This window comes from Lysobacter changpingensis (genome assembly GCF_017308985.1).
GTDB lineage: Bacteria > Pseudomonadota > Gammaproteobacteria > Xanthomonadales > Xanthomonadaceae > Lysobacter_J > Lysobacter_J changpingensis.
Genome location: NZ_JADWPE010000007.1, coordinates 220,576 through 334,362, shown reverse-complemented (window position 1 = coordinate 334,362; position 113,787 = coordinate 220,576). Strand labels below are relative to the sequence as shown.

94 protein-coding genes (2 of these 94 cut by a window edge) are annotated in these 113,787 nt (G+C 68.3%); 45 read left to right on the top strand and 49 right to left on the bottom strand.

The annotated features are described in order from the left end of the window. On the top strand, window positions 1-802 hold the 3' portion of the coding sequence (locus I4U41_RS17335; protein ID WP_206862409.1) for a cytochrome c oxidase subunit 3. It extends 74 nt beyond the left edge of the window; only the last 802 of its 876 coding nucleotides appear in the window; its start codon lies off the left edge, out of view; the stop codon is at window positions 800-802. Between the two features lie 152 nt (window positions 803-954). On the opposite strand, the gene I4U41_RS17330 is transcribed toward I4U41_RS17335, so the two are convergent. Further along, a complete protein-coding gene (locus I4U41_RS17330) occupies window positions 955-1,170 on the bottom strand; it encodes a twin transmembrane helix small protein (RefSeq protein WP_158983730.1) in 216 nt (71 codons plus the stop codon). 66 nt (window positions 1,171-1,236) lie between these two features. Between I4U41_RS17330 and I4U41_RS17325 the strand changes: the two genes are divergently transcribed. Genes I4U41_RS17325 through I4U41_RS17305 form a run of 5 tightly spaced genes read left to right on the top strand, consistent with a single transcriptional unit; the run spans window position 1,237 to window position 6,098 of the window. Then, complete coding sequence (locus I4U41_RS17325; RefSeq protein ID WP_206862408.1) at window positions 1,237-1,959, top strand: SURF1 family cytochrome oxidase biogenesis protein; 723 nt, start codon at window positions 1,237-1,239, stop codon at window positions 1,957-1,959. 9 nt (window positions 1,960-1,968) lie between these two features. Next, complete coding sequence (locus I4U41_RS17320; RefSeq protein ID WP_242525315.1) at window positions 1,969-2,589, top strand: hypothetical protein; 621 nt, start codon at window positions 1,969-1,971, stop codon at window positions 2,587-2,589. A 43-nt stretch (window positions 2,590-2,632) separates the two neighbouring features. Next, the gene (locus I4U41_RS17315) at window positions 2,633-3,799 is read left to right on the top strand and encodes a COX15/CtaA family protein (RefSeq protein ID WP_242525338.1); all 1,167 of its coding nucleotides are present in this window, start codon (window positions 2,633-2,635) and stop codon (window positions 3,797-3,799) included. A gap of 11 nt (window positions 3,800-3,810) precedes the next feature. After that, window positions 3,811-4,734 (top strand): heme o synthase, encoded by a 924-nt coding sequence (cyoE, locus tag I4U41_RS17310; RefSeq protein WP_425492632.1) that lies wholly within the window; start codon window positions 3,811-3,813, stop codon window positions 4,732-4,734. 26 nt (window positions 4,735-4,760) lie between these two features. Beyond that, window positions 4,761-6,098, top strand: coding sequence for a Xaa-Pro dipeptidase (locus I4U41_RS17305; RefSeq protein ID WP_206862406.1), 1,338 nt, complete (start codon window positions 4,761-4,763; stop codon window positions 6,096-6,098). Between the two features lie 207 nt (window positions 6,099-6,305). On the opposite strand, the gene I4U41_RS17300 is transcribed toward I4U41_RS17305, so the two are convergent. From I4U41_RS17300 to rpsU, 6 genes are all read right to left on the bottom strand, one after another. Then, complete coding sequence (locus I4U41_RS17300; RefSeq protein ID WP_206862405.1) at window positions 6,306-6,869, bottom strand: hypothetical protein; 564 nt, start codon at window positions 6,867-6,869, stop codon at window positions 6,306-6,308. Between the two features lie 179 nt (window positions 6,870-7,048). Beyond that, window positions 7,049-9,034, bottom strand: coding sequence for a S9 family peptidase (locus I4U41_RS17295; protein WP_206862404.1), 1,986 nt, complete (start codon window positions 9,032-9,034; stop codon window positions 7,049-7,051). 103 nt (window positions 9,035-9,137) lie between these two features. Beyond that, complete coding sequence (locus tag I4U41_RS17290; protein ID WP_206862403.1) at window positions 9,138-9,659, bottom strand: hypothetical protein; 522 nt, start codon at window positions 9,657-9,659, stop codon at window positions 9,138-9,140. 101 nt (window positions 9,660-9,760) lie between these two features. Then, entirely contained in the window at window positions 9,761-11,533 is a 1,773-nt protein-coding gene (gene dnaG / locus I4U41_RS17285) for a DNA primase (protein ID WP_206862402.1), read from the bottom strand. 359 nt (window positions 11,534-11,892) lie between these two features. Then, window positions 11,893-12,339 (bottom strand): GatB/YqeY domain-containing protein, encoded by a 447-nt coding sequence (locus tag I4U41_RS17280; RefSeq protein WP_206862401.1) that lies wholly within the window; start codon window positions 12,337-12,339, stop codon window positions 11,893-11,895. Window positions 12,340-12,540: 201 nt separating this feature from the next. After that, window positions 12,541-12,756, bottom strand: a complete 216-nt coding sequence (rpsU, locus tag I4U41_RS17275) for a 30S ribosomal protein S21 (protein ID WP_031371286.1) — start codon at window positions 12,754-12,756, stop codon at window positions 12,541-12,543. 171 nt (window positions 12,757-12,927) lie between these two features. Here rpsU and tsaD point away from each other — a divergent pair, with 171 nt between their 5' ends. From tsaD to I4U41_RS17255, 4 genes are all read left to right on the top strand, one after another. Continuing rightward, entirely contained in the window at window positions 12,928-13,965 is a 1,038-nt protein-coding gene (gene tsaD, locus I4U41_RS17270) for a tRNA (adenosine(37)-N6)-threonylcarbamoyltransferase complex transferase subunit TsaD (RefSeq protein WP_206862400.1), read from the top strand. A gap of 87 nt (window positions 13,966-14,052) precedes the next feature. Further along, the gene (gene folB, locus I4U41_RS17265) at window positions 14,053-14,406 is read left to right on the top strand and encodes a dihydroneopterin aldolase (protein ID WP_206862399.1); all 354 of its coding nucleotides are present in this window, start codon (window positions 14,053-14,055) and stop codon (window positions 14,404-14,406) included. A 19-nt stretch (window positions 14,407-14,425) separates the two neighbouring features. After that, on the top strand, window positions 14,426-14,908 hold the full coding sequence (gene folK / locus I4U41_RS17260; RefSeq protein WP_206862398.1) for a 2-amino-4-hydroxy-6-hydroxymethyldihydropteridine diphosphokinase: 483 nt from the start codon (window positions 14,426-14,428) through the stop codon (window positions 14,906-14,908). A gap of 153 nt (window positions 14,909-15,061) precedes the next feature. Next, the gene (locus I4U41_RS17255; protein WP_206862397.1) at window positions 15,062-15,886 is read left to right on the top strand and encodes a DUF6159 family protein; all 825 of its coding nucleotides are present in this window, start codon (window positions 15,062-15,064) and stop codon (window positions 15,884-15,886) included. A 194-nt stretch (window positions 15,887-16,080) separates the two neighbouring features. On the opposite strand, the gene I4U41_RS17250 is transcribed toward I4U41_RS17255, so the two are convergent. Continuing rightward, window positions 16,081-16,833, bottom strand: coding sequence for a pteridine reductase (locus I4U41_RS17250; RefSeq protein ID WP_206862396.1), 753 nt, complete (start codon window positions 16,831-16,833; stop codon window positions 16,081-16,083). 74 nt (window positions 16,834-16,907) lie between these two features. Between I4U41_RS17250 and I4U41_RS17245 the strand changes: the two genes are divergently transcribed. From I4U41_RS17245 to I4U41_RS17235, 3 genes are all read left to right on the top strand, one after another. Further along, entirely contained in the window at window positions 16,908-18,140 is a 1,233-nt protein-coding gene (locus tag I4U41_RS17245; protein WP_206862395.1) for a class I SAM-dependent methyltransferase, read from the top strand. A 5-nt stretch (window positions 18,141-18,145) separates the two neighbouring features. Next, entirely contained in the window at window positions 18,146-18,556 is a 411-nt protein-coding gene (locus I4U41_RS17240; RefSeq protein WP_206862394.1) for a VanZ family protein, read from the top strand. A gap of 250 nt (window positions 18,557-18,806) precedes the next feature. Further along, on the top strand, window positions 18,807-21,476 hold the full coding sequence (locus tag I4U41_RS17235) for a TonB-dependent receptor plug domain-containing protein (protein ID WP_206862393.1): 2,670 nt from the start codon (window positions 18,807-18,809) through the stop codon (window positions 21,474-21,476). 479 nt (window positions 21,477-21,955) lie between these two features. Here I4U41_RS17235 and I4U41_RS17230 read toward each other — a convergent pair whose 3' ends face one another. The 5 genes from I4U41_RS17230 to I4U41_RS17210 form a co-directional block, all read right to left on the bottom strand. Further along, window positions 21,956-23,182 (bottom strand): multifunctional CCA addition/repair protein, encoded by a 1,227-nt coding sequence (locus I4U41_RS17230; protein WP_206862392.1) that lies wholly within the window; start codon window positions 23,180-23,182, stop codon window positions 21,956-21,958. After that, entirely contained in the window at window positions 23,179-23,556 is a 378-nt protein-coding gene (locus I4U41_RS17225; RefSeq protein WP_206862391.1) for a PH domain-containing protein, read from the bottom strand. Before I4U41_RS17225 ends, I4U41_RS17230 begins: the two co-directional genes overlap by 4 nt. Window positions 23,557-23,643: 87 nt before the next feature. Continuing rightward, complete coding sequence (locus I4U41_RS17220) at window positions 23,644-23,964, bottom strand: hypothetical protein (protein ID WP_206862390.1); 321 nt, start codon at window positions 23,962-23,964, stop codon at window positions 23,644-23,646. An 82-nt stretch (window positions 23,965-24,046) separates the two neighbouring features. Next, entirely contained in the window at window positions 24,047-24,946 is a 900-nt protein-coding gene (locus I4U41_RS17215; protein ID WP_206862389.1) for a complex I NDUFA9 subunit family protein, read from the bottom strand. Between the two features lie 27 nt (window positions 24,947-24,973). Beyond that, entirely contained in the window at window positions 24,974-27,019 is a 2,046-nt protein-coding gene (locus I4U41_RS17210) for a lytic transglycosylase domain-containing protein (RefSeq protein ID WP_206862388.1), read from the bottom strand. Between the two features lie 146 nt (window positions 27,020-27,165). On the opposite strand from I4U41_RS17210, the gene I4U41_RS17205 reads away from it, so the two are divergent. Continuing rightward, entirely contained in the window at window positions 27,166-27,966 is an 801-nt protein-coding gene (locus I4U41_RS17205) for a sulfite exporter TauE/SafE family protein (RefSeq protein ID WP_242525313.1), read from the top strand. Window positions 27,967-27,974: 8 nt separating this feature from the next. Here I4U41_RS17205 and I4U41_RS17200 read toward each other — a convergent pair whose 3' ends face one another. Further along, complete coding sequence (locus I4U41_RS17200; RefSeq protein WP_206862387.1) at window positions 27,975-32,216, bottom strand: ATP-binding protein; 4,242 nt, start codon at window positions 32,214-32,216, stop codon at window positions 27,975-27,977. Window positions 32,217-32,725: 509 nt separating this feature from the next. Between I4U41_RS17200 and I4U41_RS17195 the strand changes: the two genes are divergently transcribed. From I4U41_RS17195 to I4U41_RS17185, 3 genes are all read left to right on the top strand, one after another. Further along, window positions 32,726-33,295 carry a fimbrial protein gene (locus I4U41_RS17195; protein WP_206862386.1) on the top strand — a complete coding sequence of 190 codons (570 nt, stop codon included), beginning with the start codon at window positions 32,726-32,728 and terminating at the stop codon, window positions 33,293-33,295. A 79-nt stretch (window positions 33,296-33,374) separates the two neighbouring features. Continuing rightward, on the top strand, window positions 33,375-34,100 hold the full coding sequence (locus tag I4U41_RS17190) for a fimbrial biogenesis chaperone (RefSeq protein ID WP_242525312.1): 726 nt from the start codon (window positions 33,375-33,377) through the stop codon (window positions 34,098-34,100). Between the two features lie 158 nt (window positions 34,101-34,258). Continuing rightward, a complete protein-coding gene (locus I4U41_RS17185; protein ID WP_206862385.1) occupies window positions 34,259-34,729 on the top strand; it encodes a FimD/PapC N-terminal domain-containing protein in 471 nt (156 codons plus the stop codon). A 336-nt stretch (window positions 34,730-35,065) separates the two neighbouring features. Here the strand turns inward: I4U41_RS17185 and I4U41_RS17180 are convergent, their stop codons facing one another. Further along, window positions 35,066-35,389 carry a hypothetical protein gene (locus I4U41_RS17180; protein ID WP_206862384.1) on the bottom strand — a complete coding sequence of 108 codons (324 nt, stop codon included), beginning with the start codon at window positions 35,387-35,389 and terminating at the stop codon, window positions 35,066-35,068. A gap of 117 nt (window positions 35,390-35,506) precedes the next feature. Next, entirely contained in the window at window positions 35,507-36,166 is a 660-nt protein-coding gene (locus tag I4U41_RS17175) for a hypothetical protein (protein WP_206862383.1), read from the bottom strand. 515 nt (window positions 36,167-36,681) lie between these two features. Between I4U41_RS17175 and I4U41_RS17170 the strand changes: the two genes are divergently transcribed. Continuing rightward, entirely contained in the window at window positions 36,682-38,205 is a 1,524-nt protein-coding gene (locus tag I4U41_RS17170) for a DUF1254 domain-containing protein (protein ID WP_206862382.1), read from the top strand. Window positions 38,206-38,347: 142 nt separating this feature from the next. Beyond that, the gene (locus tag I4U41_RS17165) at window positions 38,348-39,094 is read left to right on the top strand and encodes a hypothetical protein (protein ID WP_206862381.1); all 747 of its coding nucleotides are present in this window, start codon (window positions 38,348-38,350) and stop codon (window positions 39,092-39,094) included. A gap of 287 nt (window positions 39,095-39,381) precedes the next feature. On the opposite strand, the gene I4U41_RS17160 is transcribed toward I4U41_RS17165, so the two are convergent. Further along, the gene (locus I4U41_RS17160) at window positions 39,382-40,554 is read right to left on the bottom strand and encodes an MFS transporter (protein ID WP_242525311.1); all 1,173 of its coding nucleotides are present in this window, start codon (window positions 40,552-40,554) and stop codon (window positions 39,382-39,384) included. A 189-nt stretch (window positions 40,555-40,743) separates the two neighbouring features. Here I4U41_RS17160 and I4U41_RS17155 point away from each other — a divergent pair, with 189 nt between their 5' ends. Further along, a complete protein-coding gene (locus I4U41_RS17155; RefSeq protein WP_206862380.1) occupies window positions 40,744-41,190 on the top strand; it encodes a winged helix-turn-helix transcriptional regulator in 447 nt (148 codons plus the stop codon). Window positions 41,191-42,020: 830 nt separating this feature from the next. After that, entirely contained in the window at window positions 42,021-44,921 is a 2,901-nt protein-coding gene (locus I4U41_RS17150; RefSeq protein ID WP_206862379.1) for a TonB-dependent receptor plug domain-containing protein, read from the top strand. On the opposite strand, the gene I4U41_RS17145 is transcribed toward I4U41_RS17150, so the two are convergent. From I4U41_RS17145 to I4U41_RS17125, 5 genes are all read right to left on the bottom strand, one after another. Then, complete coding sequence (locus I4U41_RS17145) at window positions 44,899-45,255, bottom strand: hypothetical protein (protein ID WP_206862378.1); 357 nt, start codon at window positions 45,253-45,255, stop codon at window positions 44,899-44,901. The two genes, I4U41_RS17150 and I4U41_RS17145, sit on opposite strands and share 23 nt — an antisense overlap. Before the next feature lie 33 nt (window positions 45,256-45,288). Then, the gene (locus I4U41_RS17140; RefSeq protein ID WP_206862377.1) at window positions 45,289-46,044 is read right to left on the bottom strand and encodes an endonuclease/exonuclease/phosphatase family protein; all 756 of its coding nucleotides are present in this window, start codon (window positions 46,042-46,044) and stop codon (window positions 45,289-45,291) included. A gap of 15 nt (window positions 46,045-46,059) precedes the next feature. Further along, on the bottom strand, window positions 46,060-46,875 hold the full coding sequence (locus tag I4U41_RS17135; RefSeq protein ID WP_206862376.1) for a thiol:disulfide interchange protein DsbA/DsbL: 816 nt from the start codon (window positions 46,873-46,875) through the stop codon (window positions 46,060-46,062). A gap of 103 nt (window positions 46,876-46,978) precedes the next feature. Then, complete coding sequence (locus I4U41_RS17130; RefSeq protein WP_206862375.1) at window positions 46,979-47,629, bottom strand: thiol:disulfide interchange protein DsbA/DsbL; 651 nt, start codon at window positions 47,627-47,629, stop codon at window positions 46,979-46,981. Between the two features lie 119 nt (window positions 47,630-47,748). Then, a complete protein-coding gene (locus I4U41_RS17125; protein WP_206862374.1) occupies window positions 47,749-48,597 on the bottom strand; it encodes a c-type cytochrome in 849 nt (282 codons plus the stop codon). A gap of 206 nt (window positions 48,598-48,803) precedes the next feature. Between I4U41_RS17125 and yihA the strand changes: the two genes are divergently transcribed. After that, window positions 48,804-49,418 (top strand): ribosome biogenesis GTP-binding protein YihA/YsxC, encoded by a 615-nt coding sequence (yihA, locus tag I4U41_RS17120; RefSeq protein ID WP_206862373.1) that lies wholly within the window; start codon window positions 48,804-48,806, stop codon window positions 49,416-49,418. Window positions 49,419-49,849: 431 nt separating this feature from the next. Here yihA and I4U41_RS17115 read toward each other — a convergent pair whose 3' ends face one another. From I4U41_RS17115 to I4U41_RS17105, 3 genes are all read right to left on the bottom strand, one after another. Next, entirely contained in the window at window positions 49,850-52,621 is a 2,772-nt protein-coding gene (locus I4U41_RS17115) for a TonB-dependent receptor (RefSeq protein WP_206862372.1), read from the bottom strand. 280 nt (window positions 52,622-52,901) lie between these two features. Continuing rightward, entirely contained in the window at window positions 52,902-54,683 is a 1,782-nt protein-coding gene (locus I4U41_RS17110; RefSeq protein ID WP_206862371.1) for an alpha/beta hydrolase-fold protein, read from the bottom strand. A gap of 31 nt (window positions 54,684-54,714) precedes the next feature. Further along, window positions 54,715-56,352, bottom strand: a complete 1,638-nt coding sequence (locus tag I4U41_RS17105; protein WP_206862370.1) for an alpha-glucosidase family protein — start codon at window positions 56,350-56,352, stop codon at window positions 54,715-54,717. 226 nt (window positions 56,353-56,578) lie between these two features. Here I4U41_RS17105 and I4U41_RS17100 point away from each other — a divergent pair, with 226 nt between their 5' ends. The 3 genes from I4U41_RS17100 to I4U41_RS17090 all read left to right on the top strand — a co-directional run bounded on the left by I4U41_RS17100 (window position 56,579) and on the right by I4U41_RS17090 (window position 62,033). Then, window positions 56,579-58,849 (top strand): glucosidase family protein, encoded by a 2,271-nt coding sequence (locus I4U41_RS17100; RefSeq protein ID WP_242525310.1) that lies wholly within the window; start codon window positions 56,579-56,581, stop codon window positions 58,847-58,849. Beyond that, complete coding sequence (locus tag I4U41_RS17095; protein ID WP_206862369.1) at window positions 58,846-60,336, top strand: MFS transporter; 1,491 nt, start codon at window positions 58,846-58,848, stop codon at window positions 60,334-60,336. Before I4U41_RS17100 ends, I4U41_RS17095 begins: the two co-directional genes overlap by 4 nt. A gap of 65 nt (window positions 60,337-60,401) precedes the next feature. After that, a complete protein-coding gene (locus I4U41_RS17090; RefSeq protein WP_242525335.1) occupies window positions 60,402-62,033 on the top strand; it encodes an alpha-amylase family glycosyl hydrolase in 1,632 nt (543 codons plus the stop codon). 63 nt (window positions 62,034-62,096) lie between these two features. Here I4U41_RS17090 and I4U41_RS17085 read toward each other — a convergent pair whose 3' ends face one another. Beyond that, window positions 62,097-63,149, bottom strand: coding sequence for a LacI family DNA-binding transcriptional regulator (locus tag I4U41_RS17085; RefSeq protein ID WP_206862367.1), 1,053 nt, complete (start codon window positions 63,147-63,149; stop codon window positions 62,097-62,099). A gap of 223 nt (window positions 63,150-63,372) precedes the next feature. Here I4U41_RS17085 and I4U41_RS17080 point away from each other — a divergent pair, with 223 nt between their 5' ends. Beyond that, window positions 63,373-64,737: a glutamate--cysteine ligase gene (locus I4U41_RS17080; RefSeq protein WP_206862366.1), complete on the top strand. Its 1,365-nt coding sequence runs from the start codon at window positions 63,373-63,375 to the stop codon at window positions 64,735-64,737. A 143-nt stretch (window positions 64,738-64,880) separates the two neighbouring features. On the opposite strand, the gene I4U41_RS17075 is transcribed toward I4U41_RS17080, so the two are convergent. Beyond that, complete coding sequence (locus I4U41_RS17075; protein ID WP_206862365.1) at window positions 64,881-66,539, bottom strand: tetratricopeptide repeat protein; 1,659 nt, start codon at window positions 66,537-66,539, stop codon at window positions 64,881-64,883. A gap of 145 nt (window positions 66,540-66,684) precedes the next feature. Between I4U41_RS17075 and ppc the strand changes: the two genes are divergently transcribed. The 5 genes from ppc (at window position 66,685) to fghA (ending at window position 72,768) form a co-directional block, all read left to right on the top strand. Beyond that, window positions 66,685-69,426 carry a phosphoenolpyruvate carboxylase gene (ppc, locus tag I4U41_RS17070; RefSeq protein ID WP_206862364.1) on the top strand — a complete coding sequence of 914 codons (2,742 nt, stop codon included), beginning with the start codon at window positions 66,685-66,687 and terminating at the stop codon, window positions 69,424-69,426. Window positions 69,427-69,678: 252 nt separating this feature from the next. Then, entirely contained in the window at window positions 69,679-70,245 is a 567-nt protein-coding gene (locus I4U41_RS17065) for a DUF4136 domain-containing protein (RefSeq protein ID WP_206862363.1), read from the top strand. 120 nt (window positions 70,246-70,365) lie between these two features. Then, window positions 70,366-70,641, top strand: coding sequence for a metal-sensing transcriptional repressor (locus I4U41_RS17060; protein WP_206862362.1), 276 nt, complete (start codon window positions 70,366-70,368; stop codon window positions 70,639-70,641). Window positions 70,642-70,693: 52 nt separating this feature from the next. Beyond that, on the top strand, window positions 70,694-71,803 hold the full coding sequence (locus tag I4U41_RS17055; RefSeq protein ID WP_206862361.1) for an S-(hydroxymethyl)glutathione dehydrogenase/class III alcohol dehydrogenase: 1,110 nt from the start codon (window positions 70,694-70,696) through the stop codon (window positions 71,801-71,803). A gap of 134 nt (window positions 71,804-71,937) precedes the next feature. Then, entirely contained in the window at window positions 71,938-72,768 is an 831-nt protein-coding gene (gene fghA / locus I4U41_RS17050) for an S-formylglutathione hydrolase (RefSeq protein ID WP_206862360.1), read from the top strand. Between the two features lie 3 nt (window positions 72,769-72,771). On the opposite strand, the gene I4U41_RS17045 is transcribed toward fghA, so the two are convergent. The 7 genes from I4U41_RS17045 to I4U41_RS17015 all read right to left on the bottom strand — a co-directional run bounded on the left by I4U41_RS17045 (window position 72,772) and on the right by I4U41_RS17015 (window position 79,316). Further along, a complete protein-coding gene (locus I4U41_RS17045; RefSeq protein ID WP_206862359.1) occupies window positions 72,772-73,440 on the bottom strand; it encodes an adenine nucleotide alpha hydrolase in 669 nt (222 codons plus the stop codon). Beyond that, on the bottom strand, window positions 73,437-73,781 hold the full coding sequence (locus I4U41_RS17040; protein ID WP_206862358.1) for a hypothetical protein: 345 nt from the start codon (window positions 73,779-73,781) through the stop codon (window positions 73,437-73,439). The genes I4U41_RS17045 and I4U41_RS17040 overlap by 4 nt, the downstream gene beginning before the upstream one ends. Before the next feature lie 143 nt (window positions 73,782-73,924). Beyond that, window positions 73,925-74,872 carry a DegV family protein gene (locus I4U41_RS17035; RefSeq protein ID WP_206862357.1) on the bottom strand — a complete coding sequence of 316 codons (948 nt, stop codon included), beginning with the start codon at window positions 74,870-74,872 and terminating at the stop codon, window positions 73,925-73,927. Between the two features lie 99 nt (window positions 74,873-74,971). Next, a complete protein-coding gene (locus I4U41_RS17030) occupies window positions 74,972-75,616 on the bottom strand; it encodes a 2-hydroxychromene-2-carboxylate isomerase (protein WP_206862356.1) in 645 nt (214 codons plus the stop codon). A gap of 11 nt (window positions 75,617-75,627) precedes the next feature. Further along, window positions 75,628-76,035: a DUF1761 domain-containing protein gene (locus I4U41_RS17025; RefSeq protein WP_206862355.1), complete on the bottom strand. Its 408-nt coding sequence runs from the start codon at window positions 76,033-76,035 to the stop codon at window positions 75,628-75,630. A 408-nt stretch (window positions 76,036-76,443) separates the two neighbouring features. Further along, window positions 76,444-77,724, bottom strand: a complete 1,281-nt coding sequence (locus I4U41_RS17020) for an amidohydrolase family protein (RefSeq protein ID WP_206862443.1) — start codon at window positions 77,722-77,724, stop codon at window positions 76,444-76,446. Window positions 77,725-77,840: 116 nt separating this feature from the next. Next, complete coding sequence (locus I4U41_RS17015) at window positions 77,841-79,316, bottom strand: amidohydrolase (RefSeq protein WP_206862354.1); 1,476 nt, start codon at window positions 79,314-79,316, stop codon at window positions 77,841-77,843. Window positions 79,317-79,479: 163 nt separating this feature from the next. Between I4U41_RS17015 and I4U41_RS17010 the strand changes: the two genes are divergently transcribed. Then, window positions 79,480-80,256: an AMP nucleosidase gene (locus I4U41_RS17010; RefSeq protein ID WP_206862353.1), complete on the top strand. Its 777-nt coding sequence runs from the start codon at window positions 79,480-79,482 to the stop codon at window positions 80,254-80,256. A 65-nt stretch (window positions 80,257-80,321) separates the two neighbouring features. Here I4U41_RS17010 and I4U41_RS17005 read toward each other — a convergent pair whose 3' ends face one another. Further along, window positions 80,322-80,621, bottom strand: a complete 300-nt coding sequence (locus I4U41_RS17005; protein WP_206862352.1) for a hypothetical protein — start codon at window positions 80,619-80,621, stop codon at window positions 80,322-80,324. A 304-nt stretch (window positions 80,622-80,925) separates the two neighbouring features. Here I4U41_RS17005 and I4U41_RS17000 point away from each other — a divergent pair, with 304 nt between their 5' ends. Both I4U41_RS17000 and I4U41_RS16995 read left to right on the top strand, forming a co-directional pair. Then, on the top strand, window positions 80,926-81,492 hold the full coding sequence (locus I4U41_RS17000) for a lysozyme inhibitor LprI family protein (protein ID WP_206862351.1): 567 nt from the start codon (window positions 80,926-80,928) through the stop codon (window positions 81,490-81,492). A 300-nt stretch (window positions 81,493-81,792) separates the two neighbouring features. Further along, entirely contained in the window at window positions 81,793-82,341 is a 549-nt protein-coding gene (locus I4U41_RS16995; protein WP_206862350.1) for a DUF924 family protein, read from the top strand. 217 nt (window positions 82,342-82,558) lie between these two features. Here the strand turns inward: I4U41_RS16995 and grxD are convergent, their stop codons facing one another. Then, complete coding sequence (grxD, locus tag I4U41_RS16990) at window positions 82,559-83,485, bottom strand: Grx4 family monothiol glutaredoxin (protein ID WP_206862349.1); 927 nt, start codon at window positions 83,483-83,485, stop codon at window positions 82,559-82,561. A 150-nt stretch (window positions 83,486-83,635) separates the two neighbouring features. On the opposite strand from grxD, the gene I4U41_RS16985 reads away from it, so the two are divergent. Continuing rightward, on the top strand, window positions 83,636-84,457 hold the full coding sequence (locus tag I4U41_RS16985) for a polysaccharide deacetylase family protein (protein WP_206862348.1): 822 nt from the start codon (window positions 83,636-83,638) through the stop codon (window positions 84,455-84,457). A 60-nt stretch (window positions 84,458-84,517) separates the two neighbouring features. Here I4U41_RS16985 and I4U41_RS16980 read toward each other — a convergent pair whose 3' ends face one another. Genes I4U41_RS16980 through I4U41_RS16970 form a run of 3 tightly spaced genes read right to left on the bottom strand, consistent with a single transcriptional unit; the run spans window position 84,518 to window position 87,102 of the window. Continuing rightward, the gene (locus tag I4U41_RS16980) at window positions 84,518-85,216 is read right to left on the bottom strand and encodes a methyltransferase domain-containing protein (RefSeq protein ID WP_206862347.1); all 699 of its coding nucleotides are present in this window, start codon (window positions 85,214-85,216) and stop codon (window positions 84,518-84,520) included. A gap of 12 nt (window positions 85,217-85,228) precedes the next feature. Then, complete coding sequence (locus I4U41_RS16975; RefSeq protein WP_206862346.1) at window positions 85,229-85,858, bottom strand: SGNH/GDSL hydrolase family protein; 630 nt, start codon at window positions 85,856-85,858, stop codon at window positions 85,229-85,231. Further along, a complete protein-coding gene (locus tag I4U41_RS16970) occupies window positions 85,858-87,102 on the bottom strand; it encodes an aminotransferase class I/II-fold pyridoxal phosphate-dependent enzyme (RefSeq protein ID WP_206862345.1) in 1,245 nt (414 codons plus the stop codon). The genes I4U41_RS16975 and I4U41_RS16970 overlap by 1 nt, the downstream gene beginning before the upstream one ends. A 204-nt stretch (window positions 87,103-87,306) precedes the next feature. Between I4U41_RS16970 and rsgA the strand changes: the two genes are divergently transcribed. The 3 genes from rsgA (at window position 87,307) to I4U41_RS16955 (ending at window position 92,348) form a co-directional block, all read left to right on the top strand. After that, the gene (rsgA, locus tag I4U41_RS16965; protein ID WP_206862344.1) at window positions 87,307-88,446 is read left to right on the top strand and encodes a ribosome small subunit-dependent GTPase A; all 1,140 of its coding nucleotides are present in this window, start codon (window positions 87,307-87,309) and stop codon (window positions 88,444-88,446) included. Window positions 88,447-88,678: 232 nt separating this feature from the next. Continuing rightward, on the top strand, window positions 88,679-89,941 hold the full coding sequence (locus I4U41_RS16960; RefSeq protein ID WP_206862343.1) for a flavohemoglobin expression-modulating QEGLA motif protein: 1,263 nt from the start codon (window positions 88,679-88,681) through the stop codon (window positions 89,939-89,941). Window positions 89,942-90,044: 103 nt separating this feature from the next. Further along, window positions 90,045-92,348 (top strand): NADP-dependent malic enzyme, encoded by a 2,304-nt coding sequence (locus I4U41_RS16955; RefSeq protein ID WP_206862342.1) that lies wholly within the window; start codon window positions 90,045-90,047, stop codon window positions 92,346-92,348. A 167-nt stretch (window positions 92,349-92,515) separates the two neighbouring features. Here the strand turns inward: I4U41_RS16955 and I4U41_RS16950 are convergent, their stop codons facing one another. The 3 genes from I4U41_RS16950 to I4U41_RS16940 all read right to left on the bottom strand — a co-directional run bounded on the left by I4U41_RS16950 (window position 92,516) and on the right by I4U41_RS16940 (window position 96,983). Then, a complete protein-coding gene (locus I4U41_RS16950; protein WP_206862341.1) occupies window positions 92,516-92,803 on the bottom strand; it encodes a hypothetical protein in 288 nt (95 codons plus the stop codon). Between the two features lie 144 nt (window positions 92,804-92,947). After that, complete coding sequence (locus I4U41_RS16945) at window positions 92,948-94,774, bottom strand: SLC13 family permease (RefSeq protein ID WP_206862340.1); 1,827 nt, start codon at window positions 94,772-94,774, stop codon at window positions 92,948-92,950. Window positions 94,775-94,859: 85 nt separating this feature from the next. Next, entirely contained in the window at window positions 94,860-96,983 is a 2,124-nt protein-coding gene (locus tag I4U41_RS16940) for a TonB-dependent receptor domain-containing protein (RefSeq protein WP_206862339.1), read from the bottom strand. A gap of 49 nt (window positions 96,984-97,032) precedes the next feature. On the opposite strand from I4U41_RS16940, the gene I4U41_RS16935 reads away from it, so the two are divergent. Then, the gene (locus I4U41_RS16935; RefSeq protein ID WP_206862338.1) at window positions 97,033-97,377 is read left to right on the top strand and encodes an EF-hand domain-containing protein; all 345 of its coding nucleotides are present in this window, start codon (window positions 97,033-97,035) and stop codon (window positions 97,375-97,377) included. Window positions 97,378-97,905: 528 nt separating this feature from the next. After that, window positions 97,906-100,605, top strand: coding sequence for a pyruvate dehydrogenase (acetyl-transferring), homodimeric type (aceE, locus tag I4U41_RS16930; protein WP_206862337.1), 2,700 nt, complete (start codon window positions 97,906-97,908; stop codon window positions 100,603-100,605). Window positions 100,606-100,930: 325 nt separating this feature from the next. Here the strand turns inward: aceE and I4U41_RS16925 are convergent, their stop codons facing one another. Then, the gene (locus I4U41_RS16925) at window positions 100,931-102,706 is read right to left on the bottom strand and encodes an EF-hand domain-containing protein (protein WP_206862336.1); all 1,776 of its coding nucleotides are present in this window, start codon (window positions 102,704-102,706) and stop codon (window positions 100,931-100,933) included. 355 nt (window positions 102,707-103,061) lie between these two features. Between I4U41_RS16925 and I4U41_RS16920 the strand changes: the two genes are divergently transcribed. Further along, window positions 103,062-104,084, top strand: a complete 1,023-nt coding sequence (locus I4U41_RS16920) for a hypothetical protein (protein ID WP_206862335.1) — start codon at window positions 103,062-103,064, stop codon at window positions 104,082-104,084. A gap of 108 nt (window positions 104,085-104,192) precedes the next feature. On the opposite strand, the gene I4U41_RS16915 is transcribed toward I4U41_RS16920, so the two are convergent. From I4U41_RS16915 to I4U41_RS16905, 3 genes are read right to left on the bottom strand one after another with little or no spacing between them, the layout of a single operon-like run. Continuing rightward, window positions 104,193-105,086, bottom strand: coding sequence for a DUF1570 domain-containing protein (locus I4U41_RS16915; RefSeq protein ID WP_206862334.1), 894 nt, complete (start codon window positions 105,084-105,086; stop codon window positions 104,193-104,195). 10 nt (window positions 105,087-105,096) lie between these two features. Next, window positions 105,097-105,777: a hypothetical protein gene (locus tag I4U41_RS16910; RefSeq protein WP_206862333.1), complete on the bottom strand. Its 681-nt coding sequence runs from the start codon at window positions 105,775-105,777 to the stop codon at window positions 105,097-105,099. A 5-nt stretch (window positions 105,778-105,782) separates the two neighbouring features. After that, entirely contained in the window at window positions 105,783-106,646 is an 864-nt protein-coding gene (locus I4U41_RS16905) for a tetratricopeptide repeat protein (RefSeq protein ID WP_206862332.1), read from the bottom strand. 228 nt (window positions 106,647-106,874) lie between these two features. Between I4U41_RS16905 and I4U41_RS16900 the strand changes: the two genes are divergently transcribed. Further along, window positions 106,875-108,263, top strand: coding sequence for a vanadium-dependent haloperoxidase (locus I4U41_RS16900; protein ID WP_206862331.1), 1,389 nt, complete (start codon window positions 106,875-106,877; stop codon window positions 108,261-108,263). A 147-nt stretch (window positions 108,264-108,410) separates the two neighbouring features. On the opposite strand, the gene I4U41_RS16895 is transcribed toward I4U41_RS16900, so the two are convergent. Continuing rightward, on the bottom strand, window positions 108,411-108,806 hold the full coding sequence (locus I4U41_RS16895) for a DUF2784 domain-containing protein (RefSeq protein WP_206862330.1): 396 nt from the start codon (window positions 108,804-108,806) through the stop codon (window positions 108,411-108,413). Window positions 108,807-108,937: 131 nt separating this feature from the next. On the opposite strand from I4U41_RS16895, the gene I4U41_RS16890 reads away from it, so the two are divergent. Both I4U41_RS16890 and I4U41_RS16885 read left to right on the top strand, forming a co-directional pair. Continuing rightward, window positions 108,938-109,564: an HAD-IA family hydrolase gene (locus tag I4U41_RS16890; RefSeq protein ID WP_206862329.1), complete on the top strand. Its 627-nt coding sequence runs from the start codon at window positions 108,938-108,940 to the stop codon at window positions 109,562-109,564. Window positions 109,565-109,731: 167 nt separating this feature from the next. After that, window positions 109,732-110,946: an MFS transporter gene (locus I4U41_RS16885; RefSeq protein WP_206862328.1), complete on the top strand. Its 1,215-nt coding sequence runs from the start codon at window positions 109,732-109,734 to the stop codon at window positions 110,944-110,946. Window positions 110,947-111,049: 103 nt separating this feature from the next. Here I4U41_RS16885 and I4U41_RS16880 read toward each other — a convergent pair whose 3' ends face one another. Then, window positions 111,050-112,267, bottom strand: coding sequence for a serine hydrolase domain-containing protein (locus tag I4U41_RS16880; RefSeq protein ID WP_206862327.1), 1,218 nt, complete (start codon window positions 112,265-112,267; stop codon window positions 111,050-111,052). A gap of 155 nt (window positions 112,268-112,422) precedes the next feature. On the opposite strand from I4U41_RS16880, the gene I4U41_RS16875 reads away from it, so the two are divergent. Then, on the top strand, window positions 112,423-113,559 hold the full coding sequence (locus tag I4U41_RS16875; RefSeq protein ID WP_206862326.1) for a PAS domain-containing sensor histidine kinase: 1,137 nt from the start codon (window positions 112,423-112,425) through the stop codon (window positions 113,557-113,559). A 45-nt stretch (window positions 113,560-113,604) separates the two neighbouring features. On the opposite strand, the gene I4U41_RS16870 is transcribed toward I4U41_RS16875, so the two are convergent. Then, a protein-coding gene (locus tag I4U41_RS16870; protein ID WP_206862325.1) for a DUF6630 family protein crosses the window boundary here: on the bottom strand, window positions 113,605-113,787 show its 3' portion. It continues 348 nt past the right edge of the window; only the last 183 of its 531 coding nucleotides appear in the window; its start codon lies off the right edge, out of view — the gene reads right to left on this strand; the stop codon is at window positions 113,605-113,607.

Here is a 113,787-nt window from a genome sequence, read left to right as displayed (position 1 = left end):
CGCGCTGTTCACCACCATGGTCGGCATCGCCAGTTGGTTCAACGAAGTCAGCTGGGGCAAGCCGGTGTTCTTCTTCGGCATCGCGCTGATGGTCGGCGTGCTGTTCGGCTGGTTCGGCGACGTCGTGCGCGAGTCGGTGCGCGGCAACTACAACAAGCAGGTGGACACCTCGTTCCGCATGGGGATGATCTGGTTCATCTTCTCGGAAGTGATGTTCTTCGGCGCCTTCTTCGGCGCGCTGTTCTACGCCCGCCAGTACGCGATGCCGTGGCTGGGCGGCGAAGGCGACGGCGTGATGACCAACTCGCTGCTGTGGCCGGGCTTTTCGGCGGCGTGGCCGAGCAACGGCCCGGGCGGCATCGGCGGGGTCTACCAGACGATCCCGGCGTGGGGCCTGCCGCTGCTCAACACGCTGATCCTGCTCACCTCGGGCATGACGGTCACCATCGCGCACCACGCGCTGAAGGCCGGCCACCGCAAGCAGCTGCTGGTCTTCCTCGGCCTGACCGTGCTGCTCGGCGCGCTGTTCCTGTTCTTCCAGGCGGAGGAATACATCCACGCCTACACCGAGCTGAACCTCACGCTGGGTTCGGGCATCTACGGTTCGACGTTCTTCATGCTGACCGGCTTCCACGGCGCGCACGTCACGCTCGGCACGATCATGCTGGCGGTGATCTGGTTCCGCTGCCTGAAGGGCCACTTCACCAAGGACAACCATTTCGCGTTCGAAGCGGTCGCCTGGTACTGGCACTTCGTCGACGTGGTGTGGCTGGGCCTGTTCCTGTTCGTCTACGTGCTGTAACAGCACGTGATTCGTGATTGGTGATTCGTGATTCGCTGAAAGCGCAGCCGCATTCACCAATCCACAAGAAAGGCGACGGGATAACCGTCGCCCTTTTTGCTTTTACGAATCACAAATCACGAATCACGAATCACGATTCACCGACCGGCGCCTTACGGCCCGCCGTGGAACTTGATCCACCCCATGTAGTTGGCCAGCACCACGAGCAGGATCAGCGCGATGGACAGCGCGATGCGGCGGGTGAGCGCGTTGACGGTGCGCTTGCTCTCGCCCTTGTCCACGAGCATGTAGTAGAGGCCCGCGCCCAGGTTCCACAGGATGACGATCAGGAAGGCGATGATCAGCAGTGTCTTGAGCGAGTCGTTCATGGGGGCCTCCCGTCGGCCCCGGATCGGGGCGTGCCGGCCATTATGGCGCCGCATCGAGAGGAAGTCGTGAGCCGGAACCGCACGCTCGTGATCGGCTGGGTCGCCGCGCTGGTGGCGATCGCGCTGTTCGTGAACCTGGGGCTGTGGCAGTCGCGGCGCGCCGTGGAGAAGCAGGCGATGCTCGATGCCGCCGCGGCCGTGATGGCCGACCGCACGCCGCAGCCGCTGTCGCTGGCCGGCGATGCCGCACGTGCGCGCGAGTACGACTGGGTCGCCGGCAGCGGTACGTTCGATGCGCGCGATGCGCTGCTGCTCGACAACCAGCAGCGCAACCGCCGCGCCGGCGTGCGCGTGTATCGCATCTTCGTGCCTGCGCAGGGCGCCCCGATGCTGGTGGACCTGGGCTGGCTGCCGCTGTCGGGCGATCGCAAGCTGCCCGGGATCCCCAACCTGGATGCCCCGCAGGCGCTGCGCGGCCTGCTCGTGCCGCCGCCGTCGAGCGGCCTCGCGCTCGGTCCGGCAATGGCGAAGCAGGGCGACGTCTGGCTGATGACGCGCGTCGACCTGGCGGCCATCGCGAGCGAAACCGGCCTGTCGGTACCGCTCGCGCCGCGCGTGCTGCGCCTGGACCCGGACCTGCGCATCGGCTACGAGCGCGACCTGGAGCTGCTGCCCAACACGCTGCCCCCCGACCAGCATCGCGGTTACGCCGTGCAATGGTTCGCGCTCGCCGCGGCCGTGCTCGCGACCGCGTTGATCCTCACCTTCCGCAAGCGCCGTCGGCCATAAGGAGTTCGCATGAGCGACGACACGATCCCCAATCGCGACATGCCCAACAGGCGCCGCAACCGCATCCTGCTGCTGCTCCTGTTCGCGATGTTCTTCGGCAGCATGCTGGTCGCGGGTTTGCTGCGTTTCTCCGGCTGGCGTCCGTCGGGCACGAAGAACGTCGGCGAACTGCTCGATCCGCCGGGCGATGTGCGCACGCTGTCCCCACGCCTGCTCGCCGGTGGCGAGTACGTGTGGAAGGGCGCCGAGCGCACCTGGCGCATCGTGATCGCGCCGTCGGCCGATTGCGGAGCCGAATGCGAGACGCTCGCGCGCGAGGTCGACATCGTGTGGCAGCTGTTCGGCAAGGACGCGGACGACGTGCACGTGCTGTGGCTGTGCCCGACCGACGCCTGCGCCTGGCCCGCCGGCGCGCCGCAGCCGGGCACGCTGAAACTGCTGGCTCCCAACGCGCAGCTGCGCGCGGGCTTGGCGCGCGTCGACGACACCGTCGTCGCCGGCAAGCCCGGTGCCCGCGGCGTGCCCGCCTACGTGATCGATCCCTACGGCTTCGTCATTCTGCGTTACGCTCCCGGCTTCGATCCGTCCGGCCTGCGCACGGACGTCGCCCGCCTGGTCAAGTTGAAGTGACCGGCGAACGACGAAGGAACAACGACAGGTTCTGATGAGCAGCATGACCATGCCCACCGAATCCCGGACCGGCTCGCGCCCCGCGGTTTACCGACATTTCCATCGCCTCGCCTGGCTGGCCGTCGCACTCGCGTTCGGCGTCATCGTGTTCGGCGCGTTCGTGCGCCTGTCGAACGCCGGCCTCAGCTGCCCCGACTGGCCGACCTGCTACGGCCGCGCCGCGTGGCCGACCGTCGCGCATGAGGTCGTCGACCACGCCGCCACCGCGATCCGCCCCGTCGAAGTGCACAAGGCGTGGCGCGAGCAGTTCCACCGCATGATCGCCGGCACGCTCGGCGTGCTGGTGCTGGGCCTGGCGCTGCTCGCCGCGCGTCGTCGCAAGTACGGCGTGGCGCAGGTGATCGCGGCCTCGGTGCTGGTCGCCATCGGCATACCGCTCTACATGCACGGCGAACACGTCGCCGCGTCCGTGCTGGCCATCGCCGGCGAGGCGATCCTGCTGGTCGCCGCATTGCGCTGGAGCAACGTCGACCTCGCGCGCGTGGCGTCGATCACGCTCGCGGTGATCATCTTCCAGGCGCTGCTGGGCATGTGGACGGTGACGTGGCTGCTCAAGCCCATCGTCGTGATGGGCCATCTGCTCGGCGGCCTGCTGACGTTCTCGCTGATCCTGTGGATGGCGTGGCGCGCCACGCACATTCCGATCCGGCTTGCCGAAGCCACCCTCGTGCGCCGCCTGGTGATGGCCGGCCTCGTGCTGCTCGCCGTGCAGATCGCACTCGGCGGCTGGACCAGCGCGAACTACGCCGCGCTCGCGTGCGGCAACGATTTCCCGACCTGCGTCGGCCAGTGGTGGCCACGTCATGATTTCCGCGAAGCCTTCGTCCTGTGGCGTGGCATCGGCGTGGATTACGAAGGCGGCATCCTCGACGGCGAGGCGCGCATCGCGATCCAGCTCGCGCACCGCATGATGGCCGTGGTCGTGTTCGTCTATCTGCTGTGGCTCGCGCTGCGCCTGATCCGCACGCCGGGCATGCGCGGCTGGGCGACGCTGCTGGGCCTGCTGGCGTTCGCGCAAGTGGGCCTGGGCATCGCGAACGTGAAGCTCGGCCTGCCGCTGTCGGTCGCGGTGATGCACAACGCCGGCGCGGTGCTGCTGCTGTTCGTGCTGGTGTCGCTGCTGGCGCGCCTGCGCCCGCCGGAGCCGTGATGTCCGCCGCCATGCCCAAAGCCACCGCCAGGCAGTACTGGGACCTCACCAAGCCGCGCGTCGTCGCGCTGATCGTGTTCACCGCGCTGGTGGGCATGTTCCTGGCGGTGCCAGGGCTGCCGCCGCTGCGCGAATCGGTGCTGGGCTTCCTTGGCATCTGGCTCGCGGCGTCGAGCGCGGCGGCGATCAACCAGCTGCTGGACTCGCGCATCGACGCGAAGATGGCGCGCACGTCATGGCGTCCGATCGTCGCGGGCCAGATCACGCCGACGCAGGCGCTGGTGTTCGCGCTGATCCTCGCCGCGCTGTCCATGGTCATTCTGGTGGTGTGGGTGAACACCATCACCGCGATCCTCACCTTCGCCTCGCTCATCGGCTACGCGGTGATCTACACCGTGTTCCTCAAGCGCGCGACGCCGCAGAACATCGTGATCGGCGGCATCGCCGGCGCGGCGCCGCCGCTGCTGGGCTGGGCCGCCATCACCGGCATGCGCGGCGAATGGGACTGGCCGCATGCGCTGCTGCTGGTGCTGATCATCTTCGTGTGGACGCCGCCGCATTTCTGGGCGCTGGCGATCTTCCGCCGCGCCGACTACGCGCGCGCGATGGTGCCGATGCTGCCGGTCACGCACGGCGTGGAATACACGCGCTGGCAGATCCTGTTCTACACGGTGCTGCTGGTCGCGGTGACGATCCTGCCGTGGGCGGCCGGCATGAGCGGACTGTTCTACCTCGGCGGCGCGCTCGTGCTGGGCGCGGTGTTCCTCGGCTATGCCTGGAAGCTGATGGATCCGCCCGACGAGATGTACGCGATGAAGGTCTTCAACTATTCCATCGTGTACCTCATGGCGCTGTTCGCCTTCCTGTTGCTGGACCACTGGCTGATGCCGCTGCTGCAGCCGGCGCCGGTGATGGAGTTCCAGCCGCAACCCTGACCCGGACCGACCATCGAGACCGCCGAATGACGCGCAACCGCTCCCGCCTCGCACTGACTTCGTTGTTCGCCGGCCTCGTTGCCGCCACCTCCGGCGCTTCCGCGCAGGCGCCGACGCTGATCGAACCACGGTCGCCGTCGGGGGAGGTCGTCGTCACCGCCGATCGCCTGCTCGACGTGCGCACCGGCCGCATGGTCGAGCGTCCGCAGGTGCTCGTGCGCGACGGCCGCATCGTCGAGGTCGCGCGCGCCGGCGCCGCGCTGCCGCCGAACGCGCGCCGCATCGACCTGCCGGGCATGACGCTGATGCCCGGCCTGATCGACATGCACGTGCACCTGGACATCGACCCGACCTACGGCGGCTACACCGGCCTGCAGTTCAACGACCGCTTCTGGTCGATGATTTCCGTGGGCAACGCGCAGCGCACGCTGCTGGCCGGCTTCACCACCATCCGCAACGTCGGTGCGGATGCGTGGAACGACGTCGGCCTGCGCCAGGCGATCGACGAAGGCAAGATCACCGGTCCGCGCATCGTCACTGCGGCGTATTCGTTCGGCGCGACCGGCGGGCATTGCGACTCGACGTTCTTCCCGCCGTCGATGAACCAGAAAAGCCCGTACAACGCCGACACGCCCGACGAAGGGCGGCAGCGCGTGCGCGAGCTGCGCAAGTACGGCGCGCAGGTGATCAAGATCTGCGCGACCGGCGGCGTGTTCTCGCGCAACACCGAACCGGGCCAGCAGCAGATGAGCCTCGCGGAGATGAAGGCCGTCGCCGACGAAGCGCACCAGTGGGGCCTGAAGGTTGCCGCGCACGCGCATGGCGCGGCAGGCATCCGCGACGCGATCCGCGCCGGCGTGGACACGATCGAACACGCGAGCCTGATCGACGACGAAGGCATCCGCCTGGCGAAGCAGCATGGCGCGTGGCTATCGATGGACATCTACAACACCGACTACACGCAGGCCGAAGGCAGGAAGAACGGCGTGCTCGAGGACAACCTGCGCAAGGACCGCGAAGTCGCCGACATCCAGCGCGAGAACTTCCGTCGCGCGCACGCGGCCGGGGCGAGGATGGTCTTCGGCACCGATGCCGGCATCTATCCGCACGGCCACAACGCGAAGCAGTTCGCGGTGATGGTGCGGTATGGCATGACGCCGCTGCAGGCGATCCAGTCCGCGACGCTCGGCGCATCGCAGGCGCTGGCCCGCGAGGACGTCGGCGTGATCGAAGCGAACCGCTGGGCGGACCTGATCGCGGTGCAGGGCGACCCGACGCAGGACGTGACGCTGCTGGAGCGCGTGCCCTTCGTGATGAAGGCTGGGGTGGTGGTGAAGGGTGAGGGCGCCGCGCGCGACCTCTGAGCATTCAACGGCCCGCCATCCGGCGAACCACCCTCGGATCAACCGTCATCCAGTACTCCGTCATCCCGGCGAAGGCCGGGATCCACGCCCGTAACGCACGGGCACTCCCGTTCCCGCTCTTGTAGCCCGGGTAAGCGAAGCGCACCCGGGGACGCGCCTGGAAGCGGAATGCCTGACCCGCGCGCTGCGCATGGCCGGCCATGTTGCCTACTGCGCCGCGATCCTCGGCTCCATCTCCGCATCCAGCAGTGGCGTGGCCGAAGGCAGGCGCGCCGGATCCAGCAGCGCCGCCATCGTCGGATCGGCCGGATACGCCGTGCCGTCGAATTCCAGCGCGACGGTGCCGGTTTCCTCGCCTGAGCCGACGTTCACCAGCAGATCGTGCCAGCCGCGATGGGTGCGCGCGCCGACGGCGATCGGCGCACGCACCGACACCGACTGGCTGACGAGCTTGAACCCGTCCTTCCCGCCGCGGAACACCAGCAGCGTGCAGCCGTCCGACTGGCACCAGTTCTGGTCGTCGAGCAGCATCAGCAGATCCTTCGTGCCGTCGCCGTCGAGGTCGGGCATCGCATCGCGGTGCGCGGGCATCTCGCGGATGCTGCGCGAGGCGAGGAAGGTCTGCAGCGCATTGTCGGCGAGTGCCTTCTCGTTGACGGGCGGCGGCAATTCGGCGCTTGCCTGCGCATCGTTGCGCGCGTTGGTGCTGCATCCCGCGCACGAGAACACGGCCAGGGCGAGCGCCGCAGCCAACGTGAATGGGGTTCGCATATCCAGCTCTCCACCGAAGCTGGCTCAAGCTTGCGCCCGCTGGCGTGGTGGCGGAGTGATCGCTTTTCGGGGGCCGTGTGCGCCCTTGCAGCCCGGGTAAGCGAAGCGCACCCGGGGTGGGGCGCGACAGGTCCCGGGTGCGCTTCGCTCGCCCGGGCTACCAAAGCGTCGTTGCGGATCTACTGCGCCAGCAACGCTTCCTCCCAGAACCGCACCATCGCCGCGTTGAAGTAATCCACGTTCGTCTTCTTCCTGAAACCGTGGCCTTCATCGTCGAACAGCAGGTACCAGACCGGCTGGCCGTTCGCGCGCACCGCCTTCACGATCTGCTCCGCCTCCGTGTACGGCACGCGCGGATCGTTCTTGCCCTGCGCGACGAACAGCCGCGCGCGGATGCGGTCGGCATGGTTGAGCGGCGAGATCGCATCGAACACCTTCGCCATCTCCGGATCGCGTTCGTCGCCGTATTCCGCGCGGCGAAGATCGCGGCGGTAGCTTTCGGTGTTCTTCAGGAACGTGCCGAAGTGGGAAATGCCCACGACGTCCACGCCGGCCCGGATGCGGTCGCTGTAATGCATCAGCGAGGCGAGCACCATGTAGCCGCCGTAACTGCCGCCGTACACGCCCACGCGCGAGGCGTCGAGTTCGGGCTGCCGCGCGATCCAGTCCAGCAGCGCGCCGGTGTCCTTCACCGAATCCTCGCGCTTTTCCGCGTTGTCCAGGCTCAGGTACGTCTTGCCATAGCCTTCCGAACCGCGCACGTTCGGCAGCAGCATCGCCACGCCGAGTTCGTTCGCCATGAACTGCGCGGTCGGGTTGAACAGCGGCAGCGACTGGCCTTCCGGGCCGCCGTGGATGTTGATCACGACGGGAATCTTCTTTCCGGCCGGAACGTTCGCAGGGCGGTAGTAGAACGCGGGGATCTCGCGCGGCTTTCCATCGACCGTGTCGAATGTCGGGTAATGCACCAGCGTCGGCGCGACGAATTTCGACGCGTCCAGGCCGCCCACTTCGCTCTGCGTCCAGCGCGTGAGCTTCGCGGCGTCGAGATCGATGACGTACACATCGCTCGGCGACGTCGCCGAGTTGAGCGTCACCGCCAGCCGCCCGCTGTCGGGCGAGAAGCCGAGGTTCACCACCACGCCCACCGGCAGCTGCGGCAGCTTCAGTTCCCGGTGCGACGGCAGCGCGAGCACGTGAAGCTTGTAGATGCCGTCCTCGTTCGTGGTGTAGGCGAGGTGCTTGCCGTCGTCGGCGATCGTCAGGTCCGCGACGTCCCACGGCGTATCGGCCGTGAGCACCTCGAACTTGCCGGTCTTCGGATCGTGATGGCGCAGGGTGAGGAACTCCTGCGCCTTTCCGTCGATGGGTTCGTCGGAGATGTAGTACACGCCGCGTCCGTCGGGCGAATACCTGAAATCCTTGAGCGCCGCCTTGCCGCCATCCACGGGAAGCATCTCGAGCCTGCCGGTGGCCACATCGACCACGCCCGGATACGACTCGGCGGCCGAGACGTACTTCAGCACCAGCAGTTCGCGGCCGTCGGGCGAGAAGTCCATCGCGTTCCACTGCCCGCCTTCGGTGACGAGCATGCGCGGCTTGCGCGTGGCGAAATCCATCACCCACACGTCGGTGTCCTTTCCGTTGCGCGCGGTGCTGCTCCACGCGAACCGCGTGCCGTCGTGCGAGAACAGCGGGCCCTGGTTGCGCGCCTTGCCGTCGGTCAGCAGCGTGGTTTCGCGCGATTTCAGATCGAACCAGTGCAACTGCCAGAACTCGTTGCCGCCGACGTCCTTGCCGAACACGAAGCCGTCGAGCTTCGCGCGCGGCGGCGCCGCTTCGATCGCGGCGAGCGGCTCGGGATAGAACGTGAGCTGCTCGCGCATGCCCATCGGCGCGCACACGCGATGCGCCTGCGCGGTCTCGGCGAAGCGCGTGCTGACGAGCAGGCAGTCGTCGCTCCAGCCGCCGAAGACCGCGCCGCGCGTGTTCTGGTAGCGGCGCAGGCGCTCGGTCAGCTCGGGCGGAATCGGCGGGATGTTCTCGCTGATGCGATTGCCGGCCTGCTCGCGCACCACCGCGGACGAGGGCTTCGGTTCGGGCGCTTTCGCCTTCTGCGCGGCGGCCGGCGCGGCGCAGGCGAGGAGCAGGGCGGACAGGAGCATGGAACCGCGTGGCGACATGGGCGTTCCCCCGGAATGGAAAGCCCGAGCTTAGCCCGCGCCGCCTTTGCCGCGCCGGGTCGGTGTCGCGATGGCCGGCGGACGGTCAGCCCGCGCCGACGGCACCCGGGCGTATCCGGCGCCACAGGGCGCGCACGCCGAAGCGCACGGCCGCCGAGAGCGCGGCGAAGACCAGCGCGACCAGCAGCGGCAGCACGCCACCGAACGTGAAGGCCATGCCGGCGACGAAGCCCGCGATGCACTCGGCGCGATAGACCGGCGCGAGGACCGCCACGCCGAACAGGCCGAAGAACAGCGCCTGCATGAGGCCCTCCGCCCCGAACTCGAAGCCGGTGGCGAGCGCCATCCCGTACAGGAACGACAGGATCAGCCCCGCCCACATGGCGCGCGTGAACCCACCCAGCCGTCGCGCGCGCCAACCCAGCGCGAGGCCGATTGCGGGCAGCGTCAGCAGGCCGAACGCGTTCGAGATCGCGGGCATGTCGGCGCGGTTGAGCAGGTGGTGGCTCTGGATGCCGCCGCCGAGCGCTTCCAGCGTGAGCTGCACGATCGCGCAGGCCAGCCCGATCGCTGCGGGCACGAGGAGCAGGCGGGTCGAAGACGGCATCGGGAACGCGCTCGGCGGGAGGATGCCGTCACTGTCGCCCGGCGTCCGCTCCCGTCGCATATGCGGAAAGTTCGGGTGACGTTCCGCCCGACCGGCGGTACTCAGTGCCGCTGCAGCAACCGCAGCGACAACAGCTCGCGAAGCTCCTGCTTCTCCGCATCGACCAGCGTCGCCATCCGTGCCTGCAGCGCTTCGATGCGCGCCTGCAACGCCTGCGCGTCGAGGCGCGCGATGGCATCGAGGAACGCCTGCTGCCGGCGGTCGGCGTCGTCCAGCACGCGCGCGTCCAGCGGCGTGGCGGCGGTGGTCTCCACCGCACCCGCGGTGGCGAGCCTGGTCAGCGCCGGCGCTTCGTTGCGGTCGGCGAAATGCTCCAGCAGCAGGCCGGTGGAAATGTCCGGCCGCTGGTGCACCAGCTCGATGATCTCCACCAGCAGGCCGATGCCCGGCTGGTCGAGCGAGGCGAAATGCAGCGATGGCGGCAGCGCGAGCGCGACCTGCGGCTGCTGCATCAGCATCGTGATCGCGCTGCGCACCAGCGAGGGCTTCGAGCCGTGCTGCGACGGGCCCTGCGCACGCGCGCGCTGCGCGGGAACGTGCGTTTCCGGCGAGCTCGCACGTGCGCCGACGCCGGTGAGTTCGGTCAGGCGCTGCTTCATCAGGTCGCCGAACGCGCCGTCGGGAATCTGCGCGAGCAGCGGCTTCGCGCGTTCGGCGAGGCGACCCTTGCCTTCGAGCGTGTGCAGGTTGACGTCGCTGGAGAGCGAGTCGAAGAAGAACTGCGACAGCGGCGTCGCCTGTTGCAGCCGCGCTTCGAAACCGTCACGACCTTCGGCGCGCACCAGCGAATCGGGATCCTCGCCCTCGGGCAGGAACAGGAAGAACGCCTGGCGACCGTCCTTCATGCGCGGCAACACGGATTCCACGGCCTTCCATGCGGCGCCGCGACCGGCGCGGTCGCCGTCGAAACAGAAGTACACGTCGGGCGCGTTGCGGAACAGCAGCTCGGCGTGATCGGGCGTGGTCGCGGTGCCGAGCGTCGCCACCGCCGTGTCGAAGCCGTTCTGGAACAGCGCGATCACGTCCATGTAGCCTTCGACGACGATCAGCCGTTCGATCCTGTTGTGCGCCTGGCGCACCTGCCACAGGCCGTAGAGTTCGCGGCCCTTGTGGAACAGCTCGGTTTCCGGCGAATTGAGGTACTTCGGGCCGTTTTCCTTGTCGAGCACGCGACCGCCGAACGCGATCGTGCGACCGCGGCGGTCGTGGATCGGGAACATCACGCGATCGCGGAACTTGTCGTAGACGTGGCCGCGATCGTTCTTCGAGAACAGGCCGCCGCGTTCGAGCAGCTTCATGCGTCGCGGATCGGTGCCCAGCGCATCGCGCAGCGCGTTGAAACCATCGGGTGCGTAGCCAAGCGAGAAACGCGCGCGTGTTTCGGCATCGACACCGCGACTGTCGAAATAGCCCAGCGCGCGGCCGTTGTTCGTCAGCTGCTTCTGGAAGAACTTCGACGCCGCATCGAGCGCGCCGTACAGATCCTGGCTGTCGGGATTCGCGTTGCGCTGGTGCGTGTCGCGCGGCACTTCCATGCCAAGGCGCTTGGCGAGTTCTTCCACCGCGTCGAGGAACTCGAGGCGGTCGTAGTTCATCAGGAAGCTGATCGCGGTGCCGTGCGCGCCGCAGCCGAAGCAGTGATAGAAGCCCTTCACCGGCGAGACGGTGAAGCTCGGCGAGCGCTCGTCGTGGAACGGGCAGCGCGCCGAATATTCCTTGCCCTGGCGCTTGAGCTGCACGCGCGAACCGATCACCTCGACGAGGTCGGTGCGGGCGAGCAGGTCATCGATGAAAGCGTCGGGAATGCGGGCCATTGGACGATAAGGATGCCACGCGGCTGCAGAGGCGACGAAGCCGGGCATGCGCCCGGCTTCGGTGTTCGATCGATCCCTGACGTAATGGTGGCGCTGCGATCCTTCAAAGCGCCCGGCAGGGAGGCAGCAGTTCCTTGAACCTCCGGGTCGAGCCGCATCGGCATGGATCGTTGCGGCCGGGCTTCTCCACCCGCTCCTCGCTTCCATACACCATCCGGTCGCCGCGCTTCACGCGCGTCCGGGACGGGTATCCCTTGCGGCGCTTACTCGTGACCTCGAAAGCAGGCGACGGCGTGGTGGCTGTTCTTCATGGTGCATCTCGTTGCCAAGGCCCGCCGGGTGGCGGGCCGGAAACGTCCTTACGGGCTCAGGCGCTTCTTCACCAGCGCCGACACCTGCCCCATGTCGGCCTGCCCGGCGAGCTTCGCCTTCAGCGGGCCCATGAGCTTGCCCATGTCGGCCGGACCGGACGCGCCGGTTTCGGCAATGGCGGCGTCGATGGCGGCCAGGATTTCGGCCTCGCCCATCTTGGCCGGGATGTAGCGCTCGATCACGACGATTTCGTCGCGCTCGACCTGCGCAAGGTCCTCGCGGCTGGCCGCTTCGTACTGGCTGACCGAGTCGCGGCGCTGCTTGACCATCTTGTCGAGGACGGCGATCACGGCGGCATCGTCCAGCTCGACGCGTTCGTCCACTTCCTTCTGCTTGATCGCGGCGTTGATCAGCCGGATCACGGCCAGGCTGTGCTTGTCGCCGCCCTTCATGGCGGCCTTCATGTCGTCGGTGAGTCGCTGCTTGAGGGTCATGGCTGGGGTCCCGGGATCAGGATTGGAGGATTCGGGATTCGAAACGCCGGGACCCGGCTGGGGGGAGGCGGGCCTGATTCCCGAATCCCCGATCTCGAATCCCGAGAATCGGAAACACAAAAAGCCGGCAGCGCAGGGCGCGGCCGGCTTGTGCGATGCGTCCGGAAGCGGGTCGCGCGAGGCGCGGGCCCGCCAGGGCGATCAGTACAGGCGCTGACGCTTGGTCACGTCGCGCGAGGCGCGGCGCGCCTGGCGCTTCACCGCGGCTGCGGCCTTGCGCTTGCGTTCCTGGGTCGGCTTCTCGTAGAACTCGCGCTTGCGGGTCTCGGCCAGGACACCGGCCTTCTCGCAGGTGCGCTTGAAGCGACGCAGAGCAAACTCAAAAGGCTCGTTTTCGCGGACTTTGACGCTGGGCATACGTAATCTCGTTTCGGTAACCGGCCCGGGCAGGCCGGGGAAGAGCCGCGCATTATAGCGGCGGGCTTCTTGAAGGTGCAACATAGGCCCACACTTCGGACGCAGGTCCTTGAATCCACACGCGTCCGGCCCGCCGGAAGCGGCCCTGCGCCCCCTCGCGGAAGTCCTTCCTTGAAAGTCCTCGGCATCGAAACCAGCTGCGACGAGACCGGCGTGGCCGTCTACGACACGCAATCCGGCCTGCGCGCGCACGCCCTGTACAGCCAGATCGCGCTGCACGCCGAATACGGCGGCGTGGTGCCCGAGCTGGCCAGCCGCGACCACGTCCGCAAGCTGCTGCCGCTGGTCCGCGAAACCCTGCGCGAGGCCGGCCTGAGGACGTCGGACCTCGATGGCGTCGCGTATACGGCCGGTCCCGGCCTGGTCGGCGCGCTGCTGGTGGGCGCCGGCGTGGCGCGTTCGATGGCGTGGGCGCTGGACGTCCCGGCGATCGGCGTGCACCACATGGAAGGCCACCTGCTCGCGCCGCTGCTGGAGGACGATCCGGAGCGCGGCCGTCCCGAGCCGCCGTTCGTCGCGCTCCTCGTCTCCGGCGGCCATACCCAGCTGGTGCACGTGGAGGCCATCGGCCGCTATCGCCTGCTCGGCGAGACGCTGGACGACGCGGCCGGCGAGGCCTTCGACAAGACCGCCAAGCTGATGGGCCTTCCCTATCCCGGCGGCCCGCAGCTCGCCGCGCTGGCCGAGCAGGGCCGCCCCGGCGTGTTCAGGTTCGCCCGGCCGATGACCGACCGCCCCGGGCTCGATTTCAGCTTCTCCGGCCTGAAGACCCAGGTCCTGCTCGCATGGCAGGGCAGCGACCGCGGAGACGCGGTCCGCGCGGACATCGCGCGCGGCTTCGAGGATGCGGTGGTCGATACGCTGTCGATCAAGTGCGAACGCGCGCTGGACGCGGCCGGCTGCGACACCCTCGTCGTCGCCGGCGGCGTAGGCGCGAACAAGCGCCTGCGCGCGAAGCTCGACGAGATGACGCGCAAGCGCGGCGGCCGCGTGAGCTTCCCGCGCCCGCAGTTCTGCACCGACAACGGCGCGATGATCGCCTACGCCGGCGCGCTTCGGCTCGCCGCCGGGCAACACGGCGACCTCGCGGTGCGCGTCACGCCGCGATGGGATATGGCGACGCTTGAGGCCGTGGTTCATGGTTCGTGATCTGGTGATTCGCGAGCGCAACGGCGCGTCGGGTTAAGCTTTCGCTGTTCGAATCACGTATCCCCAATCACGAATCACGGCCTTCCCATGGACCACGTCTTCATCGAAGGCCTCGAAATCGAGGCGCTGATCGGCATCTACGACTGGGAGCGGCGCATCCGCCAGCCGCTGGTGTTCGACATCGAAATGGCCTTCGACAACCGCGCGCCGGCGGCGAGCGACGCGATCGAGGACACGCTGAACTACAAGGCCGTCAGCAGGCGCGTCGTCGAGTACGTCAGCCAGTCGGATTTCGGGCTGGTGGAAACGCTGGCCGAACGCGTCGCGCAGATCATCCTCGACGAGTTCGGCGTGCAGCGCGTGCGCCTGAAACTGAGCAAGCCCGGCGCGGTGCGCGGTGCGCGCGCGGTGGGCGTGACGATCGAACGTTCCGCATCCTGAAGCTGGCGCCACGTTCCGCATGAGCCGCGCCTACCTGAGCCTGGGCAGCAACGTCGATGCCGTGGCGCATCTGCGCGCCGCCGTGAACGCATTGCGCGAACGCTTCGGCGACGTCGTGCTGTCGCCGGTGTACCGCACGCGCGCCGTCGGTTTCGACGGTCCCGATTTCCACAACGCCGCCGCGATCATCGACACCGACCTGGACCCGCACGTGCTCAACGCGTGGCTGCACGCGCTGGAAGACGCGCACGGCCGCGACCGCAGCGGCCCGCGTTATGGCGATCGCACGCTCGACATCGACATCGTGCTGTTCGATGGGCTTTCGCTGGAGGGCGCGGGCAACCTGCGCATTCCGCGTCCCGAGCTGAAGCACGCATTCGTGCTGCGCCCGCTGGCGGAAATCGCGCCGGACGTCGTCGTGCCCGGCACCGGCCGCACGCTGGCGCAGTTGTGGGATGCGCATCCCGAGCGGGAGGCGACGCTGGAGACGGTGGGGCTGTAAGGCGCTTCGGTATTCGGGAAAGCGGGCCATGCGTCCCGCTTTTCCGCTCTTGCCGATCCCGGATCCCCAATCCCGAATCCCCGCCCCCTTGCCACCACGGCCACGCCGGCCCGACGATGCGCGCTGGTCCATGGGGGACCGGGGAAAATCGCGATGTTCGAGAAGTTCTCACGCAGTTGGGAGCTGGTGAAGGCGAGTGCGGCCGTCCTGCGCTCGGACAAGGAGCTGATGGTGTTTCCGATCGTCTCCGGCATCGCCACGCTGGTGGTGCTGGCGACCTTCCTGGTGCCGGTGATCGGCTGGCGCGTCTTCAGCCAGGGCGCCGCATCGGGCGTGGTGTGGGTGTTCCTGTTCTATTTCTGCCAGTACACGGTGATCGTGTTCTGCAACAGCGCGCTGGTGGCCGCGGCGATGATCCGGCTGGACGGCGGCGATCCGACGCTGGCCGACGGCTTCAATGCGGCCAAGGCGCGGTTGCCTTCGATCCTGGGGTATGCGGCGATCGCGGCGACGGTGGGCGTGATCCTCAAGCGCATGAAGGACGACGACAACCTGCTGATGCGCCTGGTCGGCGGCGGCCTGGGCGCGGCGTGGACGCTGGCGACGTTTCTGGTGGTGCCGGTGCTGGTGCACCAGGAAGTCGGTCCGTTCGAGGCACTCAGGCGCAGCGCCAACCTGCTGCGCCGCACCTGGGGCGAGAACGCGATCGGCAACGTGGGCATCGGCCTGGCGTTCGGGCTGATCTCGTTCGCGATCGTGGTGGTCGGCGCGCTGGTGGCGTTCGTGGCGGCGCAGCTGTCGGCGGCGCTGGCGGTGGTTGTCGTCGTGCTGTTCGTGATCGGCCTGCTGATGCTGGGCGTGTACCAGGCGGCGCTGAGCGGGATCTATTCGGCGGCGCTGTACCGCTACGCGATGGAAGGCGAGGCGCCGCCGGCGTTCCGCGCGCTGCAGTTGGAGTCGGCGTTCGCGGCGAAGTGATCGCAGTGCCGCGGCCCCGGCCTTCCTTGGATGACGGTGTTCTCGGGAGGCGATGTTGCCGGTCGCCGATGTTCTTTCGTAGCCCGGGTAAGCGAAGCGCACCCGGGTAGGCGGGGTGATGGCGTCCCCGGGTGCGCTTCGCCTACCCGGGCTGCAACACCCGCCCATGCAGGCGACCAGCGCGCCGATCGAACCTAGACCCCCAGCAACCGCCCCCCATCCAGATGCAGCACCTGCCCCGTGCTGTAGTGCGCATCCTGCAGCAGCCAGCGCACGGCGTCGGCGACTTCCTCCGGCGTGCCGGTGCGGCCCAGCGGGGTGCGGGCGAGCATCGCCTCCTGCGCCGACGTGTCGCCGCGATCTTCCGGCCACAGGATCGCGCCCGGCGAAACCGCGTTGACGCGCACGTCCGGCCCGAGCTCCAGCGCGAGCGAGCGCGTCATCATCAGCAGCGCCGCCTTCGCCATGCAGTAGAGCGTGTGCTCGCGCAGCGGGCGTTCGGCGTAGAGGTCGCACAGGTTGACGATCGCGCCGCGCGAGGCGCGCAGGTGCGGCGCCGCGGCCTGCGCGAGGAAGAACGGCGCGCGCGCATTGCTGGCGAACAGCGCGTCCCACTGCGCCGGCGTCGCCGTGCCGATCGGCGTGGGCGTGAATGTCGATGCGTTGTTGACCAGCGCATCCAGCCGGCCGAAGCGGCCGATGCACTGTGCGACGAGCTCGGGCGAACGATCGAATTCCGCCAGATCCGCCTGCAACAGCAGCGTGCTTCCGGGGCGCGCGCGTTCCAGTTCCGCCGCCAGTGCGTGCGCATCAGCGGCCGAGTCGCGGTAATGCAGCGCGATGTCGTATCCCGCCGCATGCAGGCCGCGCGCGATCGCGGCGCCGATGCGCCGGGCCGCGCCGGTGACCAGCGCGACCGGCGGCGTGGCGGGGCGGGGCGTGCTCAACGGGGCATGCTCATGACGGGGCGCTCCGACGCGTGGCGTATCCTGAGCGGCCAGTGTTCCCACGGCGATGCCGCATGTCCACCGATTCCCCCTCGCATCGCCCCGACGCGCGAGAGCGCCAGCGCGAAGCCAATGCCCTGCCGGCGCCCGACGCCGACGCGCTCGCGCACAGCGCGCGACTGGGCGAACTGATCCGCGCGCAGATCGCCGACAACGGCGGCGCGATTCCGTTCTCCCGCTTCATGGAACTGGCGCTGTACGCGCCGGGCTTCGGCTACTACAGCGCCGGCGCGAGCAAGTTCGGCGAGAGCGGCGATTTCGTCACCGCGCCGGAACTCGGACCGATCTTCGCCGCCTGCGTGGCCGACAGCGTCGCGCCGGTGTTCCGCCAGATCGGGCCGCAGGCGCGTTTCCTGGAACTGGGCGGCGGCACCGGCGCATTCGCCGAGGTCGCGCTCAAGCGGCTGATGGAACTGGATGCGCTGCCGGACCGCTACTGCATCCTCGAGCCCAGCGCGCAGCTGCGCCATCGCCAGCGCGAACGCCTGCAGAAACGCCTCGTGCCGCCGTTGTTCGAGCTGGTCGAATGGCTCGACGGTCCGTTCAACGACGAATGGGACGGCGTGCTGTTCGCCAACGAGGTGATCGACGCGCTGCCCACGCCGCGTTTCGCCATCGAAGCGGGCGAGGTGTACGAGGAGCACGTCGCGATCGAAGCCGGCGAACTCGTGCGCGTGCTGCGTCCGGCCGATGCGTTCCTGGGCAATGCGGTGCGGCACCTGGAGCGCCAGCTCGGGCGCGAGTTCGAACACGGCTACCGTTCCGAAGCGCTGCCGCAGCTGCCGTACTGGGTGCAGGCGGTGTCCGGCGGCATGCGCAGCGGCGCGATGCTGTTCGTCGATTACGGCTATCCACGCGGCGAGTACTACCAGCCCGATCGCAGCGACGGCACGCTGCGCGCGTTCTATCGCCATCGCATGCACGGCGAACCGCTGCGGTGGCCGGGCCTGCAGGACCTCACGGCGTCGGTGGATTTCACCGCGCTGGCCGAAGCCGGTGTCGCCGCGGGCTTCGATTTCGCCGGTTACTGCTCGCAGGCGAGTTTCCTGCTCGGCAATGGCCTGGCCGGGGTGCTGGAGCGGATCGAGCGCATCGCCGACCAGGGCGAGCGCATGAAGCGCACGCAGGAAGTGAAGCGCCTCACGCTGCCCAGCGAGATGGGCGAACGCTTCCAGGTGATGGGCTTCGAGAAGGGCGTCGAATTCGGCGCGGCCTTCCTCGTCGGCGACCTGAGTTTCCGCCTGTGAGCGCCATGGCGACGACCCGGCGGCGGTGGTTGCGCGAGTTCCGCTGGCCCGCGCTGTGGGTGGCGATCTGGATCGCGATGATCGCCGCCGTGGTGGCGTCCTCGCTGCTGCCGGCGCACGACCTGCCGGAGGTGCCGGACGGGTTCGACAAGGTCGAGCACTTCCTCGGCTACCTGCTGCTCGGCGCATGGGCGGTGATGCTGTTCGCGACGCGGCGGGCGCAGGCCGTCGCGGCGGCGGGGCTCATCGCGCTGGGCGTGGCGCTTGAAGTCGCCCAAGGCGCGTGGACGGTCTCGCGCATGGCCGATTCGGCCGATGCGCTGGCCAATTCGCTCGGCGTGCTGGCCGGGCTGATGCTGGGCCCCACGCCGGTGGCGCGGGCGCTGCTGCGGGTGGAGGCGGCGATCCGGCGCTGATGCGGGCGGTTTGCTGAAGTTGCCAGCGCACGGCAGCAGGTTGCGCGACGTTCGTGTGCGATGGCTGACCCCGCCAGCCTCCAAACCTCGGGAAGCGACCTCATCGCAGGCGCGGTAATCGGACAAAAGATCGCCATAAAACCAGATTAGGCAAAGTTTCGATAGGTATTGCGCAAAGGTTAAAGGCTGGTTAAAGCTCCGGGCTGGGCTCGACAGGGGGAGTCCGCCCACCCTGAGCAAGGAAACCGCCATGCCCGTTGCCACCCGACATCGCCTGACCACGGCCGTCGCCGCCGCGCTGTTCGCCACTGCTCTTCCCGCCGCCGCGCAGGACGTCGCGCAGGAGGCGGCACAACCGACCCAGGCCGCGACGCCGGCGGCGCAGCCCGCCCGCCAGGACGCCGTGGATCTCGACAAGCTCGTCGTCACCGGCACGCGCGTGCAGGGCCGTTCGCCGACCGAATCGCTCTCGCCGGTCGACGTCTTCCGTCCGGCCGACCTGGAGAAGCAGGCCTCGGCCGACTTCACCGACCAGCTGGCCAACATCGCCCCGTCGTTCAACACCCAGCGTTTCCCGATCGCCGACGGCACCGCGTTCGTGCGTCCGGCCAACCTGCGCAATCTGCCGCCCGACCAGACGCTGGTGCTGATCAACGGCAAGCGTCGGCACCGCTCGGCGCTGGTGAACCTGCAGGTCGAACCCTTCGGCACCGTCAACCAGGGTTCGCAGGCGGTGGACTACAGCCTGATTCCCTCCGCCGCGATCCAGCGCGTGGAAGTGCTGCGCGACGGTTCGTCCGCGCAGTACGGCTCCGACGCCATCGCCGGCGTGATCAACGTGCTGCTCAACGACTATGCCGACGGCGTGCGCATCGACGGCCAGTACGGTTCGACCTACGAGGGCGACGGCGACAAATGGCGCAGCTCGGTCAACTTCGGCGTGCCGCTGAGCGACAGCGGCTTCTTCAACATGACGTTCGAATACTTCGACAGCGACCACACCTCGCGCGGCATCCCGCGCGCGGACGCGGCGCAGGTGGGGGCGGCCGTCGGCAACGACCTGGTGCCGTTCGAAGGCCTCGGCCAGCGCTGGGGCGACCCCGACGGCGAAGGCCTGCGCACGTTCTTCAACGCCGAATACCCGATCAGCGAGAACGTCAGCCTGTACGGTTTCGGCAGCTACGCCGACACGAAGTACGAATCCAGCTTCTTCTACCGCACGCCGGTCGGCGTGCCGGGCGTTGCGCCGCGCAACACGCTGCTGGTGGACACCGAGGGCGCGTTCGACGCGGACGGCAACCCGATCGGCGACGGCCTGCCCGATCCGGTCGCGCAGTCGATGATCGACGACATCCTCGCGCGCGGCCTGGATCCCGCCGACTACCTCACCGCCGATGCGTCGAGCCCGTCGGGCTGGGTCGCGCTCAATCCGATCTACACGCTGTTCCCGGGCGGCTACACGCCGACCTTCGGCGCGGACCTGAAGGACTACGAGGGCGTGTTCGGCGCGAAGGGCGAAACCGCCGGCAGCCTGCGCTGGGACGTGAGCCTGCGCCAGGGCGAGAACCGGATGGTCTACAAGATGGCCGACTCGATCAATCCGAGCCTCGGCCGCCTCAGCCCCACGCGTTTCGAGCCGGGCGACCTGACCCAGCTCGAACGCGGCGCCAACGCTGACTTCGTGTGGCCGTGGCAGAACGACGTGTTCGCAACGCCCGTCAACGTCGCCTTCGGCGCGGAATGGCGCGAGGAAACCTACAAGATCCGCGCGGGCGATCCGGCGTCGTGGGAGAACGGCCCGACCGGCGCGCTGTTCGGCGTGGGTTCGGACGGCTTCCAGGGCGACTCGCCGGAAGCCGCGGGCGATTTCAGCCAGTACAGCCGCTCGGCTTACCTGGACCTGGAAACCGACGTGGTCGAACGCTGGACCGTGGGCGTTGCCGGTCGTTACGAGGACACGTCGAACTTCGACAGCACCTTCGACTGGAAGGTCTCCACGCGCTTCGCCTTCACCGACGCGTTCGCCGTGCGCGCCACCGTCAACACCGGCTTCCGCACGCCCACGCCGGGCCAGCTCAACACGCTGGACGTGACCACCACCGCCGATTCCTCGGGCAACCTGGTTCCGCTGGGCACGTTCCCGGTGAACAGCGATGCGGCGATCGCGCTCGGCGCGCAGCCGGTGACGGCGGAGGAATCGCGTGCCTACTCGGCCGGCTTCGTGTATGCGCCGAACGATGTCTTCAGCCTCACGCTCGATTACTACAACATCGACGTGGATGACCGCATCGCGTTGCAGACGATCAACGTCGCCGACGGCTCGCCGGAACAGCAGGCGCTGATCGACGCCGGCGTGCCCGGTGCGGAACTGCTGCGCCAGGTGTCGTACTTCGTCAACGGCTTCGACAGCACCGTGCAGGGCGTGGACCTGGTGGCGGTGTATCGCGCCGACTTCGGCGGCATGGGCACGGGCGTGTTCGACTTCCGCCACAGCTACAACAAGCAGGAAGTGGACAGCGTCGCGGTGATTCCGGGCACGACCACGCCGGTGATCGACGCCGAGCGCGTGGCGGACCTGGAGAACCAGCTGCCGAACAATCGCAGCGTGATCACCTTCGACTGGCGCTCGCCCTGGAACGTGAACATCACCGCGCGCGCGAACTACTACGACAGCTGGGAGGACTTCACCTTCGGCGAGCAGGGCGAGTTCGGTTCGGAGTGGCTGTTCGACCTCTCGGCGACCTTCAGCTTTTACGAGGACAAGCTGCACGTGACCGTCGGCGGGACCAACATCTTCGACAACTATCCCGACCGCGAGACCAACAGCACGCTGACCTTCCTCGGCGCGAAGTACCCGCTGTCCTCGCCGTTCGGCTTCAACGGCGGCGAGTGGTACATCAAGGCGAACTACCAGTTCTGAGCCTGGAGCGCGACGTGCCGGCCGGCGTACGCGCCGGCCGTGCTGAATGGAGCGGTTTTCGCGGCTGCGACGGTGTTCACGGTTGCGTGCTGGAAGCGCTTCCTGCGCGGTTCGCGCGAGCGGATCCTGTGACGGCTGCATCGGTCGCTAACGCATTCTTCACGTATCGTGCGCTTGCGATGCCCGCCTGAACAGCGGCTCCAAACGTGGTCGATCCCGGTGCCAGGGGGCGAGGGAATCCGACACGAAAGACCCAACGGGGGGAAGAAACGCCGGGCGACTGGGGAGTCGTCCGGCGTTTTTTGTTGCGAGGTCATGGCGCGCCTCTCTGAGCGATTGCCTTGAGCCCTGGCGCGGCGAGATCGAGCTTTTGTAGCCCGGGTAAGCGAAGCGCCCCCGGGTGGGCAGCAAGGGGCCCGGGGTGCGCTTCGCATACCCGTGCTACAAGCGCAAACGCGCACGGCCTCCGAAGCGACGAACTACAGCTTCTTCCCCGTTGCCTCCGCGATCGCGCGGATTCTCGCCTTGCGGATCGCCTCGCCGACGTCCGGTCCGCTCAACCCACGCGCGACATCCTCCGCGCGCACCGTCATCGCCGCGGCGAGTGCGGCCTTGAGGGCTTCGCCCTGTGGATACGGCACGTCCTGCAGTCCGGCGCGGCCGCGCTTGTCGGCCTCGCACACCAGCGCCATCTGCGCGATGCGCGCCGGCTTGCGGAAGCCGTCGCAGCGCGCGATCAGCTCGTACACCGTGCGCGCGCGCAACTCGTCGAAGCGATGCACGTTGAGGTGCTCGCGGCAGACGGCTTCGGCGAGCTGGCGATGTTCGGTCGGCACCTTCAACCGGTCGCACAGGCGACGCAGCGGCGCGACGCCGGCCTGTTCGTGGCCCAGGTGCTTGGGCAGCACGTGTTCGGGCGTCAGCGCCTTGCCGAGGTCGTGCGTCATGGCCGCGAAGCCGATCAGGTCGTCGCCCGGCGCGAGGCGCGCGGCCATGTCGCACACGAGTTCGACGTGCACGCCCGTATCGACTTCCGGGTGGTACTCCGCGCGCTGCGGCACCCCGTACAGCGCGTCGACTTCCGGCAGCACGACGGCGAGCGCACCCGCATCGTGCAACGTGCGCAGGAACGCCGACGGCATCGCGCAGGCCAGCGCACGCCGCGTTTCCTGCCAGACGCGCTCGGCGGTGAGTTCGGCCAGTTCGCCCGAGGCCACCATCTGGCGCATCAGCGCCATCGTTTCCGGCGCGACGGTGAAGCCCAGCGAGGCGAAGCGCGCCATGAAGCGCGCCGCACGCAGCACGCGCAACGGATCCTCCGCGAACGCCGGCCCGACGTGGCGCAGCACGCGGGCCTCGATGTCGCGCGCGCCGCCGTAGGGATCGACCAGCGTGCCGTGCTCGTCCTGCGCGATCGCGTTGATGGTGAAGTCGCGGCGCTGTAGGTCGTCTTCCAGCGTGACCGAAGGATCGGCGTCGACGACGAAGCCGCGATAGCCGCGACCGCTCTTGCGTTCGGTGCGCGCGAGCGCGTGCTCCTCGCCGGTGCGCGGATCGAGGAACACCGGGAAATCGCGACCCACGGCGCGGAAGCCGGCCGCTTCCATCGACGCCTGGGTTTCGCCGACCACCACCCAGTCGTTGTCGCCGGGCGGCAGGCCGAGCAGGCGGTCGCGGACCGCGCCACCGACCAGAAAACGCTTCATCGCGGCGCGTGCTGGGCGAGCAGCGCGAGGATCTCGCGCACGCCGCTGTCGCGGCCGAGCGTGCGTGCGATCGGCGCCGGCTGGCCCGACAGCCAGATGCGCAGTTCCGAATCCATATCGAAATGCCCGGCCGTTTCCACCGAGAACATCACGATGCTCCGGTACGGAATGCTCAGGTACTGCACCTTGCTGCCGGTGACGCCCTGCTTGTCGACCAGGATCATGCGGCGATCGGTGAAGACGATCAGGTCGCGAACCAGGCCGAACGCGCGTTGCAGGGTTTCGCCCGGGGCGAGCAGCGGCGCGAATTCCTCGGCGAGCTTGTCGACCGGCTTTTCGCCGGCGTGGCCGAGCAGGGTATCGATGAGGCCCATGGTCCTCTCCTTTCGAGTGAGGCCACGGATGTTAAACGCACACGCACGGAGCCAGCGTGCAGGCCGGCTCCGTGCGTGGGGCGGTGATTACTGGGCGCCGCCGAGGTCGATGTTGTTGAGCGAGCGGCCACCGCCGTTCAACGCATCGCGCGCATCGGAGGCTTCCTTGCGGCGCTGCGCCGCGGTGCGGCAATCGCGCGAGACCATGTTGCTGCCGACGGTGCGGACCTTGCGGCAGATGAGCTTGTCGTCGGCGTCGCGGGAACCGAGGACCTCGCTCGGCTTCTCGGCCGGCTGCGGGCTCGCCTGCTCGGTGGGGGCGGGGTGTGCCTGCGCAGCGGGGGCGGGCGCGCCTGCCTGTCCGATGGCCAGACCCACGACAGCTGCCGCGATGAGGGAAAGGGTCATGTCGATGCTTCCTTTGCGGTGGGGCGGCCGGGGCCGCAAACGCCGAGCCTATCAACTTTCCCGGCACGTTGCGCAAAGGGGATCAGCAGCCGGCGAGAGCCTCTCCGATGCGGGGTTCCACCGGCGTGGGGGTGATGCCGAGCCGGCGCAGGCCGTCCTCCAGGCTGACCGAATCCACCTGCAGGGACCGCCAGTTGTCGCGGCTGATCGGCTTCCCGGGCAGCCATTCGCCGATCTCGGCCTGGAACTTGCCGAGCGATGCCGGCAGCCCGAGCACCCCGCGATGGCGCCCGCGCCCGCGCGCGGCGAGCTTCACGATCTGCCGGAGCGTCATCACATCCGGGCCGATGAGGTCGTAGGCCTGGCCGGCGCTGCGCGGTTCGTCGAGCGCCCTGGCGTACGCCTCGACCACGTCGCCGACCCACACCGGCTGGAAGCGCGCGTCGGCGCGGCCGATCGGCAGGATCGGCGCGAACTTCAGCAGGCCGTCGAACCGGCAGAACAGCCCATCGCCGGGGCCGGCGATGACCGACGGACGGAACAGCGTCCAGTCCAGGCCGGATGCGCGCACGTGCTGCTCGGCGCGCCCGCGCGAGCGCAGGTAGTGGCTGTCGCCGCGGCCGGCGTTGAGGGCGCTCATCTGCAGCAGGCGACGCACGCCCATGCGCTTCATCGCGTCGATCAGCGCGTCGGTGATGCCGACGAACACGCGTTCGAAGCCGTCGCCGCGATCGCCCTTCTCGTTGAGGATGCCGACGAGGTTGACCACCGCGTCGGCGTCGTCGAGCACGGCGGCGAGGAAGTCGGCATCGGCGACGTCGCCTTCGATCAGGCTCGCGCCGTTGGGCTTGAGCGCACGCTTGCCGGCGTCGACGCCGCGACTGAGCACGGTCACGCGATCGCCGCCCTGCAACAGGCGCGCGACCAGATGCCGGCCGACGAAGCCGGTGCCGCCCAGAACCACCACGTGACGTTGTGCCATGGACGAAAGTCTAGGCGACGGCGGCGTTCAATGCTGTGATCTGGAACGGGATTGTGTCGCCGGTGGCACCGGCGCGGTGGCCGGGGTGGGGCATTCGAAACGCTTGCGCGGGCCGTCGGTGCGCCCGCGCAGCCTGTCGCTCAGACGCAGCGCGTCGCCGTTGAGGCGCCAGTCGTACAGCACGCTGAAGGCCAGCACGCGGGCGACGTATTCGCGCGTTTCCTTGTAGCTGATGGTCTCGATCCAGAAGTCCGGATCCATGCCCGGCCGCTGCGACTGCCAGCGTCCCAGCGGCGCCGGGCCGGCGTTGTAGCCGGCGATCACCTGGTAGGGCTGGCCGCCGTATTTGTCCATCAGCTGGCGCAGGTACGCGGTGCCCAGGACGATGTTGGTGTCCGGATCGAAGAGGCTGTCCGCGCCGCCCCACGGCATGCCGATGCGGCTCGCGACACCGGCACCGGTGCCGGGCAGGACCTGCATCAGCCCCATCGCGTTCGCCGACGAACGCGCACGCGGGTAGAAGATGCTTTCGGCGCGGATTTCCGCCGCCACCCACGCCGGATCGAGGTTGTTCTTCAACGCCTCGCGCCGGATCGTCGCCTCGTGGTGCAGCGGGAAGCGCAGGCCGTACAGGCGCTGTTCCTCGGGATTCTTTCCGAGCGAGAACACCGCGCGATCGAACCAGCCGTTGCCCTGCGCCACCTCCACCGCGATGCGGCGCTGCTCGTCGTTGAATCGCGAGAGCGCATCGTCCCATTCGCGCGTCGCCCAGCCGGTACGGTCGATCTGGAACAGCCCCATCGCGCGAACCATCGCCGGATCGCGCGCGACGGCCTGCTGCGCCGCGGTGCTGCTTTCCGGCAACCACGGGCACAGCGCATACGGCTGGTCGAGACGATCGGCCGCAAGGAAGCCGTGGAACTCGGGCTTCCTTGCGGCCTCGCGGAACAGGCGCTCGGCATCGGGCTTGCGTCCGGCCAGTTCGCTCAGGCGCGCTTCGAAGTAGGTCCAGCGCGAATCGTTCCGCTGCTTCGCACCCATCTTCTGGATCGCCGCCAGCGCGGCCGGCCAGTCGGATCGCGACATCGCCTCGCGCACGCGCCATTCGTGCAGGCGTTCGTCGTACGCGGAGGCGGGCACCGCGTTGAGGCGCCGCGCCGATTCGGGTTCGTAGGACGCCACCGTCCACAGCGCGATCTGGTACAGGACGCGGCCACGTTGCGCTTCGCTCAAGTCCAGCGCATCGGCATGGCGCGGAAGGATCGCCTCGGCGCCGGCCGGGGACGACTTGCCGTACTTCGCCAGGCCCTGCGATGCGATCTCGCGGCTGCGTTCGGTCTTCGGCCAGGCGAGCGCGCGTTCGTGCGGGCTTTCGAGGAACGCCGCGTAGTCGTTCGCCAGCGCGGCCTGGTCGGGCGGCAGCCCACTCGCGGCTGCGCGCATCACGCCCGGCTGCCATTTCGCGGCGGCCAGTTCGATGCGCTCCCACCGCAGTTCCGGTGTCAGCCCGCCCTGCGCGGAGAGCGCGGCGATCGGATCGTCGCAGGCATCGGGCAGCGAGTCGCCGGTGCGCCAGATCGCCTGCATGTCACGGGTCCATTGCGCATCCGCGCGGCCGACGGCCTGGCGCGCATTGAGCTCATGGCAACGCAGGGTCGTGCTCTTGATAGACGGACTCCACGCGGCCAGCACCGAGGACCAGTCCTGGCGCCGCGCCGAAGCGGCGATCCAGCTTTCGCGGAACGCCTCCGCCGCAGCCTGCCCGCGATTGCGCGAGAGGAAGCCCTGCGCGATGCCGGGCGACAGGTTGTCGATGTCGCGCCGAAGCGAGGCGTACTCGATCCACGGGTACAGCGGATGCTGCGCGAGGTCGGAGAACTGCGTCGCATCGAAGCGGCCGGTTTCCGCGGCCTCGAGCGCGTCGCGCGCGCGCGGCAGCCTGGAGTCGGCGAGCGGCCTGGGCAACGCGGGAATGGAGACGCGCGGCGCGGCGGCGGGCGTCTGCGCGCAGGCAGACGCCGCAACGGCAACGCTGCACGCAGCGAGTACGATGATGAATGGGCGGGGGACCATTGCCGGGACTATAGCCCAGCATCGTGAAGCGGCCGTCTCCATGATGCCGGTCGCGGTCAGGCACGGTTCCGGTTGCGATGGGCCGTGCGATGGATCGTCGTCGTCGCGCGTTTCGTCATTGCACTTGCTTTCGATCTGGAGCTTCCATGTTGCTTGCACTGTTCGTGTTCCTGGGTCTTGGTGCGATCGCCGGTGTTCTCGCGGGCCTGCTCGGCGTGGGCGGTGGCCTGGTGCTGGTGGCGGCGCTGGCGTGGTTGTTGCCCGGCATGGGCATTCCGAAAGAGGCCGCGATGCACGCCGCACTGGCCAGTTCGCTTGCGAGCATCGTGCTGACCGCCGCGGCATCGGCGCGCGCGCACGCCAGGCGCGGCAGCGTGTCGTGGCCGACGGTGGCGTGGATGGTGCCGGGGCTGCTGGTCGGCGGCTGGTTCGGCAGCGCTCTGGCCGTGCGCATCGACGACGGCGTGCTGCGCTGGATCGTCGCGGGTTACTGCTTCCTCGCCGCGGCGCAGCTGATCTTCGGCGGCACGCGCGCTGTCGGCGATGCGCAGGTGCCCGCGCCGCGCGGCGTGCCGATGACCGCGGCCGGCGTGGGTATCGGCGCGATGTCCGCGGTGGTGGGCATCGGCGGCGGCAGCATGACGGTGCCGCTGCTGGTGTGGCGCGGCGTGGTGCCGGTGCGCGCCGTTGGCACGTCATCCGCGTGCGGGGTGGCGATTGGCCTTGCGAGCGCCGTCGGCTATGCGTTGCATGCGCCGGCCGGCGCGCTGCCGCAGCACGCGGTCGGTTACGTCTACCTGCCCGCGGCGATCGGCGTTGCCGCCGCCTCGGTGTTCGCGGCGCCCTACGGAACGCGGCTGGCGCATTACCTGCGCGGCGACACGCTCAAGCGCGTGTTCGCGGGGTTCCTGGTGCTGGTGGGTACCAGCCTGCTGCTGGGCGCCTGACGGCCGCATCAACCGACCGCGTCGCCGATGCCCCGGGCCGATGGCGCCTTTCCCTGGCGCAACGCCGACTCGATGCTGTCCAGCGTCGCGATGATGGCGGCGCGACGAAGCGCCACGTCGCGGGGTTCGTCGTCCTGCGGCGCGGTGTGTGCGCCAACCAGCACCAGCGCGCCTTCGATGCGATGCAGAAGCTCGCGTTGCCGCGCGGGGTCGCCTTCGCCGATCGCCTCGTCCAGTTCCGCAAGTTCCGTGCGACTGATGGCGAGCAGGTCGCCGAGCACGCGCCGGTAGTCCGCGTCGTCGTCGTACATCGCCCGCAGGCGATCCAGCCCTTGCGGTTCGCTGGCGACGAACGTTGCGCGCGCCATCGCGGGCGACAGCAGGAACGACGACAGCTTCGCCGCCAGCGCATCCAGCTGGATGGGTTTGCCGAGAAAATCGTCCATGCCCGAATCCCGGCAACGCTGGATCTGCTCGGGCAGCACGCTGGCGGACAGACCGATGATCGGCAAATGCGCGCCGCCCGTTTCCGAAGCACGCACGGCGCGGGTGAGTGCGTAACCGTCGAGCACCGGCATGTGGCAGTCGGTCAGCAGCAGGTCGTAGTGCGCGCGCTGCAGTTCCGCTAGCGCTTCTTCGCCGTTGGCGGCCATCGCGAAGGCGTAGCCGAGGCTTTCGAGCTGGCGCCCGATGACGGCGCGATTGATCGGATGGTCTTCGGCGACGAGGATGCGCGCCTCGCGCGGCGCGCTGGCGCGGACCGAGGCCGGTGCGTTCGCATCGCCCACGACCAGGCCGAGCGCTTCGTGGCAGGCGCGCGCCAGCGCACGCGTGGTCTGCGGGTCGCCGGGAAGCCGGACCTCACCGTCCAGCGGAGGACGCGGCTCGCCCTCGCGCACCACGCGCACCAGCGGGCGGCCCGACAGCGTGCCGGGGACGACCACGTTCGCATCGACGAGCAGGAGGTCCATGTCGCCGGCGTCGAACTCCACCAGATCGGACGATTCGGCTTCGATCAGGCTGAAGCCGAACGAGCTCAGGCCATTGCAGATTTCCTGCGAACGCAACTCGTCGGCGACGCACACCACGGCCGAGCGCCCTTCGAACTCCGGTCGCCCCTGCAACGGCTGCACGACGCCCAGCGAAAGCTCGAGTACCGCACGCGTGCCGCGCCCGGGCTCGCTTTCCAGCTGCAGGCTGCCGCCCATCATCTCGGCGAGGCGACGGCTGATCGACAATCCCAGCCCCGTGCCGCCGTAGCGCCGGGTGGTGGATTCCTCCGCCTGCGTGAAGGGCTGGAACAGGCGCGCGAGGTGCTCCGGGGCGATGCCGATGCCGGTGTCGGCCACTTCGATGCGCAACTGCTGCCCACGCGCGGTTTCGCTGATCAGGCGCACGTGCAGTGCCACGTGGCCGTGCGAGGTGAACTTGAGCGCGTTGCTGAGCAGGTTGGCGATGATCTGCCGGATGCGCATCGCATCGCCATGGAATCGCGTGGCCAGGCGCCAGTCGACGATCGAGTACATCCGGACGTCGCCTTCGGTGGCGCGTACGCCGAACAGGCCGGCGACGCCGTCCACGAGTTCGCGCAGGTCGAAGTCGGCATCGCTGATGGCCAGCCGGCCCGATTCGATGCGCGAATAGTCGAGGATGTCGTCGAGGATCTGCAGCAACGCGCGCGCCGAATCGCGCGCCATCGTCGCCATGTTCGCCTGTTCGTGATCCAGGCGCGTGTGCGTGAGCAGTTCCATCAGGCCCAGCACGCCGGTCATGGGCGTGCGGATTTCATGGCTCATCGCGGCCAGGAAGATGCTCTTGGCGGCCACGGCGGACTCGGCCTGCGCCTTGGCTTCGCTCAGCGCCTGCGCCTGCTCGTGCATCGTGGTGGTGTCGACCCAGTAGCCGCTCCATTCGACCGAACCATCGGGCAGGCGGCGCGGCGGGCCGCCTTCCGTGCGCAGCCAGCGCCAGTCATCGCCGATGCGGAAACGCACGTCGAACGGCGCGATCGGCTTGAGCGTCCGCGCGGCCGTGTCGGCCGCTTCCAGCACCCTGGGCTGGTCGTCCGGATGCAGGCGGTGGAACGTGGATCGCTCGTCGTCGACGATTTCCTCGGCGGACAAACCCATGATGCCGGCCGCATCGCCGGCGACGTACGTGAAGCCGCGCGTGCCATCGGCCCCCACGCGGAACTGGAAGACCGTGCCGGGCATCGCCTGGGTGATGTCGTGCAGGCGCTGCTCCGATGCGCGCGCCCGCGCTTCGGCTTCGCGGATCTCGGTGACTTCGACGATCGTGCCGATCAGCCTGACCGCGCCGTCCTCGGGTGTGGCGAGCGGATGGCGCCATACGATGAGGTGATGCACGCCGTCGCCGTTCCGCGCGGGCACGGTGAGTTCGCGACGGGTGCCCGTGCCGGTGGCGAGCACCTGCATGTCCTCGCCGGTGAGGACGTCATCGGCGATCCCGCTCACGTGCGCGCTCTCCCGCGCCGTGCGCCCGACCAGCTGCTCGCGCCTGACGCCGAACATCGCCTCGTACGCGCGGTTCACGGTGATGTAGCGGCCTTCGCTGTCCTTCACGAATACGGCGTAGGGAATGTTCTCCAGCAGCGTCTGCTGGAACAGCAGCTGCGTGGCCAGCGCGTTCTCGGCGCGCGCCTGCAGTTGCGATGCCCGGCGCAGGCGCTCATACGCCAGGCCGATCGCGCCCAGCGCCAGCATCACCGCCGCAGTGCCCAGCAGCACCCAGCGCCATGGCACGCCGTAGACGTAATCGGTGGTGAGCCAGCGCGCGCGGATCGCCTGGCGTTCGGCTTCCGGCATGTTGTCGAGCACGCGGTCGACCAGCGGAATCAACGCCTCGTACTGGCGCGACACGCCGAACGCGAGTTCGGTATCGAAGCCGGCCGGGCCGACGACGTGCAGTTCGCCGGCGTAGCGGTTGCGGATCAGGGCGTCGATGGCCGGCAGCGTGCCGATGTAGGCATCGGCGCGGCCACTGGCGACGAGCGCGAGTCCCGCTTCGTTGCCGCCGACGGTTCGCAGCCTCGACAGCGGCAGCAACGCGCGCAGCGACGCGACCACGCCCGGCTCGTCGCGCACGGCGACGGTGAGGCCGCCCAGATCCGACGCGCTGGCGATCGCGGGCCCGTGCAGTCGCGCGACGATGACCTGCGGGAAGCTCTCGTACGAGCGGCTGAACACCATCGCGTCGCCGTCGATGTCGCCGCTGCTGCCTGCCGCGACCAGGTCGACCTCGTTCGCCAGCGCCATGCGTTGCAGGCTGTTCCAGTCCGGCGCGGGCACCAGCTGGACGCGCAGGCCGAGCTTGCGCTGGACAAGCTCCAGGTAGTTCGCCGCGATGCCGTCGAAACCGCCTTCGCGCGCAAGGAAGCTGTAGGGGAAGCGATCGACTTCGTAGCCCATGCGCAGCACGGGAAGCGAGGCGATCCATTCGCGCTCCGACCGGCTCAGGCCCACCGCATGCGACGTCGCCAGCGAAGGCACGTCGCCCGCGCCCCAGCGCACGCGCATCTGCTGGATCTCGCGATCGGGAATCCTCGCCTCGGCCTTGCGCAGGATGCTGGCCAGTTCGCTGCGGTCGCGTCGCACCGCGGGCGCGAGCTCGAACGTGGGCAAATCCAGCGGGCCGAGGATCGACACGTCGTCCGCGCGTCGCTGCCGCACCAGTGCCGTCGTGCGTGGCAGCGTGACGCCGAGATACGCATCGGCCTGTCCGCGCGCGAGCATGTCCAGCGCCTCGTGGCCGTCGTCGGCGTAGACGAGCGTCGCGCGCGGATGGCGTTCGGCGAACGCCTTTGCCGAGAGCAGGAATCGACGTTCGATGGTGACGCGCGCCGAATCGAGGTCGCGCGGGCTGCGGATCTGCAGGTCGCCCTTCCGCGCGACCAGCATGATCTGCTGCGACGACACGAACGGCCGCAGCATGTGGAAGCGTTCCATGCGCTGGCCGATCACCGGCTGTGCGAGCAGCACGTCGTAAGGCGGTGCCTGTTTCGACTGCCCGATGGCGATGCCTTCCCAGTCGGTGAACGGATGGAACTCCAGCCGCATGCCGGCGCGCGCCGCCAGCGCGCGCATGTAGTCGACGCCGAGGCCTTCCGGGCGGCCACCGCGCCACGCTTCGAAGGGGATGAAATCGCCGGCGAACACCCCGACCTCCACGACGGGATGCTCGCGTCGCCAGGCTTCTTCCGAAGGCGTCAGCGAAATGGCGGGTTCGGGCACACGCGACGCACGTTGCGAGGGCCGCGCGGCCTGCACGTTCGCAACGCCGCAAACAACGAGCATGAGGCAGAGCAGACACCGCAAGGTGAGTCCGTGGCGATGCATGTGGTGGCCCAGGCTCATGCGTGTCTCGTCGTGAAAGAACGTGCTTTCACCGCAGCCTAGGCGGCACCCCCATGTGCCGCCATCAGACGGGTCTGAATCTCCCCTTTACTCGCGCCGGCAATGTCAATGGCGTGTGAAGGCGCGTGCCTTGCGTCTTTCAGTGAACGTCGTGCCGCGCAAGGCCTGTGTCCGCGGTCTTGACAGGGAGCGGCGACACGTCGTCTCGACCCTTCCCGCACGCCTGCCCGGATTTGCCATCCCTTTTCGTCGAGTCTGGCGATTTATCTGATTGATTTCGGAACTGTCCGATGTTGCGCGCTGACGCCGGCGCGCACCATGCGCGCCGTCGACAGGGCCAAGCCTTGCGGCTCCAACCACTCCAAGTACACATCAGGAATTGCGTTATGAAGAAGACCCTGCTTTCCACCGCCCTGGTCGCCGTCGTTGCCGCCGTCGCCATGCCGTCCGCGTTCGCCGCCACCGGCAAGATCACCATCAACGGCCAGCTGAAGGCCGGTACCTGCGCGGTGACGCCGGGCACCAACGCCACGGGCTCCGCCACGGACTTGACCGTGACGCTGGATACGGTCCAGGCCTCGGCGCTGTCGGCTGCCGACAGCTTCGCCGCCACCAAGCCGTTCGACATCAGCGTCGGCGGCGGTGCCTCCGACACCTGCAATGGCGCGGTGACGAAGCTGATCTTCGAAAACGTCGGCGCCCCGGGCTCGCTGATCAACGCCGACGGCTTCCTGGACAACTCCAGCACGGCCACCGCCACCAACGTCGGCGTGCGCCTGCTCAACGGCAACACGCACGGCGTGATCAACCTGGTCAATGGCACGAACAACCCGACCGCTACCCCGGCCTCGGGTACGCCGGGCGTCCTGAAGTACCAGGCGCAGTACTACAGCAAGGCCGGCGGTGCCACGGCCGGTACGGTCAACACGTTCGTGACCTACACCGTTTCGTACTGATCCAAGCGCACCACCAGCGATGCCGGCGCGTGCCGGCATCGCTTCCACTCCGTACGGCCCTGCTCCGCGAGACCTCCCCATGACATTCCCCCATCGCACAACCCTGGCGCTGATGCTCACCGCCATCGGATGCTTCTCGTCGGCCCACGCGGGCATCTCGCTGGTCGGCACGCGCGTGATCTATCCCGCCGCCGAGCGCGAAGTCACCGTCACGATGAACAACAAGGGCGATTCGCCGCGCATCGTGCAGTCGTGGATCGACGACGGCGATGCCAACGCGACGGCCGAAACAGCCAAGGCGCCGTTTCTCCTCACGCCGCCGCTGTCGCGCGTGGAGCCGGGCAAGGGCCAGACGCTGCGCATCATGTTCACCGGCGGCGACCTCCCGCAGGATCGCGAATCCGTCTACTGGCTAAACGTGCTGGAAATTCCGCCGAAGCCGACGTCCGACACGCGCAGCTTCCTTCAGTTCGCCGTTCGCACGCGCGTCAAGATCTTCTACCGCCCCACCGGGCTGACGGGCGACGCCGCCAGCGCCATCGGCCAGGTCACCTGGCGCCTAGTGCACGGCAAGGACGGCATGGCGATGGAGTGCACCAACGGCACGCCGTACAACGTGTCCATCGCCGATGTGCGCCTGAAGGATGCGCCGGTCGATCCCACCATCGGCAAGGGCGGCCTGTGCCCGGCGATGGGACGCGAGAGGTTCCCGATCAAGGGCGGCAACGATTCCGGTCGTCTTGTGTACCGCGCCATCGACGACTACGGCGCCTATCTCGACGGTGAAGCGACGTACACGCGCTGATTCGGCGCGCTGACGCCTGAGCCACGCCGCAGGCAACGCGGCAACTCCGATTCGCGATCCCGGCGCCTCCACACGAGGCGGACGGGGACGTCATGCCTCACGAATGCGCGGCGCGAGCTGCGGCAACGCGGGGCCCACCACGGTCAACGGTACCTTCCATGTCCCGCAACACTCCGCTTACGCGAATCCCGCAGCCGCTCTATCGACGCACGCTGACCACCTCCGTCCTCGCCGCCCTCGGCACCGTGCCGGTGATGGCGTTCGCCGCCCCGGGTCCGGATCCTTCCCCCAATCCCTCGCCCGAGCCGCAGGTCGTCGAGTTCACCTCCGCCTTCCTCAGCGGCAGCGCCAGCGCCGACCTCTCGCGCTTCGAGCGCGGCAATCCGATCCTGCCAGGCCAGCAGTCGGTCGACCTCTACGTCAACGACGCGCTGATCTCGCGCGAGACGGTGACGTTCCGCGAGGCGAACAACGACATCCAGGCCTGCTTCGACCGCGCCATGCGGCCCGCACCAACGTGGGCGGGGATGAGATGTCCGCTTCTGGCCGATAGCGGACGTTCGGCCGGGACGTCCGGCGGCCGGGCTGCTAATGTCCGCTTTCGACCCAAAGCAGCCATGCGCATATAACTGGGTTTGACCTCGTTGATCGGGATCCCTATGTCGTTTGGCCAGCTGATCCGGGACTACCAACTGTTCGCTGGCACCGTCGGAATGCTCGTTCTGGTCAGCACGCTTCTCGCGCACAAGGAATGATCCACCTGCGGTCGAGGTCGCCGGAGATCTTGCGCAGTGCCGGAATTGTGGAGATTGACTGGTGGCTCCGATGCATCTTGGGCATGGTTCGTCTTGGCTTTGGGACCGCTGGCAATGCTCTGTCCTCCTACTCAAGGTGGGTCTTTCGGAGTATCAGCTTGGTCTATGGATTCTTGATGGTTCTTTGGATGCTGACGCTCTTCGGAGTGGTCAACCTTCGCAGATAGGGGCAGTCTTGCTAAGCAGCATCACCGGCATGTCGTTGCCCGGAGGCAAGAGGAGGCCGCGTTGCTCGCTCAGGATGACGCGGAGAATCTCGCGCTGGTCGTACGAGCTGGCAGGGTTGGGGCTGGGTTGCTCGGCGCGATCGCGGCCGTACGCATGGTATTCACGAACGACCACCGGCATGGGGATCCCGATGGCGACGAGGGTCGCGAGCGCCACGCTAAGAGTGGCAATGCGGTGTCTTCGAAGTTTCGGCATTGTCGCCCCTACTTGACCCGCGAATGTCCGCTTTGGGTCGAAAGCGGACATTAGCACCAGCTCTGCCGGCGCGGCAGCTCAAACGTCCGCTTCGGCCAAAAGCGGACGTTTGGCCAAGTTGAAGGCCGCCAGCCATCACGCTGCCGGCGTGCGGATACAACAGCTCCCTCAGTTGCTTTGAGGCGCCCTGAAGGTGACCTTGCCGTCGGCGTCGAGAACTTCAATGCGCGCCTGCCCCTTCCGATCGACCATGAGTCGAATGCGATCTCGTCCCTGCGGATCCGCCATCAGAATTTGAGCGTCCTCGTTCTGGTTCTGGATCGCGATCCGTGTGTGTGCCACCTTACCCGCCGCGATCGGGTCCAAGTTGGCCGGTGGGCGTGCGTTGATTGCCAAGGCGGCCAGTGCGTCGCTGCCGTCCGGGCTGACACGGGTCATCAGGCCGATCGCATCGTAGTTTGGGTAGTCAAACGCCAGCACATTCGATTTGCCGAACTTCGCATCGCTGGCCGCGATTCCGCCGACTTCGTTTCCTTTTGAATCGTAAAGCGCGATGCCCGCGGGCGCCATGGCACGCGGAAGCTCGCGTCCCTCCACCTTGGGTAGCGGGAAGCGCTCGGCATTCGAGATCACCACGCGCTTGACTCCCGTGGGATCGACAATGTTGATTCGCTCTACCGTGATCTCTGCAGACGCATCCGGGGACTTGGCCGCAGTAATGCCAAACACCGCCAAAGCGATAGTCGTGATAGCGGCATAGCACTTGAGAATCCGAACATCCCGGGCCAGCCGAGCGGTTATAGCGAAGTCTTCTTCAATGACGGTCATGTATCCATCCCTTGGTCACATCACTGGGAGGCGCGACGCATCAGCGCCGCGCCATGGGTGCGATTCTTATCGCGTGCGCCGGCGCCATTACTGGATCACTGCTCTGCGTTTCACCGAGGCAGGGCGCCAAGGTGCCAACGCAAGACCAGGCCATGCTCCCGACCCTCTCATGGGCGCAACCGGCCGGCGGGACGGCGGGCCCGCCGCTGACCGCCAGCTCCGCGGCCATATCCGCTAACGGCCAGAAGGGGACATCTCTGGCATTAGCCAGCGCCGATTCGGCTTCTCATTTCTCTTCCCCTGCAAGAACCTGCCTATAGAGTGTCTTTCCGTGGCTTCTGCCGGCGGCTGCAGTGTCATTTTCGCCAGGATGGGGGCCGGAAAAGTTCGAATGCAATTTCAGTTGATGCCAACGCCATCACCTTGCACTAACACTTGCTGGAGCTTCCTATGCCGACCGCCGCCCGGGCGGTCCTGTGTATTCCCCCGATTTCCTCTGCTGAAGGAGAAGGTCCGTGAATACGAGACTGGCCAGGCTGGCCGCAATGTCGTTGTGCATGTCGCTGACGTTCTTGACGCTTTCATGCTCCCGCGACGGTGGGCGGCAAACCGAACAAACCGAACAAACCGAAACGGTGCAGAAGCAGGACGCGCCTGTCCAAGGTGCGGGAGGACTGAGCGACAAGGAAGTGGTCGATATCGCGACCGACGCATACATCTACGGCTATTCGCTGATCACCACCGAAGTCACACGGGTGCAGATGTCGAATGTCGCCAAGGCCGACGCCCTGCACGCGCCGCCGAACCAGTTCGCGAATGTTCCGCGTTATCCACCCGGCGACTATCGGGGCGTATCGGCACCGAACGCGGACACGCTTTACTCCGTCGCGTGGGTCGACCTGCGCAAGGAGCCGATGGTCTTCAGTCATCCCGACATGGGCAAACGCTTCTTCCTGTTTCCGCACTACAGCCTGTGGATGCCCGTCGTCGCGTCACCAGGCAGCCGCACGATGGGTGGCAAGGCCGCCGACATCCTGATCAGCGGGCCCGGCTGGAACGGGCAGGTTCCTGCCGGCATGGAACACGTGAAGTCGCCCACGCAACACCTGGTCATCCTCGGGCGAACGTATGCCGACGGCACCGAAGCGGACTACAAGGCCGTCAACGCGTTGCAGGCCCAGTACAAGCTCGTGCCGCTATCGGCGTTCGGCAAGCCGTATACCTACACCGCACCGCCGGTTGATCCGAACCCCGGCTTTTCGATGACGGACAAGCCGCAGAAGATCATCGACGAGATGGACCTGTCCGCGTACTTCGGGATGATGGCGCGTCTGATGGGCACTACCGCACCACCGGCACCGGAGGACGCCGCGATCGTTGCCCGCATGGCGAAGATCGGGCTGGAGCCCGGCAAGCCGTTCGACATGGGCAAACTGTCGCCCTCGGCGCAGGCTGCGCTGAAGGATGTCACCAGGACGGCGCAGCAGAAGATCTTTGCACGGCGGGAGACGTCGGGAACCAAGCAAAACGGGTGGTTCATTCCTGCAGCGGCCGGGACGTACGGAACCGATTATCTCCAGCGTGCCCTGATTGCCGCGTTTGGATGGCCCGCCAACCTCCCGGAGGACGCGATCTATCCCTACGCGTTGACCGATGGCAATGGCGAAACGCTCAACGGCGCGAATTCGTACACGCTGACGTTCCCGAAAGACCAGACACCTCCGGTCAACGGCTTCTGGTCGATCACGATGTACATCGACGATGGAGGCTGGTGGTTCAATCCGAACCCGCTGGACCGGTTCACCATCAGCATGCGCAACAAGCCGAAGTTCAACGACGATGGCTCGCTGACCTTGTACTTCCAGAACAAGTCGCCGGGCAAGGACAAGGAAAACAACTGGCTGCCGGCGCCGCAGGGCAAGTTCATCCTGATGTTGCGCACGTACTGGCCGAAGGACACGCCACCATCGATCCTGCCGCCGGGCAAGGGCACATGGCAGCCACCGCCGGTGGTCAAGACATCGAATCCGACGTCGTAGCTTCCACTGCGGCGGCGTGTGGAACAACCGGACGGCCCGGTGCATGGGCCGTCCTGCACCACGCGAAATCGGAGCGACGGTTTGCTCCCATGTCCATGATCGACAACGTCGGACCATGGGTCCGCGAATGGGAGGCCCGACGATGAGCAACGATCTGCGATCGTTCGCGACTGCTGCCATGGCCCTGTGCATGATGGGCGCACCGCTTGCATCCCACGCCCAGGAAAGGGAAGCGTGGGAGTGGACGATCGCGCCCTACCTCTGGGCTCCGAGCATCGCGACGGATCTGCGCACTGGTCAGCCACCCGCAGAAACCGATTCGGCATTCTCCGACATCATCGACAAGATCGATGGTGCGTTCCTGATACATGCCGAGGGACGGGGCGATCACTCCGGTGTGTTCGCCGATTACATCTTTCTTGGCCTGGCGGACGACAGGGAGTTTCCGCGGATCAGGACCCAGTCTGATCTCGATTCGCAGCTGTTCGAGTTGGCCGCTTTCTGGAGTCCGGGCCAGGAGCGCTTCCGCGGACTGGATGTGTTCGGCGGCCTGCGTTACGTCGACGTGGACCTCAAGATCAGGTTCGACCCCGTCAATCCGGTCTTCTCCCCGTCGGAGCGCAGCATCGACAAGTCCTACAGCGACTTCATGCTCGGAGCGCGATACACGTGGACGTTGGCCGATCGCTGGCAGCTCACGTTGCGCGGCGACGGCTCGTTCGGCGAAACGGAGGGGACGCACAGCGCCAGTGCCGTGGTCCGCTACCACGTGAAGCAAGGCGCGTGGATCATCGGCTACCGATACCTAGCGATAGAAGTCGAGGCCGGCAGCAACAATACCGATATCACCTTGAGCGGTCCGCTCGCCGGGTTTGAGTTCGCTTTCTGAAGGACGCGGCGCCGAGGCATCAGATCGCGCAACGGTTGATATAAGCGCAACGTTGTATCGCTGCGCGCATCCCTCGCTCGCTTCAACTCCGCCTTGCGAGTAGACAACAATTCCTCGGCAACTGTGCCACCAAATGCCGCTCAAGTGCCGAGTAGTACGGTTGCCTGAGCGCATAAACCCCTTCGCCCGGACCGGACGTTAGTCAACGACGGCGCGAGCCGTTCAGGGATCGAGTGAGAGATGCGACCCGACTGCCTCCCAAGCCCGCTTTGGGTCGGAAGCGGACATTAGCAGTGCTGACCAAATTCCCGGCTCGCCGCGCCAGCCTCTGCCCTGCTGGTCATCCACCAGAAGAGCAGCGCCAACACGCTGACGCTTGCCCCGAGCAGGCACACCCCCGGCCAGCCGGCGCTGGCGTAACTTGCCGTTGCACTGATCGCCCCCAGTCCGCTACCAATCGCGTAGAACAGCATGTAGAGACCAAGCAGTCGGCTGTGCGCTTCAGGGCGGTCGCGGAGAATCATGCTTTGGCTGGTGACATGCAACGCTTGTGCCCCGAGGTCAAGGAGCACGATCCCGACGACCAGCGCGCCGAGTGACCATTGCATCAGCGACAACGGCCACCAGGCTAGCAGCAACGTCACGAGTGCCGCCGCGCTGGTGCGCTGGGCGTGGCCGCGATCGGCCCATTGTCCGGCCCGCGCGGCAGCCAGCGCGCCGACCACACCAACCAAGCCAAACGCTCCGATGGCGGTGTGTGAGAGGCCAAAGGGCTGTGCGCTCAATGGAAGCACAAGTGCGCTCCAGAAGATATTAAGCGCCGCGAACATCAGCAGGGCCAGTACGCCACGCACCTGCAACGCACGGTCCCGACGCAGCAGCGTCAACATGGAGGCGATCAGGCGCGGGTAGCTCATCGCGCTTGGCGTTGCGGCCAGCGCAGGCAAGCACGGCAGGAGCGCCAGCGCAATGGTCAGCATCAATGCGGCAGCGCACAGGTAAACGCCGCGCCATCCGCCAATGTCGCTGACACCGCCGGCGAATACCCGCGCGAGCAGCAGACCGATGAATACACCGCTTTGGGCCATGCCGACGACATGCCCTCGTTCGTGAGGCGCGGCCACGCTGGCTGCATAGGCGATCAGACCCTGCGTCATCGCCGTACCCAGCAGCCCCACGGCGAGCATGCCAGCCAGTAACGCAGGCGTTGACCGCACCAGACCGACCGTGGCCAGCGCGATGACCAGCGCGAACGCCTGCACCGTCATCAGACGGCGGCGACCCATCAGATCGCCCAGCGGAACGACGAACAACAACGAGACGGCGCAGCCGATCTGCGTGGCGGTAACGACTCCGCCAACCGCCGCCTGTGTGATCCCGAAGTCTCGCGCCAATGTGTCCAGCAAGGGTTGCGCGTAGTAGACGTTCGCCACACTTGAGCCGCTGGCGATGGCGAACAACCACGCAAGGCCACGGGGCACCTGCGAAGGTCGGGCCACCGCGTCGCATCGATCCAGGGACTGCGGGCTGTGCGAGACACCCATGATTCCCAGCCTCTCACCAAGTTGCAAATCGCAACCGTTTGAATACTGGCTCACATGGTTTTAAAATGCAACCGAATCGACGCGACCGCACTTCCCGGAGGCTCCATGACAATCCGCAAGGCCACGGATGAAGAGCCTTGTCCTGTTGCCCGCTCCGTCGATCTGATCGGTGACCGGTGGTCGCTCCTCATCGTGCGCGACGCCTTTGATGGCGTACGCCGTTTCGGCGATTTCCAGCGCAGCCTGGGCGTGGCGCGGAACATCCTCGCCGACCGGTTACGCAAACTGGTGGATGCCGGCATCCTCGAGATGCGTGATGCCTCTGATGGAACGGCGTATCAGGAGTATGTGCTGTCGACCAAGGGAGAAGGCCTCTTTCCCATCGTGGTCGCGCTGCGGCAATGGGGCGAGTTGCATCTGTTCGCACGGGGCGAGCGCCATTCGGTGCTGATCGACACGCGCACGCGCAAGCCGATTCCACGCATGACACCTCAGGCCAAGGACGGCTCTACGCTGATGCCTGCGTTTACCGAAGTGCGGAAGGTGACGTAGAGCGAAGCCGCATGCGTCCGCTTTCGGCCAGAAGCGGACATCATGCATCGCGAACCGACCGGTCGGGCTCCGTCCGTCGAGAGCACGGAGATCTCGTCGCCCGACTGCATGACGAAGACATAACAGTTGGAGTTGACCGACTAAACCTCCAGCACGCTGTTGGATGACCCTACGGGTGGTTGGCCGGAACCACGACGCTCTGGACGCCGTTGAAGCGGGATCGCGAACGGTCGGCCGTGCCCGGCGAAGGGAGCCCCTTGGAAATGAAACTCGCAAACCCGGATCGGCAGGGCAATCTCCAGACGTGTCGACACCGCGGCGTGAAGGGCACGCAATGCTTCGGGCAAGTCGTCTTCAGGCTTCCGATCTGCTTCCATGTGTTCCGGCGGGCGCGGGGCGAAAGCTGAAACTTAGCATCACCTTGATCGTACGACCGGTCCGCGGCCGGCTCGCTGTAGCCGCGCTGCGACGAGGCCGGCCACGCTGACGAGCAGAGTCGTTCCGACACAGCCGGCCAGGAGCGCGAACATGCGATCGATTCCTTCCACGCGCGGGCCGGCCGCACGCACCGCAAGGTACGCGCACCCCAGCGCCATCGCCGCGGTTAGTGACCTGGCCAAAGCCTTCCTGAAGCGGCGCGCGATCCGCGCGTACGCGCGATCTGTCATGCGATGGGCGGACACCTACTTTGATGATCTGCCCACTGTGCCGAACGTTGGCCAACACTTTGCCGCTTGTGGCTGATTCACGAATTGTTTACAACCTTGGGGGTGCCGCCCGGGCAGGGGAGGCGGCCGTTGCTGCTGTTCATTCATTCGAGGGAGAGAGTAATGAAAGCCATGCGTCGTCAATCGCTCACCCGGGCGATCCAGTTGTCCTTGTTGTTGTCCCTGCCGGGCCTCGCGGCCGCGCAGGAGACCACGCCGGCCCCGCAGGGTTCGGCCACCACGCTCGACACCGTCACGGTGACGGGTTCGCGCATCAAGCAGACCAATGCGGTCACCGCCCAGCCGGTGTTCGTGCTGGACAGGGCGAAGATCGACCAGACCGGCCTCCAGACCGTGGGCGACCTGCTCCAGCAGATGACCTCCAGCGGCAAGGCGCTCAACGCCAAGTTCAATTCCTCCGGCAACTTCGGCTATCCGCCCGATGGCGGCGGCATCGGCGCCGGTTCCGCGCAGGTCGATCTGCGCAACCTGGGCTCGCAGCGCACGCTCGTGCTGGTCGATGGCGTCCGCTGGGTCAACGAGTCCTCCGCTTCCGGCGTGAGCGGCAGCGCCGACCTCAACACCATCCCGCTGGCCATCGTCGAACGCGTCGAAGTGCTGGAAGACGGTGCGTCGGCGATCTACGGTTCCGACGCCATCGCCGGCGTGATCAACATCATCACCCGCCGCAATTTCGACGGCGCCGAAGTGCATGCCTACTACGGCGAATACGAAGACGGCGGCGAAACGACCGAAGCCAGCCTCACGCTCGGCGGCAGCGGCGATCGCTGGTCGGCGGTGTTCACCGCCAGCTATTTCGAACAGCAGGAAATCAGCTCCGGTTCGTGGGAGCAGTCGGCCTTCCCGACGCCCGGCACCGGCGTGCGCGGCGGCAGCTCGGGCATTCCGCAGGGCCGCTTCTTCTTCTGCGACCCGACGCGTCCCGAAACGGGCGTGGGCGGTTGCGATGCCGACACCGAGAACTGGTACGACATCACCCTCAACGAGGGCACCACGACGCCGGTGTTCGATCCGGACAACCCGAACGGCGGCACGTTCAACTCGTTCGACGGAAGCGACCGCTTCAACTTCGCGCCGTACAACTTGCTGCTGACGCCGCAGAAGCGCAAGTCGATCTTCGCCAGCGTCTACTACGACATCACCGACAACACCCGTCTGCACGTCAAGGGCCTGTACAACAACCGCACCTCGACCAACCAGGCGGCGCCGGAGCCGATCTTCGTCGGTCCGGGCGCCGGCACCGGCGGCATCGCCGACACCATCAGCATCCACGCCGACAACCCGTTCAACCCGTTCGGCTACACGCTGGATGCGAACTCGAACTTCCTGGTCGCCACGCGTCGTCCGGTCGAAGTCGGCCCGCGCATCTTCAACCAGGACGTGGACACGGTGTACTTCAACACCGGCCTGGACGGCACGTTCACCGTCGGCAACCGCAGTTTCGGCTGGGATTTCAACTACGCCTACGCCGACAACAAGGCCACGCAGGAATTCCTCAACGGCTACAACGTCGCCAAACTCAAGCTCGCGCTGGGCGATCCGGCGATCTGCGCACAGGTGGCCGGCTGCGTGCCGCTGGACATCTTCGGCGGCCAGGGCCGTCCGATGACGCAGGAGATGATCGATTACATCCGCACGCGCCAGATCGACTCCTCGCAGCAGAAGCTCGACCTGTACTCGGCGAACATCACCGGCGACATGTTCGACATCGGCGATCGCACCGCGGGCTTCGCGGCGGGCGTCGAACATCGTCGTTATCGCGGCGACTTCAACCCCGATCCGCTGCGCCAGAGCGGCGAGTCTCAGGACTCCTTCGCCGCACCGGTGTCCGCGTCGTACGACGTGGACGAGATCTACGCGGAATTCAGCTTCCCGGTGCTCTCGACCCTGGACCTGAGCGCGGCCGTGCGTTACTCGGATTACTCGACCTTCGGCGGCACCACGACCGGCAAGGCCGGTTTCCGCTGGCAGCCGATCGAGGACCTGGTGATCCGCGGCACCTACTCGCAGGGCTTCCGCGCGCCGAACCTCGGCGAGCTGTATGGCCTCACGCAGTTCGGCGCGACGCTGGTCGATCCCTGCGGTTCCACCGGCAGCCCCGGTCCGGCCGATCCGTCGTTCGCGGCGGGCTGCGCGGCGCAGGGCGCGCCGCCGAACTTCGAGCAGGCCAACACGCAGATCACCACCTTCACCGGTGGCAACCCGAACCTGCAGCCGGAGGAATCCGACAGCTACACGTTCGGCGTGGTGTACGCACCGGGCTGGGCATCGGGCCAGTCGTGGTCGGATCGCCTGGACTTCGAAGTGGGTTACTACAACCACGAAATCGATGATGCGATCCAGGCACGCGACATCCAGGCGCTGCTGGAAACCTGCCTGCGCGAAGGCGGCGTCGGCTCGATCAACTGCACGCCGTTCTCGCGCGGTGCCGGCGGCAACCTCAACCCGCCGGAGAACTTCCTCGACAACCTGGGCCGCATCAAGACCGACGGCGTCGACTTCAAGGTCAACTGGGTCGGTCCGGAATGGGGCTGGGGCCGCCTGAGCGCGTCGCTGCAGTCGACGTACGTCAACGACTACGAGGCCGTGGACGTGGACGGCAACCGCTCGCAGCGCGAGGTCGGCATCGAGGTCAACGACAGCGCGATCCCGGAATGGCAGACCAACCTGCAGACGAACTGGACGCTGCAGGACTTCAACGTGGGCTGGACGATCCGCTACATCTCGTCGGTGGACGAGCTGTGCTCGAACGTGCCGGTGGACGAGGCGCCGGGCTGCATGGGCGGCGCGGAGTTCAACACGCTGGGCTCGACGACGTACCACGACCTGCAGTTCAACTGGAGCAACGCGGGCGTGGAGAACCTCAAGTTCACCGTCGGCGTGAACAACGTCTTCGGCAAGGAGCCGCCGGTGTGCCTGACCTGCTCGCTCAACGGTTACGACGCGGGCACGTACGACCTGCCGGGCGCGTTCTGGTACGTCAGCGCGGACTATCGCTTCTGACGGGACTGATCGGCTGATCGCGGGTTCGCGGTCGGCCGGTCATCGAGGTGTGGAAACGGAACGGCCGGTGGTTCGCCATCGGCCGTTTCGGTTTGCTGTTGCTCTTGCCCGTCATCCCGGCCTTCGCCGCGATGACGAGCTTGTTGGGAAGGCGATGCTGCTTTTGCAGCCCGGGTAAACGAAGCGCACCCGGGGCTTTTCGCGCGGTGAACCCGGGTGCGCTTCGCTTACCCAGCTGCAAGAACCAGGCAACAGCAAATGGGTTCCAGCTTTCGCTGGAATGACGGGTGAGGTGGTTTCCAGCAAAAACAAAAACGGCCAATGCTTTCGTCATCGGCCGCCTCAGGTCATACGCTGCCCGCGAAGATCACCGCAGCGCCGCATCCGGCACATGCAGGTCGATCGACAACGCCAGGTGGTCCGACGCTGCCGCGGGACGCGCGCGCGCATTCGACGTCTTCAGCCCATCGCCCACCAGGATGTGGTCGATCGCGCGCTGCGGGCGCCAGCTCGGGAAGGTGAAGACTTCGCCCTCCGGCAGTTGCAGTCGCGTGTTGCGGAACAACGCGCGCATTTCCGGGCGATCGATGGAGCAATTGAAATCGCCCATCAGCACCGCGTTGGGATGGTCGTGCAGCAGTTCGGCGATGAAGCCCAGCTGCGCGGCGCGCGAGTTGGCGCCGAGCGAGAGATGCGCCACCGCGACCAGCAATCCCTTGTCGCCCTCGCCGTAGCGGGCGAGCAGCACGCCGCGCCCGGCGATGCGGCCGGGCAGGGCGTGGTCGATGACTTCCTTCGGTTCCAGCCGGCTCAGCAGGCCATTCGCGCTGGAGGCCACGCCGCCGACGCGCCGGTTCGGCTGGTGGCTCCAGTAATCGAAGCCGGCGCGCTGGGCGAGGTAATGCGTCTGGTTGGTGAAACCCGACCGCAGGCTGCCCGGATCGCTTTCGTTGAGGCCGACGATGTCGTGCTCGCCGGCCAGCTGCGCGATCGCGTCCAGGCTGTTGCGCTTGCCCGCCGGCAGGACGTGGGACCAGCTGCGCGCGACGTAATCGTGGTAGCCGCGCGTGCTGGACCCCGCCTGGATGTTCGCGCTGAGCAGGCGCAGCCGGCGGGTATCCATTCGATCGTGGTGCGCTTACTGCGCTGCGGTCGCGCCGCCGGCCTTCGCGCGCTCCTGCGCGACCAGGTGGTCGGCGATGCGCAGCGTGTCCTCGAAGCCCTTGCCGGTGATGCGGTACTTGCCGTTGATCACCATCGTCGGCGTCGAATCCACGCCGCTGCGCGCGATGAACTGGCCGGCGCGCTTCATCTTCGCGTCGATGGCGAAGCTCGACATCGTGCTGGCGAACTGCTTCGCGTCGACGCCGTACTTGCCGTAGAAGGCGCCGATCTGCTCGTTGGTCGGCAGCGGCTGCACCGGCAGCGTGCGGTCGACGTGGATTGCGTTGAACACCGCTTGGTGCGTCTTGTCGAGCACGCCCATGGTCTGCGCGGTGTAGAACGCCTTCGCGTACGGCTCCCAGTAGCCGCCGAACGGCGCGGCGAGGGCGATGAACTTCACGTCGGCCGGCTGCTTGGCCTTCCACGACTCGACCAGCGGCTCGAAGTGGGCGCAGTGCGGGCAGGTGTAGCCGAACACCTCGACGACCTCGATCTTGCCGCCGGTGGGTTCGTACGGCTGGCCCCCGGCGACTTCGACGTAATCGGTGCCGGCCACGGGCGCCGGGCCCTGCGGCGGCGTGGCCGCGGCGGCGGGTGCGGGCGTGGCGGCCGGAGCCGCGGCGGTTTCGGCCGGAGCGGCGGGCGCCGGAGCCGGCGCGGTTTCGGCAGCCGGCGCGGTGGGCGCGGCCGGGGCGGCGGTCTCGGCCGGGGCCGGGGCCTGCTTGGAGCAGGCGGACAGGGCCAGCAGTCCGGTCAGGACCACGGCGAGATGGGGCAGACGCGAATTCATGCAGACAATCTCCGCAAAGGTCGGGAAAGCATGGGCCGGCGCGATGTCGGGCCGGCAGGGCACAGGCAAGAATACCGGCCACGCGCGGCCGGCGACACACGGCTCAGCGCGTCTTGCCCTCGTGTTCACGCGCGACGAGCTGGTCGGCGATGCGCAGCACGTCGTCGAAGTCATGGCCGATGACGCGATAACGCCCGTTGACCACCAGCGTCGGCGTGCCTTCCACGCCGCTGCGGCGGATGAACTGCCCGGCCTTCTCGACCCGCTGGGCGACGTCGACGCCGTCGTAGGCGGCCTGGAACTTCGCGGGATCCACGCCGTAGCGCGCGTAGAACGGCGCGATCTCGCCCGGCGTGGCGTTGCGCAGCGGCAGCGTGCCGTCGGTGTGCAGGGCCTGGAACATCGCCTCATGGGTCGTCCCGGCCACGCCCAGCACCTGCGCGGCGTAGTAGGCCTGCGCGTACGGCTGCCAGGAGCCGCCGAACGGCGCCGCCATCGGAATGAAGTTCACCGTCGAGGCGTTCTTCCGGGCCCAGGCCGAGACCTTCGGCTGGAATTGCGCGCAGTGGATGCAGGTGTAGCCGAACACCTCGACTACCTCGACCTTGCCCTTCACCGGCGCGAACGGCGTGCCGCCTTCGATCACTTCGTAATCGGTGCCTTCGACCAGGGCGGCCTGCGGCGTGGCCGCGAGCGCGGCGAGCGGGAGCAGGGCGAGCAGGACGAGCGAGCGGAGCAGCGGTCGGCGGGTCATCGGCGTTCTCGAAAAGGTGGGGCCGGAAACGAAAGCGCCGACCGTGTAGCCACGGCCGGCGCAACAGACAACTCTGGAGTACCGCCTGGGACCACGGTCACCGGCGGAAGTTCACCGGCTCAGGAACCGGTCGCCGGCTCGGCCGGCTGCTCCGTGGGTGCCGGAGCCGGAGCCGGCGCGGCTGCCGGCGCGGCCGGTGCGGTGGCGACGGCCACGTCGTCGCGGCTCGGGTGCAGGCCCTGCAGGTAGCTCGACAGCGAACCGATTTCCTCGTCGGTCAGCTGCTTGGCGACGGCGGCCATGATGTTGAACAGGTGCGCGTCGCGCTGCACGGTCGTGCCGGCGCGGTATTCCTCCAGGCGGCGCTGTGTGTACGGCGCCTGCTGGCCGGCGATGTGCGGGTAGGCCGGACCGGGGTTGCCGGCGCCGTCCGGGCCGTGGCACGCCATGCACGCCGGGATGCCGCGCGCCGCGTCGCCCGAGCGGAACAGCTGCTGGCCGATCTCGAAGTACTTCTTGCCGGCGTTCGGGCCGGTGGCCACGGCGGTGTCGTCGGCGACGCCGGCGCCGGCCTTCTGCGTGGCGAAGTACGCGCCGACGTCGCGCGCGTCCTGGGCCGACAGCGCGTCGGCGAAGGGCTTCATCACCGCGGCCATGCCGGTGTTGCGCTCGCCGGTCTTGAACAGCGCGATCTGGTGCGCGATGTAGCGCTCGCTCTGGCCGGCCAGGCGCGGGTACTGCGGATCGGTCGGGTTGCCGTCCAGGCCATGGCACGCGGCGCAGGTGCCGGCCTTGGTCGCGCCGGCCTTCGCATCGCCCCACACGGTCTTTTCCGGCGCGGTGTTCAGCGGTGCCTGCTCGACCGGCGCGTTGTTCGGAACCGGGGTGACGGTGGTCTGGGCATAGGCGACGGCGGCGGCCGCGAGTGCGACGATGCCGACGATGCCGAGGACGCGGGCTTGGCTCATGTAGCTGGGCTCCGAAACACAGATGAGGCGAACCGCCGGGCGGACGCCGGAACCGCGGAATTATCGTCGGCGCTCCGGGGGCGGTCAACGCGCACGCCGTGCCGAAACCGGCCGCAGTCCGCGGTTTGGCGGGACCGCGGCCCGATTTCGCGTCGTTGGCGCGGGCTTGCGGCGGCTTCGCGCGTCGCCCGTGCGATCCTTGTGCGATGGCCAATCCCTTCGTCCGCGCCCGCTACCTGCTGTCGGCGCACACGCACAAGCAGCTCCCGCCCGATGGCGGCTTCGAGGTCGCCTTCGCCGGCCGCTCCAACGCGGGCAAGTCCAGCGCGCTCAACGCGCTGTGCCAGCAGAACGCGCTCGCCCGGGTATCCAAGACGCCCGGGCGCACGCAGCAACTGGTGTTCTTCGACATGACGCCGCCCGAGATGGACCCGCCGCGTTACCTCGTCGACCTGCCCGGCTACGGCTACGCGAAGGTCCCGCAGGACCTGCAGGCGCACTGGCAGGCCTTCATCGACCAGTACTTCCGCACGCGCGAGGCGCTGAAGGGCCTGGTGGTGGTGATGGACATCCGCCATCCGCTCAAGGAATACGACCGCCAGATGCTCGGCTACGCGGTCGAGCGCGGCCTTCCGGCGCATGCGCTGCTGACCAAGGCGGACAAGCTCGGTCGCGGGCAGCAGTCGCAGGCGCTTCTGGCGGTGAAGAAGGAACTGTTCAGCGCGTTCGGCAACACGGTCAGCGTGCAGGCGTTCTCGGGCGAGTCGAAGCAGGGCGTGGACGAGGCGCGGGCGGTCGTGGCGGGGTGGCTGGGGTTGTAGCGGTTGCGTTTCCGGCGGTGATACACCTCAGCGTCATTCCAGCGGAGGCTGGGCCCCATTTGCCCAGCGCTCACTGACGCACATCCTGGGCGGCTCCCTTGGGGGCGCGATGGGCTGTTCGAGAACAGCAACGGCAAAAAGCTCTTGTAGCCCGGGTAAGCGAAGCGCACCCGGGTTGGAGGAGCGATCGCGCCCCGGGTGCGCTTCGCTTACCCGAGCTACAAAGACAACAACCACGGCAAATGGGTTCCGGCTTTCGCTGGAATGACGGTGATCTGGTTCGCCGGTAACGGAGTGCCCGAGTGTTGCGGGCCTGGATCCCGGCCTTCACCGGGATGACGTGGTTCCGGCACCGGGGAGCAGAGGCGCCCCAAAAAACAAACCCCCGCCGACTCGCATCGGCGGGGGTCGCAAGCACCGCGGGAGGCGGCCTAGAACTTGTAGTTCACGCCGACCAGGTAGGTGCGGCCCCACTCGATGTATTCCAGCGGACGATCCTTCGTGCCCGCATACGTCTGGTACGGCGAGTTGGTCAGGTTGCTCGCCTCGAACAGCAGCGTCAGGCCCGCGAGCGAGCTCGCCTCACCGAACGTGTAGCTCACCTGCGCGTCCAGCTGGTCCTCGCCCACCACGTAGCGCAGCGTGCGGTTGCCGTCGAAGTTGCCGATCTCGCCGATGAAGTCCGAACGCTTGCGCTGGCTCACGCGCGCCTCGAAGCCCGCGCGCTCGTAGTACGCGGTGAAGTTGTACACCTCGTCCGACAGGCCCGGCAGGCTGATCGGATCGGTGCCCACGCTGCTCGCGCTTTCCGGATCGAGGATCTCGATGTCGCTGTCGTTGAAGCTCGCGCTGGCGACGATGCCGAAGCCTTCCAGCGGCGCCCACAGCATGTCCAGCGGAATCGACGCGCTCAGCTCGATGCCCTGCAGCTTCCCGCCCTGTCCGTTGTACGGCGCGGTGAAGTTGCCGGTCGTCTGCGCCGGCGGCGAACCTTCCGGCGGCACGTAATCGGCCACGAACGACGAGAAGTCGAAGCTGTCGTTGGTCTGCGTGTAGATGTAGCTGCGCAGGTCCTTGTAGAAGTACGCCGCCGCGACGTACGCCTTGGTGCCGAAGTACTTCTCGTACGAGACGTCGAACGCGTTGGCGCGCCACGGATCCAGTTCCGGATTGCCGCCGCTCGCGCCCGGGCGACCGGTGGCGGTATCCACGCCGAATTCCAGCGACGCACGCAGCTGGTCCACGCGCGGACGCGCGACCTGGCGAGCCAGCGCGAAACGCAGCGTCTGGTCGTGCGGGAACAGGAACGCCAGGTTCATGCTCGGCAGGTAGTCGGTGTAGGTCTTGCCGTTCTCGTACGGCTGCACCTCGTTGCCTGCCGGCTGCGTGGAGTCGAAGAAATTCGCGCGCGAGGACTGGTCCGCGTGCTGGATCTGCACGCCCACATTGCCGCGCACGCCGACCGAACCCCACTCGGTGTCGATGTTCGCCTTGATGTAGCCGGTGGTGAGCTTCTCGTCGACCGTCCACGCCTTCGGGATCAGGTACGACAGGTTGTCGACCGGCTCGAAGCTCATGTAGCGCGCGACGGCGCCCGGCACGTTCCACGCCGGGATGTAGCCCATGCCCGCGAAGCCGAGGTTCACCAGTCCGTACTGCAGGTCGCGTCCGATCGCGATGTCGCCCTGCGCGCCGAGGTTGATGTTGCCTTCCGGCTGGGTCTTCTGCTTCTCGCGGTCGGCGTAGTTCAGGCCGACGTCGATGTCGGACAGGAAACCGCTCGCGAACTGCGGCGCCGGCAGCGAGGCCGCCAGCGTGTAGGTCTTCAGCTCGTCCTCCACGCGCGGCACCTTGCCGTAGCCGGAGCCGTAGATCGTGTTGGTGAGGAACAGCGTTTCCGGATTGGAGTAGTCGCGACCCGGCACCAGCCACGAGAAGCCGTTGCTGTTGTACGCAAGGCCGAGGTTGTCGAGCTGCGGCCTCGGGATCTGCTGCGTGTTGTTCTCCAGCAGCAGTTCCTCGCGCTCGGCGCGCGACCAGCCGATGTCGGCCTTCACGCGCGCCAGGCCCACGTTGAAGTCGTTCGCCCAGCCGAACGCGTCGATCTTGTCCTCGCGCTTGCGGTACATGCCGCGCACCAGCGGATAGACGTTCATCGCCGTGCCGCCGGTGAACGTGCCGTCGCTGTTCACCTGCGGATTGACCATCACCGGCACCGGATCGAAGCCGCCGTTGTAACCCGACAGGTTCACCTCGAACTGGTTCGCCGTGTCTTCCTGGTCGGCCTGCGTGTGGAACAGGTCGAGCGTGCTGGTCCAGTCGTTCGACGGACGGTACTGCAGCGTCGCCATCACCGCGTCGCGCTCGATCTCGCCGGTGCGGCGCAGCGCCTTGATGCCGTCGGCGAAGAACGTGCCTTCCGGCACGCCGTTGCGGAAGCGGTCGCCGTCCGGGCCGGTCGTCGCGCTCCACGGCTCGTACAGGCCGACCTGGTTCTCCTGGATCGGCAGTTCGGTATGCGAATAACCGATCGAGAAGCCCAGCGTGCGATCCATGAACTGGCCGATGTAGCTGGCGTTGATGCGATTGCCGTCGCCGTCGGCGTTGGCGGCGTCGCCCAGCGAATTGCGCTGGTAGCGGCCACTCACCGCGATCACCGGCTTGTCGTAGTCCAGCGGACGCACGGTGCGCATGTCGATCGTGCCCGACAGGCCCTGGCCGACGAGGCCGGCATCGGGCGTCTTGTACACGGTCACGCCGCTCATCAGCTCGGCGGGATACTGGTCGAACTCGACGCTGCGGTTGTCGCCGGTGGAGACCATCTCGCGGCCGTTGAGCAGCGTGGTGGCGAAGTCCGGCGAGAGGCCGCGCACGCTGATCACCTGCGCGCGACCGCCCACGCGCTGCGCGGACAGGCCGGGCAGTCGGGCGATGGATTCGGCGATGCTCACGTCGGGCAGCTTGCCGATGTCCTCGGCGGACACCGCTTCGACGATGGACGTCGATTCCTTCTTGGTGTCGATCGAGGTCTCGATGCCGGCGCGGATGCCGGTGACGACGACCGAGTCGAGCGTCCTGGTTTCATCGGTCCGCGACGGCTCGCCTTCCGGCGCCTGCGTGGCGACCTGTGCCTGCGCGCCGGCGGCGACGAGCATCGTTGCCGATGCGAGCGCCACGCTCAGCAGATTGCGCTTGAGTTGCATCTCCCCTCCCACTGGTTCGATTCTGAAATCGGGTTCTAGTCGTTGTGTGTCGGCCCGCGTACGTCGCGACCACGTCGCGCTCGCCGGAACCCGCGCCCGAATCGGCAAAAGAAAACCGCTCAGGACGTAGCGGCGATGGTAGTTCGGCGCATCGCCGCACAAATTCCTTTGCATACGTATTCATCGCCCGCGGCAGCGGCGAAAGGCGCGTGCAAGCGTTTTCCCGGCGCACGGGGCAACCGCCCGCGCATGCGCGGGAGCGGTGGTTCGCGCCGGTCCTTCAGCGCCCGAGGAGGAACTGCAGCGGTACGTCGAGGCGATCGCGCCAGGCGCGTTCGTTGTGTTCGGCGCCGGCGAATTCGCGGCTCATGAACTGGCGCCCCTCGCGCCAGCCGGCCTCGCGCAGCACGGCGTCCATGCGCTGCTGGTACGGCGCGTAGGTCGCGTCGAGCGTCGCCGTGCCGTGGTCGAAGTAGAAGCGATGCGTGCGCCGCGCGGGCAGGTGCGCGGCCAGGTAGTCGATGACCGAGCCGTCGTTCGCGGGCCAGTGGGTGGAGAGCCCGCCTGCCGCGCCGAACACGTCGGGATACTCGCTCATCGCGTACGCCGAGATCAGGCCGCCCATGCTCGAGCCCATCGTCAGCGTGTCCTCGCGTGCGGGCTTCGTGCGGTACGTCGCGTCGATCGCGGGTTTCAGTTCCTCGACGATGAAGCGCAGGTAGCCGTCCGAGAGCAGTTGCGCGCGCTGTTCAGGCGGCACGGCCTTCGCCGGCATGTACTCGCTGCCACGCAGCGGCGTGTTGGAAATGCCGACCACGATCGCCTCGCGCACGCGGCCGGCGGCGATCAGTTTCGCCATCGTGCCGTCGACGTCCCAGTCGATACCCGTATACGCCAGCGCCGGATCGAACAGGTTCTGGCCATCGTGCATGTACAGCACGGGGTACCGCCGCTGCGGATGCGATGCGTACGACGGCGGCAGCCACACGTCGACATTGCGCGCGGGCACGAAGGCGGACGGCACGTCCTGGTAGCTGTCGACGCGACCGGTCGCCTGCACGGCGGGCGCATTCACCGCGTACGCCCAGCGCAGGAACACCGGCAGCATCCGCGCCCATGCGGCCTGTTCATGCCGGCCGTCCTGCAGCAGGTAGAGCGATGCGTCGGCGCGCGTCGGCTTCGTGGCGTAGTCGGGATTGATGCTGTAGCCGAGCTGCTTCAGGCCCTTCGTGCCGCCGGCATCGGCGTTCCAGCCTTCGAGCATGTCGCGCGTGTCGTCCACGGCGTCGTCGATGCCGTCGCCGTCGCGATCGCTCGCTTCCTCCGCCGTGCCCACCGCGAAGAACCAGCGCGCGCCATTGCGCGGCTCGCTCACGTCGACCATGTGCTGGGCCATGCGCGTGCGCTGCATGCTGGCGTCGTCGGTCGTGTCCGACGCGGGCCAGAACGACGGCGAGAACGCACCCACGCGCCCGAAGATCTCCGGGTACTGCCAGCCCAGGTTGAACGCATTCAGCGCGCCCAGCGACCAGCCCAGGATCGCGCGCGCGTCGGGCGTGGTGCGCGTGCGGTAGCGCGCGTCGATCGCCGGCACCAGCGTGCGCACGAGCCATTCGGAATACGCGTGCGCGTTCGTGCCGATGCCGCCGTGGCGCGTCTTCGCGACGAGGTTCGCGCCGACCTTGCGATCGGACAAGCCGTAGGCGCCCATCCGGTCGGGCGGCATGTCGATGGCGACGACGATCGGCGCACGGATCGCGCCGCTTCCAATCAGTTGCTGCAGCGTTTCGCGCAGGCGGACCGCTTCGCGATCCTGCCCGTCGTTGACGTACAGCACGGGATAGCGCCGCTTCCCGTCCGCGTAATCCGGCGGCAGATAGACCGTGGTCTTCATGCCATCGGGCGCGAAGGAGGCGGCGGCGGGCGCGAACGTTTCGACGACCAAATCGCCGCGCACCGGTTCGGGCGACAACGGCTCCACCGCCATGGCGGCCTGCGCGAACGACAGCGCGCACGCGACGCAGACGGCGAGGAGGCGATTGCGATTCCGGAGGCTGGTCATCCTGCGTTCTCCCGTCGCGTCGCGTTCGTGGTCAGCCCACTCGCGCGTAGAACACGCCGCGCGGCGGCAGGCGCAGCGTGCGCCCGTGCAGTTCGCCGGCGCGCAGGCCATGGTCGGCGAGCGGCGTCGCCGTTCCGAATGCCGTGGGTATGTCCCACTTCTGCGGAGTCGCCGAGAGGTTGAACACGACCAGCAGCGACTCGCCGCCGCTGCGTCGGGTGAACGCGAGCACCGGTTCGTCCGCGTCGAGGAAGGCGATGTCGCCCGTCACCAGCGCCGGATGCGCCTTGCGCCAGCGCAGCAGGTGGCGCACGCCGTTGAGCACCGAATCGGCGCGTGCATCCTGCGCGGCGACGCTGAGTTCGCCGTGTTCGGCCGGCACCGGCAGCCACGGGCGCGCGCCGCTGAAGCCGCCGTTCGCCTCGCCGTTCCACGGCATCGGCGTGCGGCATCCGTCGCGGCCCTTGAAGGTCGGCCAGAACGTGATGCCGTAGGGATCCTGCAGCGCTTCGAACGGCACGTCCGCTTCGGTCAGGCCGAGTTCCTCGCCCTGGTACAGGCACACCGAACCGCGCAGCGAGCACACCAGCGCGACGAGCTGCTGCGCGAGCGCGGCGTCGTACGCACCGCCGGCGTTCCAGCGCGTCACCGCGCGCTGCACGTCGTGGTTGGAGATCGCCCAGCACGGCCAGCCGTCGCGCATCTTCGCTTCGAGGTTCTCGACCGTGCCGCGGATGTAGGCCGCGCTGGAATCGTCGGTCAGCAGCTCGAAGCTGTAGCCCATGTGCAGGCGGCGTTCGTTGACGTACTCGGCCATCGTCGCCAGCGAGTCTTCCGAGGAAATCTCGCCGAGCGTGGTCGCGCCGGGATAACGATCGAGCAACGCGCGCAGTTCTTCCAGGAACGGGATGTTCTCCGGCTGCGTGTTGTTGTACCAGTGATACTGGAACGCGTACGGGTTGTCCGGGCTGAAGCCGCGACCGGTGCGCAGTTCCAGCGGTTTTGCCGGGTTGTCGCGCAGCTGCGTGTCGTGGAAGCAGAAGTTGATCGCGTCCAGGCGCAGGCCGTCCACGCCGCGGTCGAGCCAGAACTTCACGTTGTCCAGCGTCGCCTGCTGCACGGCGGGATTGTGGAAGTTCAGATCGGGCTGCGAGGCGAGGAAGTTGTGCAGGAAGTACTGTCCGCGCCGCGGTTCCCACTGCCACGCGACGCCGCCGAACAGCGACATCCAGTTGTTCGGCGGCGTGCCATCGGGCTTCGCGTCGGCCCACACGTACCAGTCGGCTTTCGGATTGTCGCGGCTCTCGCGGCTTTCCCTGAACCACGCGTGCTCGATCGAGGTGTGGCTGAGCACCTGGTCGATCATCACGCGGATGCCGAGCGAATGCGCCTTCGCGAGCAGACGGTCGAAGTCGTCGAGCGTGCCGAACAGCGGGTCGACGTCGCGGTAATCGGCGATGTCGTAGCCGAAATCGGCCATCGGCGACTTGAAGAAGGGCGAGATCCAGATCGCGTCCACGCCGAGGCTGGCGACGTAGTCCAGCCGCGCCTCGATGCCCGGCAGGTCGCCCACGCCGTCGCCGTTGGTGTCCAGGAAGCTGCGCGGGTAGATCTGGTAGATCACCGCGCCGCGCCACCATTCCGTTCGTGCGTTGCTGCCTTCCGCCATCTGCCTTTCCATCCCGACGCCGTCTGCGCGTGTGCCCGCCGTCTCGTCCATGTCGAACATGCATGCCGAGCCGGATGCGCGCCCGGGGCGCGCGGTGGCGTGCACTATTCCACGGTGCGTCCCCGCCGCGCATTGCCCTGGACCGCCGCCGGCCATGAATACGTATGCAGCGCGAGCCCCTGTCGCCCCCGCCGACTACCATGGGCCACCGAGTTGGGGATGCTGCATGAACCAGGCCCGCCCGGCGCCGTCGATGCGCCGCTCGCCACGCCTCGCGCTGGCCATCGCGCTCACCCTGGCCGCGGGTTCGCCGCAGGCCGGCGACACCCCGTGGCGCGATTCGATCCAATGGCAGGGCGCCACCGCGCGCATGCAGGCGGATGGCGATGGATGGTCGTTGCAGCCGAAGACAGGCGCCGCGACCCGCATCGCCGCGCAGCCGATGCGCAGCGACACCGCCAGCCCACTGTTCGACGGCCTGTTCGCGCTGGCGCAGCAGGAGCTGACGCGGGCGCAGGTCGAATCCATCTCCGACAGCGCGTACGACAACGGACGACCGATTCCCTGTTCGTGCTTCGAAACCGGCGAGAAGTGGCGTTACGTGTGGACGCGCGACCTGTCGTTCGCGGCGGACCTCGCGCTCGCGCAACTGCGCCCGGAGCGCACGCGCAACGCGCTGCGTTTCAAGCTGTCCGACCTGCGCGCTGGCACGCCGCGGGGAACGTACGTCGTGCAGGACACCGGTTCCGGCGGCAGCTGGCCGATCAGCAGCGACCGGGTGGTGTGGTTCCTCGCCGCGCGCGGCCTGCTCGATGCGCCGGCGGGCGACGTCGATGCCGCGCGCTTCAAGGAGGAAGTCTGGCAGGCGCTGACCGATACGCTCGCGCAGGATCGGCAGTTCGTCTTCGACGCGGACATGGGGTTGTATCGCGGCGAAACCTCGTTCCTGGACTGGCGCGAGCAGTCGTACCCGCGCTGGACCGCGAACGACGTCGCGTTCCTCGCGCAGTCCTTCGCGCTGTCGACCAACGTGCTGCATCACCAGGCGTTGCGGTTGGCCGAACGCATGGCGCGCGAGCGCGGCGACGCGCGCGCGGACGGGTACGCGCGCCAGGCGCAGGCGCTCGCGACGCAGATCGGGCACCGCTTCTGGCGCGAGGAGCGCGGCCTGTACATGAGCTACATCGGGACGGCAGCGCATCCGGTTCCGTTCGAGGCGTACGATCTGCTCGGTCTGTCGCTGCTGGTCGACAGCGGCATCGCGCCGGAATCGCGCGCACGCCGCGCGCTCGCGACCTATCCGATGCTCGACTCCGGCAGCCCGGTGATCTGGCCGCAGCAGCCGGACATCGCGATCTATCACAACCGCGCGATCTGGCCGTTCGTCTCCGCGTACTCGCTGCGTGCCGCGCGCAAGCTGGACGACGCCGGACGCATCGCGCACGAGATCCGCTCGCTGATGCGCGGCGCCGCGCTCGCGGGTTCGAACATGGAGAACTACGAACTCGTCACCCAGGCCGTGCACGTGGACGACGGCGCGCTGAGCGGGCCGGTGGTCAATTCGCCGCGGCAGCTGTGGTCCGTCGCGGGCCATCTGCAGATGGTGATGGAAGGCGTGTTCGGGCTGGGTGCGGACGGACGCGTCGAGCCGAAGATTCCGGCGGACGTCGTGCCGATGCTGTTCGGTCGGCGCGATCGCATTTCGCTGCGGATGCCGGGGCGGGAGATCGTGCTCGTGCGGCCCGCTGTCATCGAGGGCGACCTTCTCGTCGCCGGCGACATCGAGCGCGAAGGTGCGCGGGACACGGTTCGATTGGTATCGAAGCGCGGCGTCGTGCGGCAAAAGTCGACGCCCCTGGACGCGGCGGCCTTCGCGCCGGCGACGCCGGATGCGCCCGCATTGATACAACATGAGACAAGCTGGCGCATCGGGATTCCCGCGAACCAGCGCCTTTACGTCGACGGCACGTTGCGTTCGGATGCGTCTTCATCAATTCGCAGCATCGACCTGCCGATGCGCGACGCGCAGCAGTGCATGAGCCTCACGCGCGTGGAGCGCGGCATCGAATCGCTGCATTCGCCCACCCGCTGCGTCGGTGCCGACCTCGCGATCGACGGCGAATGGCCGCGCCAATGGCGCGCACCGACGGCGGGCCGCTACGCCTTCAGTGTCGACTTCACCAACACCCACGGTCCGATCAACACCGGCATCACCGCCGCGGTGAAGACGCTGGTCGCGCAATGCGAGGGCATGGATGAACAGCGCGGCACGCTGGTGATGCCGCACGGCGCGGCGCAGCAGCGCTCCAACGCGGTCGTGATCGGCGTGCCCGCCAACGCGTCCTGCCGATTCGCCTTGCGCGACGGCGTCAACATGTCGTACCTGAGCCACAACGCCCGTTACACCGGCGGCGCGGGCGGTGCCGAAGGCCCGCTCAACGAGGCCGCGATCGGCGCGCTGCATGCCGTTCCACTGAAGGAGTCGCCCGCACGATGAGCACGAAACCGCAGCTGTCGTTCTGGCAGATCTGGAACATGTGCTTCGGCTTCCTCGGCATCCAGTTCGGATTCGCCCTGCAGAACGCCAACGTCAGCCGCATTTTCCAGACGCTCGGCGCGAGCATGGACGACATTCCCGTGCTGTGGATCGCCGCGCCGCTGACGGGGCTGATCGTGCAGCCGATCGTCGGCTACATGTCCGACCGCACGTGGACGCGCCTGGGCCGTCGTCGTCCGTACTTCCTCGTCGGTGCCGTGCTCGCGACGCTGGCGCTGTTCTTCATGCCGAACTCGCCGACGCTGTGGATCGCCGCCGGCCTGCTGTGGGTGCTGGACGCGTCGATCAACATCTCGATGGAGCCGTTCCGCGCGTTCGTCGGCGACCAGCTGCCGACCTCGCAGCGCGCGAGCGGCTACGCGATGCAGAGCTTCTTCATCGGCGTGGGCTCGGTGATCGCCAGCCTGTTGCCGTGGATCCTCGCGAAGATGGGCGTGGGCAATACCGCGGGTCCGGGCGAAGTGCCGGACACCGTGCGTTACGCGTTCTATTTCGGCGGCGCGGTGCTGCTGGTCGCGGTCGGCTGGACCGTGTTGCGCACGCGCGAATATCCGCCGGACGTGCTGCGCGCGCAGGACACCGCACCGCGCGCCGCGCGCAGCGAACCCGACGGCGCACGCGCGCGACTCAACGGCGCCGCATGGCTGATCGCGGGTATCGTCGGTGCGCTCGGTGTGTGGCGATTCGCGCTGGACAAGCAGCTGTACATCCTCGCCGGCCTGCTCGCGGGCTACGGCCTTGCGCTGATCGTCGCCAGCGGCCTGCGGCGCGACCGCGCGCTGGCGCAGATCGTCGGCGACCTCCACGACATGCCGTCGGAAATGCGCAAGCTCGCGGTCGTGCAGTTCTTCTCGTGGTTCGCCCTGTTCGCGATGTGGATCTACACCACCGGCGCGGTCACGCAGGTGCATTTCGGCAGTACCGATCCCTCGTCGGCCGCGTACAACGAAGGCGCGAACTGGGTCGGCGTGCTGTTCGCGGCGTACAACGGTTTCGCCGCGCTGGCGGCGATCGCGATTCCGTGGATGGTGCGGCGCCTCGGCCTGCGCGTGAGCCATCTGGTGAACGTCACGCTGGGTGGCATGGGATTGCTGTCGTTCCTCGTGATCCGTGATCCGCAATGGCTGTTGCTGTCGATGGTCGGCGTCGGCTTCGCATGGGCGTCGATCCTTTCGCTGCCGTACGCGCTGCTGTCCGACAGCGTGCCCGCCGAGAAGATGGGCGTGTTCATGGGCATCTTCAATTTCTTCATCGTCATCCCGCAGCTGGTGGCCGCGAGCCTGCTCGGCTTCCTGCTCAGGCACTTCTTCGGCGGCGCGCCGATCCAGGCGCTGACCATCGGCGGCATCAGCCTGGTCGTCGCCGGCCTGTGCGTGCTGCGCGTGCAGGAACCGCGCGTCGCCGCCGCCGCGACCACCGTCCATTGAGGAGCCCAGCAAGCATGCGTCCGAACGTGTCCCTCCTTGCGAGCGCGCTCGCGCTCGCCGCTTCGATGCCGAACGCGCACGCCGCGCAGTCGCCGGAGTATTACGGAACGCTCGAGCCGTTCGCGAAGGAAGCGGTGTACTTCGTCGTCACCGATCGCTTCGTCAATGGCGATGCGTCCAACGATCATCGCGATCAGGGCGGACCGAACGACGCGACGCGCACGTTCGATCGTCCCACGCCCGGCAGCGACGCCGGCGACAACATCGGTTACCTCGGCGGCGACTTCAAGGGCATCGTCGATCACCTCGACTACATCCGCGGCATGGGTTTCACCGCGCTGTGGATCACGCCGATCGTCGACAACCCGGACGAGGCGTTCACCGGCGGAAAGCCGGCGCGGAAGGGCGGTTTCCTGACCGACGGTGGCAAGACCGGCTACCACGGCTACTGGGGCGTGAATTTCTACCAGCTCGACGAACACCTGCCGAGCAAGGGCCTGGATTTCAAGGCGCTCGCCGATGCCGTGCACGGGCAGGACATGAAGCTGGTGCTCGACATCGTCGGCAACCACGGCTCGCCCGCGTACTCGATGCCGACGCCGCAGCCGAAGTACGGGCAGGTGTTCGATCGCGACGGCAAGCTCGTCGCCGATCACCAGAATCTCCCGCCGGGCAAGCTCGACCCGAAGAACAATCCGCTGCACCGGTTCTACAACACGTCCGGCGGCCTGGCGGAGCTGTCGGATTTCAACGAGAACAACCCCGAAGTGATGGAGTATCTCGCCGGCGCCTACGCGCAGTGGATCGGGCAGGGCGCGGATGCGTTCCGCATCGACACGATCGGCTGGCTGCCGCATCCGTTCTGGCATGAGTTCGTCGCGCGCATGCGCAGGCAGAAGCCGGGGATGTTCATGTTCGGCGAGGCGTTCGAATACGACGCGAAGAAGATCGCCGAGCACACCTGGGCACGGAACGCGAACGTGAGCGTGCTGGATTTCCCGCTGAAGCAGGGGCTGGAGAAGGTGTTCGGCCGCGAGCGCGCGGGTTTCGAGGAACTGGCCGGGCGGCTGTATCTCGACGGCGGGCCGTACGCGAATCCGTACGAACTGGCGACGTTCTACGACAACCACGACATGGCGCGTCTCGATGCGAGCGACGAAGGCTTCATCGACGCGCACAACTGGCTGTTCACCGCGCGCGGCATTCCGGTCGTATACTACGGCTCGGAAATCGGCTTCATGCGCGGCAAGCCCGAGCATGACGGCAACCGCAACTACTTCGGCGCGGAGCGCATCGCCGCCGCGCCGTCGCACGCGATCCATCGCAACCTCTCGCGCATCGCGCATGTCCGTGCGCGGACGCCTGCGCTGCAGCGCGGGTTGCAGCTGAACGTCGAACTGAAGGGCGACCGCGCGGCGTTCTATCGCGTGATCCAGCACGGGGGCGTTTCGCAGATCGCGCTGGTGCTGCTCAACAAGGGCGATGCGGCGGCGACGTTCGAGGTGGAGCGGTGGCTGCAGCCGGGCACGTGGCGCGCGGCGATCGCGGGTGGCGAAACGAAGGTGCGTCGCGGCGGTTCGATCGAGGCCACGGTGCCGGCGCATGGCGTGGAGGTGTTCGTGCTCGACGCTGCCGTGACGCAGCCGGAACTGAAGGCTGGGCTGGACCGGTTGATGGCCGCGAGGCGGCCGGAATAAGCGAGGAACGAGTGGAGAGGAACGAGTACTCGTTTCTCGTGCCTCTCCGCCGGTTTCAGGGGCTCAGGCTCCGCTCGACCGGCGCACCACCAGCGACGTCGGCAGCGTGATCGAACGCGTCTGCTCCCCCGCGACCTGCCGCAGCAGCGTTTCCACCAGCAGTTCGCCCGCGCGCTTGGTGTCCTGGAACACGGTGGTCAGCGGCGGGCTGGTGAAGCGGGCCATCGGGATGTCGTCGAAGCCGACGACGGCGATGTCCTCGGGCACGCGCAGCCCGGCTTCGGTCAGCGCGCGCATCGCGCCGATGGCGATGAGGTCGCTCGCCGCGAACACCGCATCGAACGCGCCACCGCGCGCCAGCAGTTCGCGCGCCGCGGCGTAGCCGTCTTCCTCGGAGCTTTCCGCATCGACCTGGAGGATCGCCTCCATCGCGCCGCCGGCATCGCGCAGGGCGGCGTCGCAGCCGCGGAAGCGGTCGAAGAATTCCGGGCAATGACTCGATGCGCCGCCGAGGAAGGCGATGCGGCGTCGGCCGAGGCCGACCAGGTGCTCGCCGGCGAGGCGTCCGCCGTTGACGTTGTCGCAGCCGATCGACAGCCCCGGCTGGTCCGGCAGCACCGCGCCCCAGCGCACGAACCGCGTGCCCTGCGCGACCAGTTTCTCCAGCTTGCCCTGGTAGGCCAGGTAGTCGCCGTAGCCCAGCAGGATCAGGCCGTCGGCCTTCATGCTGTCCTCGTAGTCGGCGTGCCAGTCGTCGGAGAGCTGCTGGAACGAGACCAGCAGGTCCTGTCCCTCGCGCGCGCAGGCGCGGGTGATCGAACCGACCATCGACAGGAAGAACGGGTTGATGTGCGACTCGTCCGGGGTCGGATCCTCGAACAGCAGCAGGGCCAGCGTGCCCGAGCGCTGCGTGCGCAGGCTCGACGCGTGGCGGTCGACCTTGTAGTTGAGTTCGCGGACGGCGTCCTCGACGCGGCGGCGCGTCTCGGCGTTGACCAGCGGACTGCCACGCAGCACGCGCGACACGGTCGCCTGCGACACGCCCGCGCGATGGGCGATGTCCAGCGAGGTGATCTTGGTCTTCTTGCTGCGACCGAGGTAATGCACTTGCGACATTCCGGCAGTATGTAAGCCCTTGTACGCAAAGGCTTGCCGCAGTGCGGCATCGGGCGCTTCGACGCTCGCCCGGCGGAGCCGGAGGGCACGAAGCGGATTACTGCGTTGCACCGTCGGCGATAGGTCCATTCACGCCCTGTCGATACACTGGCGTGATCACCTGCACAGTCCGGGCGTCCAGATGGACCGGTCCAGCGGGGTTTTCTTTCTTCCAGAGGTGCGTGTGTCCGGTCCCAGCCAGGTCAAGGATGTTCCGATCGAGGATCGGGCCCAGCTCGTCGAGTTCCTCAGCTCCGGCATCCGGCCGCGGGAGGACTGGCGCATCGGCACCGAGCACGAGAAGTTCGGCTTCCAGATCTCCGACCTGCGTCCGCCGGCCTTCGACGGCGAGCGCGGGATCGAGGCGCTGCTCAAGGGGCTGACCCGCTTCGGCTGGACGCCGGTGACCGAGCACGACCGTGTCATCGCGCTTACGCGCGATTCGGCCTCGGTGTCGCTGGAGCCGGCCGGCCAGCTGGAACTGTCCGGCGCGCCGCTGGAGAACCTGCACCAGACCTGTTCGGAAACCAACAGCCACCTGCGCGAGGTGCGCACCGTCGCCGAACCGATGGGGCTGGGCTTCCTCGGGGTCGGTTTCCAGCCCAAGTGGCGGCGCGAGGACATGCCCTGGATGCCCAAGGGCCGCTACAAGATCATGCGCGAATACATGCCGAAGGTTGGCTCGCTCGGCCTGGACATGATGACCCGCACCTGCACGGTGCAGGTCAACCTCGACGTCGGCTCCGAGGCCGACATGGTGAAGAAGTTCCGGGTCTCGCTCGCGCTGCAGCCGATCGCGACCGCGCTGTTCGCCGATTCGCCGTTCCTGGAAGGCAAGCCGAACGGATACCTCAGCTACCGCTCGCACATCTGGACCGACACCGACGCCGATCGCACCGGCCTGCTCGACTTCGTGTTCGAGGACGGCTTCGGGTTCGAACGCTACGTCGATTACCTGCTCGACGTGCCGATGTACTTCGTCTACCGCGACGGGCGGTACATCGACGCATCCGGGCAGTCGTTCCGCGATTTCCTCGACGGCAGGCTGCCGGCGTATCCGGGCCATCGTCCCGTGCTGCGCGACTGGGCCGACCACAGCACCACCGCCTTCCCCGAAGTCCGCCTGAAGAAGTATCTGGAGATGCGCGGCGCCGACTCCGGCCCATGGAACCGCATCTGCGCGCTGCCGGCGTTCTGGGTCGGGTTGCTGTACGACGAGACGGCGCTGGATGCGGCGTGGGATCTGGTGAAGGACTTCACCCTCGCCGAACGCCACGCGTTGCGCGACGGCGTTCCGGCGCATGCGTTGAAGCTGCCGTTCCGCAACGGCACCGTGCTCGACCTCGCACGCCGCGCGCTGGAAATTTCCGCGCACGGTTTGCGTCGTCGCGCGCGCCTGAATCCGAATGGCGCGGACGAGACGGTGTTCCTCGATCCGATGATGGAGTTCGCCGAAGCCGGCATCACCCCGGCGGAACGCAAGCTCGACCTGTATCGCGGGCCGTGGCAAGGCGATATCGACCGGGTGTTCCGCGAGTTCGCGTACTGAGGTTCGGCGTCGGCGAAAGCCCCCGGGTGCGGCTTCGCCTCACCCGGGCTACAACAGCTGCGATCGCCCGTGAGGCCCGGGCGTTTGTAGCCCGAGTAGGCGCAGCGCACCCGGGTCGACGGCCGAGGTGACGTCGACGCCCCTCAGAACCGCGACGCCACCAGCTTCGTATCCGCCCACTGCCACGCCGCCGCGTGCCGGCGCTCGGTGTCCGCGGCGGCGTCCTTGAGCTTTAGCTTGCGCTGCGCCTGCGCCAGGCCGTACAGCGACCAGCCGTTCTCCGGGAAGCGCTTGAGGTCCGCCTCGTACACCGCGACGGCTTCCTTCGCCTGCCCCGCATCGAGCAGCGCCGCGCCGAGGAACGGGCGCACCGGCAGCGGCCAGTCCGGCGGCTCGTTGTAGTTGAGCAGATCCTCGGCGGCGACCGCCTTCCGCAACGATGCCAGTCCCGATTTCGTCTGCTTCGTCGCCAGCGCGATCTCGCCCGCGAGCATGTGCTGCGCCACGTCCAGCACGCGGTCGGCGCGATTGATATCCCACAGCACCACCTTCTCCATCGCCGGATCCTGCGCGATCGCCTGCAGCGCCTTGAGCTCCTTCTTCGCGTCGCCGGGCTTGCCGGTGCGCACCAGCGCCATGCCGCGCGCGAAGTGCCAGATCGCCTTCGGATACGGCACGTCCGACGGCGGCGCCTCCGCGTCGAGGATCTGCTGCCACTCGCCGAACCGCACGCGCGCGAACAGCGGCGCGACGATGAACTGCTGCATGAAGTTCATCGCTTCCAGTTGCTGGGCGTCCACGCGCTGCGCGGTCTGGTCGGCGGCTTCGAGCGCGAGTGTGCGCGAGCCGTGCAGCGCCGCGGTCATCGCCGCGAAATGCCAGTTGTGCGGTACGTAACCCAGCGGATACGCGCCATTGCTGCCGCGACACACCGCCAGGAACGCCTTGTCGGCGGTGCTCGCGGCGAGGTTGCTCAAGGTCGCGTCGTGATAGCGGCCCACGCGGATGTAGACGTGCGCCGGCATGTGCACCAGGTGGCCCGAGCCGGGCGCGAGCGCGGCCAGGCGGTCGGCGTAGGGCTCGGCGCGCTGCGGCTCGTTGGAGGCTTCCACCGCGTGGATGTAGTAGTGCACCGCGCCGATGTGGCGCGGGTTGCGTTCGAGCACGCCTTCCAGCGTCGCCAGCAGCGTGTCGGTGTACTGCGTCGGCTGGCCCTGCGCGTTCCAGTACGCCCACGGCGTCAGGTCCATCAGCGATTCGGCGTAGAGCGTGGCGATGTCGTCGTCGCCGGGGAACCGGCGGTGCGCGTCGGCCATCGCCTTCGCGTAGGCTTCGTCGAGCGGCTTGCGGTCCTCCGGCGCGGGCGTGACGTAACGTTCGACCAGCGCGGCGATCAGCGCCTGATCGGCGGGCGTCGCGTTCTTCGACAACTGCTGCGCGCGCAGGGCGAGCGTGGTCGCGTCGGCCGCGAGATCGGGCGACATCGGCAGGTTGATGTTCGGCCCCAGCACCAGCGCCTGGCCCCACACGCACATCGCGCAGGTGGGATCCAGGCGTTCGGCCTCGGCGAAGGCGCGCGCGGCGGCCTCATGGTTGAAGCCGTAGGCCAGCCGCAGGCCCTGGTCGAAATAGCGCTGCGCCCCGGGCACCTTCGTGGCGATGTCGCGATGCAGCTCGCCGAAGGTGTCGAACAGCGGCGGCGCGTTGCCCTGCTGCGCCGCGTCCTCCTTCGGCACCGTGGGACACGCGGCGAGGGCGAGGCAGGCGAGGGCGAGGCTGGACAGGCGGATCAGCGGCGTCATGGCGCACTCCGGCGCGGGGGATATCAGGAAGAACAACGTGCCGCGCCAGCAGGGACGGTCACGCTTCCGCTCCTTCCCCGCCCCACGAACCGTTGCACCCGCAACCGTCGCGCCACCCCATGTTGCAGTGCGGTAGGCTCGCCGGATGACCCGACAACCGCCGCCCGCCGAGTCCGCCAACGACCCCCTCCGCGTCGTCGAGTTCGCCCCGCACGACGCCCTGCTGCGCGAGGACGTGAAAACCGTCGGCGCGCTCGTCGGCGACATCCTCGCCGAGCAGCGCGGCCCGCAGTTCCTCGCCGAAGTGGAGAACCTGCGCCGCGCGGCGATCCGCCGCCGCGAATCGAACGCACCAGTGTCCGAACTCGCGCAGGCGCTGGGCGGGGTCGATCTCGAACACGCCGGCGATCTGGTGCGCGCGTTCGCCACCTACTTCCAGGCGGTGAACGTCGCCGAGCGCGTACACCGCATCCGTCGTCGGCGCGATTACGAACGCCAGGGCGCGAACCGCCAGCCCGGCGGCCTGCGCGACGTGCTGGCGACGCTCGCCGCCCAGGGCGTCAGCCTGGAGGAAATGGTCGAACTGCTGCAGCGGTTGCGCATCGAGCCGGTGTTCACCGCGCATCCGACCGAAGCCGTGCGTCGCGCGCTGCTGGAGAAGGAGCGCCAGATCGTCACCTGCCTGATCGACGACATCGACCGCACGCGCACGCCGTACGAACATCGCGCGGACCTGGAACGCATGCGATTGGCGCTCACCACGAGCTGGCAGACGGCCGAGACGCCGCCGGTGAAGCCCAGCGTCGCCGACGAGTTCGAGCACGTCGGCTTCTACCTGTCCGACGTGCTCTATCGCGTGCTGCCGGTGTTCTACGAACTGTTCGAGGACGCGCTGCGCGAAACGTACGGCGAACACGTCGCGATGCCGACCGTGATCGGCTTCGGCACCTGGGTCGGTGGCGACATGGACGGCAATCCGAATGTCGGTGCCGACACCATCGCCGCGACGCTCGCCGGCCAGCGCTCGCTGGTGCTTCGTGCGTACCGGCAGGAAGTCGCGGCGCTGGGCGAACTGCTGAGCCAGTCGCTGGAACGCATCGGCGTGGCCGGCGCGGTGCTCGCGCGCATCGAGGAATACCGCTATCTGTTGCCCAAGGCGGCCGCCGCGCTGAAGCCGCGCCATGCGGACATGCCGTACCGCAACCTGCTCGCGCTGGTGGCGGCGCGATTGCGCGCGACCGCGGAGGACCACGTCAACGGTTATCCGGACGCAGCCGCGTTCCTCGCCGACATCCGCATGATCGAAGACAGCCTGCGCGAGCACCATGGCGAACACGCCGGCGGCCATGCGGTGCGGCGTTTGCGGCGTCGCGTGGAATGCTTCGGCTTCCACCTGGCGAGCCTGGACCTTCGCCAGGATTCGGCGACGCACGACGCGGCGCTCGCCGAAGTGCTCGGCGATGCGGAATGGGAAACGCGTTCGCGCGAGGAACGCGCGCAACGCCTGCATCGCCTGCTCGACGGCAGCGAACCGGTGCGCGGCGTAGGCAACGGCAGCGCGCGCCCGACGCTGGACGTGTTCCGCGCGGTCGCGCGACTGCGGCCGCGCTACGGCGCGCAGGCGTTCGGGCCGTACATCGTCAGCATGAGCCGCAGTGCGGCCGACGCTCTCGCCGTGCTGGCGCTCGCGCGCGTGGCCGGTTGCGTCGACGGCGATGGCCGCGTGCCGCTCGACGTCGCACCGCTGTTCGAAACCGTGGACGACCTCGATGCGGCAAGCGAAACGCTGCGCGCGTTGTTCGCCGATCCGGTGTACCGCGCGCACCTGGCCGCGCGCGGGAACCGCCAGGTGGTGATGCTCGGCTATTCCGACAGCGCGAAGGACGGCGGCATGCTCGCCTCGCGCTGGGCGTTGCAGCGCACCCAGATCGCGCTGGCCGAGCTCGCGCGCGAAAGCGGCGTGCGCATCGCGTTCTTCCACGGCCGCGGCGGTTCGATCAGCCGCGGCGGCGGCAAGACCGAGCGCGCGGTGATCGCCGCGCCGCGCGGTTCGGTCGACGGCTACCTGCGTCTGACCGAGCAGGGCGAGGTGATCCATCGCAAGTACGGCATCCGCGCGATCGCGTTGCGCAACCTCGAACAGGCGACCGGCGCCGTGCTGCGCGCGACGTTGCGCCCGCGTCCGCCGGAGCCGCGCGAAGCTCGCTGGCGCGAGATCGCCGGCGAACTCTCGCGCGACGCGCGCGCGCACTACCGCGCGCTGGTGCACGAGAACCCTGACTTTCCCGCGTATTTCCGTGCCGCCACGCCGATCGACGTGATCGAACGGTTGCGCATCGGCTCGCGTCCGAGCAAGCGCGCGGGCTCCGGCGACGTCGGTTCGCTGCGTGCGATCCCGTGGGTGTTCGCGTGGTCGCAGAATCGCGCCGGGCTGACCGCGTGGTACGGCGTCGGCACCGCGCTGCAGCGCGCGCTGGACACGCACGGCCGCGACACGCTGGCCGAGATGGCGCAGGACTGGCCGTTCTTCGGCACCTTGATCGACGACCTGGAAATGATGCTCGCCAAATCCGATCCGGGCATTTTCGAGCGTTACTCGCTGCTGGCCGGCGAGCTGCACGCGCGGTTCCATCCGGGCATCGCGGAGGAGTTCGAACGCACCCGCGACGCGGTGCTGGCGATCAAGGGCAGCGGCGAGCTGCTGGCGGGCGATTACCGGCTGCGGCAGTCGATCCGGTTGCGCAATCCGTACGTGGATCCGATCAGCCTGCTGCAGGTGGACCTGCTGGCGCGGTGGCGCGAGGCGGGGCGACCGGACGACGCGCTGTACCAGGCGCTGGTGGCGACGGTGAACGGGATTTCGGCGGGGATACAGAACACCGGATGAGTCGCGCTGCGCGACTCATCCGATGTCGATGGGCGATGTCCCCTGGAAGACGACTCTTTTGTAGCCCGGGGGTAAGCGAAGCGCACCCGGGGACGTGGTCGCCTTTCCAACCCGGGTGCGCTTCGCTTGCCCGGGCTACAACAGCGCAGGCGTCGCGCACGACCTGAACCATTCAGGTACACCCGCGCCGTTTCACGCGTCCCGCTCCCGCGCCGGCGTATTCTCGAATCGCCGTCACCGCGGGAGCCGGCCATGAAACGTTCCGTTCCCATTCTTCTCGCCGTCTCGCTAATCGCGGGATGCGCCACCACGCCGGCCGTGTTCACCGACTACGACCCGGCCGTGAACTTCGGGCAGTACCAGACGTACCGGTGGACGCAGCGGCCGGAAGGGTTCTCGCCGCTGCAGACGCAACGCCTGGTCGCCGCCATCGACGCGAAGCTGCGCGAGCGCGGATGGACGCAGTCGACCAACGCGCAGGTCACGCTCGCCGGCACGATCGTCACCGAGCGCCGCATGCGCATCGACACCTGGGACACCGGTCCGATGTGGGGCGGCTGGGGTTGGGGGCGCTGCTGCTGGGGCCCGGGCTGGGGCGCGTGGGGAAGCTTCAACACCACCACCACCGTACGCGATTACACCTACGGCACGATCGTGCTCGACATGTTCGACGCGCAGACGCAGCGGCCTCTGTGGCGCGGGATCGCCATGGGCACCGTGCCCGAATCGCCCGTCGCCCAGACCAACGCCATGCAGTTGAGCGTGGACCGCATGTTCGCGCAGTTCCCGCCGACGTCGGCGGCGGCGCGGATGCCCTGAGGAACAGGAAACGAGGGGTGAGGGACGAGAACCTGGAGAGCGAACACCGGTTTCTCGTTCCTCCTCGCCTCTTCCTGCCATGCCGTATACTCCACCCCAGTACCCAGCTGGGCTGCCGACGTGCCGCATTCCCCTGAAGAAAAGAAGCGCGTCCAGGCCCGCATCCGCCGCATCAAGGGCCAGGCCGAGGCGCTCGAACGCGCGCTCGACGCCGGCGCCGACTGCGGTGCGGTGCTGCAACAGATCGCGGCCATCCGCGGCGCGGTGAACGGGCTCATGTCCGAAGTGCTGGAAGCGCACATCCGCGAGGAATTCGGCCACGCCGCGACCTCCGCGCAGCAGCGCGAGGCGCGCGTGGCCGAACTCGCCGGACTGGTCCGCTCGTATCTGAAGTAGCCGCATCGCACGAACCTCGTTCCCCCGTTCCCACGCCATTCCAGGAGTCGCCATGAAATCCCGTGCCGCCGTCGCCTTCGCCGCAGGGCAGCCCTTGCAGATCGTCGAAATCGACGTCGCGCCGCCCAAGGCCGGCGAGGTGCTGGTGAAGATCACCCACACCGGCGTGTGCCACACCGACGCGTTCACGCTCAGCGGCGACGATCCGGAAGGCCTGTTTCCGTGCGTGCTCGGCCATGAAGGCGCGGGTGTCGTGGTCGAAGTGGGCGAGGGCGTCACCAGCGTGAAGCCGGGCGACCACGTGATTCCGCTGTACACCGCCGAATGCGGCGAATGCCTGTTCTGCAAGTCCGGCAAGACCAACCTGTGCGTCGCCGTGCGCGCGACGCAGGGCAAGGGCGTGATGCCCGACGGCACCACGCGCTTCTCGTACAACGGCCAGCCGCTGTACCACTACATGGGCTGCTCGACCTTCAGCGAATACACCGTCGTCGCCGAGGTCTCGCTGGCGAAGATCAATCCCGAGGCGAACCACGAGCACGTCTGCCTGCTGGGCTGCGGCGTGACGACCGGCATCGGCGCGGTGCACAACACGGCGAAGGTGCAGGAAGGCGACAGCGTCGCGGTGTTCGGCCTGGGCGGCATCGGTCTGGCGGTGATCCAGGGCGCGCGCCAGGCGAAGGCCGGCCGCATCATCGCCATCGACACCAATCCGTCGAAGTTCGAACTCGCGCGCAGCATGGGCGCGACCGACTGCGTGAATCCGAAGGATCACGACAATCCCATCCAGCAGGTGATCGTCGAGATGACCGGCTGGGGCGTGGACCATTCCTTCGAATGCATCGGGAACGTCAACGTGATGCGCGCCGCGCTGGAATGCGCGCATCGCGGCTGGGGCCAGTCGGTGATCATCGGCGTCGCCGGCGCAGGGCAGGAGATCAGCACGCGTCCGTTCCAGCTGGTCACCGGGCGCAAGTGGATGGGCACGGCGTTCGGCGGCGTGAAGGGCCGCACGCAGCTGCCGGGCATGGTCGAGGACGCGATGCGCGGCGACATCGAACTCGCGCCGTTCGTGACCCACACGATGCCGCTGGACGAGATCAACGAGGCGTTCGACCTGATGCATGAGGGCAAGTCGATCCGCAGCGTGATCCACTACTGAAAGCCGTGATTCGTGAAGCGTGATTCGTGATTGGAAAGAGCACGGATCCCGCTTCACGGCGCGAAGATCATCACGATCACGAATCACGAATCACGAATCACGAATCACGAATCACGAATCACGAATCACGAATCATGGACCGCATCGAACACCGCGCCTGCTTCGGCGGCTGGCAACACGTCTACCGCCATCACTCGACTTCGCTCGACTGCGAGACGACCTTCGGCGTCTACCTGCCACCGCAGGCCGAGCAGCGGTCGTGTCCGGTGCTGTACTGGCTGAGCGGGCTCACCTGCACCGAGCAGAACTTCATCACCAAGGCCGGCGCGCAGCGGTATGCGGCGGAGCACGGCGTGATCCTGGTCGCGCCCGACACCAGCCCGCGCGGGCCGGGTGTCGCCGATGCGGACGGCTACGACCTCGGCGTCGGCGCGGGCTTCTACGTCGACGCGACGCAGGCGCCGTGGTCCGCGCATTACCGCATGTTCGACTACGTCTCGCGCGAGCTGCCGGCGTTGATCGAGGCGCAGTTCCCCGCGACCCAGGCGCGTTCGATCAGCGGGCATTCGATGGGCGGCCATGGCGCGCTGGTCGTCGCGCTGAAGAATCCGGGGCGCTATCGCAGTGTGTCGGCGTTCTCGCCGATCGTCGCGCCGACGCAGGTGCCGTGGGGGCAGAAGGCGTTCGCGGCGTACCTGGGCGAGGACCGCGAGGCGTGGAAGGCGTGGGATACGACGGCGCTGATCGCGTCGGCGACCGAACGCCTGCCGCTGCTGGTCGACCAGGGCGAGGCCGACGAATTCCTCGCCACGCAGCTGCAGCCGCAGCGCCTGCGCGAAGCCTGCGAGGCGGCCGGGCATCCGCTCGAACTGCGCATCCAGCCGGGCTACGACCACAGCTACTACTTCATCGCCAGCTTCATCGGCGATCACATCGCGCATCACGCCGCGGCGCTGAAGGCGTAGTCGTCAGGCCAGCGTGAAGTCGGTATAGGCGAAGCGGCCGTCGCGCAGCACCGTTTCGCCCTCGCACACCCGCAACGGGGCGCGGAACATCGGCCCTTCGTATACGAGCGTGTGGAACTCGCCGTTCTCGCCGCACGGGTCGCAGCCGTCGGGCAGGTCGGCGAACAGCGTCGCATCGAACGCGCGACCGGCGAAACGCGCGTCGAGTTGCTGCGTGTCGATGCAGCACAGGCGGGCGCGCAGGCCACCGTCGATCATCGCGCGGCCGAGTTGCGCGGTGTCGTGTCCGAACAGCGGCGTGTCGATGCGCCAGCCGTGCGCGCCGCACGTCGCCTCGCGCCATGCACGGATGTCGGCGAGGAACAGATCGCCGAACGCGATGGTGTCCAGGCCGGGCCACTGTTCCCGCGCCCGCGACAGGGCATCGGCGAAGGCCGCTTCATACGTGGCGTTGTCGCACTGCGGCGGAATGCGCGCCTCGATCAGCGGCAATCCGGTGGCCTGCGCCTGCGCATGCAGCACCTCGCGGCGGATGCCCTGCATCGACACGCGCTCGTAACCTTCGGTCACGGTGGTCAGCAGGCCGACGACGTCGTCGCCGCGCTCGCGCATGAAATGCAGCGTCCACGCGGCATCCTTCCCGCCGCTCCAGGACAACAGGCGTGCGCTCATGCGGCCGTGACGTCGCGCAGCTCCCACGCGCTGCCCGCGAGCCAGCGCAGCCGCTGGCGCAGGATCTCGCCGCCGATGCGCGTGGTCGCGACCAGGTCGACGTGCAGGTCGTCCTGCGCGCCCTGCACGACGGCGCCGGGATCGGTTTCGCCGAGCGCGGGATCGATCGCGTCGGGATCGTCCTGCTTCGACTTCCAGCGTTCGAACAGCGACGGCTCGCGCAATGCGGACTGCAACTGTTCGGCGAAGCCTTCCGGACTGACCGCGGTGAAAGACAGCGACGGATCGCCGCCGCGCGCGCGTTGCGCGTCGGGCAGGCGGATGTAGTAGCGCGTGGCCATCGTGGGTCTCCTTCTCGGAAACCCTTAGTTTAGGGTTGGGCCGGTCCGGCGGGCGTGATGGTTGAGGAACGAGCGGAGAGGAACGAGAGACGGAAAGGCGCGAGCGGTGTTCCTGCTCGTTTCCCGTTCCGCGCCGCTTCGCCTCAACCCGCGAACTTCTGCCCTTCCGCCGCGAAGCCGACGACGACCGCGCCCTTGCCGACGTTCACCATGCCCGTCAGGCTCATCACGCTTTCGAACAGCTCCACGTTGTTCGACGCGCACGCATCGCGCAGGCGTTCGTAGCCGGGCAGCGCGCGCAGGCCGTCGAGTTCGCCGCCGTAGCTCAGGCACATCGTGGGCGTGAGCAGTTCGTTGCGCTCCACGCGCTGGGCGACATGTTCGAACAGCTTCTGCACCGCCGGTTCGAATCCCTTGATCTTCGCCACCGGGCCGGTCTCGCCGCGATTGGCGTGCAGGATCGGCTTGATGTCCAGCGCGCTGCCGAGCGCCGCGCTGAGCAGGCCGACGCTGCGATCGCCCTTGGCGCGCGCGCGATTGCGCAGGTAGTAGAGATCGGGCGGCACCATGTAGCCCTGCGTGTGCAGCGCGAGGTGTTCCAGGCGTGCGCGGATCTTCGGCGCGCCTTCGCCCGCGGCGCGCAGGCGGATGGCTTCCACCGCCGTGACGCCCTGCGCGGCGAACAGGTTCTGCGTATCGACCACGCGCAAGGCGAACGGCGTCGCGTTGCCGGCGGCGGCACGCACGGCCTTGTAGTCGTTGAGGATGGCGAAGCTCGCCTGCTGCGCGTTGTCGAAGATCGGGCTGCGCGTCTTCGTGATGGTCATGCAGAAGACGTAGTCGTAATCGATCACCAGCCGCTGCAGGAACAGGTCCTGGATCTGCTGGACCGTGTACGGCATGGTCTGCGCTTCATGGCCGCGCTCGGCGACGTGCGCGTGCAGGAACTCCAGGGTGGCCTGTTCGTCGCGATGGTCGGCGAGCACCGCCTCGCCGATGCGTACGGTGATCGGCAGCACGGTGACCTCGTGCTGTTCCAGGTAATGCAAAGGCAGGTCGCAGGCGGAGTCGACAACGAGTCCGATGCGCATGGTTCCCCTCCCGGAATGAGCGCTGGCGTCGAAGTGTGACGGCCAGCATACCCTTTCCGCGATGGAAGTCCGTGTGGCGCCGCCGCATGACGCTGCGCGTCAGCGTCGGCGCTGCAACCCCACCGGGAGTTCGCTGACGCGGCGCATTTCCTCGTCCTGCAGCAGGGCCGGGTCGGAGATCGTGGCCAGGGCGAAGTCGAACGAGTCGTTGCCCCAGAACAGCTCGCTGCCCACCGCCAGCGTCGGCACGCCGTAGACGCCGGCGGCGATCGCGATGTCGGTGTTGGCGCGCAGTGCGGCCTTGGTGGCGTCGGATTCGAGCGCTTCGGCCGGGACGTCCAGCGCGGCCATCACCGGCACCAGCGCCTCGACGCTGTCGCCGGCGCGGCCCTGGTTCCAGATCCAGTCGAACACCGAATCCACCGCCTCGGGCCTGTTGCCGGCGGCGATGCTCAGCCGCAGCGAGGCCAGCGGGTTGAACGGATGCGCCGGCGGGAAGCGCAGCGGCACGCCGGCCTGGCGCGCGAGCCACAACACGTGGCGATAGGTGAACTCACGTTTGCCGGGGATTTCGGCGGGGCCCTTCTGCCCGCGCGCATCGAGCACCGCGGCGAACACGATCGGCACCAGCCGCACCGGCGCGCCCGCGGCCTCGCGTTCGCGCAGCAGCGGTTTCAGCCGTTGCCACTGCAGGTAGGAGAACGGCGAGATGAAGTCGAAATACCAGGTCAGCGGCGCGTCCATGCGGTGCTCCCTCAGTGCCAGGCGCCCAGGATCAGCCCGTACAGGCTGAACTGCGCGATGTGGTAGCCGGCGTCGATCATCCACAGCTTCAGGCTGCGCTGGGCGAAGGCGTAGTTGATGCCGAAGCTCATCGCCACGAAGAACAGGCCGACCACGAAGCCGGCACCGAACCCGTCCGCGGCGGTCGCGGTGGGCGGCAGGAAGTTGGCGAACATCACCGCCGACAGCAGGCTGCACACGAAGGCGGTGGCGAAGATGCGCTTCGGATGGCCGGGCTTGCGGTCCGGATCGATGCCGGCCTCGCGGCACCAGGCGCGCTGGAACAGCGGGCCGTACCAGATGCCGCCGAGGACGAAGGCGGAGACGGCGGCGGAGATCGCGGCGAGCCAGTTGAAGTCGACGTGGGGCAGGGGCGGCATGGTGATGTCCTGTGCGTGGCGCGCCGGTGGGCGGTCCGAGGCGGTCAGGATAAGCCGGCGTCGGTGCGCCGGCGAAACCGGAGCCTCATCGATCGAAAGCGAAGCAAACGACCGGCGTCATCCCGGCGAACGCCGGGCCCAGGCCCGCCCTCTCGAGCCATGCCGACGTTCTTGTAGCCCGGGTAAGCGAAGCGCACCCGGGGTGAGCGAAGTGGTCGCGCCCCCGGGTGCGCTTCGCTTACCCGGGCTACAAAGGCTGTTTGTTCGGCGACGCAGGGCAAGTCAAACCGAAAGTGCAGCGATGCATCGGGTCTTCGGAGTTGACGCTCCGTCACCCCTCACCCCAACCCCTCTCCCGATGAGAGAGGGGCTAGCAGCGGGCTGGTATCAGGAGCAGGGCTCAAGCACTCACCGACCCGACGCCGGATACGCCCGCGGCAACCCACCCTCCGCCGCCGGCGATGCCGTGCGCAGGTAACGGTCGCGCAGTTCCGTCTGGCGGCTGCGCATCTCGATCGCGCGGCCGTCCATCCACACCTGCAACGCCACTGCGTTCACTTCGAGCGGATCGCCGCTCCACATCACCAGGTCGGCGCGCTTGCCCGGGGCGATGCTGCCGAGACGATCGGCGACGCCGAAGGTTTCCGCCGGCACGCGGGTCAGGCCCGCGAGGCCGTCGTCCCACGGCAGCCCGTTGGCGACCGCGTTGCCCGCCAGTTGGCGGATCTTGCGCGCGTTGTGCGAGGCATCGCCGGCCTGGGTGAAGCCGACCTGCACGCCCGCCGCGCGCAGGCGCGCCGCGTTCTCCATCGTGGAGCCGAGCTTGTCGAAATCCGAAGGCAGGTTGCCCAGCGGATTGACGAACACCGGCACCTTCGCCGACGCGAGCATCGGCGCCACGCGCCACGCCTCCGCGCCGCCGGCGATGGCCACGCGCACGCCGTGGCGCTGCGACCAGCGCAGCAGCTGGCGGATGTCGGCGGCGCGATCGACCGACACGACCACGCGACCGCCGCCGTTGAGGTACTTCGCCAGCGCGGCGCGGCCGGCCGGCGTCAGCAGCGCGGCGTTCGCGTCGGGCGGGATGCGCCCGCGCACTTCGTCGATCAGCTGGTCGAGGATCATCCATTGCGCCGCGCGCGAATTGCCCGACAGCCCGGCCGCATCGCCGCCGATGCGCAGGAACAGCTCGCGCGGGCCGATCGGATCGGCACTGCCGTCAAGGCGCACGATGCCGCCCTGGCCGGCGACGATCGAACCGCCCGCCGCGGTACCGGCGCCGAGCAGGGTCCAGCCGATGCCTTCGATGCGCGTGACCGGGACCAGGATCGAATCCGGGTTGTACGCCAGCGTCACGTCGAACTCCGGCCGCACCGTCATCTGCTTGGTGTCGGCGCCGAGCGCGAGCGTGTCGTCGACGGTGTCCTTCTCGCCGGAGACTTCCTCCAGGCCGATCTCCGTGATGCCGCCGAACAGCGTCGGCGTCACCGGCCGGCCCTGCGCGTCGATCACCTGAGCGCCGGCCGGTGCCGACAGACCGGTGCCGACCGCGCGGACGGTGCCGCCGGACACCAGCACGTCCGCGTTCTTCAACGTGCCCTGTGCCGTTGCGGTATGCACGGTGGCGTTGCGGATCAGCAGCTCCTGCGCGCCGGCGCCCACCGACGCCAGCAGCAGGCCGATCAGCAGGAAGCTGCGCGTCGGCGAAACCCACCGCGACCAGCCGCCGTCGTGCTCGCAGCAGGCCAGTTCGAAGGTGTCGGCCGGGCGGTTGTGCCGCGAACGGCGGAACTCGATGAAACGCCTCACTGCACACCTCCCGTGCTGCTGCCGGCCGCGGCGCCCTGGCCCAGCATGAAGTCCGACACCGGCTGGCGCGAACGGTCGTTGCGGTCGAACACGCGCGCGCCGTCGATGTACACCTGCTCGGCGTGCGCGTAGACGCTGAAGGGATTGCCGTTCCACACGACCACGTCGGCCATCTTGCCCGGCTCCAGCGTGCCGGTTTCGGCCTCGATGCCCAGCGACTTCGCCGCGTTCTGCGTCATCCAGCGGATCGCGCGCTCGGGCGGGATGTCCATGCCGGCGAGCTTCGCGTGCGCCATCACCTTCGCCGCTTCCTGGTTGAGGCGCTGGATGCCTTCCTCCGAATCCGAATGCACGATCGCGCAGCTGTTGGGCGGGCGATCGACCAGGGCGATGTTTTCCTGGATGCCGTCGAAGGCTTCCATCTTGAAGCCCCACCAGTCGGCCCACAGCGCGCCGCAGACGTTCTCGGCGGCGAGGCGGTCGGCCAGCTTGTAGGCCTCCACGCCGTGGTGGAACGCGGCGACCTTGAAGCCGAATTCCTTCGCCAGGTCGAGCATCACCGCCATCTCGTCGGCGCGGTAGCAGTGGATGTGCACGCGGATGTCGCCGTTGATCGCGCCCGCCAGCGTGTCGAGCTTGAGGTCGCGCTTGCCGCCGGTGTCCTTGTCGCTCTCGCCGGCGTCGTTGGCCGACTGCCACCAGCGGCGCTTCTTCTCCGGCTCGTCCTTCTTCTTGCCGCCGTTTTTGGTGAGGTATTCGCTGGCGTCGATGAACGCCGCGCGGTAGCCGGCGACGTTGCCCATGCGCGTGGCCGGGCCGCTCTTGCCGCCGTAGACGCGCTTGGGGTTCTCGCCGCAGGCCATCTTCAGGCCCCACGGCGCGCCCGGGAATTTCATGCCCTGGTAGGTCGTGGCGGCGACGTTCTTCAGCGTCACGCCGCGGCCGCCGATCAGGTTCGCGCTGCCGGGCAGCACCTGCAGCGACGTGATTCCGCCGGCGAGCGCCGCGGCGAAGCCCGGGTCCTGCGGCCACACCGAATGCTCGGCCCACACGTTCGGGGTCACCGGCGCGGTCATCTCGTTGCCGTCGCTGTGCGCGCTGACGCCGGGGCTGGGATAGACGCCCAGGTGCGAGTGCACGTCGATCAGGCCCGGCGTCACCCACTTGCCGGTGCCGTCCACGCGCGTCGCGCCGGCCGGCGCCTGCAGCCCAGTGCCGACCGCGACGACCTTGCCGTCCTGCAGCAGGACGTCGGCGCCATCCAGCCGCTGGCCGGTGCCGGTCAGCACGGTCGCGCCGGAAATCAGCACCGGCGCGGCGGCGATGCGCTGGTAGGTGCTCGGATACGGGTCTTCGGTGAAGCGGGAGGCCGGCGACTTGGCCGACGTGTTGGCCTGCGAATCGGGCGGCGCGGCGTGCGCGGCGCCGATCGCCAGCGCCGCGATCAGCGCGGCGGCGAGTGGTCGAAGCATGGAGGTCCCCGGGAAAGTGCGGCTCACAACCTTCGCACCGTAGCCGTGCCGGCGACACCCTGCCAACCCTGACGATGGTCATGGGCGGCGTGACACAATGCCCGATTAGGCGCCATACGTCGGCGTCTTGCGACACACACAACTACAAGAGGAGCAAACCCCGATGAAAGACAAGGAACAGATCGTCGACAACTGGCTGCCGCGCTACACCGGCGTGCCGCTCGACCAGTTCGGCGAGCACGTCCTGCTGACCAATTTCGGCGGCTACGTGAACATCTTCTCGCGCATGACCGGCGCGCCCGTGGTCGGCCTGGACCGCCCGATGCCCAGCTGCACGCACGATGGCATCACCATGATCAACTTCGGCATGGGCAGCCCGAATGCCGCGACGATCATGGACCTGCTCAGCGCCGTCTCGCCCAAGGCGGTGCTGTTCCTGGGCAAGTGCGGCGGGTTGAAGAAGAAGAACCAGCTGGGCGACCTGATCCTGCCGATCGCCGCGATCCGCGGCGAAGGCACCAGCGACGACTACCTGCCCCCGCAGGTGCCCGCGCTGCCGGCCTTCGCGCTGCAGCGCGCGGTGTCGACGATGATCCGCGACCTCGCGCTGGACTACTGGACCGGCACCGTCTACACCACCAACCGCCGCGTGTGGGAACACGACGACGCCTTCAAGGAGCGCCTGCGCGCGATGCGCTGCATGGCCATCGACATGGAAACGGCGACGATCTTCGCCGCCGGCTTCGCCAACCGCATTCCCTGCGGCGCGCTGCTGCTGGTGTCGGACCAGCCGATGATCCCCGAAGGCGTGAAGACCGAAGCGTCGGATGCGCGCGTCAGCGCCGACTACGTCGCCAACCACATCAACGTCGGCATCGAGGCGCTGAAGCTGATCCGCCGTAACGGCAAGTCGGTGCGCCACCTGCGTTTCGACGAATAGGGTCGGGAAAGACGAAGGCCGGCGCATGCCGGCCTTCGCTGTCGCGCCCCAACGTCGGGGTGGTGTCAGTCGCACACCATCTGCCAGTCGTACGTCTGCGTGTCCTCGTCGAACACCTGTTGCGCGACGCACGCGGGCGCGGTCGCCTGCGATTCGTCGAACGTGGACAGCGAGGTGGTTAGCGAATCCGGCGCGATCGCCTTGCGGACGCCGCAGATCTTCGCGATGGGGGGCATCGGCACGCCCGACGGCTGGCAGTAGACGCGGGCCGGGGTGCAGACGAGGAAGCAATCGTAGCTGTAGGCGATGGCATGGCCGGGAACGAACAGGCCTACCAGCGACAGGGCGAGGAGCAGCTGTTTCATGGGATTTCCCTCAGGGGATGGGAAGCGGAGCAGGGTCCGGGTGCGGCGTGTGCGAGCGTAGCGAAGGCCCTGTGGGCCGGGAACGAAGGTCGCCGGTTCAGTCTTGTGGAGACCGCGTCAACGCGCCGTCGAGGCTCCCGGCCGTAATCGCGCCGCTCCTGTATTCAGACGGCCAGCGCGGCCCCGGAACGGCCAACCCCACCTGAATCGTCATCTTTCCGACTCCGGCACGAGGTCGCAGTGCATGCGACCTCCCGCGGGCACACTGTGTCCTCGAAATCAGGGAGAACGGGGGAGGGCGATCATGGACAACCTGCTTTACCTGGCGCTTGGCGCCGCATTGACCTGGGCGTTCTACTTCGTCCAGCGCCGCGTCGAGAAACGCAGCGCGGTGGAGGCGATCGAGCGCAACCAGAAACTGCTCGACCTCAAGCAGGGGCTCGACGAATCCAACACCAACCTCGACGACCTGCGCCACTTCGAGCAGCGACTGATCGGCAAGGCCGAAACGGCGGCGCGCATCGCCGACAACTACTTCACCAAGGCCGAGGAAGTGGCGCGACAAAGCGACGATGCCGCCGTCACCCAGCGCGACATGAACCAGCAGGCGCTGGAGGAATTCCATCGTGCCGATGCGCGGCTGGCGACGGTGGTGACGCACCTGCGGCGACAGCTCGACGACGAAACGCTCGCGGTGTTCGACGACGCGCACCGCAGCTGGCTGCAGTTCCGCGACCGTTACGCGCGTTTCGTCTCGCAGTCCTACGCCGGCGGCGCGGTCCGCCCGCTGATCCACGCCGTGACGCTGGAGAGCATCACCGAGTTGTGGAGCAACGAGTTGGAGACGCAGCTGGGGGATGAGTCGTTGTGAGTGGTTGAGCCCCTCTCCCTCCGGCGACCGGAGGGAGTGCAGAGCGGAGAGAGGTTGGGGTGAGGGTCGGGACGAGCGATGCAGCTCGCACTCGCGATGCCGAAGCTCTTTCCCGGCGGCAGCGAGGCAGGGACGGGCGAAGGCCGAAACACGCCGCGCATGAAGTCATCCCCCAGGCCGAAGGTAAGACATCGGGAACCCCCCGCAAGCCCAATCCCCGACCCCAACACACGCAATCCCCCGACACCCACCCTCCCCCCGACTTCGTTACGCTCCCCACACCCCCAATCCAACACGACGATGCCGACGACCCCGCAGGACCTCCTCGCCTTCTGGCACGACGCCGGGTACGACCGCTGGTTCGGGCGCGACGACGCGTTCGACGCGCGCTGCCGAAGCGATTTCCTCGACGCGCATTTCGCCGCCGCGCGGCGCGAACTCGACCACTGGATGGACACCGCCGAAGGTGCGCTCGCGCTGACGATCCTGCTCGACCAGATCCCGCGCAACGTCTTCCGCAACACCGGGCATGCGTTCGCGACCGATTCCCTCGCAAGGCATTACGCCGGTCGCGCGATCGACCGCGGCGACGACCTCGCCGTCCAGCCGCTGCTGCGTCCGTTCTTCTACATGCCTTTCGAACATTCCGAAGCGATGGCCGACCAGGAGCGCTCCGTCGCGCTCGCATCGACGCTGGAAGGCGAATCCGGACGCGCCTATCTCGATTACGCTCGCCGGCATCGCGACGTCATCGCGCGCTTCGGCCGGTTCCCCCATCGCAACACGATCCTGGGGCGCGAATCGACGCGCGAGGAACAGGCCTACCTCGACGCGGGAGGCGGATTCTGACGCCAAAAAGAAAACGCCGTAGCCGTGGACGCGGGGTCCGGGGAGCGGCTACGGCGTTCGGGAAAGCGATGCGGCGAACGCCGACGCTTTCAGCCTAGGCGGTGCGGTGCGCCGTTTGCGGCGTGGTGCGGCGAACGGTGACGCGGATGCGGCGAAGCGAGCGCTTCGCCGCACTCCGGGGCGGGTGGGTGGATCGGGATCGAGCCCGTGCCGCGGATCAGTACTTCGGAATCGCGGCGTCGAAGTCGGCCCAGGCGTCGATGCCACCGACGACGTTGTAGACCTCACGGAAGCCCAGGCCGCGGAAGTGCTCGGCCGCCTGCTGGCTGCGTCCGCCGTGATGGCACAGGAACGCGATCGGGGTGTCCTTCGATAGGGACTGCAGCGCCTCGATGCCGTGGTCGAGCGTATCGAAAGCCACCGGCGCGGCGGCGAGGGCGCGTTCATCGGCCGGGCGCACGTCCACCAGTCGCAACGCGCCGGCGCGCACGCGCGCGTCGACTTCGTGCGGGCTGATCGAACGCACCGCCGGCGCGGCCAGCGGGTGATGCACGGACAGGCCGCGACCGCGTTCGTCGTCGACCCAGTCGATGCTGATGCCGTCGGCGCGGCGCACCTGCAGCGCATCGGTCTGGAGGCGCACGCCTTCGATCTCGATGGCCACCGCGTTGGCGTCGATCGGCGCCAGCTGCAGGCGCACGTTGTAGCGCGCGTCGATGTCGATCTGCACGGCGTACCCGCCGCCGGCGTTGTCGATCGCGCTGCGCAGCATGTCCAGCGCCTCGGGCGTGATGGTGAACTCCGGCGGGCGGCGATCCGGCGGCGGCAAACCGAGCGCGCTGTGCAGCTCGCCACTGCCGGCCATCTGCTCGACGATGTCGCTGCCGCCGACGAGCTCGCCGTCGATGTACAGCTGCGGGATCGTCGGCCAGTTGCCGTACTGCTTGATGCCCTCGCGGATCTCCGCGTCGGCCAGCACGTTCACGTGCGCGTAGCCCTGCGGGAGCAGCGCGTTGAGCACGCCCACGGCCTTGGCCGAGAACCCGCACTGCGGCGCTTCGGGCGCGCCCTTCATGAACAGGACGACGCGGTTGGACTGCAGCAGGGTTTCGATGCGCGAACGCAGCGCGGGGTCGAGCGACATGGCGGGTTACCGGATGGGAATGGGGTGCATGTGGGGGCGGCGGCGGGGTTTGGCAAGGCGGGCGGGCGCCTCACCGGCGAAAGCTGGGACCGATCACCGCCATCCCGGCGGAGGCGGGGTTCCAGGTCCGTGAGCATTACCATTTCGGTCATGAGCGCCTCTTCCCTCCACCAGCCTCCCCGCCATCCGCACGCCTGGTCCTGGCTGTTCGCCGCTTCCCAACTCGCGGTCGTCGCGATCTGGTGGCTCTGGGGCTGGAAGGCCGGCTTGCCGGCGCTTCTGATCACCCACGCCACGCTGGTCTGGGCGACGTTGCATCCGCGCTCGCGCCTGCTGAGTCCGGTGCTGAGCCGATTGCCCACCGATCAACACCTCGTCTGGCTCACCATCGACGACGGCCCATCCGACGACACGCGGCCGATGCTCGACCTGCTCGACGCACACGACGCGAAGGCGACGTTCTTCCTCGTCGGCGAACGTGCCCAGGCGCGGCCGGACCTGGTGACCGAGATCGTCCGCCGCGGTCACGGCATCGGCCAGCACAGCCACACGCATCCGCAGGCGTGGTTCTGGGCGTTGCCGCCGCGGGCGATGCGCGCGCAGATCGACCAGGCGCAGTCCGCGCTCACGTTTCTCAGCGGGACGCGCCCGCACTGGTTCCGCGCGGTGGTGGGGATGGCGAACCCGTTCGTCGCCGCATCGCTCAAGCGTCACAGTCTGGCGCGCGTCGCGTGGTCGGCGCGCGGGTACGATGCGGTGCTACGCGATCCGGCCAGCGTCGTCGCGCGTATCGAACGCGATCTCGCGCCAGGCGCGATCGTCCTGCTGCACGAAGGCGCCGCGCACGGACGCAATGTCGAAACACTGGCGACGTTGCTGGTGCGGTTGAAGGCGCTCGGGTTCGGGACGGTGTTGCCGGAGGAGCTCGATGCCGCGTTGGTAGCCCGGGTGCGCGAAGCGCACTCGGGGTAAGTCGCGCCGATCGTTGCCCGCCGCGGGTGCGCTCCGCTTACCCGGGCTACAAGAGCAGACTCAAACGTCGCGCGTCGCCACGATCCGGAAATTGTTGAACGGCGTATTCCCGCGCAGCGACACGAATTCCGAACGCAGCCCCGCCGCATCGAAACGCGCGCGCAGCATCTCCGCATCGGGATAGTGGATCGGCGCGGCGTTCATCCAGCCCACGACCTTGGCGAACACATCCACGGCCCGCGTGACCTGCGCGCGATGGCTGCCGTCGGCGAGCCCCGTGCGGATCACCAGCTTCGCGCCCGGTTCCAGCATCGCGATACATGCGTCGATGGCGCGCACCTGCGCGTCTTCGGGCACGAACTGCATCACGTCCAGCAGCGCGACGCTGCCGCGATGCGACGGCAGCTGCGCGCCGAGGTCCGCCGTGCCGAATTCCACGCCCTCGAGCCCGCAGCGCCGCGCCGCGCCGCGTGCGCGTTCGATCTTCCCCGCATCGTTGTCGTAGCCGCGATACGCCATCGTCTGCCCGTCGCCGCGCAGGGCGTGCGCGAGCAGGCCCAGGCCGCAGCCGATGTCCAGCAGCGGTGCGCGCGTACCGCGCAGCACGTCGCACACGCCCGGATACAGCGGATCGGTGCCGAGCTTGGTGCGCGCGTAGTAGTAGTCGTAGCGCCGGTACCAGCGCGGCAGGAACGCGCGCGCGATGTCGTTCGCGCGCTGCGGCGGAAGCGGGCGGACTGCGAGGCCGTCGGCGTTCACGTCGTCGGCTCCTCAGCGTTGCAGCAGCGAACGCGCGACCGGCAACGCCTGCGCGGTCCACAGCGTGTACATCGACGCGGACGGATGCAGGCCGTCGTCGGCGAGCATCTCCGGCTCCGCGCCGCGCTCGCGCGACACCGGCGTGATGTCGACGAACGCGACCCCGTGCGCCTCGCACACGACCTGCGTGGCGGCGTTGTAGGCGTCGAGTTCGGTGGCGATCTGCTCCGGCGTCGACTTCGTCGTCTTCACGAACGGCGTCACGCCCCAGTCGGGAATCGACAGCACCAGCACGCGATCGGCGCGCCCGCGCGCGTAGCGGATCGCACGCTGCAGCAGGGTTTCGAACTCGCCGCGATAGTCGATGGCGCTGCGACCGCGGTACTGGTTGTTCACGCCGATCAGCAGCGTGACGAAATCCCATTCGCCCAGCGGCTCGGCGCCGTCGATGCCCCAGGCCAGCTCGTCGGTCGTCCAGCCGGTGGTGGCGATGATGCGTGGATCGGCCAGCGCGATGCCTTCCTCGCGCAGCTTCGCGGCCAGCTGCACCGGCCAGCGACCGCTTTCGGGCACGCCTTCGCCGATGGTGTAGCTGTCGCCCAGGGCGAGGAACGACAGCGCGGGGGCGGGCGCGCTCGCCATCAGGCCACCGCGGCCCGCGCGTCGGACTGCGCGTAGCGGTCGAGCAGGCGTTCGATGCGCCGGAACACTTCGCGCAGATCGTCCGGCTGCGGCAGCAGCGTCACGCGGAAGTGGTTGCGATAGGGCACGTTGAAACTGGAACCCGGCACGACGAGGACATCCTCGGTCTCCAGCAGTTCCAGCGCGAAACGATGATCGTCGAAGCCTTCCGCCGCCGCGCCGGTCACCGCCGGGAACGCATACAGCGCGCCGGCCGGCGCGACGAGTTCGAGGTGGCGGCTCTGCTCGATGCTTTCGATCACGGCGCGGCGCGCTTCGAACAGTCGGCCGCCCGGTGCGCACAGCGGCGCGATCGTGTCCTCGCCGTGCAGCGCGGCTTCGATCGCGAACTGGCCCGGTACGTTCGCGCACAGGCGCAGCGCACCGAGCAGGTCCATCGCGTGGTGCAGGTTGCCGCTGGCGACCGGATCGCCCGACAGCACCGCCCAACCCACGCGCCAGCCGCAGGCGCGATGCACCTTGCTCAGGCCGCTGAAGCTCAGGCACGGCAGGTCGCCGGCGATCGGCGCGATCGGCGTGAACGCGGCTTCGTCGTAGAGGATCGAGTCGTAGATCTCGTCGCACATCAGCAGCAGCTTGTGGCGCTGCGCGACGGCGACGATGCGCTCCAGCAGCTCGCGCGGATACGCGGCGCCGGTCGGGTTGTTCGGGTTGATCAGCACGATCGCCCGCGTGCGGTTCGACACCAGCGACGCGATTTCCTCCGGATCGGGCAGGAAGCCGTTTTCCGGCAGGCAGCGGTAATACACCGGACGGCCGTCGTTGAGGATCGTCGCCGCCGACCACAGCGGGTAGTCGGGCGAGGGCAGCAGCACTTCATCGCCCGGATTCAGCAGCGCGCGCAGCGACAGGTCGATCAGCTCGCTCACGCCGTTGCCGACGAACACGCGTTCCGGGCTCGCGTTCGGCGTGCCGCGCTGCTTGTGGAACGCGGCGATCGCCTCGCGCGCCTGCGGCAGGCCCTGCTGGTGGGTGTACGGATCGGTGTCGGCGATGCGGTCGGCGATCGCGCGCTGCAGGTGCTCCGGCGCGCGGAAGCCGAACGCGCCCGGGTTGCCGATGTTGAGCTTGATCAGCTTGCGCCCCTGGCCCTCCAGCTCGCGGGCTCGCCGTGCCAGTTCGCCGCGGATCTCGTAACGGACTTCGGACAGGCGTTCGCGGGTCTTCACGGGGGGCAGGGACATTGCGGCGGGGATTGGGGGTTCGGACGGCCAGACTAGCCGAAACCGGCGCCATCCACAGGGGAATCCGCTCGAAAACCGCGATCGGCGCGGCGATCTCCTTCGAAGCTTCCAACGCGGTCGCGCCGCCGATGCGTCCGCCGGCACCCACCGCGCGCGCGGCGCACTAGAATCCGGGCCCATGAGCCCCCGCGACCGCCGCCCTTGATGCCCACCTTCGACGACCTCCGCGCGATCGGCTGGCCGCTCCCCGCGGACGCGCCGGCGCCGGAGAGCGCGTCCGCCGCCGACCTGGAATGGCGCACCGTGATGGCGGCGCATCCGCAGGCCCGGCCGGCGCGGGTGATCGAACAGCACCGCAGCGGCTACGTCGTCGCGGACGGCCCGGACACCGGTTTCCCGGTCGAATCGCTGCCGCAATGGCAGCGCCCGCCGGGCTATCGCAAGGGCACGGTCACCATCGAGCAGCGTCCCGGCGTCGGCGACTGGCTGCTCATCGAAGGCAAGAAGGCGGTCGCGCTGCTGCCGCGCCGGAGCGCGATCAAGCGCGGCGCGGCCGGCGAGCACTACCAGCAGCAGCTGATCGCCGCGAACGTCGACACCGTCTTCGTCGTCTGCGGGCTGGACGCCGATTTCAACCCGCGCCGCATCGAACGCTACCTGCTGCTCGTGCGCGGCGGCGGCGTGGAGCCGGTGGTCGTGCTGACCAAGGCCGACCAGGCCGCTATGGCCGACACCGGCGCGGTGGACGATGCGATGGCGGCGCTGGTCGAACTCGCGGCGCAGGGCGTGGCCGTGCGCGCGGTGAATGCGAAGGAGGCGGACAGCGTCGCCGCGCTTGGCGAATGGCTCGGGCCGGGGCGCACGGCGGTGCTGATCGGCAGCTCCGGCGCGGGCAAGTCCACGCTGACCAACACGCTGCTGGGCATCGAGAAGATGAAGACCGGCGAGGTGCGCGAACACGATTCGCGCGGCCGCCACACCACCACGCACCGCGCGCTGATCCCGCTGCCCTCGGGCGCGTGCCTGATCGACACGCCCGGCATGCGCGAGCTCAAGCCCACCGGCGAGGAAGACGTCGCGGAGAATTTCAGCGACATCGAGGCGCTGGCCGAACAGTGCCGCTTCCGCGACTGCAAGCACGCGAAGGAGCCCGGCTGCGCGGTGCGCGCGGCGATCGAGGCCGGCAAGCTCGATCCGCAGCGCTTCGCCAACTACCTCAAGCTGAGCGAGGAAGTCGCCGGCGCGGCGAACCGCCTCGCCACGCGCCGCGCGCAGAAGGCCGAGGAGAAGGTGCAGGGCAAGGCGCTGAACAAGCGGCTGGATGAGAAGTATGGGCGGCACTGACCGCTCTCTTCCAGGCGCTTTTGCTCCCTCCCCTGCTTGCAGGGGCGAGGAGCGACGGTTGCGCGTCATGGCGCGCGTCGCGACGAACGCCACCGGGCCATGCCCGATGGCTGTGGGGGTGGAGATGGGTGAAGTCCACGGCGCCGGCGAGCCTGGCTGCTTGTTACCGGCGCTGCGCGCCGCGCCCCCCCACCCGACCTCCCCCTGCAAGAAGGGGTAGGAGTAAACGGCGATGGACAGCATCTCCCCCGACATCGCCCACCACGCCGCCCTCGACGCCCGCATGGTCGAGGCCGTGAAGGACATCCGGCTGCTCGCGCTGGTGAGCTGGCCGGCGGGGCAGGAGGCGCATTTCCTCGCCGATTACGCCCGCGGCGTGGTGAATCTGCCGCATCCGGAATACCCGAAGCTCGACTTCAGCCTGGCGCGCGCCGAGCTGGACGCGATCACCCGCCAGGCCGATCCCGCGCATCCGCTGGGCGCATATCTGGTCGAATCGGCCCGCAGCTGGTCCATCGCCGCATCGCTGTGCGAGAACCTGGGCACCGCGACGGTCGGCGACCGCTCGATCCAGCTGTTCGGCCGCCCCGACGAATGCCTGCCCGGCGAGGGCCCGACCACCCGCGACGCCGCGCGGCACTTCATTTCCATCGCGGACGAACTCGACCACGAGCTGATGGCGCCGGCCGAGAAGGTCACCATCTCGGCCACCGCGCTGCAGTTGCAGCTGCAGCGCGAACTGGACGACTACTTCGACGGCCGCATGATCGACGTCGTGCTCGATCCGGACCTGATCGCCAAGGCCGCCGCCGGCGCCACGCGCATCCGCCTGCGCTTCGGCGCGGCCTTCAGCGATTACGACCGCCACCAGCTCGTCCAGCACGAGGCCTTCGTGCATTCGCTCACCGCGCTCAACGGCCGCCAGCAGCCGGTGTTGCCGAGCCTGGCGCTGTCCTCGCCGCGCATCACCGCGACCCAGGAAGGGCTGGCGACCTTCGCCGAGCAGATCACCGGCAGCATCGACATCGGCCGCATGAAGCGCATCAGCCTGCGCATCGAAGCGGTGGCGATGGCGCTGGACGGCGCGGATTTCATCGAGGTGTTCCGCTATTTCCTCGACGCCGGCCAGACGCCGGAGGACGGCTTCGCCTCGGCGCAGCGCGTGTTCCGCGGGGTGCCGACCACCGGCGGCAGCGCCTTCACCAAGGACATCGTCTACCTGCGCGGCCTGTTGGGCGTGCACACCTTCTTCCGCTGGGCCCTGCGCGAACGCAAGCTGCAACTGTGCCGGTGGCTGTTCGCCGGCAAGATGACCCTGGCCGACGTGCAGCGCTTCGAGCCCCTGTTCGCCGCCGGCGTCCTGAAGCCCGCGCGCTGGCTCCCGCAGTGGGTCGCGCGCGCGAACGGCCTGGCCGGGATGCTCGCGTTCTCGCTGTTCGCCAACCGCATCCGCCTCGACAGGATCGTCGCCGACGGCCACGTGCCGGACCTGTAGAACGGCGATTCCGGGCGTCCGTCGCGCTTCCGCCATACCGTGCCGTCCTCGGCCAAGGTGTTAAACGGCTAGAATCACCGGCCCGCCCGTGGTTTCCGCCCTGATGTCCGAACAATCGCCGTCCGCCAACGAGCTCAAGCAAGCCGCGCTCGATTACCACCGCCTCAGCCCCCACGGGAAGATCAAGGTCGCCGCGACCAAGCCGATGGTGACCCAGCGCGACCTCGCCCTGGCGTACTCGCCCGGCGTGGCCTTCGCCTGCGAGGCGATCGTGGAGGACCCCAACCGCGCCAGCGAACTCACCGCGCGCGGCAACCTGGTGGCGGTGATCAGCAACGGCACGGCCGTGCTGGGCCTGGGCGACATCGGCCCGCTCGCCGGCAAGCCGGTGATGGAAGGCAAGGGCGTCCTGTTCCAGAAGTTCGCCGGCATCGACGTGTTCGACATCGAGATCGACGAGCGCGACCCCGACAAGCTGGTCGACATCATCGCGTCGCTGGAACCGACCTTCGGCGGCATCAACCTGGAAGACATCAAGGCACCGGAGTGCTTCATCGTCGAGCGCAAGCTGCGCGAGCGGATGAAGATCCCGGTGTTCCACGACGACCAGCACGGCACGGCGATCATCGTCGGCGCCGCGGTGCTCAACGCGCTGGAAGTGGTCGGCAAGAAGATCGAGGACGTGAAGCTCGCCACCACCGGCGCCGGCGCGGCGGGCATCGCCTGCCTGGACATGCTGGTGGCGCTGGGCCTGAAGAAGGAAAACATCATCGCGTTCGACCGCGATGGCGTGATCTACGCGGGCCGCGAACACCTTGATCCCGACAAGGCGCGCTACGCCAGCAACACGAGCGCGCGCACGCTGGCGGAAATCGTCAACGGTGCGGACGTGTTCCTGGGCCTGTCGGCCGGCGGCATCCTGAAGCCGGAAATGGTCGCGACGATGGCCGACCGTCCGGTGATCCTCGCGCTGGCCAATCCGTATCCGGAAATCCTCCCCGAGGACGCGAAGGCCGTGCGTCCGGACTGCATCATCGCGACCGGCCGTTCGGACTACCCGAACCAGGTCAACAACGCGCTGTGCTTCCCGTACATCTTCCGCGGCGCGCTGGACGTGGGCGCCACCGGCATCAACGAGGCGATGAAGCTCGCCTGCGTGCGCGCGATCGCGCAGCTGGCGCGCGAGGAGTCGGCGGACCTCGGCGCGGCCTACGGCGGTGAAGCGCCTGAATTCGGCCCGGAATACCTGATCCCGCGCCCGTTCGATCCGCGCCTGCTGGTGGAACTCGCACCGGCCGTCGCGCGTGCGGCGATGGAATCCGGCGTCGCCACGCGTCCCATCGAGGACATGCGCGCGTACGAGGAAAAGCTCGGCACCTTCATCTACCGCACGGGCCTGGTGATGAAGCCCGTGTACGACCGCGCGCGCAGCGACCTCAAGCGCGTGGTCTACGCCGAGGGCGAAGAGGAAACCGTGCTGCGCGCCGTGCAGACGGTGATCGACGAGCGGCTCGCCTTCCCGATCCTGATCGGCCGTCCGGACGTCATCGACACGCGCATCAGGCGCCTCGGCCTGCGCATGCGCGCGGGCGTGGATTTCGAGCTGACCAACATCAACGACGACCCGCGCTTCAACGACTACTGGCAGCAGTACCACGCGCTGACCGAACGTCGCGGCGTGTCGCCGGCGGCGGCGAAGAACCTGCTGCGTTCGCGCCCGACGCTGATCGCCGCGCTGATGGTCGAACGCGGCGAAGCCGACGCGATGATCTGCGGCCTGGTCGGTCGCTTCCACAAGAAGCTCGGTTACCTCCGCAGCGTGTTCGATTTCGACCGCGGCGTGACCGGCACCGCCGCGATGACCGGCGTCATCAACGACCAGGGCGTGTGGTTCTTCCTCGACACGCACGTGCAGTGCGATCCGACCGCCGAGCAGATCGCCGAGGCCACGCTGCAGGCGTCGTTCCGGCTGAAGCTGTTCGGCATCGAGCCGAAGGTCGCGCTGCTCTCGCACAGCAACTTCGGCAGCCACGACAACGCGTCGGCGGCGAAGATGCGCAAGGTGTTCCAGCTGATCAAGCAGCGCGTGCCGAAGCTCGAAGTCGACGGCGAAATGCAGGCCGACACCGCGTGGGACGAGGAACTGCGCCACCGTATCTTCCCGAACACGCTGCTCAAGGGCCGCGCGAACCTGTTCGTGATGCCGAACCTGGACGCGGCGAACATCACCTACAACATGGTGCGCGTGATGACCGAAGGCGTGGCGATCGGTCCGATCCTGATGGGTCTGGACAAGCCGGCGCACATCCTCACCGCCGCCTCGACGCCGCGTCGCGTGGTGAACATGACGGCGATCGCGGCAGTGGACGCGCAGATCCGCGCGTCGCTTTCGTCGTCGGGGATCTGACGCCGGGTCGCCGGCCGAGCGCCGGCGGCCGAAGGTAGTGCGGCACTTGTAGCCCGGGCAAGCGAAGCGCACCCGGGGTCGGGCCGCCTCAGCGCAGGCTCCCCGGGTGCGCTTCGCTTGCCCGGGCTACACCAGCATCGTGCGGGTCCGGAGTACGGACCGGCAAATCACGCCCCCATCAACCCGCCGCCCATCTTCCCCGGCAGCGAATTGTCGCCGCCATCGTCCTGATCGTCCTGAGCCGCCGGATCGCGTTCCGCATCCGCGTCGGCATCGAGTTCGCCGACCTCCGGATTCATCCCGCCGCTCGGCACGCTTTCCACGCGCGTCAGCCCTTCTTCCTGCGAAGACGCTTCCTCCAGTTCGGTCGGACGACGCCCGAGTTCGTCGCGCTCGGGCTGACGGCCCACGCCGCTGCGCGTATCGCCCTTGTGCTTGTCGGTGAGCTGCTTCATGCCGCGTTCCTCGATGGAGACACACTCAGGCTAGGCCGCGAAGCGTGAGGCGGCAGTCGATGTGGACGCAGGCCAGTGACGGCATATCGCAGACCACCTCGTTCATCGTGGTGAACACGCCGCGTCCGCCATGGCGTCAGGAACTCAGAACCCGAAGAACAGCGGCACCAGCGCCACCGTCACCAGCAGGACGAGCAGCGCCAGCGGCGTGCCGACGCGGACGAAATCGACGAAGCGGTAGCCGCCCGGACCGACCACGAGCGCGTTGACCGGCGAGGACACCGGCGTCATGAACGCCGTGGAGGCGGCCAGCGCGACGGTCATCGCGAACGCCTGCGGCGAGGCGTCGAGGTGTTCGGCCAATGCGAGCGCGACGGGCGCCATCAACACCGCGACGGCGGTGTTGGAGATGAACATCCCCAGCACCGCGGTAACCGCGAACAGCGCCGCCAGCACCACGCGGGGACGCGCCTCGCCCACCACGTCGAGCAGCGCCGCGGAGGCCAGGTCGATGCCGCCGGTGCGCTGCAATGCGATGGAGAAGGGCAGCACGCCCACGATCAGCACCAGGCTCGGCCAGTGGATGGCGCGATAGGCGCTGCGCAGGTCGATGCAGCCGAACGCGCCCATCAGCAGGCATCCGAGCAGCGCCGCGTGCACGTTGGCGATCACGCCGGAGACCATCAGCGCGATGGTCAGCAGCAGCGTGGCGAGCGCCAGCGGCGCGCGCGATGCGGCGGGGGCCACGTCGTCGAACTCCGCCGGCATCCCCAGCAGGATGAGGCGGCTCGGCCCCGAACCGAGCGCGCGGATCGTCGCCCACGGCCCCGCGACCAGCAGCGTGTCGCCGACCTCGAACGGCTGGTCGCCCACGTCGCGCACCTCGGCGGTGCGGCCATGCTTGAGGCCGATCACCGCCAGCTCATGACGGGTGCGCAGCCGCGCCTGCCGCGCGGTCGCGCCGACCAGCGGCGAGTTCGCCGGGATCATCAACTCGGCCATGCCGATGTCGTTCGCGTAGCCGGAGAAATAGCTGCCCGCCAGCGGCAGCGGCTCCAGCCGCAGCCGATGGAACAGCGCGATCGCATCGATGCCCGCATCGTGCACGTCCAGCAGCAGCGCGTTGCCCGCGTCCACGCGCGCGCCCATCGGCGAGGCGAGCGACGTGCGCCCGAAGTGCCCGGCCTGTTCGACGGCGAGCACCAGCAGGCCCTGCAATTCGTCGCTTTCCAGTTCCGACGCCGCGCGCCCGGCCAGCGGCGAATCGTCCAGCACGCGTACGCGGTATGCGCGGCCGGCGAGGCGGTAATCGTGGATCCAGTTGGCGATGCGTGGCTGCCCGGGAACGTCCTGCGTCGCCGTCGCGCCCGCGAGCCAACGCCGTGCGATCAGCATGTAGCCGATCGCGACGACCAGCACCGGCACGCCGAAGGGCGTGAAGTCGAAGAACGCGAAGCCTTCGTAGCCTTCGCGGATCAACTCGCCGTGCACGACCAGGTTGGGCGCGGTGGCGACCAGCGACATCATGCCGCTGACCAGCGCGGCGGCGCTGAGCGGCATCATCAGGCGCGCGGGCGCGATGCCGCTGCCGCGCGCGATGCGCAGCACCACGGGAATGAAGATGGCCACCACGCCGGTCGAACTCATCACCGATCCGACCAGCGCCACCACCGTCATCAACGCGACGATCAACCGCGTTTCGCTGGCGCCGGCATGGCGCACGATCATCTCGCCCAGCCGCTGCGCCACGCCGGTGCGCACCAGTCCCTCGCCGATCACGAACAGCAGCGCGATCAGCACGATGTTGGGATCGGCGAAGCCGGCGATCGCCTCGGTGATGTCGATGGCGCCGGTGAACGGCAACGCCGCCATCATCAGCAGCGCCACCACGTCGGTGCGCGGACGCCCCAGCGAGAACATCGCGATGGCGCCCGCCAGCAACAACAGGACCAGCTGTAGTTCCGTGGACATCGGTCGTGACCGGACGCCTTCGCGGCGGCCACTATAGGTGCCGGCCCGTCAGCGTCGCCTTCACGCCGCACCCACGGAGAATGTTTCAGCCGCCGGCGCCGTGCCACCCCAGGCCGATGGTGAAACCGCGGCCAGCGCCCGGTTCGAAGAACCGCGCGTTGCCTTCGTTGACGATCACCGAACCGACGTAATCGCGATCGAACACGTTGTCCACGCGCGCGAAGCCGTGCCAGCCCGACGCGCCCGCCCGCCACTGCAGGCGCAGCGCGAACGTCGCGTAGCCCGGCGAGGCATCGGTGTTGCGATCGTCGGTGGGGACGCCGTCGCTCGCGCGCATCTCGACCGCGGCGCTGGTGCGGCCGTCGCGCGTGTTCCAGGCCAGTTCCGCGTAACCGTCCGCGCGCGGGATCGCCGGAATGCGATTGCCCGCTTCCACGAATTGCACCCGCTCCTCGCCGCCGCTCAGCACGGTGTACGAAAAGCCTTCCGTGAATCGCGCGCGCAGGAAGTTCGCCGTCAGCGCGTACGACCACTGCGGATGGAAGCGGCCGTCGAAGCCCGCCTCGATGCCCTCGCGGCGCGTGCGGCCGGCGTTGGCGAAGCTCGCGCGGCCACCGCGATTGTCGGCCGGCACGATCTCGTCCTCGCCCTCGATGCGATACACCGACACGCTCGCGCTGGCCGATGCGAAGCGCCAGCGCGCACCGATTTCGGCGGTGTCGAACTGCGCCGGTTCCAGCGCCGTGTTGAAGCCCGCGCTGCCGTCGGGGCGATACGCGAGTTCCGTCACCGTCGGCGTTTCGAAGCCGTGGCCCAGGCTGGCGAACACTTCGCCCTCGCCGAACGCGCGCGACACGCCCAGCGCCGCCGCGGTTTCGCCGTAATCGAGCGAACCACTGTCGTCGCCGTTGCCGGGCGCGATGTAGTGATCGTCCGATTCGAACCGCAGTTTCGATCGCCGCACCGCGCCGAGCACGGTCCAGTCCTGCGCCGGCCGCCATTCGCCGAGCGCGAACGCCTCGGTGCTGCGGATGCGGTTGTCCTCGTCGCGACGCAGACGGCCGCGCACGCCGAGTTCGTCGCCGACGAAGTTCTCGTAGCCGCGCCGCTGCTCGTGCAGCCAGCCGGCTTCCATGCCGAGCGTCAGCGCGCCGCGCCCGAAATCCCAGCGATGCCCCGCATCGACGCCGCTCGATCGGCGCCCCAGGTCGATCACGCCGCCCGCGCTGCTCGGCGCCAGCTGCGCCACGATCGGAATGGACAGGAACTGCACCACGTCGCGCGCGACGCCGTAGCCGCCGATCCAGTATTCGCGGCCCTGCGCGTACTCGTCTTCCCAGCGCGCACCGACCTGCGCGTTGTCGATCTTCTTGCGCGTGTCGAAGGTTTCGGCGACGGCGGCGGTGCCGTGCGGATCGCGCTCCCACTGTTCGCGCGTGAGGCCCAGCGGATCGTCGGTGTACGGCTGGCCCAGCGCGCCGGCGACGAGGCGCAGGCGTGCGTGGTCGTTCGGCGTGTACTGCGCGACGGCGTCCAGCTGCGAGCGCTCGGCCGCGCTGTGCGGGCGGTCGCCGTCGGTGGTGAACCAGCTGCCGAGCGCACGCCAGCGCCAGGCCTCATCGTTGCTTGCGCCTTCGAAACCCGCCGCCAACCGCGCGCTGGAATTCGACCCGATCCAGCCGTCCACCTGCGTCGAACGCCCATCGAAGGCCGTTTCGCCGATGATCGCCCCGCCCGCCGCGTTGCCGTATTGCAGCGCGAGCGGGCCGCGCAGCACCTGGATGCGGTCGAGCGCGCTCAGCGGAAAGCTCGCCGCCTGCCCCTGGCCGTCGAGCGCGGAGGAGGGAATGCCGTCGACGATCAGCTTCATCCCGCGGATACCGAAGGTCGATCGCGCACCGAAGCCGCGGCTCTGCACCTGCAGGTCCTGCGCGTAGTTCTGGCGATCGAGCACGGTGATGCCGGGCGCGCGCACCAGCGATTCGGCCAGCGACACCTGCCGCTGCCCCGCGCGCAGCGTGTCGCCGTCGATGACGCTGATGGAACCGGGGAAATCCGACAGCGAATGCCGCGTGCCGAGCACTTCGACCGTATCTAGCGTGGTGGCCGTCTGCGCGGCGGCGGGAAGATGAACGAGCACGGCCGTCAGCGCGAGGGCGAGCGTGGTCGCGGCCGGTTCGCGCCGCTTGCGCCGTGAAATGACGCACACGGCCGCCTCGCTAGGGTGTCGGCCGGAATCGTTCGGGTGGGGTGGGGTCATGAAGGTCGCAGTCCGCGCATTGCTCGTTTCCGCCATTGTGGCCGTGCCGATCGTCATCTCCGCGCAAACGAGCGCGCCTCCGCAGCCCGTGCCGGCGGTGCCGCCCGATCCGGCAACGTCGTCCGTGGTGCCGGTCGCACCGCCGCCTGCCGCGCCACCGGTGGACGATCCCCTGCCGATGGACCTGGACGGCGACGGCGTGGTCACCGCCGCCGAACACGCCGCCGGTGCACGCGCGCTGTTCGAGCACATGGATGCCGACCACGACGGCCGGGTGACGCGCGAGGAGATGGCCAACTTCCAGCGACAGGTGCTGGGAGCGGCGATTCCGCCGGTGAGGTAGCGGCAAGGCGGCGGGGTTCAGGCCCGTACCCCAGATGCGCGCGACGCCCGTGTAGCCCGGGTAAGCGAAGCGCACCCGGGGAGCCCGTATCGCATCAGGTGGTCGTAACCGCATCGGCAGGGTTCCGGTGCTCCAACCTGGGAGCGGCGATTCCGCCGGTGAGGTAGCGGCAAGGCGGCGGGATCCAGGCCCGTACCCCAGATGCGCGCGACGCCCTTGACGCCCTTGTAGCCCGGGTAAGCGAAGCGCACCCGGGGAGCCCGTATCGCATCAGCGGTCGTAACCGCATCGGCAGGGTTCCGGTGCTCCAAGCCGGGTGCGCTGCGCTTACCCGGGCTACAACGGCTACAAAGCCCGTTCCATCCTCGCCCCCGACATCCGCCCCCGTACGCAACCCCGCGCCGCCATTCGCCTTTCGTCGCAACGCAGCGGGCCAGAAGCGGGGTCCGGTGAGCCGGGTCCGGCTGTTAGAATCGATGCTCTAACCCGTCCCCACACGAGGCGCGGCCAATAGGGGCCGCGATACGCATGACGTCTCTCCACGCTGTCATCAACGACCTGATCCAGAACGACCCGGACCCGACCGAAACCCGCGAGTGGATCGAGTCCGTCCAGGCCGTCATCGAGCGCGACGGCGCCGAACGCGCCCACCAGCTGCTCGAAGGCATGGTCGAGGTCACGCGCCGCGCCGGCGCGCACCTGCCGTTCTCGCCGACCACCGAATACATCAACACCATTCCCGCGCACCTGGAGGCCAAGAGCCCCGGCGACCACGCGATGGAATGGCGCATCCGCTCGATCATCCGCTGGAACGCGCTCGCCATGGTCGTGCGCGCAAACCGCAAGCCGGGCGAACTCGGCGGCCACATCGCCTCGTTCGCCTCGGCCGCCACCCTCTATGACGTGGGCTTCAACCACTTCTGGCGCGGTCCGGAAGGCGACCACCCGGGCGACATCATCGGCGTCCAGGGCCACAGCTCGCCGGGCATCTACGCCCGTTCGTTCCTGGAAGGCCGCATCAGCGAATCCCAGCTCGACAACTTCCGCATGGAAGTCGACGGCCGCGGCATCTCGTCGTACCCGCACCCGTGGCTGATGCCCGACTACTGGCAGGTGCCGACCGTCTCGATGGGCTTGGGCCCGCTGGCCGCCATCTACCAGGCGCGCAACTGGAAGTACCTGGAAGGCCGCGGCCTGCTGCCCAAGAGCGACCGCAAGGTGTGGGCGTTCCTCGGCGACGGCGAGACGGACGAACCCGAATCGCTCGGCGCCATCTCGGTGGCCGGCCGCGAAGGCCTGGACAACCTGGTCTTCGTCATCAACTGCAACCTGCAGCGCCTGGATGGCCCGGTGCGCGGCAACGGCAAGATCATCCAGGAACTGGAAGGCCAGTTCCGCGGCGCCGGCTGGAACGTCATCAAGACCATCTGGGGCAGCTACTGGGATCCGCTCCTGGCGCGCGACACCAGCGGCAAGCTGCGCCAGCTGATGATGGAAACCGTCGACGGCGAATACCAGAACTGCAAGGCCTTCGGCGGCAAGTACACGCGCGAGAACTTCTTCGGCAAGTACCCCGAAACCGCGCAGCTGGTGGCGAACCTGTCCGACGACGACATCTGGCGCCTCAACCGCGGCGGCCACGACCCGCACAAGGTCTACGCCGCGTACCACGAAGCGGTGAACACCAAGGGCATGCCGACCGTGATCCTCGCCAAGACGGTGAAGGGCTACGGCATGGGCGCGGCCGGCGAGTCGCTCAACCCCACGCACCAGACCAAGAAGCTCGACGACGAAGCCGTCCGCATCTTCCGCGACCGCTTCAACATCCCGGTGACCGACGCGCAGCTGGCCGACGGCAAGGTGCCGTTCTTCCACCCGGGCGAGAAGTCGCCTGAAATCGAGTACATGCACGAGCGCCGCAAGCAGCTCGGCGGCTACCTCCCGCAGCGCCGCCGCAAGAGCAGCCAGACTCTGGAAGTGCCCAAGCTCGAAGCCTTCGATCGCCTGCTCAAGAGCACCGGCGATCGCGAGATCAGCACCACGATGTCGTTCGTGCAGTCGCTCAACATCATCCTGCGCGACAAGCAGGTCGGCCCGCGCTGCGTGCCGATCGTCGCCGACGAAGCGCGCACCTTCGGCATGGAAGGCCTGTTCCGCCAGATCGGCATCTACGCGCCGCACGGCCAGAAGTACAAGCCGGTCGATCGCGACCAGCTGATGTACTACCGCGAAGACGCGGCCGGCCAGGTGCTGGAAGAAGGCATCACCGAAGCCGGTGCGTTCACCAGCTGGATGGCCGCGGCCACCAGCTACAGCACCAACGACCTGCCGATGCTGCCGTTCTACATCTACTACTCGATGTTCGGCTTCCAGCGCATCGGCGACAGCGCGTGGCAGGCGGCCGACATGCGCGCGCGCGGCTTCCTGCTGGGCGCCACCGCCGGCCGCACCACGCTCAACGGCGAAGGCCTGCAGCACGAAGACGGCCACAGCCACCTGCTGGCCAGCGCCATCCCGAACTGCCGCAGCTACGACCCGACCTTCGGCTTCGAAGTCGCGGTGATCCTGCAGCACGGCATGCAGCGCATGCTCACCGAGCAGCAGGACGAGTACTACTACCTCACCCTGATGAACGAGAACTACAGCCACCCGGACATGCCCGAGGGCGCGGCCGAAGGCATCATCAAGGGCATGTACCTGCTCAAGGACGCCGGCAAGGCGAAGAAGGGCGAACTGCGCGTGCAGCTCATGGGCAGCGGCACCATCCTGCGCGAAGCCATCGCCGCGGCCGAACTGCTGGACAAGGACTTCGGCGTCACCGCGGACATCTGGTCCTGCCCGAGCTTCACGGAACTCGCGCGCGACGGCGAAGACGCCGTGCGCTGGAACCGTCTCAACCCGGAAGGCGAACAGCGCAAGCCGTACGTCACCCAGTTGCTGGAAGGCCGCAACGGGCCGGCGATCGCCGCCACCGACTACGTGCGCACCTTCGCCAACCAGATCCGCGAGTTCGTCCCCACGCGCTACACCGTGCTGGGCACCGACGGCTTCGGCCGCAGCGACACCCGCGAAAACCTGCGCCGCCACTTCGAGGTGGACCGCTTCCATATCGCGCACGCGGCGATTGCGGCGCTGGCGGCGGAAGGGAAGATGACGGGGAAGGATGTGGCTCGGGCTATCAAGCAGTACAAGATTGATTCGGAGAAGCCGAATCCGTTGGGTGTGTAAGGCGTTTTCGATAAATCGGCGAAGCAATGACAAGGGGCGACCGGAAGGTCGCCCTTTTTTTGTCCGCACTCAGTCCGTAGCCCAACTCAAATGCGACGCAGTGACGCGATTCGTTAAAAAGTCAGACCGATCGCGCAATGCGATCAGATGGAATCCGACGACTGAGATCAACCTTTCTTCATGCAACGCTCTTGGCGAGCCATGTGGTTATGAAACTCACAGTGAGGCGAGAGACGTGCCCTTACCCGATTGGCTTGGCCCGCACACCCTTACGATCCTGTGCACATATCAGTGCACGGCTGCGTGCAAGCAATGTTGTTTCGAATCAAGCCCCGCGATTAAAGGGCGCCTTAGTAAAGAAACAATCATCGCGCGGATTGCCGAGGCGAAGGCCTCCTTTACCAGCCTGAAGGTCGTTGTCTTCAGTGGTGGCGAAGCGCCGCACCTCCGCGTTCACGGTCTCCACGGAGATGGGGCCCAGTTGTGAGACGATGCGCCGCACGGTGTTGGTGTGGTTTTGCATGTTCGCGACCGTCCACTCGGTTTCGTGGCGCACGATCAGGCGGGAAACGCGATCGGCCAGGTAACGGTTGCGCAGGGCGCGGTCGAGTTCCTCCTCGCTGAGCTGGCCGTCGCCGTTGCGGTCGATCAGCGCGTGCAGCGCCTGGAAGAACGGGCTGTCCGGCGGACGCGGTTCCTCGCCGCGCAGGTGACGGGCGTAGGCGTCCGCGTCCCGGTGGCGGAAGCCGTCGAACGTGGAGGCTTCGCCGTGCGTTTCGAAGCCCGGCCACTCCCAGGGCGATACGAGACGACCGTCCTCCTCGATCCAGCCGGTCGCGCTGCCGTTGATCGTGTCCAGCGTGACCTTGCGCCAACGCTTGCCGTCGACGGTGCGCGATTCCAGCCCCGCGACGCGCAGGATCTGCCGCTGCTTCACCGTCACGGTGCCGCCCGTGTCGCGCTCCATCGTGTCGCCTTCGAGCAGGAGGAGCAGGGTGCGTTCGTTCTCCGGCACGTGCTCCTTCGCCCAGCTACGGCTGGCGGTGAGATAGGCGGGAACGTCGTCGCCGCTGAACACTTCCAGGTGCAGCAGGCGGCGCGTGACCGGCGTTCCGGCGATGGGGTACGCGTAGGCGGGCACGTCCTCGCCGATGTGGGCGATGACGTAGCCCTGCCGCAGGGGCACGGGCTGCGGCAGTACGACGATGCGGTCGGTCGCGTCGGGTTTCCGTTCGCCGTCGCGTTCGGGCCACCATGCGGGGCGCTTCCAGTCCGCGTGCCGGCGGTAATCGCCTTCGGACGCAACGTGCATGTAGAGGCTGTAGAGCGTCAGTACCGGCGCGGACGGTACGGGAGGGCGCTGGCGCTCGGCCTGGTTCTCCGCGTACGCGGCCGTTCGTTCCGGATCGATGCTGTCGCCGCGATACACGCGGGTGCTGATGATCTCCTTGAACCCGAACCAGCCGCGCAGCCCGGTGCCGGCCGCGCGGTCGATCGCCAGCCATGTACGGCTCACCCATGCTTCGCGCGGCAGCTTCGGGTCGAGGGTGTCGACCACGCGCACGGACGTGTTCTCGCCGGGCGAGTACGGGCCGATTTCCACGATCAGCGGCGTGCCGTGGCGCAGCCAGGCGATGCGCTCGCGACCCTGCGGATCGCCGAAGAGCCATGTGCCCCAGTCGTCGGCCTCCGCACCCGGGCGCGTCATCGGCGGAGGTTTGGGCGGCTGCGCGGGCGTGGGCGCCTGGAGCCGGTGCCGCACCAGCACGAAGCCGACGGAGTACGGACGCAGCGTGGCGCCATCGCCAACCGCGCCGGGCGTGGCGTCGTGGTAGTCGCCGTCGATGCGGTACGCGACAACTTCGCCGTCGGCGAGGCAGCGGATGCCCTTGTCGAGGGTCAGGTGCGCCTTGCACGCGGAGGTCAGGTGCACGCCGCCGTGGAAGAACCCGGAGGCGCCGAGCAGGTAATGCCCGCCCTGCGCCGGCACGAGCGCTCCGAGGAAGGCGTGCGGGTCGGTGATCTCCCGGTCCTGTTTGTCCTTGAACGGATAGCCGAAGCGCGACGTGGCGATCGGCCTGGGTGACATGGGCGCGTTCATCAGCTTCGGATCCGTGAAGTCGAAGGTGACTCGAACGCTCGCGATCCTGCTGCGTCGCGTCCATCAGAAAGGTCCGAAAGCGAGGAGTGGCCTGTGGGGTGGGCCGACGCGGAAGTTGCGATGTCGCGCGCCAACCCGCCAACATCCATGCGCACACCGGGCGCTGACGCGCGCGCATCGCACGCCTCCCTTACGAACGGAACATGCCAGAATCACCCCGCCCCTCGCGGGGCCGCCGTTCGCGGCGGAATGCGAGGGGTGATGCACGACAGGGGGTTCGTCTTCGATGCGGTGGCGCGACATGCGCCGGCATCGCCGTGCCCGAAGGAACGTTTCATCCACAAGGGGAGGATGCATGAGGGGTGTCGTGAAGTTCATGGGGATGCCGTCGCTGGTGTTCGCCATCGCCTCGGCCGGCGGGCCGGCACACGCCGCACCGCCACGCGTGCCGGAGGTCGTATCGGCCAGCACGCTGGAGGTCACGCAGTTCCACGGCGCGGTGGATCCCACGCGCATGTTCGTGGACCGGTATTCGATGCTCGGCGCCGCGGTGGGGCGCGAATGCGGTGTCACGGAGTTTCCCGCGCCGCCGGGATCCAGCACCGACCAGAAAGGCGTCGTCAACGCATTGGCGGCACCCGCAGCGGTGGCCGGCGGCGTGCTCGTCGACTGGCTTGCGGGTCTGGCCATCAAGTACCTGAGCAAGCGTGCGGCCGAGCAGGTCAAGGAGCACACCGCCGGTTACAGCAACAAGCCCGAGTTCGGCGACGTGTTCGCCGCATCGAAATGGAGCGGCGACGGAACGCGGAGCTGCGTCATCGCGCAGCGCTGGTACTGCACGCAACAGGTCGACGCGCTGGCGCGGTGTCCTGCGGGCAGCGTCGAACTGGCTTCGACGATGGTCTTCGTGCTGCGTCGTGAAGACGGCGCCTTGAAGGCGCTGCCATTGGGCTACGACTTCGACCGTTTCGTGCCGCGCCATTCGAAGGGCGCGCTCGCCTTCTCCGCAGGATTATCCGTCCAGGCCATCGGTTCGCAGAACGGCGCCGGCTATTACTGGACCAGCAAGCGGGACGGCAAGGAAGCCGTGCTGATCGACGACGACTGCGAAGTCGATTCCAAGCGCAAGCCGGTCGGATCCTGCGCGCACGTGGAAACGCTTGACTGGTCGAAGGCCGCGGCCCTGCCGATGCCACCATATCTGCCCGAGGGCAGTGGCGGTTCGATGGCCGCACTGGAGGTAACCGTCGGCGAAGCAGGGCGCGCCGACATGCTGACCAAGGCGTGGGCGTCCTTCACCGCCGCCAGCGAGGAGAGCCTGTCCGAAGCGATGAGCAGCGCGCTGAAGAAGCAGTGGAAGCTGGGCGAGGAAGAATGATCGCGTTCGCGTAGGAGTGGAAATCCAGAACCCGGGCCGGGCGTGCCTGGCACGCCCGGTTTCGCCGGGGGCTGCGCGCCGGCGCGGCCGATGCCGCGCGCGCCAGCCTCAGCGCAACGCCGAAACCTGCGCCCGCAGGTGCGCGTACCACTCCACCTGCACCCGTTCCACCGGCCCGACCAAGGCCTCGAACTCCGCCAGCGAACCGTCGCCTTCGAGCAGCGTGCGGTACGCCTTCGCGTATCGCCCCTGGTCGTGGTGCAACAGGAAATGGGTGAGGCTCCAGAACTCGATGTGATAGAGATTGACCTGCTGCGCGATGGGCGGGCCGGTACCTTCGATCAGGGCACGTAGCGGAATGATGCGACGCTGCGCGATGTCCTGGTCGAGGTCGCCGCTGAGCGCCAGGGACGGCAACCACCAGATCGGATAGGCGCCGGCATCCACCGTGCCAGGCATCAGCGTGCCGGCCGCGATGCGGCTTGCTCCGAAATAGGACGCGAGTCCTTCGCCCAGCCACTGCGCGCGCGAGAACCCGGCGAGCTCGTGATGCAGCTGGTGCGTCGCTTCGTGCAGCATCCAGTGGTAGGGGTTGCGCTCGCCAACGGCGTAGTAGGCGAAGCACGTGGGTGGCCGGTAATACGCCTCGGCCCACGGTTTGCTGCGGTTGTTCGCCTTGAAGTGCGCCTGGTCGCGGTAGAGCACGAGTTGGAGCTTCCGCCCATCCGGCCGCTGCGACGGAACGCCCGGGAAGAACTCGAGGAATGCGCCATGCAACGCCTCGACCGCATCGGCGATCTGCGTCGTCTGTTTCGCCGTGGCGAAGGACGCGATGGCGTAATGCGCGGTGGTGCGACGGGAGGCCACGCCTTCCTGCGTTCCAGTACGGCCGACGGAGGGCGATGCAGGGGGCGCGACATGCGATGCGTGCGTGACGATCAGCCACGCGACGGCAACCGTGACCATCGCGGCCGACAGGCTCCACCACACGGTGCGTCGCATTGTCGCGCCCTCAATCCATCGATTCTTCAAGGTACAGCGTGTACTCCCCGATCCGCCCGACCGCGTCGATCGCTTCGCGCACATCCGTGCGCGCCAGCAATGTCTCGCGCGCGGCGCGGGTGGCGACATCGCCGGGCAAGGGAGCGGGACGCACGTATTGCTGCATCCATCGAAGGGTGCGGCCCCGGTGTTCGGAGGAAGAGAGCAACGCCTTGACGCGCTCGGCGGCGGTGTCCAGATCGCCCTCGCGCAACAAGGCTTCGACGTAGGACAACTCGCCGTCGCCGCGGTGTTCGCGAAGGTAGGCAAGCGCCTTGCGCGCGGCGCCCCGATCGCCCGTCTGCAGGGCGGCGCAATGGCGTACGCCGTTCTCGACCATGCGGCCGTAGCCGCTCATGGCACCGACCACGTCGATGGCGCGCAGGGCGTCGTCCGGGCGGCCGAGGCTGCAATGGAAGGCGCCGAGGTTCAGCGCCTGGCTCACGTTCTGCTCGCCGGCCTCGGCGAGTTGCGCGGCGCGGTGCAGCTCGGCGAGCGCTTCGTCGGTTCGTCCCAGCCGTCGTAGCGCGATGGCCCGGCCGTTGAGGATCCAGACGTGGTCGTCGAGGTTCGCGAACGCCGGTTCGTCCGGCGGCGCCTGCGCGATCTCGTCGAGCGTGCGCGTGGTGAACTCCAGGACCTGTTCGTTCATGCCGTTCAGCAGCATGGCACTGGCGAGATGGGAGCGGACCTCCAGGTCGTCCGGCCCAGTGCGACCTGCTCGCCGAGCGCCTCCACCGCGCGCTGCGCCGCGCGTTCCGGGCGGGTCGACCAGCCCTCGCCGGGCATCACCGCGTCGAAGCGTTTCTCGCTGCGAAGGCGCACCATCGGTTCGGGAGACGCGATGCGCGCGATCGCCGCGCGCGCGGTGTCCGCGTCGCCGCGATCCAGCGCCTCGACGGCAAGCTCGTACCAGGCGTCGGACGCGCTGCCCAGTCGTGCATCCCAGTTCGCATCGAACAGCGCCCGCAGCAGCGCCACGCGTTCGGGCGAACCGGGTCGGCTGCGATACACCAGTTGCATGACGTAGCGCTCGTGCACGTTCGGCAGCAGCTCCGGCCAACGCTCGACGACTTCGGTAAAGGCCACCGCGCCCGCCTCGGGACGACCTTCCTCCAACTCGATCATCGCGATGCGGTACCAGTCGTCGGCGTCCGAATCCTCCGCGGCGACGGCGCGGCGAAACAGCGACAGGGCACGCGCGCCCTGGTCCTGGCGGATGGCCATCCAGCCGGCCGTGGACAACGCGGCGCGCTGCTCGCCCGCCGGCAGCGTCGCGAGAAGCGGGTCGTCCACCAGCCGCCCGAAGGCGCGATCGGCCTGCTCGATCTGCTCGCCCCGCGCCAACGCGTGTGCCGACGCCAGCTGCTGGCGGAACCAGCGCGCCTGCGGGTTCATCGCGCCGGACGCCGACGCCGATGCGGGCGCCTGTGTCGTATCCGTCGCTTGCGTGGCGACGGCGGGCATCAGCGCGGCGCAAAGCGCCACCACGAGCACCCGACTTCGGAAAACGGCATCCATCGGTTCACCTCCCCAGGCGATCCACGCGAGTGTCGCAGGAGCCCGGCCGACGCGCCAATCCGCCAACATCCATGCCACCACACCGCCGCTCATCGCCCGTCGCTAGCCGCGCGACCTCCGGGCGGCCGGTGCGTGCGCGGATCGCGTTGGGTCCCAATGCACCAGTCCGCTGCGCGCCATGCGGGCGCTTCGGACCGGCGCGTCCTCTTTCCCCCACAGGACATCGCCATGAACTCCTCCCTCACGCTTTCACGGCGCGGCCGCGCGCGGCTGGCCGCTGCGCTCGCGCTCTGCATCGCGTTGCCGTCGCAGGCCGATTCGGTGACCGACTGGAACGCACTCGCCAGCGGGCCCACGGTGGTGCCGCGCTTCGGCGGGCCGCAGCAGCAGACACGCGCCATGGCCATCGTGTCGCTGTCGGTGCACGACGCGCTCAACTCGATCCAGTCGCGCTACAACACCTATCGCCCCGTCGCGAGCGCGCCGGGCAACGCATCGCCCGATGCGGCCGTGGCCGCGGCCAACCGCACCGCGCTGCTGGCGATGATCGATGCGTTGCCCACCGCGCCCACGCCGGCCGAAGCGGCCGCGCGCGCCAACGCGATCATCGCGATCAATGCGATGTACGACGCGGCGATCGGCCCCGGCGCGCCGGATGCATTGGAAGCGGCGGGCATCGCCGCGGGCGAATCGGCGGCGGAGACGATCCTCGCGCTGCGTTATGCCGACAACGGCGCGGGCGGTCTCGCGCCCACCGACGGTTCCGGCACGCCGAACCTTCCCGTATACGCGTTGCCGGCCTCGGTGGGCGTGCACCAGGCAACGCCGGCGCCGGAATTTCCGACGTCGACCACGCCGCAGTTCATGGGCTGGGCGTTCGTCACGCCGTTCGCGGTGAACAGCGCGGCGCAGTTCCATCAGCCGCCGGCGGCGATCCTGAAGGTGAAGGGCGCGAAGTACGCGTCCGAGTACAACCTGGTGAAATCGATCGGCGACGCGCGCGTGCGCGGTGCGCAGCCGAACTCGCCGCAGACGGACATCGCGCGCTTCTGGCCCGGCGGTGGGCTGGACTGGAACGGCAACGCGCGCATCATCGCGTCCACGCGCGGGCTCGACCGCTGGCAGCACGCGCGCCTGTTCGCGCTGGTGAACATGGCGACGGCCGACGCGCTCATCACCAACATGGCCGACAAGTACCAGTACAACTTCTGGCGTCCGGTCACCGCGATCCGCTGGCCCGACGACGGCAATCCGTTCACCAGGAGCGACGCGACGTGGCGGCCGTTCCTGCAGACACCGCCGTATCCGGACTATCCGTGCGCCTCGACGTCGATGACCGGGGCGGCGGCGCAGATGCTGCGGCGTTACTTCCGGAGCGATGCGCTGGCGTTCTCGCGCACGGTCAGCGCGCCGGTCGCGCCGTTGCCGCCGCCGCTGGTGGACCTGCCAGTGAAGACGATCACGCGCGGTTATCCGTCGCTGTCCACCGCCGAGCATGAGCAGGCGATGGGGCGCGTGTATTCGGGCATTCATTTCACCGAGGCGTGCCTGGCCGGGTTGAAGGCGGGGAACAAGGTGGCCGATTGGGTGTTTGCGCGGCAGTTGCAGGCGAAGTGATTGTTGTCGCTCTTGTAGCTCCTGTAGCCCGGGTAAGCGGAGCGCACCCGGGTTGGAGACGTGGTCGCGCTCCCGGGTGCGCTTCGCTTACCCGGGCTACAAAGGAACGAGCGTTGCGTTGGTGTGCGATCGCTGGGGGAGAGGGGCTCAACCCATCCCCCTTCGCGGCGGCACCACGAACCACGCCGCGATCACCAGCCCCGCGAACGCGCTGTACGCGGCGACGAAGCTCCACCATGGCGCATCGAAGAAGATCACGCGCGAGAGCCAGTGCTCGATGAACGACTCGCCGTAGCTCGCCTGTCCCGCGCGACGTCGCAGCGCCTGTTCCCACACCGTGAGCGGGCACAGCGCACCGAGCCACGCCTGCAACGCGATGAACACCATCAGCAGCACGTGCGTGAGCCGCCACCGGAAGCCGCGCACCCAGGGCCAACGCGTGCGGCCGACGAAGACGGCGAGCGCGCCGAGGATCACGAACGCGACGATCCCCACGTGCAGGACGAGGATCGCGTCGGCAAGGACGGCGGCCGGGTTGCTCATGCGGGCACTGTATCGGGCTGGCGGGAAACGAGTGAGAAGGAACCAGAAACCAGTGAACACCGCGCAGTGAACCCATCGGCTATCGTGTCCACTCGTTCCTCTTCCACTCGTTGCTCCCACTCGTCCCAGCCATGCGCTATCCCCTCGTCATCTTCGACTTCGACGGCACGCTGGCCGACTCCTTCCCGTTCTTCGTGAAGGCGCAGCACGCGCTGGCCGACAGGCATGGATTCACCGCCATCGCCGAGGACCGCGTCGATGCGCTGCGCCGCCTCGGCACGCGCGAGCTGATGCGCGAAGTGAACCTGCCCGCGTGGAAGGCGCCGATCGTCGCGGCGGATTTCATCCGCATGATGCGCGGCGCGCCGCCGGTGCCACTGTTTCCCGGCGTCGCCGAGGTGCTGCGCCAGCTGCGCGACGGCGGCGCGCGGCTGGCGATCCTCACGTCCAATTCGGTGGAGAACGTGCGGCGCGTGATCGACGCGGAGCTGCTGGGCGCGATCGAACTGATCGACGGCGGCGCGCACATGCTCGGCAAGCACCGGCGCATCGCGCGGATGCTGAAGGAGGCGAGGGCGGCGGCGTCGGAGGCGATCTACGTCGGCGACCAGGTCAGCGACGGCGAGGCCGCACGCCGCGTGGGCGTGGCGTTCGGCGCGGTGGGCTGGGGCTACGCGCATGCCGACACGCTGCGGACGATGGGGGCGGAGGAGTTCTTCGAGTCGGTGCCGGAGCTGGGGCGGCTTCTCGCGCCGTAGCCCGCTTTGGTAGCCCGGGTAAGCGAAGCGCGCCCGGGACCCCATCGCGCCTGACTCCCGGGTGCGCTTCGCTTACCCGGGCTACAAAGGCGCGTCGCTTCCGGAATGGTTGAGGCCGTTCACGCAAGCGGGTCGCGCCGCCTGCTGCAATGCAACATAATGCCCGCATGTCCCCCGCATCCTCCTCCTCCGGGCCGGTGCTGACGCCGCGCCAGGTCGTCCTGATCCTGTTCGCCCTCGCGATGGGCGGCTTCGCCATCGGCACCAGCGAGTTCGTCGTGATGGGGCTGATCAGCGACATCGCGCGCAGCCTCGGCGTCACCGAGCCGCAGGTCGGCCACGTCATCAGCGCTTACGCGCTGGGCGTGGTGGTCGGCGCGCCGCTGCTCGCGATCCTCGGCAACCGGCTCTCGCGGCGCAGCCTGCTGCTGTGCCTGATGGGCTTCTACGCGGTCGGCAACCTCGCCAGCGCGCTCGCGCCGGGTTACGTCCCGCTGATGCTCGCGCGTTTCGTCGCGGGCCTGCCGCACGGCGCGTACTTCGGCATCGCCGCGCTGGTGGCCGCGCGCATCAGTCCGCCGGAACAGCGCGGGCTCGCGGTGGGGCGCGTGATGCTGGGGTTGTCGATCGCGCTGCTGGTCGGCAATCCGCTGGCGACGTGGCTGGGCCAGGCGTTCGGCTGGCGATGGGCGTTCGGCCTGGTGACGCTGCTCGCGCTGGCGACGGTGACGATGACCATGCGCGTGCTTCCGCGCGGCATGAACGCCCCGCGCCCGGACGCGCTGCGCGAACTGCGCGACTTCAACCGCAAGCCGGTGTGGCTGGCGCTGGGCATCGGCGCGATCGGTTTCGCCGGCATGTTCTGCGTCTTCAGCTATCTCGCGCCGACCCTGGTGCACGTCACCGGCGTGCGTGAATCCTTTGTGCCGTTCGGGCTGATCGCCTTCGGCATCGGCGGCATCCTCGGCACGCTGGGCGGCGGCTGGCTGTTCGATCGTTTCGGCTTCCGTGCGGTCCCGCGCGTGCTGCTGTGGTCGATCGCGGTGCTGCTGGTGTGGCCGCTCGCGGCGAAATCGCCGTGGACGGTGCTGCCGACGGTGCTCGCGGTCGGCACGATGGGCGCGCTGGCGACGGTGTTGCAGGCGCACCTGATGGACGTCGCGCGCGAGGCGCAGACGCTGGCCGCGGCGTCGAACCACTCGGCGTTCAACTTCGCCAACGCACTGGGGCCGTGGCTGGGCGGAATGGCGATCACGGCGGGGTACGGCTGGACGTCGACCGGTATCGTCGGTGCGGCCACCGCGGTGGGCGGCTTGCTGATCTATGCGTGGGCGCGGGCGGATCTGCGGCGCGGTGAGGCTGCCGCCGACGAGATGGCGTGAGCCGCACGCTACCGTTGTAGCCGTTGTAGCCCGGGTAAGCGGAGCGCACCCGGGTTTCAGCCGCCCCAGCGCAGGTTCCCCGGGTGCGCTCCGCTTACCCGGGCTACAACGGCTTTCCTCGCGCCAGCGCTTCCTCCACCTCGGTGAACGCCGAATGCGCCCCGCGCGGTGCGTCCTCCACGCCGGTGGCGAAATACACCACGCCCTTGCCCGAAGCGCGGTCGATCCACAGCCCCGACAGCAACCCGTACGCCGAACCCGCGTGCCCGAAGCGTTCGACGCCGTCGCCGAACGGATCGTCGCGGCAGCCCTCGCGCTTCGTCGCCAGCGTCTGCACCGCCAGTCCGTAACGGCAGAAGAAACCGTGCCGCGACTTGCCGCTGGCATCCTCTTCCACGGTGAGGCCGTTGTCGGGTGCGTACGTCCACACCGGCTTCGTCAGCGTGCGCACCGAGGCGGGCGACAGCACGCGCACGCCATCGAGCTCGCCTTCGCCGAGCAGCATGCGACCGATCCTCGCCAGTCCATTTGCTGAAATGCGCAGCCCGCCCTGCGGCGAGAACAGGGCGCCGTTGCGGCCGGGCTTCCATTGCGACAGATCGCAGTCGCGCTTCGTCGAGCGGATCACCGCGCAGTCCGGCTTGCCGCCGCGATGGTTGTCGTACACCGGCTTGCGCGCGGCGTCGTACTGCACCACCGCGCGGCCTGCGGTCTCGCGGCTGCAGCTTTCCCAGTTGAAGCACGCGTCGATGCGCAGCGGTTCGAACACCAGCCGCTGCATCAGCCGGTCGAAGCGTTCGCCGGTGGCCTTCTCCATCGCCGAGGCGACGATGGGGAAATTGACGTTGCCGTAGCGGAAGAACGTGCCCGGCGCATGCGCGTCGTCCCACGCGCGCGGGTCGTCGGTGATGTCGCGCAGCGCACCGTCGAGCGGAACCGCGTAGTAGCCCGCCGCGTCCGTCAGGCCGGCGCGATGCGAAAGCAGCAGCCGCAGCGTTATCGGTTCGTCGGGATACGCCGGGTGACGCAGCCGCCAGCCGAGCAATGGCGACAGGTCCGCATCGAGATCGAGCTTGCCCTGTTCCACCAGCCGCATCGCGCCGATCGCGGTGACGAGCTTGGAGATCGACGCGATGCGCACCGGATCGTCGGCGCCGACCTTGCGCTGCGCGGCGATGTCGGCGAATCCATTCGCCTGCATGGACACGAGGCCGTCGCGATCGAACGCGATGCGCACGCTCGCCACCGGCGTGACCGCGCTGGCAGGCGAGGCCAGCAGGCCCAGGAGGATGGCGGTGGCGGCGGATCGGATCGCGTGCATCGGCCGGCTCGATGGGGGACGGACTCAAGCGTAGCGGCACGCGCGCGACGTTGCAGCGATGAAACGACGCGGCCCAACCGAATTTGCACGCGATCCTTCACGGATAACGTTCGTGGCGCGTCGCACACTGGCAGCGAACTCCGCGGGATCCGGCCATGAACGACCAGACGTGCCCCCCGGCGGTGGACGAACAGGTCATCAAGGAAATGCTCTGGGCGTTCGCCGTGCGTTCGCCCGAACACGCCGCGCTGCTGATCGGCACCGACGGCCGGATCACGTGGACCAACGCCGGCGCGGAGGTGATCCTGGGCGCGCAACCCGGCGGGCTGGTCGGCCTGGATCTGGCGCGCATCTTCACCGCGCGCGACGTGGAAGCCGGCATTCCCGACCATGAACGCGTGGAAGCGCGCGCTCGCGGCACGTCGTCGGACGATCGCTGGCTCGCGCGGCTGGACGGCTCGCGTTTCTGGGCGTCGGGCGTGACCGTGTACCTGGGGCCATTCACCGCCGAAATGGACTGCTGCGCGTTCCTGAAGCTCTTCCGCGATCTCACCGAGGTGAAGATGCAGATGGAGAGCAGCCGCAAGCGCTGCCGCGCCGCGACCGAGGCGAGCGAGAACAAGAGCGCGGCGATCGCGCTGCTCGCGCATGAACTGCGCAATCCGCTGTCGGGCATCAGCCTGGCGGCGGGGATGCTCCAGCGCAGGATCGGCGACCAGGTGCCGAACACGGACGAGCCGCTGCTGGTGATCGAGCGCAACGTGAACCTCGCCGTGCGCCTGATCGAGGACCTGATGCAGCACAGCAAGGTGGCTTCCGATGGCTTCCAGCTGCAGAAGAGCCGGACCTCGCTGCGCGATCTGCTGGAGAGCTCGGTGCGCATCGCGCAGCGGCAGATGCAGCAGGAGACGCGCCTGGTGCGCGTGCTGCTGCCACAGCACGAGATCGTGCTCGATGTGGATCGCATGCGCGCGCAGCAGGTGTTCGTGAACCTGATCGCCAACGCGCTGCGCTACACGCCGCTGCCGGGGCGCATCTGGGTCAGCGGCACGCTGGAAGGCGCCGAGGCGATCGTGCGCGTGGCCGACGAGGGCATCGGCATCGCGCCCGACCGGCTGGAGCGCCTGTTCGAGATGTTCACCCTGCCGCGCATGGACAGCTCGAAGCTGGGACTCGGCCTGGGCCTGGCGCTGGTGAAGAAGATCGTCGAACTGCACGGCGGCAGCGTGCAGGCGCGCAGCGAAGGGCCGGGGAAGGGCAGCCAGTTCGTGGTGAGGCTTCCGATGCGGTGACGTCCCCGGTGCCTCCCGAATCCCGAATCCCGATTCCGAATCCCGCTACAGCGCCCCGGTCCTCACATGGAACCCCAGCGCGCCCGCCACCATCCGCAGCGCCTCGTCGTCGCGCTGCCGCGTGATGAAGCCGGCCTGCGCGGGCTCGCCGGTTTCCCACGTCCACAGCGTGTAGTGGTGTTCGCGCAGGCGGTCGAAGGCGACGTTGATGAGCGCGGGGACTTCGGC

What these genes read in the sequence shown, in the direction of transcription:
- I4U41_RS17000 (WP_206862351.1), top strand. Translation starts at nt 80,926, where the DNA reads ATGGACAACCTGCTTTACCTGGCGCTTGGCGCCGCATTGACCTGGGCG.
- I4U41_RS17220 (WP_206862390.1), bottom strand. Translation starts at nt 23,964, where the DNA reads ATGACCCTTTCCCTCATCGCGGCAGCTGTCGTGGGTCTGGCCATCGGA.
- rpsU (WP_031371286.1), bottom strand. Translation starts at nt 12,756, where the DNA reads ATGCCCAGCGTCAAAGTCCGCGAAAACGAGCCTTTTGAGTTTGCTCTG.
- folK (WP_206862398.1), top strand. Translation starts at nt 14,426, where the DNA reads ATGAGCCGCGCCTACCTGAGCCTGGGCAGCAACGTCGATGCCGTGGCG.
- I4U41_RS16995 (WP_206862350.1), top strand. Translation starts at nt 81,793, where the DNA reads ATGCCGACGACCCCGCAGGACCTCCTCGCCTTCTGGCACGACGCCGGG.
- I4U41_RS16935 (WP_206862338.1), top strand. Translation starts at nt 97,033, where the DNA reads ATGAAGGTCGCAGTCCGCGCATTGCTCGTTTCCGCCATTGTGGCCGTG.
- I4U41_RS17085 (WP_206862367.1), bottom strand. Translation starts at nt 63,149, where the DNA reads ATGTCGCAAGTGCATTACCTCGGTCGCAGCAAGAAGACCAAGATCACC.
- I4U41_RS17110 (WP_206862371.1), bottom strand. Translation starts at nt 54,683, where the DNA reads ATGACCAGCCTCCGGAATCGCAATCGCCTCCTCGCCGTCTGCGTCGCG.
- I4U41_RS16955 (WP_206862342.1), top strand. Translation starts at nt 90,045, where the DNA reads ATGTCCGAACAATCGCCGTCCGCCAACGAGCTCAAGCAAGCCGCGCTC.
- I4U41_RS17135 (WP_206862376.1), bottom strand. Translation starts at nt 46,875, where the DNA reads ATGAATTCGCGTCTGCCCCATCTCGCCGTGGTCCTGACCGGACTGCTG.
- I4U41_RS16960 (WP_206862343.1), top strand. Translation starts at nt 88,679, where the DNA reads ATGGACAGCATCTCCCCCGACATCGCCCACCACGCCGCCCTCGACGCC.
- I4U41_RS17040 (WP_206862358.1), bottom strand. Translation starts at nt 73,781, where the DNA reads ATGGCCACGCGCTACTACATCCGCCTGCCCGACGCGCAACGCGCGCGC.
- yihA (WP_206862373.1), top strand. Translation starts at nt 48,804, where the DNA reads ATGGCCAATCCCTTCGTCCGCGCCCGCTACCTGCTGTCGGCGCACACG.
- I4U41_RS16895 (WP_206862330.1), bottom strand. Translation starts at nt 108,806, where the DNA reads ATGAGCAACCCGGCCGCCGTCCTTGCCGACGCGATCCTCGTCCTGCAC.
- I4U41_RS16880 (WP_206862327.1), bottom strand. Translation starts at nt 112,267, where the DNA reads ATGCACGCGATCCGATCCGCCGCCACCGCCATCCTCCTGGGCCTGCTG.
- I4U41_RS17150 (WP_206862379.1), top strand. Translation starts at nt 42,021, where the DNA reads ATGAAAGCCATGCGTCGTCAATCGCTCACCCGGGCGATCCAGTTGTCC.
- I4U41_RS17290 (WP_206862403.1), bottom strand. Translation starts at nt 9,659, where the DNA reads ATGCCGTCTTCGACCCGCCTGCTCCTCGTGCCCGCAGCGATCGGGCTG.
- I4U41_RS17075 (WP_206862365.1), bottom strand. Translation starts at nt 66,539, where the DNA reads ATGACGCCGCTGATCCGCCTGTCCAGCCTCGCCCTCGCCTGCCTCGCC.
- I4U41_RS17225 (WP_206862391.1), bottom strand. Translation starts at nt 23,556, where the DNA reads ATGGGCCTCATCGATACCCTGCTCGGCCACGCCGGCGAAAAGCCGGTC.
- ppc (WP_206862364.1), top strand. Translation starts at nt 66,685, where the DNA reads ATGACCCGACAACCGCCGCCCGCCGAGTCCGCCAACGACCCCCTCCGC.
- fghA (WP_206862360.1), top strand. Translation starts at nt 71,938, where the DNA reads ATGGACCGCATCGAACACCGCGCCTGCTTCGGCGGCTGGCAACACGTC.
- I4U41_RS17090 (WP_242525335.1), top strand. Translation starts at nt 60,402, where the DNA reads ATGCCGAACGCGCACGCCGCGCAGTCGCCGGAGTATTACGGAACGCTC.
- I4U41_RS17320 (WP_242525315.1), top strand. Translation starts at nt 1,969, where the DNA reads ATGAGCGACGACACGATCCCCAATCGCGACATGCCCAACAGGCGCCGC.
- I4U41_RS16915 (WP_206862334.1), bottom strand. Translation starts at nt 105,086, where the DNA reads ATGCGACGCACCGTGTGGTGGAGCCTGTCGGCCGCGATGGTCACGGTT.
- I4U41_RS17205 (WP_242525313.1), top strand. Translation starts at nt 27,166, where the DNA reads ATGTTGCTTGCACTGTTCGTGTTCCTGGGTCTTGGTGCGATCGCCGGT.
- I4U41_RS16890 (WP_206862329.1), top strand. Translation starts at nt 108,938, where the DNA reads ATGCGCTATCCCCTCGTCATCTTCGACTTCGACGGCACGCTGGCCGAC.
- I4U41_RS16900 (WP_206862331.1), top strand. Translation starts at nt 106,875, where the DNA reads ATGAACTCCTCCCTCACGCTTTCACGGCGCGGCCGCGCGCGGCTGGCC.
- I4U41_RS17130 (WP_206862375.1), bottom strand. Translation starts at nt 47,629, where the DNA reads ATGACCCGCCGACCGCTGCTCCGCTCGCTCGTCCTGCTCGCCCTGCTC.
- I4U41_RS16875 (WP_206862326.1), top strand. Translation starts at nt 112,423, where the DNA reads ATGAACGACCAGACGTGCCCCCCGGCGGTGGACGAACAGGTCATCAAG.
- dnaG (WP_206862402.1), bottom strand. Translation starts at nt 11,533, where the DNA reads ATGGCCCGCATTCCCGACGCTTTCATCGATGACCTGCTCGCCCGCACC.
- I4U41_RS17005 (WP_206862352.1), bottom strand. Translation starts at nt 80,621, where the DNA reads ATGAAACAGCTGCTCCTCGCCCTGTCGCTGGTAGGCCTGTTCGTTCCC.
- I4U41_RS17230 (WP_206862392.1), bottom strand. Translation starts at nt 23,182, where the DNA reads ATGAAGCGTTTTCTGGTCGGTGGCGCGGTCCGCGACCGCCTGCTCGGC.
- I4U41_RS17095 (WP_206862369.1), top strand. Translation starts at nt 58,846, where the DNA reads ATGAGCACGAAACCGCAGCTGTCGTTCTGGCAGATCTGGAACATGTGC.
- I4U41_RS17165 (WP_206862381.1), top strand. Translation starts at nt 38,348, where the DNA reads ATGAGCAACGATCTGCGATCGTTCGCGACTGCTGCCATGGCCCTGTGC.
- I4U41_RS17065 (WP_206862363.1), top strand. Translation starts at nt 69,679, where the DNA reads ATGAAACGTTCCGTTCCCATTCTTCTCGCCGTCTCGCTAATCGCGGGA.
- I4U41_RS17025 (WP_206862355.1), bottom strand. Translation starts at nt 76,035, where the DNA reads ATGCCGCCCCTGCCCCACGTCGACTTCAACTGGCTCGCCGCGATCTCC.
- I4U41_RS17295 (WP_206862404.1), bottom strand. Translation starts at nt 9,034, where the DNA reads ATGCTCCTGTCCGCCCTGCTCCTCGCCTGCGCCGCGCCGGCCGCCGCG.
- I4U41_RS17185 (WP_206862385.1), top strand. Translation starts at nt 34,259, where the DNA reads ATGTCCCGCAACACTCCGCTTACGCGAATCCCGCAGCCGCTCTATCGA.
- I4U41_RS17300 (WP_206862405.1), bottom strand. Translation starts at nt 6,869, where the DNA reads ATGCGAACCCCATTCACGTTGGCTGCGGCGCTCGCCCTGGCCGTGTTC.
- aceE (WP_206862337.1), top strand. Translation starts at nt 97,906, where the DNA reads ATGACGTCTCTCCACGCTGTCATCAACGACCTGATCCAGAACGACCCG.
- I4U41_RS17055 (WP_206862361.1), top strand. Translation starts at nt 70,694, where the DNA reads ATGAAATCCCGTGCCGCCGTCGCCTTCGCCGCAGGGCAGCCCTTGCAG.
- I4U41_RS17305 (WP_206862406.1), top strand. Translation starts at nt 4,761, where the DNA reads ATGACGCGCAACCGCTCCCGCCTCGCACTGACTTCGTTGTTCGCCGGC.
- I4U41_RS17215 (WP_206862389.1), bottom strand. Translation starts at nt 24,946, where the DNA reads ATGGCACAACGTCACGTGGTGGTTCTGGGCGGCACCGGCTTCGTCGGC.
- I4U41_RS17155 (WP_206862380.1), top strand. Translation starts at nt 40,744, where the DNA reads ATGACAATCCGCAAGGCCACGGATGAAGAGCCTTGTCCTGTTGCCCGC.
- I4U41_RS17255 (WP_206862397.1), top strand. Translation starts at nt 15,062, where the DNA reads ATGTTCGAGAAGTTCTCACGCAGTTGGGAGCTGGTGAAGGCGAGTGCG.
- I4U41_RS17010 (WP_206862353.1), top strand. Translation starts at nt 79,480, where the DNA reads ATGAAAGACAAGGAACAGATCGTCGACAACTGGCTGCCGCGCTACACC.
- I4U41_RS17245 (WP_206862395.1), top strand. Translation starts at nt 16,908, where the DNA reads ATGTCCACCGATTCCCCCTCGCATCGCCCCGACGCGCGAGAGCGCCAG.
- I4U41_RS17105 (WP_206862370.1), bottom strand. Translation starts at nt 56,352, where the DNA reads ATGGCGGAAGGCAGCAACGCACGAACGGAATGGTGGCGCGGCGCGGTG.
- I4U41_RS17240 (WP_206862394.1), top strand. Translation starts at nt 18,146, where the DNA reads ATGGCGACGACCCGGCGGCGGTGGTTGCGCGAGTTCCGCTGGCCCGCG.
- I4U41_RS17190 (WP_242525312.1), top strand. Translation starts at nt 33,375, where the DNA reads ATGACATTCCCCCATCGCACAACCCTGGCGCTGATGCTCACCGCCATC.
- I4U41_RS17125 (WP_206862374.1), bottom strand. Translation starts at nt 48,597, where the DNA reads ATGAGCCAAGCCCGCGTCCTCGGCATCGTCGGCATCGTCGCACTCGCG.
- I4U41_RS16950 (WP_206862341.1), bottom strand. Translation starts at nt 92,803, where the DNA reads ATGAAGCAGCTCACCGACAAGCACAAGGGCGATACGCGCAGCGGCGTG.
- I4U41_RS16905 (WP_206862332.1), bottom strand. Translation starts at nt 106,646, where the DNA reads ATGGATGCCGTTTTCCGAAGTCGGGTGCTCGTGGTGGCGCTTTGCGCC.
- I4U41_RS17195 (WP_206862386.1), top strand. Translation starts at nt 32,726, where the DNA reads ATGAAGAAGACCCTGCTTTCCACCGCCCTGGTCGCCGTCGTTGCCGCC.
- I4U41_RS17035 (WP_206862357.1), bottom strand. Translation starts at nt 74,872, where the DNA reads ATGCGCATCGGACTCGTTGTCGACTCCGCCTGCGACCTGCCTTTGCAT.
- I4U41_RS17235 (WP_206862393.1), top strand. Translation starts at nt 18,807, where the DNA reads ATGCCCGTTGCCACCCGACATCGCCTGACCACGGCCGTCGCCGCCGCG.
- I4U41_RS17210 (WP_206862388.1), bottom strand. Translation starts at nt 27,019, where the DNA reads ATGGTCCCCCGCCCATTCATCATCGTACTCGCTGCGTGCAGCGTTGCC.
- I4U41_RS16975 (WP_206862346.1), bottom strand. Translation starts at nt 85,858, where the DNA reads ATGGCGAGCGCGCCCGCCCCCGCGCTGTCGTTCCTCGCCCTGGGCGAC.
- I4U41_RS16910 (WP_206862333.1), bottom strand. Translation starts at nt 105,777, where the DNA reads ATGAACGAACAGGTCCTGGAGTTCACCACGCGCACGCTCGACGAGATC.
- rsgA (WP_206862344.1), top strand. Translation starts at nt 87,307, where the DNA reads ATGCCCACCTTCGACGACCTCCGCGCGATCGGCTGGCCGCTCCCCGCG.
- I4U41_RS17280 (WP_206862401.1), bottom strand. Translation starts at nt 12,339, where the DNA reads ATGACCCTCAAGCAGCGACTCACCGACGACATGAAGGCCGCCATGAAG.
- I4U41_RS16985 (WP_206862348.1), top strand. Translation starts at nt 83,636, where the DNA reads ATGAGCGCCTCTTCCCTCCACCAGCCTCCCCGCCATCCGCACGCCTGG.
- I4U41_RS17045 (WP_206862359.1), bottom strand. Translation starts at nt 73,440, where the DNA reads ATGAGCGCACGCCTGTTGTCCTGGAGCGGCGGGAAGGATGCCGCGTGG.
- I4U41_RS16970 (WP_206862345.1), bottom strand. Translation starts at nt 87,102, where the DNA reads ATGTCCCTGCCCCCCGTGAAGACCCGCGAACGCCTGTCCGAAGTCCGT.
- I4U41_RS17030 (WP_206862356.1), bottom strand. Translation starts at nt 75,616, where the DNA reads ATGGACGCGCCGCTGACCTGGTATTTCGACTTCATCTCGCCGTTCTCC.
- I4U41_RS16920 (WP_206862335.1), top strand. Translation starts at nt 103,062, where the DNA reads ATGAGGGGTGTCGTGAAGTTCATGGGGATGCCGTCGCTGGTGTTCGCC.
- I4U41_RS17175 (WP_206862383.1), bottom strand. Translation starts at nt 36,166, where the DNA reads ATGACCGTCATTGAAGAAGACTTCGCTATAACCGCTCGGCTGGCCCGG.
- I4U41_RS17330 (WP_158983730.1), bottom strand. Translation starts at nt 1,170, where the DNA reads ATGAACGACTCGCTCAAGACACTGCTGATCATCGCCTTCCTGATCGTC.
- I4U41_RS17100 (WP_242525310.1), top strand. Translation starts at nt 56,579, where the DNA reads ATGAACCAGGCCCGCCCGGCGCCGTCGATGCGCCGCTCGCCACGCCTC.
- folB (WP_206862399.1), top strand. Translation starts at nt 14,053, where the DNA reads ATGGACCACGTCTTCATCGAAGGCCTCGAAATCGAGGCGCTGATCGGC.
- I4U41_RS16885 (WP_206862328.1), top strand. Translation starts at nt 109,732, where the DNA reads ATGTCCCCCGCATCCTCCTCCTCCGGGCCGGTGCTGACGCCGCGCCAG.
- I4U41_RS17315 (WP_242525338.1), top strand. Translation starts at nt 2,633, where the DNA reads ATGACCATGCCCACCGAATCCCGGACCGGCTCGCGCCCCGCGGTTTAC.
- grxD (WP_206862349.1), bottom strand. Translation starts at nt 83,485, where the DNA reads ATGTCGCTCGACCCCGCGCTGCGTTCGCGCATCGAAACCCTGCTGCAG.
- I4U41_RS17145 (WP_206862378.1), bottom strand. Translation starts at nt 45,255, where the DNA reads ATGACGAAAGCATTGGCCGTTTTTGTTTTTGCTGGAAACCACCTCACC.
- I4U41_RS16925 (WP_206862336.1), bottom strand. Translation starts at nt 102,706, where the DNA reads ATGAACGCGCCCATGTCACCCAGGCCGATCGCCACGTCGCGCTTCGGC.
- cyoE (WP_425492632.1), top strand. Translation starts at nt 3,811, where the DNA reads ATGCCCAAAGCCACCGCCAGGCAGTACTGGGACCTCACCAAGCCGCGC.
- I4U41_RS17115 (WP_206862372.1), bottom strand. Translation starts at nt 52,621, where the DNA reads ATGCAACTCAAGCGCAATCTGCTGAGCGTGGCGCTCGCATCGGCAACG.
- I4U41_RS17180 (WP_206862384.1), bottom strand. Translation starts at nt 35,389, where the DNA reads ATGTCCGCTTTCGACCCAAAGCGGACATTCGCGGGTCAAGTAGGGGCG.
- I4U41_RS17015 (WP_206862354.1), bottom strand. Translation starts at nt 79,316, where the DNA reads ATGCTTCGACCACTCGCCGCCGCGCTGATCGCGGCGCTGGCGATCGGC.
- I4U41_RS16945 (WP_206862340.1), bottom strand. Translation starts at nt 94,774, where the DNA reads ATGTCCACGGAACTACAGCTGGTCCTGTTGTTGCTGGCGGGCGCCATC.
- I4U41_RS17140 (WP_206862377.1), bottom strand. Translation starts at nt 46,044, where the DNA reads ATGGATACCCGCCGGCTGCGCCTGCTCAGCGCGAACATCCAGGCGGGG.